The sequence below is a fragment of the Dechloromonas hankyongensis genome (assembly GCF_022012295.1).
Classification (GTDB): Bacteria; Pseudomonadota; Gammaproteobacteria; order Burkholderiales; family Rhodocyclaceae; genus Azonexus; species Azonexus hankyongensis.
Genome location: NZ_JAKLTN010000006.1, coordinates 1 through 92,196, shown reverse-complemented (window position 1 = coordinate 92,196; position 92,196 = coordinate 1). Strand labels below are relative to the sequence as shown.

Annotated in this window: 86 protein-coding genes, 1 tRNA gene and 1 riboswitch; of the genes, 36 read left to right on the top strand and 51 right to left on the bottom strand. The window is 64.0% G+C overall.

Annotation, left to right across the window (positions count from 1 at the left end; all coding sequences use genetic code 11):
• The 12 genes from LZ012_RS18390 to LZ012_RS18335 form a co-directional block, all read right to left on the bottom strand.
• Positions 1-527: retention module-containing protein (locus LZ012_RS18390; RefSeq protein ID WP_275712388.1), on the bottom strand; the 527-nt coding region annotated here is incomplete at its 3' end.
• A 119-nt stretch (positions 528-646) separates the two neighbouring features.
• Positions 647-1,267, bottom strand: coding sequence for a helix-turn-helix transcriptional regulator (locus LZ012_RS18385; protein ID WP_275712385.1), 621 nt, complete (start codon positions 1,265-1,267; stop codon positions 647-649).
• Positions 1,267-2,682, bottom strand: coding sequence for an HlyD family type I secretion periplasmic adaptor subunit (locus tag LZ012_RS18380; RefSeq protein ID WP_275712384.1), 1,416 nt, complete (start codon positions 2,680-2,682; stop codon positions 1,267-1,269). The genes LZ012_RS18385 and LZ012_RS18380 overlap by 1 nt, the downstream gene beginning before the upstream one ends.
• Entirely contained in the window at positions 2,679-4,820 is a 2,142-nt protein-coding gene (locus tag LZ012_RS18375) for a type I secretion system permease/ATPase (RefSeq protein ID WP_275712383.1), read from the bottom strand. The genes LZ012_RS18380 and LZ012_RS18375 overlap by 4 nt, the downstream gene beginning before the upstream one ends.
• Before the next feature lie 145 nt (positions 4,821-4,965).
• Positions 4,966-7,020: a sodium-translocating pyrophosphatase gene (locus LZ012_RS18370; protein WP_275712382.1), complete on the bottom strand. Its 2,055-nt coding sequence runs from the start codon at positions 7,018-7,020 to the stop codon at positions 4,966-4,968.
• Positions 7,021-7,047: 27 nt separating this feature from the next.
• A complete protein-coding gene (locus LZ012_RS18365) occupies positions 7,048-8,307 on the bottom strand; it encodes a 6-phosphofructokinase (RefSeq protein WP_275712381.1) in 1,260 nt (419 codons plus the stop codon).
• Between the two features lie 10 nt (positions 8,308-8,317).
• The gene (gene adk, locus LZ012_RS18360; protein WP_275712380.1) at positions 8,318-8,971 is read right to left on the bottom strand and encodes an adenylate kinase; all 654 of its coding nucleotides are present in this window, start codon (positions 8,969-8,971) and stop codon (positions 8,318-8,320) included.
• 73 nt (positions 8,972-9,044) lie between these two features.
• Entirely contained in the window at positions 9,045-9,830 is a 786-nt protein-coding gene (gene kdsB, locus LZ012_RS18355) for a 3-deoxy-manno-octulosonate cytidylyltransferase (protein ID WP_275712379.1), read from the bottom strand.
• The gene (locus LZ012_RS18350) at positions 9,830-10,006 is read right to left on the bottom strand and encodes a Trm112 family protein (RefSeq protein ID WP_275712378.1); all 177 of its coding nucleotides are present in this window, start codon (positions 10,004-10,006) and stop codon (positions 9,830-9,832) included. The genes kdsB and LZ012_RS18350 overlap by 1 nt, the downstream gene beginning before the upstream one ends.
• Complete coding sequence (gene lpxK / locus LZ012_RS18345; protein WP_275712376.1) at positions 9,987-10,988, bottom strand: tetraacyldisaccharide 4'-kinase; 1,002 nt, start codon at positions 10,986-10,988, stop codon at positions 9,987-9,989. Before lpxK ends, LZ012_RS18350 begins: the two co-directional genes overlap by 20 nt.
• The gene (locus tag LZ012_RS18340) at positions 10,988-11,401 is read right to left on the bottom strand and encodes an ExbD/TolR family protein (protein ID WP_275712375.1); all 414 of its coding nucleotides are present in this window, start codon (positions 11,399-11,401) and stop codon (positions 10,988-10,990) included. Before LZ012_RS18340 ends, lpxK begins: the two co-directional genes overlap by 1 nt.
• A 3-nt stretch (positions 11,402-11,404) precedes the next feature.
• On the bottom strand, positions 11,405-12,010 hold the full coding sequence (locus LZ012_RS18335) for a MotA/TolQ/ExbB proton channel family protein (RefSeq protein WP_275712374.1): 606 nt from the start codon (positions 12,008-12,010) through the stop codon (positions 11,405-11,407).
• 283 nt (positions 12,011-12,293) lie between these two features.
• On the opposite strand from LZ012_RS18335, the gene xseA reads away from it, so the two are divergent.
• The 3 genes from xseA (at position 12,294) to LZ012_RS18320 (ending at position 17,820) form a co-directional block, all read left to right on the top strand.
• Complete coding sequence (gene xseA / locus LZ012_RS18330; RefSeq protein ID WP_275712373.1) at positions 12,294-13,646, top strand: exodeoxyribonuclease VII large subunit; 1,353 nt, start codon at positions 12,294-12,296, stop codon at positions 13,644-13,646.
• A gap of 39 nt (positions 13,647-13,685) precedes the next feature.
• Positions 13,686-14,270, top strand: coding sequence for a superoxide dismutase (locus LZ012_RS18325; protein WP_275712372.1), 585 nt, complete (start codon positions 13,686-13,688; stop codon positions 14,268-14,270).
• Positions 14,271-14,700: 430 nt separating this feature from the next.
• Positions 14,701-17,820 carry a PAS domain S-box protein gene (locus tag LZ012_RS18320; RefSeq protein WP_275712371.1) on the top strand — a complete coding sequence of 1,040 codons (3,120 nt, stop codon included), beginning with the start codon at positions 14,701-14,703 and terminating at the stop codon, positions 17,818-17,820.
• Positions 17,821-18,021: 201 nt separating this feature from the next.
• Here the strand turns inward: LZ012_RS18320 and LZ012_RS18315 are convergent, their stop codons facing one another.
• From LZ012_RS18315 to LZ012_RS18300, 4 genes are all read right to left on the bottom strand, one after another.
• The gene (locus tag LZ012_RS18315) at positions 18,022-18,585 is read right to left on the bottom strand and encodes a hypothetical protein (RefSeq protein WP_275712370.1); all 564 of its coding nucleotides are present in this window, start codon (positions 18,583-18,585) and stop codon (positions 18,022-18,024) included.
• A gap of 8 nt (positions 18,586-18,593) precedes the next feature.
• Positions 18,594-18,691, bottom strand: a riboswitch (cyclic di-GMP riboswitch).
• 156 nt (positions 18,692-18,847) lie between these two features.
• Positions 18,848-19,378, bottom strand: coding sequence for a chorismate--pyruvate lyase family protein (locus tag LZ012_RS18310; RefSeq protein ID WP_275712369.1), 531 nt, complete (start codon positions 19,376-19,378; stop codon positions 18,848-18,850).
• Complete coding sequence (locus LZ012_RS18305; RefSeq protein ID WP_275712368.1) at positions 19,378-19,821, bottom strand: DUF192 domain-containing protein; 444 nt, start codon at positions 19,819-19,821, stop codon at positions 19,378-19,380. Before LZ012_RS18305 ends, LZ012_RS18310 begins: the two co-directional genes overlap by 1 nt.
• Complete coding sequence (locus tag LZ012_RS18300; protein WP_275712367.1) at positions 19,818-20,390, bottom strand: pseudouridine synthase; 573 nt, start codon at positions 20,388-20,390, stop codon at positions 19,818-19,820. Before LZ012_RS18300 ends, LZ012_RS18305 begins: the two co-directional genes overlap by 4 nt.
• Positions 20,391-20,555: 165 nt before the next feature.
• Between LZ012_RS18300 and LZ012_RS18295 the strand changes: the two genes are divergently transcribed.
• Positions 20,556-22,262: a diguanylate cyclase domain-containing protein gene (locus tag LZ012_RS18295; protein WP_275712366.1), complete on the top strand. Its 1,707-nt coding sequence runs from the start codon at positions 20,556-20,558 to the stop codon at positions 22,260-22,262.
• A gap of 54 nt (positions 22,263-22,316) precedes the next feature.
• Here the strand turns inward: LZ012_RS18295 and LZ012_RS18290 are convergent, their stop codons facing one another.
• The 3 genes from LZ012_RS18290 to nirJ all read right to left on the bottom strand — a co-directional run bounded on the left by LZ012_RS18290 (position 22,317) and on the right by nirJ (position 25,597).
• Positions 22,317-22,775, bottom strand: coding sequence for a MaoC family dehydratase (locus LZ012_RS18290; protein WP_275712365.1), 459 nt, complete (start codon positions 22,773-22,775; stop codon positions 22,317-22,319).
• A 114-nt stretch (positions 22,776-22,889) separates the two neighbouring features.
• Positions 22,890-24,461, bottom strand: coding sequence for a cytochrome D1 domain-containing protein (locus LZ012_RS18285; protein WP_420839553.1), 1,572 nt, complete (start codon positions 24,459-24,461; stop codon positions 22,890-22,892).
• The gene (gene nirJ, locus LZ012_RS18280; RefSeq protein WP_275712364.1) at positions 24,458-25,597 is read right to left on the bottom strand and encodes a heme d1 biosynthesis radical SAM protein NirJ; all 1,140 of its coding nucleotides are present in this window, start codon (positions 25,595-25,597) and stop codon (positions 24,458-24,460) included. The genes LZ012_RS18285 and nirJ overlap by 4 nt, the downstream gene beginning before the upstream one ends.
• 199 nt (positions 25,598-25,796) lie before the next feature.
• Between nirJ and LZ012_RS18275 the strand changes: the two genes are divergently transcribed.
• From LZ012_RS18275 to LZ012_RS18250, 6 genes are all read left to right on the top strand, one after another.
• Positions 25,797-28,079, top strand: a complete 2,283-nt coding sequence (locus LZ012_RS18275) for a cyanophycin metabolism-associated ABC transporter (RefSeq protein WP_275712363.1) — start codon at positions 25,797-25,799, stop codon at positions 28,077-28,079.
• Between the two features lie 3 nt (positions 28,080-28,082).
• Positions 28,083-28,565 (top strand): cyanophycin metabolism-associated DUF1854 family protein, encoded by a 483-nt coding sequence (locus tag LZ012_RS18270; protein ID WP_275712362.1) that lies wholly within the window; start codon positions 28,083-28,085, stop codon positions 28,563-28,565.
• A gap of 141 nt (positions 28,566-28,706) precedes the next feature.
• Positions 28,707-30,950 carry a cyanophycin synthetase gene (locus tag LZ012_RS18265; protein WP_275712361.1) on the top strand — a complete coding sequence of 748 codons (2,244 nt, stop codon included), beginning with the start codon at positions 28,707-28,709 and terminating at the stop codon, positions 30,948-30,950.
• Between the two features lie 16 nt (positions 30,951-30,966).
• Positions 30,967-33,555, top strand: coding sequence for a cyanophycin synthetase (gene cphA, locus LZ012_RS18260; protein ID WP_275712360.1), 2,589 nt, complete (start codon positions 30,967-30,969; stop codon positions 33,553-33,555).
• A 158-nt stretch (positions 33,556-33,713) separates the two neighbouring features.
• On the top strand, positions 33,714-34,733 hold the full coding sequence (locus LZ012_RS18255; protein WP_275712392.1) for a cytochrome-c peroxidase: 1,020 nt from the start codon (positions 33,714-33,716) through the stop codon (positions 34,731-34,733).
• Positions 34,730-37,750 carry an EAL domain-containing protein gene (locus LZ012_RS18250; protein WP_275712359.1) on the top strand — a complete coding sequence of 1,007 codons (3,021 nt, stop codon included), beginning with the start codon at positions 34,730-34,732 and terminating at the stop codon, positions 37,748-37,750. The genes LZ012_RS18255 and LZ012_RS18250 overlap by 4 nt, the downstream gene beginning before the upstream one ends.
• A 407-nt stretch (positions 37,751-38,157) precedes the next feature.
• Here LZ012_RS18250 and infA read toward each other — a convergent pair whose 3' ends face one another.
• The 10 genes from infA to LZ012_RS18200 form a co-directional block, all read right to left on the bottom strand.
• On the bottom strand, positions 38,158-38,415 hold the full coding sequence (gene infA, locus LZ012_RS18245; protein WP_275712358.1) for a translation initiation factor IF-1: 258 nt from the start codon (positions 38,413-38,415) through the stop codon (positions 38,158-38,160).
• An 85-nt stretch (positions 38,416-38,500) separates the two neighbouring features.
• On the bottom strand, positions 38,501-38,704 hold the full coding sequence (locus tag LZ012_RS18240) for a cold-shock protein (protein WP_150429357.1): 204 nt from the start codon (positions 38,702-38,704) through the stop codon (positions 38,501-38,503).
• A 269-nt stretch (positions 38,705-38,973) separates the two neighbouring features.
• Entirely contained in the window at positions 38,974-39,450 is a 477-nt protein-coding gene (gene ahbB, locus LZ012_RS18235) for a siroheme decarboxylase subunit beta (RefSeq protein ID WP_275712357.1), read from the bottom strand.
• Entirely contained in the window at positions 39,447-39,905 is a 459-nt protein-coding gene (locus LZ012_RS18230) for an AsnC family transcriptional regulator (protein WP_275712356.1), read from the bottom strand. Before LZ012_RS18230 ends, ahbB (LZ012_RS18235) begins: the two co-directional genes overlap by 4 nt.
• The gene (gene ahbB, locus LZ012_RS18225; protein WP_275712355.1) at positions 39,898-40,866 is read right to left on the bottom strand and encodes a siroheme decarboxylase subunit beta; all 969 of its coding nucleotides are present in this window, start codon (positions 40,864-40,866) and stop codon (positions 39,898-39,900) included. The genes LZ012_RS18230 and ahbB (LZ012_RS18225) overlap by 8 nt, the downstream gene beginning before the upstream one ends.
• On the bottom strand, positions 40,866-42,029 hold the full coding sequence (locus tag LZ012_RS18220) for a cytochrome D1 domain-containing protein (protein WP_275712354.1): 1,164 nt from the start codon (positions 42,027-42,029) through the stop codon (positions 40,866-40,868). Before LZ012_RS18220 ends, ahbB (LZ012_RS18225) begins: the two co-directional genes overlap by 1 nt.
• 7 nt (positions 42,030-42,036) lie before the next feature.
• The gene (locus tag LZ012_RS18215; protein WP_275712353.1) at positions 42,037-42,354 is read right to left on the bottom strand and encodes a c-type cytochrome; all 318 of its coding nucleotides are present in this window, start codon (positions 42,352-42,354) and stop codon (positions 42,037-42,039) included.
• Positions 42,341-42,691, bottom strand: coding sequence for a plastocyanin/azurin family copper-binding protein (locus tag LZ012_RS18210; RefSeq protein WP_275712352.1), 351 nt, complete (start codon positions 42,689-42,691; stop codon positions 42,341-42,343). Before LZ012_RS18210 ends, LZ012_RS18215 begins: the two co-directional genes overlap by 14 nt.
• A gap of 7 nt (positions 42,692-42,698) precedes the next feature.
• A complete protein-coding gene (locus LZ012_RS18205; RefSeq protein ID WP_275712351.1) occupies positions 42,699-43,532 on the bottom strand; it encodes an ethylbenzene dehydrogenase-related protein in 834 nt (277 codons plus the stop codon).
• Positions 43,533-43,648: 116 nt separating this feature from the next.
• The gene (locus tag LZ012_RS18200) at positions 43,649-45,334 is read right to left on the bottom strand and encodes a cytochrome D1 domain-containing protein (protein ID WP_275712350.1); all 1,686 of its coding nucleotides are present in this window, start codon (positions 45,332-45,334) and stop codon (positions 43,649-43,651) included.
• Between the two features lie 258 nt (positions 45,335-45,592).
• On the opposite strand from LZ012_RS18200, the gene cobA reads away from it, so the two are divergent.
• The 9 genes from cobA (at position 45,593) to LZ012_RS18155 (ending at position 52,848) form a co-directional block, all read left to right on the top strand.
• On the top strand, positions 45,593-46,357 hold the full coding sequence (gene cobA / locus LZ012_RS18195) for a uroporphyrinogen-III C-methyltransferase (protein ID WP_275712349.1): 765 nt from the start codon (positions 45,593-45,595) through the stop codon (positions 46,355-46,357).
• Positions 46,354-46,752, top strand: a complete 399-nt coding sequence (locus LZ012_RS18190; protein WP_275712348.1) for a Rap1a/Tai family immunity protein — start codon at positions 46,354-46,356, stop codon at positions 46,750-46,752. Before cobA ends, LZ012_RS18190 begins: the two co-directional genes overlap by 4 nt.
• Before the next feature lie 25 nt (positions 46,753-46,777).
• Positions 46,778-46,862, top strand: a tRNA-Leu gene (locus tag LZ012_RS18185).
• A 64-nt stretch (positions 46,863-46,926) separates the two neighbouring features.
• Positions 46,927-47,973, top strand: coding sequence for a tRNA preQ1(34) S-adenosylmethionine ribosyltransferase-isomerase QueA (queA, locus tag LZ012_RS18180; protein WP_275712346.1), 1,047 nt, complete (start codon positions 46,927-46,929; stop codon positions 47,971-47,973).
• Entirely contained in the window at positions 47,963-49,072 is a 1,110-nt protein-coding gene (gene tgt / locus LZ012_RS18175) for a tRNA guanosine(34) transglycosylase Tgt (RefSeq protein ID WP_275712345.1), read from the top strand. Before queA ends, tgt begins: the two co-directional genes overlap by 11 nt.
• Positions 49,073-49,117: 45 nt before the next feature.
• Positions 49,118-49,444: a preprotein translocase subunit YajC gene (yajC, locus tag LZ012_RS18170; protein WP_275712344.1), complete on the top strand. Its 327-nt coding sequence runs from the start codon at positions 49,118-49,120 to the stop codon at positions 49,442-49,444.
• A 48-nt stretch (positions 49,445-49,492) separates the two neighbouring features.
• On the top strand, positions 49,493-51,367 hold the full coding sequence (gene secD, locus LZ012_RS18165) for a protein translocase subunit SecD (RefSeq protein ID WP_275712343.1): 1,875 nt from the start codon (positions 49,493-49,495) through the stop codon (positions 51,365-51,367).
• 12 nt (positions 51,368-51,379) lie between these two features.
• A complete protein-coding gene (secF, locus tag LZ012_RS18160; protein WP_275712342.1) occupies positions 51,380-52,324 on the top strand; it encodes a protein translocase subunit SecF in 945 nt (314 codons plus the stop codon).
• A gap of 158 nt (positions 52,325-52,482) precedes the next feature.
• Positions 52,483-52,848 (top strand): hypothetical protein, encoded by a 366-nt coding sequence (locus LZ012_RS18155; protein ID WP_275712341.1) that lies wholly within the window; start codon positions 52,483-52,485, stop codon positions 52,846-52,848.
• Here the strand turns inward: LZ012_RS18155 and LZ012_RS18150 are convergent.
• From LZ012_RS18150 to purB, 7 genes are all read right to left on the bottom strand, one after another.
• On the bottom strand, positions 52,832-55,849 hold the full coding sequence (locus LZ012_RS18150) for a PAS domain-containing sensor histidine kinase (RefSeq protein ID WP_275712340.1): 3,018 nt from the start codon (positions 55,847-55,849) through the stop codon (positions 52,832-52,834). The genes LZ012_RS18155 and LZ012_RS18150 overlap by 17 nt on opposite strands.
• Before the next feature lie 116 nt (positions 55,850-55,965).
• A complete protein-coding gene (locus LZ012_RS18145; protein WP_275712339.1) occupies positions 55,966-58,833 on the bottom strand; it encodes a chemotaxis protein CheB in 2,868 nt (955 codons plus the stop codon).
• A gap of 159 nt (positions 58,834-58,992) precedes the next feature.
• A complete protein-coding gene (locus tag LZ012_RS18140; protein WP_275712338.1) occupies positions 58,993-59,688 on the bottom strand; it encodes a cytochrome b/b6 domain-containing protein in 696 nt (231 codons plus the stop codon).
• Positions 59,689-59,762: 74 nt separating this feature from the next.
• A complete protein-coding gene (locus LZ012_RS18135; RefSeq protein ID WP_275712337.1) occupies positions 59,763-60,218 on the bottom strand; it encodes a c-type cytochrome in 456 nt (151 codons plus the stop codon).
• A 144-nt stretch (positions 60,219-60,362) separates the two neighbouring features.
• Positions 60,363-60,680 carry a DUF2322 family protein gene (locus LZ012_RS18130; RefSeq protein ID WP_275712336.1) on the bottom strand — a complete coding sequence of 106 codons (318 nt, stop codon included), beginning with the start codon at positions 60,678-60,680 and terminating at the stop codon, positions 60,363-60,365.
• 123 nt (positions 60,681-60,803) lie between these two features.
• Positions 60,804-61,079, bottom strand: a complete 276-nt coding sequence (locus LZ012_RS18125) for a zinc ribbon domain-containing protein (RefSeq protein ID WP_275712335.1) — start codon at positions 61,077-61,079, stop codon at positions 60,804-60,806.
• 3 nt (positions 61,080-61,082) lie between these two features.
• Entirely contained in the window at positions 61,083-62,450 is a 1,368-nt protein-coding gene (gene purB, locus LZ012_RS18120) for an adenylosuccinate lyase (RefSeq protein ID WP_275712334.1), read from the bottom strand.
• A gap of 94 nt (positions 62,451-62,544) precedes the next feature.
• Here purB and LZ012_RS18115 point away from each other — a divergent pair, with 94 nt between their 5' ends.
• Together LZ012_RS18115 and LZ012_RS18110 are read left to right on the top strand one after the other, a co-directional pair.
• On the top strand, positions 62,545-63,153 hold the full coding sequence (locus LZ012_RS18115; protein ID WP_275712332.1) for a glutathione S-transferase: 609 nt from the start codon (positions 62,545-62,547) through the stop codon (positions 63,151-63,153).
• A gap of 118 nt (positions 63,154-63,271) precedes the next feature.
• On the top strand, positions 63,272-63,898 hold the full coding sequence (locus LZ012_RS18110) for an HD-GYP domain-containing protein (protein ID WP_275712331.1): 627 nt from the start codon (positions 63,272-63,274) through the stop codon (positions 63,896-63,898).
• Here LZ012_RS18110 and mnmA read toward each other — a convergent pair.
• Genes mnmA through LZ012_RS18095 form a run of 3 tightly spaced genes read right to left on the bottom strand, consistent with a single transcriptional unit; the run spans position 63,888 to position 65,981 of the window.
• Entirely contained in the window at positions 63,888-64,985 is a 1,098-nt protein-coding gene (gene mnmA, locus LZ012_RS18105) for a tRNA 2-thiouridine(34) synthase MnmA (protein WP_275712330.1), read from the bottom strand. The two genes, LZ012_RS18110 and mnmA, sit on opposite strands and share 11 nt — an antisense overlap.
• Positions 64,978-65,532 (bottom strand): hypothetical protein, encoded by a 555-nt coding sequence (locus LZ012_RS18100; RefSeq protein WP_275712329.1) that lies wholly within the window; start codon positions 65,530-65,532, stop codon positions 64,978-64,980. The genes mnmA and LZ012_RS18100 overlap by 8 nt, the downstream gene beginning before the upstream one ends.
• A complete protein-coding gene (locus LZ012_RS18095) occupies positions 65,532-65,981 on the bottom strand; it encodes an NUDIX hydrolase (protein WP_275712328.1) in 450 nt (149 codons plus the stop codon). Before LZ012_RS18095 ends, LZ012_RS18100 begins: the two co-directional genes overlap by 1 nt.
• 89 nt (positions 65,982-66,070) lie before the next feature.
• Here LZ012_RS18095 and LZ012_RS18090 point away from each other — a divergent pair, with 89 nt between their 5' ends.
• The 8 genes from LZ012_RS18090 to LZ012_RS18055 all read left to right on the top strand — a co-directional run bounded on the left by LZ012_RS18090 (position 66,071) and on the right by LZ012_RS18055 (position 72,804).
• Complete coding sequence (locus tag LZ012_RS18090; protein ID WP_275712327.1) at positions 66,071-66,991, top strand: branched-chain amino acid transaminase; 921 nt, start codon at positions 66,071-66,073, stop codon at positions 66,989-66,991.
• A gap of 15 nt (positions 66,992-67,006) precedes the next feature.
• A complete protein-coding gene (locus tag LZ012_RS18085) occupies positions 67,007-67,195 on the top strand; it encodes a zinc-finger domain-containing protein (RefSeq protein WP_275712326.1) in 189 nt (62 codons plus the stop codon).
• 93 nt (positions 67,196-67,288) lie between these two features.
• Positions 67,289-68,299: a lipopolysaccharide heptosyltransferase II gene (waaF, locus tag LZ012_RS18080; protein WP_275712325.1), complete on the top strand. Its 1,011-nt coding sequence runs from the start codon at positions 67,289-67,291 to the stop codon at positions 68,297-68,299.
• Entirely contained in the window at positions 68,296-68,727 is a 432-nt protein-coding gene (locus LZ012_RS18075; RefSeq protein ID WP_275712324.1) for a YybH family protein, read from the top strand. Before waaF ends, LZ012_RS18075 begins: the two co-directional genes overlap by 4 nt.
• Positions 68,724-69,680 (top strand): YheT family hydrolase, encoded by a 957-nt coding sequence (locus LZ012_RS18070; protein WP_275712323.1) that lies wholly within the window; start codon positions 68,724-68,726, stop codon positions 69,678-69,680. Before LZ012_RS18075 ends, LZ012_RS18070 begins: the two co-directional genes overlap by 4 nt.
• A gap of 9 nt (positions 69,681-69,689) precedes the next feature.
• A complete protein-coding gene (locus LZ012_RS18065) occupies positions 69,690-71,066 on the top strand; it encodes a phosphomannomutase/phosphoglucomutase (RefSeq protein ID WP_275712322.1) in 1,377 nt (458 codons plus the stop codon).
• A gap of 9 nt (positions 71,067-71,075) precedes the next feature.
• Positions 71,076-72,326: an EAL and HDOD domain-containing protein gene (locus tag LZ012_RS18060; protein ID WP_275712321.1), complete on the top strand. Its 1,251-nt coding sequence runs from the start codon at positions 71,076-71,078 to the stop codon at positions 72,324-72,326.
• A gap of 103 nt (positions 72,327-72,429) precedes the next feature.
• Positions 72,430-72,804, top strand: a complete 375-nt coding sequence (locus LZ012_RS18055) for a hypothetical protein (RefSeq protein ID WP_275712320.1) — start codon at positions 72,430-72,432, stop codon at positions 72,802-72,804.
• A 23-nt stretch (positions 72,805-72,827) separates the two neighbouring features.
• Here LZ012_RS18055 and LZ012_RS18050 read toward each other — a convergent pair whose 3' ends face one another.
• From LZ012_RS18050 to LZ012_RS18030, 5 genes are all read right to left on the bottom strand, one after another.
• Positions 72,828-73,130 (bottom strand): hypothetical protein, encoded by a 303-nt coding sequence (locus LZ012_RS18050; protein WP_275712319.1) that lies wholly within the window; start codon positions 73,128-73,130, stop codon positions 72,828-72,830.
• Complete coding sequence (alaS, locus tag LZ012_RS18045) at positions 73,127-75,748, bottom strand: alanine--tRNA ligase (RefSeq protein ID WP_275712318.1); 2,622 nt, start codon at positions 75,746-75,748, stop codon at positions 73,127-73,129. Before alaS ends, LZ012_RS18050 begins: the two co-directional genes overlap by 4 nt.
• Before the next feature lie 158 nt (positions 75,749-75,906).
• The gene (locus LZ012_RS18040) at positions 75,907-76,260 is read right to left on the bottom strand and encodes a hypothetical protein (RefSeq protein WP_275712317.1); all 354 of its coding nucleotides are present in this window, start codon (positions 76,258-76,260) and stop codon (positions 75,907-75,909) included.
• Positions 76,261-76,326: 66 nt separating this feature from the next.
• On the bottom strand, positions 76,327-77,070 hold the full coding sequence (gene ugpQ / locus LZ012_RS18035) for a glycerophosphodiester phosphodiesterase (RefSeq protein ID WP_275712316.1): 744 nt from the start codon (positions 77,068-77,070) through the stop codon (positions 76,327-76,329).
• Complete coding sequence (locus LZ012_RS18030) at positions 77,070-78,371, bottom strand: extracellular solute-binding protein (protein WP_275712315.1); 1,302 nt, start codon at positions 78,369-78,371, stop codon at positions 77,070-77,072. Before LZ012_RS18030 ends, ugpQ begins: the two co-directional genes overlap by 1 nt.
• A 107-nt stretch (positions 78,372-78,478) precedes the next feature.
• On the opposite strand from LZ012_RS18030, the gene LZ012_RS18025 reads away from it, so the two are divergent.
• The 4 genes from LZ012_RS18025 (at position 78,479) to LZ012_RS18010 (ending at position 83,456) form a co-directional block, all read left to right on the top strand.
• Positions 78,479-78,910 (top strand): hypothetical protein, encoded by a 432-nt coding sequence (locus tag LZ012_RS18025; protein ID WP_275712314.1) that lies wholly within the window; start codon positions 78,479-78,481, stop codon positions 78,908-78,910.
• A 45-nt stretch (positions 78,911-78,955) separates the two neighbouring features.
• Entirely contained in the window at positions 78,956-81,484 is a 2,529-nt protein-coding gene (locus LZ012_RS18020) for a sensor histidine kinase (RefSeq protein ID WP_275712313.1), read from the top strand.
• 1 nt (position 81,485) lies between these two features.
• A complete protein-coding gene (locus tag LZ012_RS18015) occupies positions 81,486-81,851 on the top strand; it encodes a response regulator (RefSeq protein WP_275712312.1) in 366 nt (121 codons plus the stop codon).
• Between the two features lie 159 nt (positions 81,852-82,010).
• Positions 82,011-83,456, top strand: a complete 1,446-nt coding sequence (locus tag LZ012_RS18010) for a DEAD/DEAH box helicase (protein WP_275712391.1) — start codon at positions 82,011-82,013, stop codon at positions 83,454-83,456.
• Positions 83,457-83,514: 58 nt separating this feature from the next.
• On the opposite strand, the gene LZ012_RS18005 is transcribed toward LZ012_RS18010, so the two are convergent.
• The 6 genes from LZ012_RS18005 to hyi form a co-directional block, all read right to left on the bottom strand.
• Positions 83,515-84,315 (bottom strand): PP2C family protein-serine/threonine phosphatase, encoded by an 801-nt coding sequence (locus LZ012_RS18005; RefSeq protein ID WP_275712311.1) that lies wholly within the window; start codon positions 84,313-84,315, stop codon positions 83,515-83,517.
• Between the two features lie 80 nt (positions 84,316-84,395).
• Positions 84,396-85,631: a glycolate oxidase subunit GlcF gene (gene glcF / locus LZ012_RS18000; RefSeq protein WP_275712310.1), complete on the bottom strand. Its 1,236-nt coding sequence runs from the start codon at positions 85,629-85,631 to the stop codon at positions 84,396-84,398.
• Positions 85,631-86,680: a glycolate oxidase subunit GlcE gene (gene glcE / locus LZ012_RS17995; RefSeq protein ID WP_275712309.1), complete on the bottom strand. Its 1,050-nt coding sequence runs from the start codon at positions 86,678-86,680 to the stop codon at positions 85,631-85,633. Before glcE ends, glcF begins: the two co-directional genes overlap by 1 nt.
• Positions 86,680-88,164 (bottom strand): FAD-linked oxidase C-terminal domain-containing protein, encoded by a 1,485-nt coding sequence (locus tag LZ012_RS17990; protein ID WP_275712308.1) that lies wholly within the window; start codon positions 88,162-88,164, stop codon positions 86,680-86,682. The genes glcE and LZ012_RS17990 overlap by 1 nt, the downstream gene beginning before the upstream one ends.
• 10 nt (positions 88,165-88,174) lie before the next feature.
• A complete protein-coding gene (locus tag LZ012_RS17985; RefSeq protein ID WP_275712307.1) occupies positions 88,175-89,443 on the bottom strand; it encodes a glycerate kinase type-2 family protein in 1,269 nt (422 codons plus the stop codon).
• Positions 89,428-90,201 carry a hydroxypyruvate isomerase gene (hyi, locus tag LZ012_RS17980; protein ID WP_275712390.1) on the bottom strand — a complete coding sequence of 258 codons (774 nt, stop codon included), beginning with the start codon at positions 90,199-90,201 and terminating at the stop codon, positions 89,428-89,430. Before hyi ends, LZ012_RS17985 begins: the two co-directional genes overlap by 16 nt.
• Before the next feature lie 60 nt (positions 90,202-90,261).
• On the opposite strand from hyi, the gene LZ012_RS17975 reads away from it, so the two are divergent.
• From LZ012_RS17975 to LZ012_RS17965, 3 genes are all read left to right on the top strand, one after another.
• Positions 90,262-90,846 carry a cob(I)yrinic acid a,c-diamide adenosyltransferase gene (locus tag LZ012_RS17975; RefSeq protein ID WP_275712305.1) on the top strand — a complete coding sequence of 195 codons (585 nt, stop codon included), beginning with the start codon at positions 90,262-90,264 and terminating at the stop codon, positions 90,844-90,846.
• A gap of 34 nt (positions 90,847-90,880) precedes the next feature.
• Complete coding sequence (locus tag LZ012_RS17970; protein ID WP_275712304.1) at positions 90,881-91,090, top strand: hypothetical protein; 210 nt, start codon at positions 90,881-90,883, stop codon at positions 91,088-91,090.
• Positions 91,091-91,161: 71 nt separating this feature from the next.
• Positions 91,162-91,983, top strand: a complete 822-nt coding sequence (locus LZ012_RS17965) for a crotonase/enoyl-CoA hydratase family protein (protein ID WP_275712302.1) — start codon at positions 91,162-91,164, stop codon at positions 91,981-91,983.
• Between the two features lie 21 nt (positions 91,984-92,004).
• On the opposite strand, the gene LZ012_RS17960 is transcribed toward LZ012_RS17965, so the two are convergent.
• The coding region (locus LZ012_RS17960; protein WP_275712301.1) for a hypothetical protein at positions 92,005-92,196 on the bottom strand (192 nt) is incomplete at its 5' end.

Here is a 92,196-nt window from a genome sequence, read left to right as displayed (position 1 = left end):
CCGGCAGCAACCGCCGCTTCGGTAGTGCCCGCGGTGCCGGCGATCAACGGGGCGGCTTCGGCGAGGTCGATCGGGCGGGCGCGGTCGCCGGCGAACTGGTAGGCCTGCGCATCGACGGACTCGACGATGCGCAGGAATTCGATGAAGGTATGCCCTTCGTTGCCGCCCTGCGGACCGGCACCGGCTGCGGTGTCTTCGAGCAGGTCGTCGAGGCTGGCCCCGGACTGGAGGGCCTGGGTGATTTTCTGGAAGTCTTGCGGATTGTTGACCACCGCGCTGTCCGACCCATCCGGCATGACAGCGGCGACTACCTCGGCGTCGATCTTCGCCGTTTCGCCCGGACGCACGGTCATTTCGCGACCATCAACCAGGGCCAGAACGACATTGGCGCCCTGCCCGGCGACCACGCTCTCACCCTCGCGGATCGCATCGCCCAACTTCAGGCGGCGCGTGTTGCCGGCACTGTCGCGGGCATAGGCCTGACCGGACAGAACGGAAACCTTGGCGATGATTGGGGCTTGAGCCATGACGAACCACTCCACACACTAATTAGCAATTAGCAGAGTGTAGGGAGCGGCGCGGCGGCGGGCTATTGAACCAAAGTACAGTTATGGCAAAAAAGCGTGAACAAATCGACGTTTCTACGTCAAACCTGCACGCCGTTGATGCGCAACGAGAGTTGCAGGCGGTCACGCAGGCCGAGCTTTTCGAAAATGGCCGACAGATGTGCCTTGACCGTCCGCTCGGTGATAGCCAATTGCTCGGCCACCTCGCGGTTGCTGGCGCCGCCGGCGACCAGGCGGGCGACCTGGACTTCGCGCTCGGACAATACGGTCGCCCAATCGACGCGCGGCGGCCGTTGTTCGCTGCGTGCAGCCAACGCTCTTGACGTTCCGCCGACCAGCCGACGCAACAGGGACTGCCCGACCCACAGGCCGCCGTTCTCGACGACCAGCGCCACCTGTTGCAGAACCTCGGCCGCCGCATGGGTATTGCAGCAGCCGGAAGCGCCCAGCGCCAGGGCATCGGTGATGACGTCGTCGTCTGGTTCGTCGGCAAGCAGGACCAGGAGTTGCCACGGCTCCAGCGCCGCCGACGGCAACACCGACTCGAGCTTCTCACCGGACCGAAAGCGCACCCACAGGATCACCGGCTCGCCGTTGGGCAGCAGGCTCAGGCTTTCCCGGCGCATGAGCCGGGCCTTGGGAAAAGCATCCAGCCAGCTCGGCATCGGGATCAGATCCCGATCAACGAAGCAATGATTCATCAACGCTCCGTCATCGCCACGCTCTTGGCGCGCAGCACCGGCTTCATCAGGTAGGTCAGCACGCTTTTCTTGCCGGTCAGGATATCGACCTCGGCCACCATGCCGGGAATGATCGGCAGGTTGGCGTCGCCGAAGCCCGCCTTGTTGGTCCGCACCCGCACCGTATAGAAGGCATTGCCCTTCTCGTCCATCACCGAGTCGGCGCCGATGTGCTCGAGCGTCCCCTCGAGGCCGCCGTAGATCGAGAAATCATAGGCGGTGAATTTGACCATGGCCGGCTGCCCCGGGCGCAGAAAGGCGATGTCGCGCGGCAAGACCCGCGCTTCGAGCAGCAGCGTGTCTTCCAGCGGCACGATTTCGATCATGTCCTTGCCTGGCTGCACAACGCCGCCGACGGTATTGACCAGCAGGCGCTTGACCGTGCCCTTGACCGGCGAACGGATCGACGACTGCTTGACGCGGTCGGACAGCGCGACGCTGCCTTCGGCCAGGCTGTTGAGCTTGGCGGTCGTTTCGGACAATTCCTTGCTGGCGTCGTTGCGGAAGGTCAGCTCGACCTCCTCGATCTTGCGCTGCGCCTCGTTGATCGCCGCCTGGACCCGCGAAATCTGCGCCGACGCCATGTCGCGCTCGCCGCGATAGCGCGACACATCGCGCTCCAGGCGCAGGATCTCGACCTCCGAAACGGCGCCCGAATTGATCAGCGGCTTGGTCACCGCCAGTTCCCGCGAGGTCAGGTCATAGCCTTGCGAGGCCTGCGCCCGCTTGGCTTGCGCCTCGTTGAGCTCCTGGTGGCGCTGGGCGAGCTGCTGGCGGGCGATGGATACCGCGGCGTTCATTTCGTCGGTCTTCGCCTCGTAATACTGGCGCTCCTGGGCGACGATCTCGGGCGCCACCTTGACCACCTCGGCCGGCGGCACGAAGGGCTTGCCGTCGGAAATGGCCTTCAGGCGGGCGGATTTGGCGACCAGGCCGAGATATTGCGCCTGGTTTTCCTTGACCGAGGAAACGAAGCGCGTCTCGTCGATCTTGATCAGCAACTGATTGGCCTGGACGACCTCGCCTTCCCTGACCAGGATTTCCGAGACCAGGCCGCCGTCTATGCTCTGCAGCACCTGTATCTGGCGCGACGGAATGACCTTGCCGTCACCGCGCGTCACCTCGTCCAGCTGGGCAAAGGCCGCCCACAGCACGAAGACCGCAAAGACGATACCGATCGAGCGCAACAGCACGCGCGCGCGCAGCGGCTCCTGGCGCAGGATGGCGAGATCGGCGTCGGTGGCGAAATCGACGACTTCGATTTCCTCCCGATTGGGCAACCGGCCAAGGACTTTTTCGACATGCGGCGCACTGCGCTGAGCGGTTTTTTCCAGCCAGGCGTGGAGGGTACCGGCGATGGTTTTCAGGCGGCTCATGCAGCCCTCCCCACCCGGCCGCTCTGCAGGGCCTGGATGACCTGGTCGCGCGGCCCGTCGGCGACGATCTTGCCGTCATCGACGACGATGACCCGGGTCGCCAGGTCGAGCAGGCTGTTGCGATGGGTCACGATCAGCACGGTCTTGTGGGCCGCCGTCTTGCGCAGCCGCTCCTTGAACTGCTGCTCGGAGGAAAAGTCCATCGCGCTGGTCGGTTCGTCGAGCAGCAGGATGGGCGGGTCCATCAGGAAGGCACGCGCAATGGCCACGCCCTGGCGCTGACCGCCGGACAGCGAATCGCCGCGCTCGCCGATCATCATGTCGAAGCCGTCCGGGTGCCGATTGACGAACTCGGTCAGTCCGCCCGCCTCGGCCGCCGCGACGATGGCGGCGTCGTCGGCGTACGGCGCGCCAATGGCGATGTTCTCGCGCAGCGTCCCGTAGAACAGCGTCAGGTCCTGCGCGACATAACCGATATTGCGCCGCAAGTCGGCCGGGTCAAGCTGGCGCAGATCGACGCCGTCGATGCTGACCGCCCCCTCGGTGGGCAGATAGAGACCAAGCAGCAGCTTCTGCAAGGTGGTCTTGCCGGAACCGACGCGACCGATGACCACCACCTTCTCGCCTTCGTGAATCTTGCAGTTCAGCCCCTTCAAGGCGGCAACCTGGGAATTGGGGTAGCTGAACTGGACATCGCGGAACTCGATATCGCCGCGCAGTTCCGGCCGATGGACAAAGTTGGCTTCGCCCGGCCGCTCGATCGGGTTGTTCATGATCTGTTCGAGTGAGGCCAGTGCCACCTTGGCATTGTGATACTGCATCAGCAGGCCGACCATCTGGCCGAGCGGCGCCACCGCGCGCGAAGTCAGCATGGTGCAGGCAATCAGGCCGCCCATGCTGAGCTTGCCGTCGGCGATCAGGTACACGCCGGCAATGATCACCACGACATTGACGATCTGCTGGATTTCCGCGGCGCCGTTGGTCGCCGCCGCGGACAGGAAGCGCATCTGGTTATTGACGCGGGCGACGAAGGAAACCGTCTTTTCCCACTTCGACTGCATGACGCCCTCGGCGCCCTGCGTCTTGATCGTTTCCAGCGCCGTCAGGCTTTCGATCAGCGTCGCATTGCGCTGGGCCGACGCCCGGTAGGTCGTTTCCGACAGGGCGTGCATCTTGTGCTGCAACACGTAGGCGTAAATGACCACGACGACCAGCGCCAGCAGGACCGGCACGATCAGTTGCCAGGCGATCAAGCTGATGACCAGCACGAAAATGAAGGCAAAAGGCAGGTCGATAAAGGCGGTCACCGATGCCGAGGTGATGAAGTCGCGCACCGACTCGAAGGAGCGCAGGTTGGACGAAAACGCTCCTACTGCGGCCGGCCGTGCTTCCATACGCACCCCGAGCACCCGTTCCATGATCCGTGCCGACAACTGCATGTCGATCCGCGCGCTGGCCAGATCGAGGAAATAACCGCGCAGCAGGCGCAGCGCCATGTCCACGCCAATCACCAGGATCACCCCCAATGCCAGCACCCACAGGGTTTCCATGGCCCGGTTCGGCACCACCCGGTCATACACGTTCATCGAGAACAGCGGCATGGCCAAGGCCAACAGGTTGATGAGCAGCGCCGCCCCCAGCACGTCGCGATAGACCGGCCACTGATCGGCCAGGGTGCCCCAGAACCAGTGGCGCAGCTTGATATCGCCGATCTGCGGCGTGCGGCTGTCGAAGCGGAAATGCGGCCGGGCGAAGATGGCGATGCCGGTGTACCGTGCGCCCAGCGCCTCCCGCGTCATCTGGACCGTGCCCTGCCCGGTTTCCGGGAAAAGCAGGCGGGCGTTCTGTCCCGAGTCGTCCCAGCCGAGCAGGACGCAGGCCTCTTCGCCGGCCAGCAAGAGCACGGCCGGCAGCAGTGCGGCATCGATACGATCCAGGGCGCGACGGCTGACCTTGGCCGACAGGCCGGCTCTGCTCGCCGCCCGGGCGAACAGCGAGGGGGACAGGACGCCCTTGTCGAGCGGCAGTCCGGAGACCAGCGCCGCCCGCGTACTGGGGCGCCCATGCACGCGGGTCAACTCGACCAGGCAGTCCAGCAACGGGTCATGATGCAGGATGTCTTCCCGCAAACCTGCCACGCCTATCCCTGTGGACCCGCTTGTATCCTCGCTCATGCCGCTCCCTTGTGATTTTTGGGATTTTAGCGCGGCTTCATAAAAAGAGAAGTCAAAACAATGCAAAAAGGCGGCCGCGGCCGCCTTTTCTCGCTTCAGCCGGAAAGAATCAGGCCATCAGCGGCACGATCAGCAAGGCCACCAGGTTGATGATCTTGATCAGTGGATTGACCGCCGGGCCGGCCGTATCTTTATACGGATCGCCGACGGTATCGCCGGTCACCGCCGCCTTGTGCGCCTCGGACCCCTTGCCGCCGAAGTTGCCATCCTCGATGTACTTCTTGGCGTTGTCCCAGGCGCCGCCACCCGTGGTCATCGAAATGGCGACGAACAGGCCGGTGACTATGGTGCCGACCAGCAGGCCGCCGAGCGCCTGCGGGCCGAGTACCAGGCCGACGACAATGGGAACGGCGACCGGCAGGATGGACGGAATCATCATTTCCTTGATCGCCGCCGCGGTCAGCATGTCGACAGCGCGGGAATAGTCCGGCTTGGCCGTCCCTTCCATGATGCCGGGAATTTCCTTGAACTGGCGGCGCACTTCCATAACCACGGCGCCGGCCGAACGACCGACCGCTTCCATGGCCATGGCACCGAACAGGTAGGGAATCAGGCCGCCGATGAAGAGGCCGATGATCACCATGTGATTCGACAGGTCGAAGGAAATGTTGGTCAGGCCGGCCGCTTCAAGGCCGTGCGTGTAATCGGCGAAGAGCACCAGCGCAGCCAGGCCGGCCGAGCCGATGGCATAGCCCTTGGTCACCGCCTTGGTGGTGTTGCCGACGGCATCGAGCGGATCGGTGACGTTGCGCACTTCCTTCGGCAATTCAGCCATTTCGGCAATGCCGCCGGCGTTGTCGGTGATCGGACCGTAGGCGTCGAGCGCGACGACGATACCGGCCATCGACAACATCGAGGTTGCCGCGATGGCAATGCCGAACAGGCCGCCCATGGCGTAGGCGGCGTAGATCGCCACACAAACCGACAGTACCGGCCAGGCACAGGCCTTCATGGAAATACCGATGCCGGCGATGATGTTGGTTGCATGTCCTGTCTGGCACGACGACGCAACGTGCTTGACCGGGGCGTAGTCGGTACCGGTGTAATACTCGGTGATCCAGACCAGCGCGGCGGTCAGCACCAGGCCGACGATCGAACAGCCGAACATCGACATCGTGGTGATCTTGGCCGCTGCATCACCGGCCCCGATCAGCCAGGAGGTGATCGGGTAGTAGGCGACCAGCGCCAACACACCGGCTACGATCAAGCCGCGATAGAGGGCGGCCATGATCTTGCCGCCTTCGGTCGCCTTGACGAACATGCAACCGACAATCGAGGCGATGATCGAGACGCCGCCCAGAGCCAGCGGGTAGAGCACCAGGTTTTCACCCAAGCCGGTAAACTGCTTGATGGTCAGCGCCGCCAGCACCATGGTCGCCACCACGGTTACCGCATAGGTCTCGAACAGGTCGGCCGCCATGCCGGCGCAGTCGCCGACGTTGTCGCCGACGTTGTCGGCAATGACCGCCGGATTGCGCGGATCGTCTTCCGGAATGCCGGCTTCGACCTTGCCCACCAGGTCGGCACCGACGTCGGCCCCCTTGGTGAAGATGCCGCCGCCGAGACGGGCGAAGATGGAAATCAGCGAGGAACCGAAGGCCAGACCGACCAGCGGTTCGATGACGTGGTGCAGGTCGCCACCGCCGATTGTGGACTTGAGGAAGGCGAAGTAGCCGGCCACGCCGAGCAGGCCGAGACCGACGACCAGCATGCCGGTGATGGCGCCGCCCTTGAAGGCCACGGCCAGGGCCGGGGCGATGCCGCCGCGGGCCGCTTCGGCCGTGCGCACATTGGCGCGGACCGAAACGTTCATGCCGATGAAGCCGGCCGCGCCGGATAGCACGGCGCCGATCAGGAAGCCGAAGGCGGTCAGCCAGCCCAGCTTGGGGACCAGGCCGATGACGAGGAAGAGAATGATGCCGACGATGGCGATGGTCTTGTACTGTCGGCTCAGGTAGGCGCCCGCGCCTTCCTGGACAGCTTTCGCGATCTGCTGCATGCGTTCGTTGCCGGCCGGCAACGCGAGGATCTGTTGGCTGGAGATCCAGCCATACAGGACTGCCAACACGGCACATCCGAGTGCCAGTAACAACGCTGTACTCATTACTCTCCCCTCAGTGACGAACAAAAATCAGATGGCGAATGCCTCCAGCTTCTTGGGCACCGCGATGTTCTTCAGCCGGATGTAATCCGGCAGTCCATTGCGGTACGGCGGCGGCTCTTCGCCTTCGATCAACGGCTGCAGGTAAGTCCTGCAAGCCTCGGTAATGTGGAAACCGTCCGCCGAAATGAATTCCGGCAGCATCTTGCGTTCGACGTTCGCGATCTCGGCCAGCGGCGCGTCGCCGATCTGCCAGCGATACGGCCGGTCGGCCAGCCGCTCGACGGTCGCCATCACGGCGTTCTTGCCCTGCAAGGCCAGATTGACGGCGGCGACACCCAAGGCGTGCGCCTGCTCGATATCGGTCTTCGAGGCCAGGTGGCGGGCCGCACGCTGCAGGTAATCGGCGAGCGCCCAGTGATACTTGTAGCCCAACTTGTCCTTGATCAACTGCGCGACGACCTGCCCGACACCGCCCAGCTGCGAGTGCCCGAAGGCGTCCTTGGTGCCGGACTCGGCGATCAGCTTTCCGGCAGCGTCCGACAGCCCTTCCGAAACGGCGACCGTGCAGTAGCCATACTGCTTGACGCATTCGTCGACACGGGCGAGGAAGCGCTCTGGGTCAAATGGCACTTCCGGGAACAGCAGGATGTGCGGCGGTTCGCCGGCATTGCCGGAAGCCAGACCGCAGGCGGCGGTGATCCAGCCGGCGTGGCGGCCCATCACTTCGAGCACAAAAATCTTGGTCGAGGTGCGCGCCATCGAGGCGACGTCATACCCCGCTTCGCGGATCGAGGTCGCGACGTACTTGGCGACCGAACCGAAACCCGGGCAGCAATCGGTATGCGGCAGGTCGTTGTCGACCGTCTTCGGCACGCCGACGCACACCACTGGATAGCCCATCTTCTCGGCGATCTGCGACACCTTCCAGGCCGTATCCATGGAATCGTTGCCGCCGTTGTAGAAGAAATAGCCGATGTCGTGCGCCTTGAAGACCTCGATCAGGCGTTCGTACTGGGCCTTGTGTTGTTCAAGGCTCTTCAGCTTGTAGCGGCAGGAACCGAAGGCGCCGCCCGGCGTATGGCGCAGGCGGGCAATGTCCTCGTCGGTTTCGAGGCTGGTATCGATCAGGTCTTCGGTCAGGGCGCCGATGATGCCGTCGCGCCCGGCGTAGACTTTCCCGATCTGGTCGGGATGGCGGCGTGCTTCCTGGATCAGTCCGCACGCCGTCGAATTGATAACGGCGGTAACGCCCCCTGACTGTGCGTAGAAGGCATTCTTCGCCGCCATCTGTTGCTCCTTATTTCAAGGCGTCGAAAACGCTCTTGGTGATCGCATCGACGTTGCCGACGCCGGCAACCTTGCGTACCTTCGGCGCCTTGGCATCGCCTTCGGCCGCCCATTTGCTGTAGAAGTCGACCAGCGGCTTGGTTTGCGAATGGTAGATTTCCAGGCGTTTCTTGACCGTTTCTTCCTTGTCGTCGTCACGCTGGACCAGCGGCTCGCCGGTCACGTCGTCCTTGCCTTCGACCTTCGGCGGGTTGAACACGACGTGGTAGGTGCGGCCGGAAGCCAGGTGGGCACGGCGACCGGCCATGCGGGTGACGATGTCGCTGTCCGGCACGTCGATTTCGAGCACGTATTCGATCGGCACGCCGGCGTCCTTCATGGCCTGAGCCTGCGGAATGGTGCGCGGGAAACCGTCGAACAGGTAACCGTTCTTGCAGTCGTCCTGGGTCAGGCGATCCTTGACCATGCCGATGATGACGGCGTCCGGCACCAGGCCGCCCGCGTCCATGTGCTTCTTGGCTTCGAGGCCGAGTGCCGTGCCGGCCTTGACCTGGGCGCGCAGCATGTCGCCGGTGGAAATTTGCGGAATGCCGAACTCTTTGCTGATGAAAGTAGCCTGCGTTCCCTTACCGGCGCCCGGAGCGCCCAACAAAATCAACTTCATGAATAGTCCCTCTGGTTTTTGACTCGGAATTTCTTGTAGTCGGCCGTCGTGGCGGCCGTTGGAGATTTGGAAATTACTCGCTATTTCCGGCACGGTCAAACAGTTTGCGCATCCGTTCGGCATCCTCCGGCGTATCGACGCCGGGGGCCGGCGCAGCGTCGATCAGCGTCACGCTGATACGATAGCCATGCCATAAAGCGCGCAGCTGTTCGAGCGATTCGAACAGCTCGGTCGGCGCCACCGAAAGGCCGGCATAGGCCTTCAGAAAGCTGGCCCGATAGGCGTACAAACCGACGTGGCGATAGGCCGGAAAATTAGCCGGCAAGGTTTTGCCGCCGCCCTCGCTGGCGAAGTGATCGCGGGCGTACGGAATCGGCGCCCGGGAAAAATAGGCGGCATCGCCGTCGGCCCGGCAAACGACCTTGACCACGTTCGGATTGAAAAAATCGGCCGCATCGGTGATCGGATGCGCCACCGTCGCGATGTCGGCGCCGCTGGCCGCCAACTGGCGCGCCGTCTGCAGGATGACCTCCGGCTCGATCAACGGCTCGTCGCCCTGCACATTGACGATGATCGTGTCGCTACCCCAGCCGCGCTGCTCGACCACCTCGGCCAGGCGATCGGTGCCGGTGGCATGGTCGCTGCGCGTCATCACGGCGGCCACTTCGTGCGCCTCGGCAGCGGCGCGGACTTCCGGATGATCGGTGGCCACCCAGATTTCCTCGGCGCCGGACAGTCGGGCCCGCTCGGCGACCCGCACCACCATCGGCTTGCCGCCGAGGTCGAGCAGCGGCTTGGCCGGCAGGCGGGTGGAAGCGTAGCGCGCCGGAATGACGACCTTGAAGGCCAGCCCGGACATTACTGCTCGTCCGCCGTCAGCTGACGCGCCTCGTCTTCGAGCATGATGGGGATATCGTCGCGGATCGGGAAAGCCAGCTTGCACGGCTTGCAGACCAACTCCTTTTCGGTCTTGCGGTGTTCGAGATTACCCTTGCAAATCGGGCAGACGAGAATATCAAGCAACCTGGCGTCCACGGAGTTTCTCCACAATGTGATCAATAAGGGCCGGCGACAGCTCGGCCTCGACAGGCAAGACCCAAGCCTCGCCCGCCTGCAGATCCCGGCATTTTACTGCATCCTTCTCGGTCATCAGCAGGACGCCGCCGTCGGCAAAGACAAGGTCGGACTGCACGTAGCGGTGATGATCCGGAAACGGGTGCGTTTCGCAGGCCAGCCCCAAGCCGGCCAGCGTGGTGAAAAAGCGCTCCGGATGGCCGATGCCGGCCAAGGCATGCAAGCGACCGCGCGTCCGCAAGGCGTCGGCGGCGCACGTCTGAGCGGGATCGCCCAGACGATAAAAACCACCGGGCCGCAGGCGCATCTCGAATACCGGAACCGGCGCCGACAAGGCCTCGGCCGGTACGCCATTGGCCACCACGGCATCGACCGAGCGCAGGCGGGACAAAGACTCGCGCAGCGGTCCGACCGGCAGGCGCCAGCCATTGCCGGTACCGCGCGCGTCGAACACCGCCAGTTCGACGTCGCGGGCCAGCGCATAGTGCTGCAGGCCGTCGTCGCAGAGCACGACATCGACCTCCGGATGCGCGGCCAGCAAGGCCTCGCCGGCGGCCGCCCGGCTGCGCCCGACCCACACCGGAATGTCACCCCGCCGGGCGATCAGCAGCGGTTCGTCGCCCACCTCCTCCGGCTTCGAATCGGGCAGCACCGCGCGCACTTCATCGCCGGAGCGGCCGTAGCCACGGCTGACCACCCCCGGATGCCAGCCGCGCGCCCGTAGCTGCCCGGCCAGCCACAGGGTCAGCGGCGTCTTGCCGGCGCCACCAACCGTAATGTTGCCGACCACGACGACCGGCACCGGCAGGCGTACCGGCTGGGCCAGGGCACGATTGAGCCGGGCCAGGCCGGCGTACAGCCAAGCCAGGGGAGCAAAAAGCCACAACGCCGGCGTCAGCCGGCGTTGTTCGAACCATTGTCGCTGTAGCCAGCGCGCCAGCATCAGCGGTTCTGGGTGGCGAAGGAAATGTGTGGATAGCCTGCCGTCTGCGCCGCCTGCATGACGTCCACCACGCTCTGGTGGGTCGCCTTGGCATCGGCGTTGATGACGATCAGCGGATCGTCCTTGCCGCCGGCCGCCCGGCGCAGCCCTTCGGCGATGCTCTTGACGTCGGTGGCCGCCAGCGGCGACTTGTTGAGCAGGACCTGGCCGCTGGCCGTCACCGCCACCTCGACCTCGTTGGGCTGCTCGGCCTGCTTGCTGGCATCGGCCGTGGGCAGGTTGATCTCCAGCCCGGAGAACTTGGCGTAGGTGGTGGTCAGCATCAGGAAAATGATGATAACCAGCAAGACGTCGATCATCGGAATCAGGTTGATTTCCGGTTCTTCCCGGCTGCGGCCGCGCTGGAAATTCATCGCTTACTTCCGGTCGCCGTGCATGTACTCGACGAGGCGGACGGCCTGCTGTTCCATCTCGACCACGAAGCCATCGACCAGGGCGCGGAAGTGGCGCCAGAAGATCAGGCTCGGGATGGCGATGACCAGGCCGAAACCGGTGTTGTACAAGGCGATGGAAATACCGTGCGCCAGTTGCATCGGGTTGGCGCCGGTCGGCGATTGCGAGCCGAAGATTTCGATCATGCCGACCACGGTGCCGAACAGGCCCATCAGCGGGCTGATCGAGGCGATGGTGCCGAGCGTGGTCAGATAGCGATTCAGGTCGTGGGACACGGCATTGCCGGATTCCTCGATCGATTCCTTCATGATCTCGCGCGAGGCATTGACGTTGCGCAGGCCGGACGACAGCACGCGGCCGAGCGGCGAATGGCGCTCCAGCTCTTCGAGGAGCTTGTCGTTGTTGGCGCCGCGCTTGAACTCGCCGACGGCACGCTGCAACAGGCCAGCGGGCACAACCTTGCTACGGCGCAGGGCGACCAAGCGCTCGATGATCAGGGCAACGGAGATAACTGAAGCCAGCAACAGGGGCCAGATGGGCCAACCGGCCGCCTTGACGATTTCAATCACTTGTCGGAATCCTCGGTGGAAATTTAGCCCGCAATTCTGCACTGCCCCCCGCATCAGGGCAAGCGGCGAAATGTCGCGCTTGCGCGGCTTATCCCCAAAAGCTGTGGATAAGTCTGTGAATCAGTTGTCATCAAGCGCGCTAACCCCCCTACGGCAAAGGATTTTGCCTGCTCTGCCAAAAAACGAGGCACACTGTTTTGCCGACATATAAATCAACGACTTAGATTATTTTTGAGCTGTCAAGCCGGGACCGTTCGCGAGGAGCGCGGGGTACAATCGAAATATGCCCAATCCGACCCCGCCCCCCGGCAATTCCGTTCTCAGCGTTTCCAGCCTCAATCGCCTGGTGCGCGACTGCCTGGAATCCACTTTTCCGCTCACCTGGGTGGGCGGCGAAATATCCAACCTGACCTATGCCGCATCGGGCCATGTCTATTTCTCGCTGAAGGACAGCTCGGCCCAGGTGCGCTGCGTGATGTGGCGCAATCGGGCCCAGTTGCTCGGCTGGCGCCTGGAGAACGGTCAGAAGATCGAAGCCCGGGCACTGGTCTCCTTTTACGAGCCGCGCGGCGAATTCCAGCTCAACATCGAGGCCATCCGGCGCGCCGGCCAAGGCGACCTGTTCGAGCGTTTTCTCAAGCTGAAGGCACAACTCGAAGCCGAAGGCCTGTTCGCTGCCGAAGCCAAACGGCCACTGCCCGCCTTTCCCCGCCGCGTGGCCATCGTCAGCAGCCTGCAGGCCGCCGCACTGCGCGACGTGCTGACCACGCTGCACCGGCGGGCGCCGCACTTGCGGATCAGCATCTACCCGGCGCCGGTGCAGGGCGAAGGCGCCGGCCTGAAGATCGCCGAGGCGCTCGCCCGGGCCGGGACCGGCGATTGCGATGCCATCATCCTGTGCCGGGGCGGTGGCAGCATCGAGGACCTGTGGTCGTTCAACGAGGAATGCGTCGCCCGCGCCATTCGCGCCACGAAAATCCCGGTCGTTTCCGGCGTCGGCCATGAAACCGACTTCACCATAGCCGACTTCGCGGCCGACCTGCGCGCCCCGACGCCGACCGCCGCCGCCGAACTGGTCAGCCGCGACCGCGATGGCCTGCTCGCCCATCTCGAGCGCCTGGACAGCCAGTTGCAGCGGCGCACCGCGCGTACCCTGGCCGATCACCAGCAACGGCTGGACTGGCTGAGCGCCCGCCTAGTCCATCCCGCCGAGCGCCTCCGCCAGCGCCAGCAGGACGTCGCGGCGCTCGGCCTGCAATTGCAGCGCGCCGTGCACGCCAAGATCGACCGTTCGCGGCTGCTGGCCGAGGCCCTGAATCAACGGCAGAGCGGCGCCCGCCCCCGTCCTGATCGCCTGGGCAGCCTCTTGGAGCATGCCCGCTACCGGCTGGACAAGCAGGTGGAATGGCGCATTTCCGAATATTCCGGGAAACTAAATGGGCTCGCCAGCAGTCTGAAGCAACTGGACCCGCATGCCGTATTGCAACGTGGCTATACACTCGTCATCGGTCCGGATGGCCGCGCGGTCCGCAACGCCAACGAATTGACTCCCGGCGACACCCTCAACCTGAGCTTTGCCCGCGGCGCGGCGACGGCCAGGGTCGAGCAGGTTGTCGCCACGCTGGAAGCTGACTAGAATTTTCGTTTCACCCCTCAAATACAACGGAGAATACCAATGGAACATCAACTGCCCCCGCTGCCGTACGCCAAGGATGCCCTCGCCCCGCACATGTCGGCCGAGACCTTCGACTACCACTACAGCAAGCACCACAATGCCTACGTGGTTAACCTGAACAACCTGATCAAGGGCACCGAGTACGAAAACCTCGACCTCGAAGCCATCGTCAAGAAGGCCCCGGCCGGCGGCGTTTACAACAACGCAGCCCAGGTCTGGAACCACACCTTCTTCTGGAACTGCATGAAGCCGAACGGCGGCGGTGCCCCGACCGGCGCCCTGGCTGCCGCCATCGATGCCAAGTGGGGTTCCCTGGACGCCTTCAAGGCCGCCTTCCAGGCTTCCGCCGTCGGCAACTTCGGTTCCGGCTGGACCTGGCTGGTCAAGAAGGCCGACGGTTCGGTCGACATCGTCAACATGGGCGCCGCCGGCACCCCGCTGACCACCGGCGACAAGGCCCTGCTCTGCGTCGACGTCTGGGAACACGCCTACTACATCGACTACCGCAACCTGCGTCCGAAGTTCGTCGAAACCTTCCTCGCCTCGCTGGTCAACTGGTCCTTCGTCGAAGCCAACTTCGCCTAAGACCGGCAGTTTTACCCGGGAACCAGATTCCCGAAAAACGAATGGGGAGCCGTGTGCTCCCCGTTTTTTGCCCGGTCGCCGCCAGGCGGTACTGACGGCATAGAAGCGACGCTCCCTGCATCGTCTGCCGGCCCTCTGACCCAGCGCCCCACGCCGATAACGGCCTGCTGCCTGCCTCTGTCGCCAGCGTGAACGCGGCAAGCCGGAATGACTGTCGCATCCGGCCATGGCAATGGACTCATGGCACCAGCATTCACCTGATTTCTGGCCCCGATTGCCGACGGCAAAAGGCTGGCTCCCGGGCCGGCCATGTCGTATCCTGCGCCCCACGCGTCGCCTGAGGGTGGGCGATAAAACGGAATCGCTGGGGGGCACATTCCATGATTCATCTTCGTTCGAAACGCACGACCGGAGTCTGCCGGCTGGCCTGTTGCCGCTCGGCAGCGTAGTCGGCATGGGCCGCCTGAAGACCCATATCGCCAGCCAGCGGCTCGCCGCCTTGCTGGCCGCCCTTTATGCCGTGGCTGGTGCCCTGTGGATCTACTACAGCGACCAACTGCTGGCCGCGGTCAGCCGCGACCCATCCGAACTGACTACCTATCAGACCTACAAAGGCTGGGGCTACGTCCTGCTTTCGGCGTGCCTGGTCTATGGCCTGATCCGTCTGGCGCAGACCCAGCTCCAGCGCCGCATGGCCCACATGCAGGGGGTCAATCGCATGCTGCGCCTGCAAGACGAGATCAGCCGGGCCGTACTGCGCCGCCAGGAACTGCCCGAGCTGATTTCCGCCGTCTGCCGCAACGCGACTGCCGAATGCGGCTTCCGCCTTATTTGGGTCGGCCAACTGGAGGCGGGAAGCCGGCAGTTCACCCGCCTCGGCCACGCCGGACCGGACGAACTGGCCACCCTCTTTGATTCCAGCGAAGAATGGCCGGCGCCGATGGCTGGCCCTCTGCTGCACGGCCAGCCCCATGCCTGTGCCGACCTGCGCCGGGCGGCGCCCTCCCGCTGGCAGCAAGCCGCCCTAAGCGCCGGCTGCCGCAGTCTGCTGATCTTGCCGATCCACGGCGTGGATGGCGTCGGCGGCGCGATTGCCTTCTTTGCCGGCGAAGCGGGCCGTTTCGGCGACGACGAAACCCGCTGGCTGGAGGAGCTGGCCACCAGCCTCAGCCTGGTCTTCTCTTCAGCCGAGCAGGACCAGCGCCGGCTGGCGACCGAACGCGCCCTGCGCGAGAGCGAACGGCGCACCCACCTGATTTTCGAGAACGCGCCGGACGCCATGATGCTGATCGATAGCACCGGCATCATTCGTCAGGCCAATCACAGCGCCGACAAAATGCTCGGCTACGGTGCCGGCGGTCTGCTCGGCGTGCCCCTCGAAGCACTGTTGCCCGAGCACCTGCGGACCATGCACCGGAGCCACTTCCAAGCCTTTCTGGATGACCCGAAACCCCGCCCGATGGGCAGCGGCCGGGAACTGACCGGCCTGCGCCGCGACGGCAGCGCATTCCCGGCCGAAATCAGCCTGGGGCCGGATTATTGCGCCGGCGAACTGCAGATCATCGTCAGCATGGTCGACCTCAGCCTGCGGCACGAAGCGCAACTGCAGCTCGAACGCTACGCCCAGGTGGTGCGCACCTCGGGCGACATGCTCGCCTTCATCGATTGCGAACAGCGCTACCGGCTGGTCAATCCGGCCTATGCGGCGTGGCTCGGCATGGCGCCGGCAGCCATGCAGGGATGCACGGTGGCGACGACGATGGATGCGGAAAACCATGCCCGGATTGCCCCCTATCTGGCACGGGCCATGGCCGGCGAGGACTTGCGCTATGTCTCCGAGCGGCGCATGACGGACGGCCGGCTACAGATGCTGGACACCGAATACCGCTGCTTCCGGCACGGCGACAAGGTGGAGGGCGTGGTGGTCAGCAGCCGCGACATCAGCGAACTGCACGCCGCCCGCCAGGCCCTGGAAGTGCACCGCGCCCAGTTGGAAGACCTGGTGGCCGCCCGCACCGCCGAGTTGCGGCAGCAGACCCGCTATCTGCGCGCCCTGATCGACAACTTCCCCTTCCTGGTCTGGCTCAAGGATACCGGCGGCCATTACCTGGCGGCTAACAAGATCAGTGTCGAAGCCTGCGGCCGGACCCCGGAGGAGATCGTCGGCCTGACCAACCACGACATCTTCCCCGCCGACCTCGCCGACAAGTACCACAACGACGACCTCGAAATCATGCGCCTCGGCACGCCCCGCGTCCTCGAGGAGCAGCACGGCAACAACGAGCAGCGCACCTGGATAGAAACCTACAAGACGCCGGTATTCGACGAGGACGGCACGGTGCTCGGCACCGTCGGCTTTGCCCGCGACATCAGCGAACGCAAGGCCAACGACGCGGCGCGCGAGGAAGCACTGGCTGCGGCCCACCGGCTCGCCCAGGCGCGCAGCGATTTTCTCTCCAACATGAGCCACGAACTGCGCACCCCGCTGCACGGCATCATCGGCCTCGGCTTCATCCTCGCCAAGCGACTGAGCGATCCGGCGCATACGGCCTACCTGAACAAGATGCTGATCGCCGCCCAGCACATGCACGAAGTGGTCTCCGACGTGCTGGAGGTGTCGCGGATCGAAGCCGGCAAGGTCGTCATCGAACCGGCGCTGTTCGAAACCGTCGCCCTCTGGGCCAAACTCGAGGCGACCTGCGCCGACGCCGCCCGCCAGAAGGGACTGAGCTATACCGTAGACAGCCGGCTCCCTCCCTGCCTGTTCGGCGACGGCCTGCGCATCGAACAGATCCTGATCAACCTGGTCGGCAATGCGGTGAAATTCACCCATCATGGCGGCATCGAGGTCAGCGCCGAAATCCTTTCGATACGCGACGAAAAACTCCGCCTGCGCTTCGCCGTGAACGACACCGGCATCGGCATTCCGGCCGACCGCCAGGCCAACATCTTCGAAGCCTTCGAGCAGCTCGACGGCTCGCGCACCCGCCGCTATGGCGGCACCGGGCTCGGCCTGACCATCTGCCGCCGGCTGGCACGGATGATGGGCGGCGACGTCGGCGTCGTCAGCCAGCCGGGCCAGGGCAGCACCTTCTGGGTCGAACTCGAGGTCGACGTAGCCGGCGCCACGCCCGCCCCGGCCGGTGACGCCGGAGAAGTCGAATCTCCCGCCTCCCTGCTCGGCAGCCGGGTGCTGGTCGTCGATGACGAACCGATCAACCGACTGGTCATCCAGGAAATCCTCACCGAAGTCGATGTCGCGGTGGACGAAGCCGGCGACGGCAACACGGCCATCATGATGGCCACCACGACCAATTACGACCTGATTTTCATGGACATCCAGATGCCCGGGCTGAACGGCCTGGAGACGACCCGGAAGATCCGCCTGATTCCGGGCATGAACAAGGTGCCGATCATCGCACTGACCGCCGATGTCGAGCCCCAAACCCGGCAACTGGCTGAAGCCTCGGGGATGACCGGCTTTCTCGCCAAGCCGAGCAGCCCGGATGAGCTGATCGAAACGCTGCGCAGCGCCCTGCTCAGGCCTTGATTTCAGGCGTACGGCGTCGATCCTTCACGGCGCGCCGCGGCCATGGGGCAGTCAACCGATGGCACAGCAGGAGTGCCGCCACGAAACTACGCCGACGGCAGAATCGGTAAAGCCCAAAAACATGGGGAGCCGTGCGCTCCCCATGTTTTTGCTCCCGGCCTGGCGCCGCAGCGGGCGGAGAACTCTCTATCGGTCAGCTCGTTAGCCGGCGAACATGCCGCGCCGCACCTTCTTGACCGGTGCCGGTTCGACATAGCGCGGTTCGGCTTCCGCCTGCGCCAGTTTGAGTCCCTGAGCATTCATTTCGGCCATCACCTCGGCTTCGCTGCTGCCCGACTCCAGCGCCGCCGCCCGGACCGGCGCCATGCCGTCAGCATTGCCGTCGAAATGCACCGAGCAGTCGAGCCGCGAGCCACACATGACCGACTTGGCCAGCACGCTAACGAAAGTCATTTTAAAAGGAACGTTCATCAGCGGAATGCTGATGTGGGTACCGGCCAGTTTCTCGGGACTGCCCCAGATCATCTTGACCAGGGCCGGCAAGCGGCGGTCGATACGGCTGGCAACTTCGGCGGCACGCTGCAGATGATCGTTCTCGGGGGCACGCGTCAGCAGGCACTGCACGGTCAGATGGGCGGGAGAATACCAGCAGGCCCAGCGTGTTCCTTCGGCAACGGGATTGGCGAACTCGGCTGAACAGGCGCCGGAAACGGCAAGCAGGACCACCATCAGAAAGTGGTGCACAACATGGCGAAATGCGTCCATGGACAATCTCCGGCAATCCCGCTGTCGTGGGGGGAAGCCGTGGCTTCTCCCGGTAGACCGGTGACTTTGCGACCCCGCCTTTCGGTCGGGTGTGCCATTTACGGATCAGAACAGACACGCCTTGCGACTACGCCTATCCCCCTCTGGTGATTTTGACAAATAAACCACACTCGACTTAATTTTTATCAAATATTTGATTTGTGTCAACTCAAAAATCTGGCGTTGCGCTAGGCCTTTTGGCCTATTTGTGCTTAACCGAGGCCTAACCAAGTAGGCGTATGCTTGGAAGAAAAACCTCGGTCACCAGGACCTGTTGCTTGCCCAGCCGGTGAAGCGATCGGCGCGCCCACAGCACCGGCGGCGGTGCGCACAAGGCCGCTGCCCGCTGATAGAGCTGATGGCGCCGGTCGAGCCGCAAAAACTCGATCCGCCCGCGGCGGAATCCCGGATAGGCAAACAGCAGCGAACCGAGCGAGCGGGAGCCGAGGCGTGCCATCCAGCGCGTCAGTCGGCCATGTCCCGTGGTCGCCAGGGTGGTATGGGCGAAGATGACCGGTGTGCCGTCGCATTCGAGGGCGACTTCGCGCACCCAGGCCAGGTTGCGCCCCACCGCACCGCCCGCCGACTCGTCGGCCAGAGCCCGGCCCTTGCCGTAGCGCAACAGGCGCACGCGGAAGGTCGAACAGGAGCGCTGGCAGCGCGCCGTCAGCGAATCGGGTTCAAGCAGCCAGGAACGCAGTATCGGGTCGCAGGAATCGCCGGACAGGCGTGACTGCCACTTGCTACGCTTCATCAGCGCGGACGCGGCGCCTTGTCCATGCCGCCCAGTTTCATACCCGGCTTAATGCCGCGCTGGGCGAACCAGCCGAGGTTCATCTCCAGCGCGAAACGGGCCGGCCGGCGGGCGCAGTGGTTGTCTTCGGTCTGCGGCTGCATGTCTTCGATATTGATGATGGTGCCGCCAGCGTCCATGAAGGCCACCGACAGCGGCAGCAGCGTATTGCGCATCCACATGCAATGGGTGTTTTCATGGTCGAACACGAAGAGCATGCCATGCTGCGGCGGCATGGCCTTGCGGTTCATCAGGCCGACCTGGCGGTTCTGGTCGGTCGCCGCCACTTCGGCTTCGATGCGGTGGAAACCGGCCATCAGTTCCATCATCGGCATCGCGTTCTGCGCCCAGGCGGCGCCGCTCGCGGCCAGCCCGGCCAACAGGGCGATCACTGTCTTGTTCATTCGATTTTTCCTTGCAAATCCTGGTAGTCGCCGTCGATCCGGCGCCATTGCCCGAGCCCTAGGCCATCCAGCGACAGGGCGCCGATGGCGGCCCGGATCAGGCGCAGCGTAGGATACCCGATGGCGGCCGTCACGCGCCTGACCTGGCGGTTCTTGCCTTCTGAAATGCGGATTTCCAGCCACGCCGTCGGAATCGCCGCCCGGTAACGGATCGGCGGATCGCGCTGCCAGAGGCCGGGCGGTTCGTCGATGCGCCGTACCTTGGCCGGCCGGGCGGTGAAATCGGACAGTTCGATCCCGGCCCGCAGCCGGTCCAGCGCCGCTTCGTCCGGCACGCCCTCAACCTGCGCCCAATAGGTTTTTTCCAGCTTGTGCTTCGGATCGGAGATCCTGGCCTGCAACTTGCCGTCGTCGGTCAGGATGAGCAGGCCTTCGCTGTCGGCGTCGAGCCGGCCGGCGACGTAAACGCCCTTGACCGGGATGAACTCGTCCAGGGCCCGCCACTTGCCTTCCGGCGTGAACTGGCTGAGGACGCCGTAAGGCTTGTTGAGGCAAACGATGGTGGACACGGCGGCAGACGGAAACGATAAAGCGCGATTTTCGCCGATATTTGCTATCGGCCGTAGACCGCCGGCCATTGATAAAACATCAAAATCAACAAAATTATTGCACTGACTACGCCTTTCTGCTTAGATAGTCACCAGCCGATCTTCCGGCCGTATCTCCGGTGCAGCATGAACAGGTTTCTCCTTGACCGCCGTTACTGGCTCGTTCCACTGGCCTTGTGGAGCGCCATCGTGGCCTCGTCGCTGGCCTGGAACCTGTTCGCGATCCAGCGCCAGGTGCTCGAACTGAGCACCAGCCAGGGCCGCGAGGTGTTCCACATGATGGACGCCATGCGCCTGTGGAATGCCCGGCACGGTGGCGTTTATGCCAAGATAACCGAGGACACCCCGCCCAATCCCTACCTCGACGTGCCGGACCGCGACGTCGAAACGCTCAACGGCATGCGCCTGACTTTGCTCAACCCGGCCTACATGACGCGCCAGGTTACCGCCACGGTGCGCGAACTGACCGGCGTTCAGGTCCATATGACCAGCCTCAAGCCGATCAATCCGGGAAATCTGGCTGATGCCTGGGAAACCGCCGCGCTGCAGGACTTCGAACGCGGTGGCAAAGACCGGGCCGAATTGGTGCAGATCGGCGGGCGGACCGTCGCCCGTTTCATGGCACCGCTGGTCACCCGGCAAGCCTGTCTCGACTGCCATGCCAAGCAGGGCTACAGGGTGGGCGATATCCGGGGCGGCATCAGCGTCACCCTCGATACCGCGCCGTTTGTCGAACCGCTGCGTGTGCAGAAGCGTAATTCGGTCCTCGTGCATCTGGTCGGCTGGCTGCTGGTGGCTGCCTTGACGCTGTTTGCCCTGGCACGCTGGCGGGAGCAGGTGCTGGCCCTGGGACGGGCCAAGGACGAACAGGAAGCGCTGGTGGAACTGCGCACCAGCGAATTGCGCCGCGAAGTGGTGGAGCGCCGGCAGGCGGAAATCCGCTTGCGCCTGCTGATGGACGCCTCCGGCAACGGCATTTTCGGGCTGGCCGCCAACGGCGAATGCACCTTCATCAATCCGGTCGCCCAGCGCCTGCTGGGGCTGAAGCAGGCCGACACCATGCTCGGCCGGCCCATCCTCGACCTGATCACCCCGGACGCCGCGCCCAATCAGCAGTTGCATGAAGCGCTGCGCCTGGGTCAGAGCCTGCACAGCGACGACTGCGTTTTCGCCCGGGCCGACGGCACGCCCTTCCATGTCGAAGTCCGCCTCGATCCGATCGACGGCGACGGCACGGCGGGCGCCGTGGTGAACTTTGCCGACATCACCCAGCGCAAGGCGACGGAAGCCAGCATCTGGCACCAGGCCAACTATGACGCGCTGACCGGCTTGGCCAACCGCCGCCTGCTCAGCCACCGGCTCGACCAGATGATCACCGACGCCCGGCGCAGCCGGGAAATCATCGCGCTGCTCTTCGTCGATCTCGACGGCTTCAAGGCGGTCAACGATGCCTACGGCCACGACGCCGGCGACAACGTGTTGCGCGAAACGGCGCTGCGCCTGCAGGCCGGAACGCGTGAAAGTGATCTGGTCGCCCGTCTGGCCGGCGACGAATTCCTGGTCGTCCTGCGCTATCTGGCCAACCGCGAACATGCCGGCATGGTGGCCGGCAAACTGGTCGACCTGCTGGGCAAGCCGGTCCCGTTCGCCGGACACGATCTGCAGGTATCGGCCAGCGTCGGCATCAGCATTTACCCGGACGATGCTGAAAATGCCGGCGAACTGGTCAAGGCGGCCGACCTGGCGATGTACCGGGCCAAGGAGGCCGGCAAGCACACCTACCGCTATTACGCCGGCGGCCGCTACACGGAATGCTGGTTGCCGGCAACCTGAGACAGGCCGTTATCGGTGCCCGCCAGCCAGCAGCGCCACGGATTTCAACGCTTTTTAGGACGATCCGGGCGATCGGCGCCGCACCACCAGATTGCCGACAAAAACCTGCACCGCCTCGCCGTTCTGATTGAGCGTGGTGGTGCGCACCCGGATCATGCCCTGCTCCGGGCGCGACTTCGACGGGCGCACGTCGAGCACTTCGCTTTCGACGCGCAATTCGTCGCCCGGACGCACCGGGAGCGGCCAGCGCAACTCTTCGATACCGGCACCGACGATGCCGCCAGCCGGCCTGAACGGACTGTCGACGAGCAGGCGCATGGTCAGCGCTGCCGTATGCCAGCCACTGGCCGCCAGGCCGCCGAAGATCGTCTGGCGTGCCGTCTCGGCATCGAGATGGAAGGGCTGCGGATCGAACTCGCCGGCAAAGCGCCTGATCTGCTCGTCATCGACCCGTAAGCGGCCGGAGGCGAAGGTTTGGCCTACGGCGAAATCCTCAAGATAGTGCTCGCTCATCGGCATTTCTCCAGTCTGGTCAGCTGTGGCAGGAAATCGGCAGCATACCGTGCCGCGCCGAACGCAGCGCGCTGCCGGCAGCTGGTTAGACCGGCCGCCCTGTCCTCGCTTCGCTCAGTGGCTGGTGCCTTCCGACTTGGTGATCTTGTTCCACACGTTGTACTTGCCGACCGGTTTCTTCATCGGCAGACGCTTCACCTCCCGCAGCGTCGCGGCGTCGTAGACGATGATTGCGCCATCCATTTCCCACAGGCTGGCCAGCACGTACTTGCCGTCGCGGGTGAACTCGACGTGCGCGAAGGTCTTGCCCGGCTCGGGCTTCAGTTCGGCGACGATTTCCAGCTTGTCCTTGTCGATGATCTGCATGGTGTCCTTGAACTCCTTGCTCATCATCGAATCGGTCCATGCGTAGCGGCTGTTTTCGTGGCTGCGCATGAAGAAGCCGGGGCCGCGCGTCTTGATCTGCTTGACGGTCTGCCAGGTCTTCATGTCGATGATGCTGATCAGCCCTTCGTTCAGGTTGGGCGTGGCCATCACTGTCTTGCCCTGCCACTGCCAGGAAATGCCGGAACCGAGGTGCGGCATGCCGGGTAGTTCGAGGTCGGCGATTTTCTTGCGCGCATCGAGATTGACCACTTGGCCGCTCACCGCGCTCTTTGCGTCGTTGCGCGAGGCGCCCATAACCTCGTCATAGCCCTGGGTGAAGTAGAAGTCGTCGAGGTAGTCGTCAAGCTGGGTGCGCTTGGGGTTCAGGAAACCCGGCACGAAAGCCCCTTCCTTGTACTTGTAGTCATGGATCATGCCGGCCGGGATGTCGTCGGCCTGCGGGTTGTACGAGACCTCCCAGACCTCTTTCACATCCTTCAGCGCAGCGACGAAGCTCTGGCGCGGGCTGGCGTCATAGACCGCGGAGACACGCGACGAAACCTTGCCGTCCTTGTCGGCCACCGGCAGGATTTTCTTGAGATTGAGGTCGGCATCGAGGATGACCAGGCTGTGAGGCAGGTAGTTGGCCACCGCCACCCATTTGCCGTCGCCGGACACCGCCGCGTTGCGGGTATTGATGCCGGCGCGCACTTCAGCCACTACTTTCAGGTTCCACAGGTCGTACTTGGTGATCCAGCCGTCGCGCGACGCGAAGAAGACGTAGCGGCCGTCCGGCGTGAATTTCGGTCCGCCGTGCAGGGCGAAGCGCGACTGGAAGCGATGGATGGGTTCGAGCTTGTCGCCGTCGAGCACCGAGACATGGTGATCGCCGCTTTCGACGACAACAAACAGGTTGAGCGGATCAGCCTTGAATACCGGCTTGTCGGGCAGCGGCTGTGTTTCGTAGACGATGCGCGACGCGCCGATTTCCTTCTCGCCCCAGGCTGGTGCCGGCAGGATGGGCGTGTAGACGTAATCGACCAGGGCCTTGATTTCCTCGGCCGACAGCTTGTCGCCGAAGCCCTGCATCTGCGTTGCCGGCCGCCCCTCGCGAATGACCTTCTCGGCTTCCGGCTTGCGTAGCCGCGCAAGGTTGTCCGGCAGCAGTGCCGGCCCCAGCCCGCCGAGGCGATCGGCCCCGTGGCAGGCGGCGCAGTGCTGCTTGAAATTGGCCTGCACGTCGGCCGCCTCGGCCAGCTTGGCCATGCCGAACAGGAAGTAGACGGCAAAGCTGGCCGGGATCAGGATTTTCCAGCTCATAGACCAATCTCTTCGTCGGACAGATAGCAACCGGGATCTTCCGCCCACGGGTCGCTGCTCATCTGCTGGGCGCGGACGCGGGTGTTGCCGTTGCAGATCTGCAGGTAGGCGCATTCGCCGCAGCGTCCCTTGACCGCCCGCGGGTGCTGCTTGAGGCCGGCCATCAGCGCATCCGAAGTATCCGGCCAGATCTGCGAAAACGGCCGCTCCTTGACGTTGCCCAGGGTGTGATGCCACCACATGGTATCCGGGTGCACATTGCCCAGGTTGTCGATATTGGCGACATTGACGCCCGACGAGTTGCCGCCCCACTGGCGCAGCTTGGCCTCGACATGCGCCGCCTGCTCCGGGAAGTTCCGGCGCACCCAGTGCAGAAAATAGACGCCGTCGGCGTCGTTGTTGCCGGTCGTGAATTCCTTCTCCAGGCCGCGCTGCTGGTAATCCCGGCAGGTGTCAAACAGGAGGTCCATGGCCCAGCGCGTCAGCTGGTGCTGGGCGTCGTCCTTGCGGTTCTTGTTGCCGCGGCCGGCGTAGTTGAGGTGCGAGAAATAGAAGCGGTCGATGCCTTCGTCCTCGACCAGCTTCAGCAGGCCGGGCAGGTCGTGGGCATTGTCCTGGGTCATCGTGAAGCGCACGCCGATCTTCAGGCCGAGGTCGCGGCACAGGCGGATGCCGTGCAGGGATTTCTCGAAGGCGCCATCCAGGCGACGGAACTTGTCGTGCGTCGCACCCAGCCCGTCGAGCGAGACGCCGACGTAGTTGAAGTCGCACTCGGCGATCTTGTCGATGTTGCTCTCGTCTATCAGCGTGCCGTTCGACGACAGGCCGACGTAGAAGCCCTTGGCCTTGGCGCGCTTGGCGATGTCATAGATATCCGGCCGCAGCAGCGGTTCGCCGCCGGACAGGATGAGCACCGGCACATTGAAGCCGCGCAGGTCGTCCATGACGGTATAGACCTGTTCGGTGGTCAGTTCACCCGGGAAATTGGTGTCGGCCGAAATGGAATAGCAGTGTTTGCAGGTCAGGTTGCAGCGCCGGATCAGGTTCCAGATCACCACCGGCCCCGGCGGATTGCGCTTGGGACCGAGCGGCGTCGGCGATGCGATTTCCTGCATGTATTGGGAGATACGGAACATGAAAAGCCCTTGTCTTTAGTGGTGGCTATTGCAACGCAAGCACCGTCCGCCAGCCTTGACGTGCATCAACGGTATGCCAGCCACCCGCTTCCGGCAAGGCGAATTTCCGGGTTGACGGCACGCCGCGTCATCGCGATGCCGGCTCAGCCGTTAACGGGGGTAGAACCATAAGCGGTATACTTTTTCGATGACATCGAATGTGCAAAGCATTGTCGGCAACGAGCCGGCCATTTCCGGTCGCTGGGCGACCGACGTGGAATCCCGGTTGGCTGCGGGGGAACGGCTGCAGGCCAGCCTGGAAACCGATCTCGACCACAACCTGAAATTCGCCGACGGCCTGATCGTCGTCACCGACCGCCGCCTGCTGACCCGCGGCGCCGGCCATGCCGATTGGCAGGAGTGGTCGCTGCGCGGCGGCCTGCAACTCAATCATCACGACCATGCCGGCGTCGGCACCCTCGAACTGCTCGACGAACAAGGGCGCCTGGCCACCTGGCGCTATACGCTGGCCCGCAACCTGGCCGCCCTGCGCATCATCGCCGAATTCGACCTGCATCGCGACAGCCTGGCGAGCGGCCAGCCGGTCGTCCGCCCGAGCGAGGATGTCTGCCCCAAATGCAAGACCCCGCTACCGCCGGGCGAGGACGAATGCCCGATTTGCAACCGCGAATCGACCGCCGCGCCGTCGACGTGGACGCTGTTCCGCCTGTGGCGCTTCGCCCGCCCCTACCGCTGGCAACTGTTCCTCGGCTTTGCCCTGACCCTGGCCTCGACCGCCGCGACGCTGGTCCCGCCCTACCTGACCATGCCGCTGATGGACAATGTGCTGATTCCGTTCCAGAACGGCCAGCCGATCGACTGGGGCCTGGTGTCGATGTACCTCGGCGGCCTGCTTGGCGCCGCGCTGCTCGCCTGGGCGCTGGGCTGGATCCGCACCTACATCCTGTCGCTGGTTTCCGAGCGCATCGGCCGCGACCTGCGCACCACCACCTATGAACACCTGCTCGGCCTGTCGCTCGAATATTTCGGTGGCAAGCGCACCGGTGACCTGATGGCACGGATCGGCAACGAGACCGACCGCATCAACATCTTCCTGTCGCTCGATCTGCTCAACTTCGCCACCGACCTGCTGATGATCGTGATGACGGCCGTCATCCTGTTCTCGATCAATCCGTGGCTGGCGCTGGTCACCCTGCTGCCGCTGCCCATCATCGGCTGGATGATCCACTTCGTCCGCGAAAAGCTGCGCACCGGCTTCGAGAAGATCGACCGCGTGTGGGCCGAAGTGACCAACGTGCTGGCCGACACCATTCCCGGCATCCGCGTCGTCAAGGCCTTCGCCCAGGAAAAGCGCGAGGGCGACCGCTTCCGTGCCGCCAACGAGCACAACCTGCAGATGAACGACAAGCTGAACAAGACTTGGTCGCTGTTCACGCCGACGGTCACGCTGCTCACAGAAGTCGGCCTGCTCGTCGTGTGGATTTTCGGCATCTGGCAGATTTCCAAGGGTTCGAGCACGGTCGGCGTGCTCACCGCCTTCCTCGCCTACATCGGCCGCTTCTACACCCGCCTCGACTCGATGAGCCGCATCGTGTCGGCCACCCAGCGCGCCGCGTCAAGCACCAAGCGCATCTTCGACATCCTCGACCACGTCTCCAGCGTTCCCGAACCGAGCAACCCGGTGCACCTGTCCGGCGTCACCGGCCAGATCGAGCTGAAGAAGGCCGGCTTCCGCTACGGCACGCGCGCCGTCACCCGCGACGTCGACCTGGTCATCCGCCCGGGCGAGATGATCGGGCTGGTCGGCCATTCCGGCTCCGGCAAGTCGACGCTGGTCAACCTGATCTGCCGCTTCTACGACGTGTCCGAAGGCCAGGTGCTGATCGACGGCGTGGACGTGCGCTCGGTGCCGGTCGCCGAATTCCGCAGCCACATCGGCCTCGTGCTGCAGGAACCTTTCCTGTTCTTCGGCACCATCGCCGACAACATCGCCTACGGCAAGCCGGACGCGACGCGCCAGGAAATCATTGCCGCCGCCCGCGCCGCCCATGCCCACGAATTCATCCTGCGCCTGCCGCACGGCTACGACTCGCTGGTCGGCGAACGCGGCCAGGGCCTGTCCGGCGGCGAGCGCCAGCGCATTTCCATCGCCCGCGCCCTGTTGATCGACCCGCGCATCCTGATCCTCGACGAAGCGACCTCGGCGGTCGATACCGAGACCGAGAAGGAAATCCAGAAAGCGCTCGACAATCTGGTCAAGGGCCGCACCACCATCGCCATCGCCCACCGCCTGAGCACCCTGCGCAAGGCCGACCGGCTGGTCGTCATGGATCGCGGCCGCATTGTCGAAATCGGCAACCACGACCAGCTGATGGACGCCGAAGGCCACTACTACAAGCTCTACATGGCCCAGGCCCGTAACGTCGATACCGAGGACACGCTGCAGCGCGCCCCCGAACTACCGAAAGCCCACGCGGAGTAAGCCATGGACCGAGCCATGACCAACGTCAATTTCCAACTCCATTGCGACAATTTCGGCCGCCTGGTTCTCACCGATGCCGAGGGCCAGCGCCACGAAGGGGTGACCCCGGTGCGCGCCTTTCCCATCGCCGCCCCCGACGAAGGCCTGTCGCTGATCAATTTCGAAGGCCATGAAGTGGGCTGGGTCGAGCGCATCGCCGACCTGCCGCCGGCCATCCGCGACGTGATCGAAAGCGACCTGCGCAGCCGCGATTTCGTGCCGGAAATCGCCCGCATCAGCGAAGTATCGAGCTTCGCCTGCCCGAGTACCTGGCAGGTGGAAACCGACCGCGGCGCAGCCGAACTGCGCCTCAAGGGCGAAGAAGACATCCGCCGCCTGTCACAGACCCGCCTGCTGATCGCCGACGCCAACGGCATTCAGTTCCTGGTCCGCGACCTGAGCAAGCTGGACAAGCAAAGTCGCAAGCTGCTCGACCGCTTCCTGTAGCGGTCCGCTTCCCGCCGTGTAACGGCCTGTACGGGAGTGTGACAATTTTGCACAGCCGTCAGCCGCAAACGGCGTGAAAACGTTAATAATGCTGAAATTAGACATTCATCACTGCCGGCCAACGGAGCATAAGCCAAGAGCATGAAGAAAAAGGACATCATCTTTCGGGACATGATTTCACTGCGTGGCCCGAGCATCTGGACCTATCCGCCGTCCATCGAAAGCTGGATCGACATCGGGGAACTCGAAGACTACCCCTCCAACAAGATTCCCGGCCTCTACGAGCGCCTGACGGCCTGGCTGCCGTCGCTGGTCGAGCACCGCTGCAACTACGACGAGCGCGGCGGTTTCCTGCGCCGCCTGCAGGAAGGCACCTGGGCCGGCCACATCCTTGAGCACGTGACGCTCGAACTGATGACCCTGGCCGGGCTGCCCGACGGCTTCGGCCGCACCCGCGAAACGACGACGCGCGGCGTCTACAAGCTGGTAGTCAGCAACTTCCACGAGGAATGCACCCGCCTGGCGCTGCAAATCGGCCGCGAACTGCTGCTTGCCGCCATCCACGACGAGTCCTTCGACGTCGCCGAAGCGATCAAGCCGCTGCGCCGCAAGGTCGACCGCAAGTACCTCGGCCCGTCCACCGCCGCCATCGTCAATGCCGCCGAAGCGCGCAAGATTCCGCACATCCGCCTGCTCGATGACGGCAACCTGGTCCAACTCGGTTACGGCGCCGCCATGCGCCGCATCTGGACGGCCGAAACCGACAGCACCAGCGCCATCGCCGAAACCATTTCGCGCGACAAGGACCTGACCAAGGAACTGATTTCCTCGGTCGGCGTGCCGGTGCCGGAAGGCCGCGAGGTCGACAATGCCGACGACGCCTGCGAAGCCGCCGACGACATCGGCTTCCCGGTGGTCGTCAAGCCGACCGACGGCAACCATGGCCGTGGCGTGTTCATCGACCTGAAGAGCGCCGACGACGTACGCAAGGCCTACGCCATCGCCGTCGAGGAAGGCTCCGGCGTGCTGGTCGAACGCTCGATCCAGGGCATCGAGCACCGCCTGCTGGTTATCGGCGGCAAGCTGGTCGCCGCCAACCGCAGCGACCTGATTACCGTGACCGGCGACGGCAAATCGACCGTACAGGAATTGATCGACAGCCAGATCAACATCGACCCGCGCCGCGGCACGACCGAACTGCATCCGCTGTCCATCATCCGCATCGACACCGCGGCCCAGATGGAACTCGACCGCCAGAAGCTGACCGCCGACAGCGTGCCGGAAACCGACCGCGAAGTGCTGATCCAGCGCAACGCCAACCACGCCTTCGACTGCACCGACGAAGTCCATCCCGATACCGCCGCCATCGCTTCGCTGGCCGCCCGCGTCGTCGGTCTCGACATCGCCGGCATCGACCTGGTCTGCCAGGACATCTCGAAGCCGCTGGCCGCCCAGGGCGGCGCCATCGTCGAAGTCAATGCCGGCCCCAGCCTGCTCATGCACATCAAGCCCGGCGTCGGCAAGCCGCGCCCGGTCGGCCAGGCCATCGTGGACAACCTGTTCTCCGCCAACCAGACCGGCCGTATCCCGCTGGTCGGCGTCACCGGCACGCACGGCAAGACTGCCGTCGCCAAGCTGGTCGCCCACCTGCTCTACCTGTCCGGCAGCAAGACCGGCCTGGCCTGCAGCGACGGCCTGTTCCTCGACCGCCGCCAGGTGCAGAAGACCGACGCCGAGAACTGGGCGGCCGGCCATCGCCTGCTCCTCAACCGCGCCGTCGAGGCTGCGGTGATCGAAAACGGCGCCAAGGTCATCCTCGGCGAAGGCCTGGCCTACGACCGCTGCTCGGTCGGCATCATCACCAACATCGTACCCGCCGATGAAGAACTGTCGCGCTGGGACGTCCAGCCGACCGGCGGCGAGTACTACACCACCCACCGCTCGACCTATCGCACCCAGGTCGACGTCGTACTGCCGTCCGGCTACGCCGTGCTCAACGCCTCCGACCCGATGGTCGCCGACATGGCCGAGCTGTGCGACGGCGAGGTCATCTTCTTCACCGGCGATCCGTCCTGCCTGAAGCTGGCCGAGCATTTCGCCGCCGGCAAGCGCGGCGTTACCGTCGCCGACGGTCGCATCATCCTGCGTACAGGGAACGACGAAACGCGCATTTGCCGCCTCGGTGACGTACCACTGATCGGCAAGGGCAAGAATCCGGACGACATCGCGAACGTGCTGGCCGCCGTCGCCGCCGGCTGGGCGCTGGGCCTGACCCTGGAAGTCATCGCCACCGGCGTCAAGACGATCGGCCTCGACCTGCCGGACCCCGAGATCCTGTTGCCGATCCAGGCCAAGAAGCCGCTGCGCGCGGTACTGCAAAAATAACAAGGAACATCGCGTCATGGACGTTTCCCGCATTCGTGCCCTGCGCGGCCCCAACCTGTGGAGCCGCCACACCGCCATCCAGGCCATCGTCAGCTGCAATGGCGACGAAGTGGCCATCGCCAACCTGCCCGGCTTCGAAACCCGCCTGCGCGAGCGCTTTCCGGAGTTGGGCGACCTGATCCCGTCCGATCACCTCGATACCGTGTCGATGGCTCACGCCCTCGAATTCTGCGCCCTCGGCCTGCAGGCCCAAGCCGGCTGCCCGGTGACCTTCAGCCGGACGACGCAGACGGTCGAGGCCGGCATCTACCAGGTCGTCGTCGAATACTCGGAAGAGGATGTCGGCCGCCTGGCTTTCGAATACGCCGAAAAGCTCTGCCTGGCCGCCCTCAACGACACACCGTTCGACCTCGACGGCACGCTGAAGGAATTGCGCGACCTCGACGAAGACATCCGCCTCGGCCCGTCCACCGGCGCCATCGTGGCGGCTGCCCAGGCCCGCGGCATTCCCTTCCGTCGCCTGACCCAGGGCAGCCTGGTCCAGTTCGGCTGGGGCAGCAAGCAGAAGCGCATCCAGGCCGCCGAAACCAGCTTCACCAGCGCCATCGCCGAATCGATCGCGCAGGACAAGGAACTGACCAAGAAGCTGCTGCATGCCTCCGGCGTCGCCGTGCCCTACGGCCGCCCGGTCGATGACGAGGACGACGCCTGGGTCGCCGCCCAGGAAGTCGGCCTGCCGGTCGTCGTCAAGCCGCAGGACGGCAACCAGGGCAAGGGCATTTCGGTCAATCTGACCACCGAGGAACAGGTGCGCAAGGCCTACCGCGTCGCCATCGAGTTCCGCGACGACATCATGGTCGAGAAATACCTGCCCGGCCACGACTGGCGCCTGCTGGTCATCGGCGACAAGCTGATCGCCGCCGCCCGCCGCGATCCGCCGCTGGTCATCGGCGACGGCACGCACACCGTCCGCCAGCTGGTCGATATCGTCAATAGCGATCCGCGCCGCTCCGACGGCCACGCCACCTCGCTGACCAAGATCCGCTTCGACGATATCGCCGTCGCCCGCCTGGCCCAGCAAGGCTTCACCGCCGACACCGTGCCCGGCCGCGGCGTGCGCGTCATCCTGCGCAACAACGCCAACCTGTCCACCGGCGGCACCGCCACCGACGTCACCGACGACGTCCATCCCGACCTCGCCGCCGCCGCAGTCGCTGCCGCCCAGACGGTCGGCCTCGACATCGCCGGCATCGACGTGGTGTGCGACACCATCCTGAAGCCGCTGGAAGACCAGGGCGGCGGCATCGTCGAAGTCAATGCCGCCCCCGGCCTGCGCATGCACCTCGACCCGTCCTTCGGCAAGGGCCGCGCCGTCGGCGAAGCCATCGTCGGCATGATGTTCCCCAATGGCCCCAACGGAAAACCCGAAAACGCCCGCATCCCGGTCGTCGCCATCGCCGGCACCAACGGCAAGACGACCACCAGCCGCCTGATCGGCCGCATTTTCGAGGCCAACGGCCAACGCGTCGGCATGACCAGCACCGACGGCGTCTATATCGAAGGCCGGCAGATCGACAACGGCGACTGCTCCGGCCCGCGCAGCGCGCGCAACGTGCTGATGCATCCGGACGTCGATGCCGCGGTGTTCGAGACCGCCCGCGGCGGCGTGCTGCGCGAAGGCCTCGGCTTCGACATGTGCGATGTCGCCGTGGTGACCAATATCGGCATCGGCGACCACCTCGGCCTCAACTACATCACGACGGTGGACGAGCTGGCCGTGGTCAAGCGCGTCATCGTCGAGAACGTTTCGCCCAAGGGCATGGCCGTGCTCAATGCGGCCGACCCGCAGGTCACCCGCATGGCGGCGCACTGCCCCGGCAACGTCACCTTCTTCGCCCGCGACAAGGCCAACCCGGTGCTCGCCACCCACCGCGCCCAGAACAAGCGCGTCGTCTATGCCAACGACGAAGGCATCGTCTGCCAGGAAGGCCGCAAGAGCTACCGCATTCCGTTCTCCGCCATTCCGCTGACCCGCAACGGCAGCATCGGCTTCCAGGTCGAGAACGCCATGGCCGCCACGGCCACCGGCTGGGCCCTGGGCCTCGACTGGGCGGTGATCGAAAAGGCGCTGGCCGGCTTCGTCAGCGACGCCGCCACCGCCCCCGGCCGCTTCAACGTCTTCGACTACAAGGGTGCGACGCTGATCGCCGACTACGGCCACAACCCGGATGCCATGCAGGCCCTGGTCCAGGCCGTCGAAGGCATGAAGTCGGTGCGCCGCTCGGTGGTCATCAGCGGTGCCGGCGACCGGCGCGACGACGACATCCGCCAGCAGACCGAAATCCTCGGCCAAGCCTTCGACGATGCCATCCTCTACCAGGACGCCTGCCAGCGCGGCCGGGAAGACGGCGAAGTCGTCGCCCTGCTCCGCGACGGACTGAAGCACGCCAAGCGCACCAAGCGCATCGACCAGATCACCGGCGAATTCAAGGCCATCGATCTGGCGCTGGAACGCCTGCAACCGGGGGACCTGTGCCTGATCCTGATCGACCAGGTCGAGGAGGCGCTGGCCCATATCACGCGGCGCATCGCGGAAGCAGCCTGATCCGGCACCCCGACAAAAAGCCCGGCACACGCCGGGCTTTTTGCTTTGACGACCCGGAAACGGAAAAACCCTACAAATTGTCTGGAAATTCACGCTTTGACGCCGGGAATACCGCTCGTCATATGCTGAAAGTCATAGCCGGCCGATATAATGTGGATATGAAAGCGGTCCGCATTCTCGCTTCCCTGTTGCTTGCCGTGCTTCTTCTGCTCGTTTTCGGATGGGCCCTATCGCCCCACGACGTCGCCGAAGCACCCGAGGCTGCCCTGCCGGCCATCCCGGTAAAATGGGAACATCAGGCCTTGCGCCCGCTGCTCGCCGCTGCCGCCCCGCTGTCGGCCAAGGCAGAACTCGGCCAGCGCCTCTTTTTCGAACCTCGCCTGTCGCGGGACGACACCCTTTCCTGCTCTACTTGCCATGACCTGAGCCACGGCGGCATCGACCGCAAGCCGGTCTCCATCGGCGTCGGCGGCCAGCTCGGGCCGATCAATGCGCCGACCGTATTCAACGCCAGCCTCAATTTCGTCCAGTTCTGGGATGGCCGTGCCGCCACGCTGGAAGAGCAGGCCGCCGGCCCGGTGCACAACCCACTCGAAATGGACTCCAGCTGGCCGCAAGTCATCGCCAAGCTGCTGCAGGACGATAGCTATCGCAGCGCCTTCGCCAGACTCTACCCGGCTGGCATCAGCAGCGAAGCGATCACCGATGCCATCGCCGCTTTCGAACGGACGCTGACCACGCCGAACAGCCGTTTCGACCGCTTCCTGCTCGGCGACGGCAATGCGCTGAATGACCAGGAACAGCACGGCTACCGGCGCTTCCTCGAACTCGGCTGCGCCAGCTGCCACCAGGGGGTCGGCATCGGCGGCAATATGTACCAGCGCTTCGGCGTGATGGCCGACTATTTTCGCGGACGCCCCGAGAACACAGCCGACCTCGGCCGCTTCAACGTCACCGGCAAGGCGGAGGACCGCCATGTCTTCAAGGTGCCGGGGCTGCGCAACGTCGCGCTGACCGCCCCTTACTTCCACGATGCCTCGGCCAAAACCCTGGAAGAAGCGGTCATGGTCATGGGCCGTTACCAGCTTGGGCGCCAGTTGTCGAACGACGACGTGCATGCCATCGTCGCCTTCCTCGGTACGCTGACCGGCGAATGGCAAGGCAAGGTTCTCGAATGAACGCGCCCGACCTGAACCAGCCGGAAGACCGCAATCCATGGCATATCGGGATCAGCGGACCGTGGACCGTGCTCGGCGCGCTGCTCTGCATCGCCTTGCTGACCTGGACCTTCGTCAACTCCGCCGCCGTCTCCCCGGAGAGCCATGCCGATTACACCCGCCGGCTACGCGATTTGCGCGAGATCGACACTCTGGTCGATGGCGAACTGCTGGCCAACCGCCTGGAGCTGGTGCGCAACTACGACGCCCTGACCGAGCGGATCGGCCAAGCCGAAAGTATCGTGCGCACCATCCAGCACCCGCCGGCCTTTCTCGATCCGGCGGCGCGCGAGTCGATCGGCCGCGAGGCTGCCGATCTCGCCCGCACCGTCGGCCGCAAAGCCGAACTGATCGACCGCTTCAAGCGCGAGAACGCCGTATTGCGCAATTCGCAGGCCTATTTCCCGGTGGCCGCCGAAGAGCTGCTCGAACGCCCGGCCTTGACCCTGCGGCCTGCTCTGCGCCAGCAGACGGAGCACTACGTCCGCGCCATGCTCGCCTTCACACGCACGCCCAGCATCGAAGGCAGCCTGCGCGTCGCCCGGCATGTCCAGCAGTTGCGCGCCCAACCGCAGGCCGCGGCGGCCGGCGAGGCGATCGCCAACCTGCTGGTACACGGCGAGCAGATCACCCAGCACCTGCTCGACCTTGATCGCCTGACGCAGGAAATCGTCGCCTTGGGCAGCCGCCAGCAAATGGAAAAGCTGTTCCTCGACTACGCCCGCGCCCATGACCAGGCATCGGCCCGGGCCGGCCGCTACCGTAGCCTGCTCTACGCCGAGGCCATCCTGCTCGCTGCCTTTCTCGCCTGGTTCATCTTCCGCCTCGAGCGCACCCGCCAGTCGCTGAGCCGCGCCCACCGCGAACTCAGTGCCCGCTATGCCGCGCAACTGGCCGTCGAAAAGCAGCTGTCGCTGCACGCCACCGCCTTCCGCAGCGCGCACGACGGCATCACGCTGACCGACGCCGACGGCATGATTCTCGACGTCAACCCGGCCTTCACCCGCATCACCGGCTGGGAGCGCGACGAAGTCATCGGCCGCAGCCCGCGCATGTTCAAATCCGGCCGCCACGACGAGGCCTTCTACCAGGCGATGTGGCAGAGCATCCGCGAAACCGGCAGTTGGCGCGGCGAAATCTGGAACCGCAACAAGTTCGGCGACATCTATCCCGAACTGCTGTCGATTTCCGCCGTCCGTAACGCGGAAGGCAAATTGAGCAACTACGTCGCCGTCTTCGCCGACATCCGCCGCATCAAGGCGCAGGAACAGCAGCTCACCCAACTCGCCTATTACGACGCCCTGACCGAACTGCCCAACCGCGTCCTGCTCGCCGACCGCCTCGGCCAGGGCATCGCCCAGGCGCGGCGCACCGGCACGTCGATTGCCATCTGCTATCTCGATCTCGACGGTTTCAAGCCGATCAACGATACCTGGGGCCACCTGACCGGCGACAAGGTGCTGATCGAGATCGCCCGCCGCCTGCAGGGTGCCCTGCGTGGCGGCGACACCGTGGCCCGCCTGGGCGGCGACGAATTCGTCCTGCTCCTGCACGATATCGACGGCCATGCCGAAGCCCGCGAGGCGGCGCTGCGCATCCTGCAGCTGATCTCCACGCCACTGACCCAGGTGCCGGGCAATATCTCCATCTCGGCCAGCATGGGCATCACCCTGTTCCCCAACGACGACGCCGACCCCGACACCTTGTTGCGCCACGCCGACCAGGCGATGTACCACGCCAAGGAGGCGGGCAAGAATTCCTGCCACCTGTTCGATACCGAACAGGACAAGTTCAAGCGCAGCCGCCAGGATCGTTACCTGCGTATCGAACAGGCGCTGGACAACCAGGAATTCCGTCTCTACTACCAGCCCAAGGTCGATCTCCGGCAGGGCACGGTGATCGGTGCCGAAGCGCTGATCCGCTGGCAGCACCCGGAACGCGGCCTGCTGCCGCCGGTCGATTTCCTGCCGCTGATCGAGGACGACGACCTGATCAAGCTGATCGGCGACTGGGTCATCGAATCCGCCCTTCAGCAGATGGAAACGTGGCAGGCGGCCGGCTTCGCCATCCCGGTCAGCGTCAATATCGCGGCCCGGCAGTTGCAGGCGCCGGAATTTATAGAGAAGCTGAAAGCCATCCTCTACCTGCACCCCGAAGTCGCCCATCGCCTCGAGCTGGAAATTCTCGAAACGGCCGCCCTCGAAGACGTGGTCAAGAGTTCGCGCGTTATCGATGAGTGCCGCCAGCTGGGCATCCGCTTCGCGCTCGACGACTTCGGCACCGGCTATTCGTCGCTGACTTACTTGAAGCGTCTGCCCGCCGAGACCATCAAGATCGACCAGAGCTTTGTCCGGGAAATCCTCAACGACAGCCACAACCTGGTGATCGTGCGCAGCGTGATCGGCCTGGCCCGCTCTTTCCAGCGCGAAGTCATCGCCGAAGGCGTGGAAACCGTCGAACACGGCCGCTTCCTGATCCAGCTCGGGTGCGACCGTGCCCAGGGGTTCGGCATCGCCAAACCGATGCCGGGCGACGCCTTCGCCGACTGGGCCAGGCAGTGGCAAGCGCCGGCGGAATGGCGGACGATCAGCGACATCAAGTGGGACGAAACGGTCTATCCCTTGCTGATCGCCGAAGTCGCGCATCGCAGCTGGGTCGAGCAGCTAGCCTTCGCGCTCGAGCACGATCAGGCGCCGCCGCACCGGCGCGTGCATGATTATCGCCAGTGCCAGTTCGGCCAATGGCTGGCCAGCGAAGGCGCCGGCTTCTGCAAACGCCTGCCGGCCTTTCAGGCGATCGAGGCGCCGCACCGCCGCCTGCACCGGATTGCCGACGCCATCGACATCTGCTGGCGCGACGGCAAGACCGGCGAGGCGCGCGCCCTGCTTCCCGGGCTGCTTGCCACCCGCGACGAGGTATTGGCCATCCTGCACCAGTTGCAGATCGAGAGCAGCGCCCAGCCGCTGGTCCATACCTGAATCTTGCTCAACGCATCGCAGTAACCTAACCACCCGATGGTTACTGCTCAGTACTATCCCCCAACGAAAAAGCCCGGCTTGTGCCGGGCTTTTAATTCGTTTCATCGGTATGAAGGTATCTGGCAAGCGATGCCTCTACACCGACCTCGCAGACCGCTCGCTAACAACTCCACATCGGCGGAATTTCCGGCTTGTGCCAGTTCACGCTTAACGTTGGGTTACGAGAAATCGACCCAGACGGTCTGGCGATAATCCTGCCAGCTCTCCAACTACCTGATTGATGCCATTGCCAAGCAACCACCAGGCATTTCCATACGGCAATACGGTAATGCTCAAATCCTTGCACAGTTTGCGAGCCTGCGCTCTTTCTTGTTCTATATTCATTCAGTATTCAATTTTCACCTTGGTCAAAAACGCTTGACCCGAGGTGCTACGGGAGTACGTCCCTCAATGTGCCGGAAGGTGATACGCCCCTTGCTCAGGTCATACGGTGACAGTTCGAGCGTCACCTTGTCACCGGCCAGAATGCGGATGTGGTGCTTGCGCATCTTGCCGGCAGTGTAGGCAACGAGCGAATGACCATTTTCCAGGGTGACGAGAAAGCGTGAGTCGGGCATTACGTCCGAAACGACGCCTTGCATCTCGAGCAATTCTTCTTTGGCCATGGCGGCCTCCATTCAGGGGATGAGGTGGTCTGACAGGCGTCAGACCACGAGGAAAACGGGCGCCGAACGGGCCCGCTTCAAAAACTTAAGCAGCCTGGATGTTGCTGGCTTGCTTGCCCTTCGGGCCGGTGGTCACTTCAAAGCTGACGCGCTGACCTTCGGCCAGGGTCTTGAAACCTTGCGACTGAATGGCCGAAAAATGCGCGAACAGGTCTTCGCCACCACCATCGGGGGTGATGAAGCCAAAACCTTTGGAATCGTTAAACCACTTGACGGTACCTTGTGCCATATCTTGAATCTCCGAAACAGTTACGGGGCATAGCCCCTGGGTGGGGCGAGATCAAGACGGCGAGGTAAGAATGGGGGGAATGGCGCCGCAGAACTACGGGAACTAAACCAACAAGACGACTACACTACTTGAAATTCGCTGCAGTGCACAATACGCACTATTGCCCCAGATAGCAAACGAATTCCGCGTCCCGCCGGAAAATTTCCCGAACCGAACCGGCCAGTGCCCGGAAACCGCGTTCACGCACCTTCCGGCCATAGCCGCGACCACTAGCTGCCGATGCGTAGCCCGGACTTCTTCAGAATACGGGTCGAATACAAGATATCGCTGCCCCCACAGGCAGCACCGAGCAGTGCGCGGATTTCGGCTGCCTTGGCGGCGCATTCGTCACGCGAAGCCCCATGCACCATGGCGAACAGGTTGTACGGCCAAGCCGGCATGGCGCGCGGCCGGCGGTAGCAATGAGTGACGAAATCGAGCCCGCCGACCACGGCGCCGAGTGCGTCCACCTGTTCGTCGGCGACGTCCCATACCGTCATGCCATTGGCCGTCCAGCCGATGGCGTAGTGGTTGGGCACTGCGCCGATACGGCGTATCACTCCGGATTCGACCATGTTGCGCAAACGCTGCATGACTTCGTCGGCACCGATCCCCAGCTGCTCGGCAATGGCCGCATAAGGCCGCGGTACCAGCGGCAGGCCGCCCTGGGTGGCGACAATCAGGGCGCGGTCGGTTTGATCGATCACAGCCTGGCCTCCAGCTTCATTTCGACGAAATATTCCCGTTCCTTCGGGAAGGCATAGACCGGCAAGCCGGTGTCGTGTTCGATACGGGCGATGGCTTCGGCTATCCCCGCTTTGCTTTCCGTGGCCAGCACGAACCACATGTTCAAGGCGTGTTCGCGCCGATAGTTGTGGGCCACCTGCGGCAGGGCATTAACCTGGCTCGCCACCTCTTCGTAGCGCTCCTCCGGTGCGGCCAGCGCCGCCAGCACGAAGGCGCCGCCCATTTCCTCGATCTGGAACATCGGCCCGAAACGGGTCAGCACCTTGTCGGCCAACAACTGCTGCAGGCGCTCGAGCAACTCGCTTTCGCCGATGCCGAGCTGGGCGGCCGCCGCGGCGTAGGGCTGCTCGCAAATCGGGAAATCGCCCTGCAAGGTGGCCAGTATCCGGCGATCCAACGCTGACAATTCAGGCATAACGCGCCCCGTTCTGCTTGAAGCGCGTCAGCGAAAAGAGGGTTTCATGGGCGCAGCTTTCCAGGCCGTGGCGGCGGCGCAGGTCGGCGATGGTCGCCTCGACCTCGCCGCGCTCGCGGCCATGGATCATGCAGAACAGGTTGTACGGCCACTCCGGCAGGCAGCGCGGCCGGCGGTAGCACAGGGTCACGGCCGGCTCTTCGGCCAGGGCGCGGCCCATGTCGCTGACCCGGTCGTCGGGAATGTCGTGCACCAGCATGGCATTGGCCCGGTAGCCCAGTTCGTGATGGCGGACGACGACGCCGAAACGCTTGATCGCCCCCTCTTCCAGCCACCGGCGGATACGGCCGAGCACTTCGCTCTCCGAACTGCCGACGCGGCTGGCAATCAGCTGGAAAGGCCGGATGAACATGGGCAGGCCTTCCTGCAGCACGGAAATCAGCCGTCGTTCGATCTCGCCGATGGGCTGGGCCGGCGCCACCGGCCGGGCGGCGGCGACATTCTTCTTCGCTTCGCCGGCCAGCGAGAAACCGAGATCGATATGGAATTCCTCGAGCAGCGGCAAGGGCATCAGCGGATAACCGGCGGCCTGCGCGATGGCGCCCAGCGTTGCCTGCAGACGGCCTTCGCTGGCGGCGGTGACGACGAACCACAGGTTGTAGCGGTGCTCCCGCTCGTAGTTGTGATTGACCTCGGGAAAGCGATTGACCGCTGCGGCCACCGCTTCCAGTTTTTCCGGCGGCACCGCCATGGCGGCCAGGGTCGAGGCGCCGATGCGCTTGGGGGCGAAGACGGCGCCGACCCGCGAGATCTTGCCTTCGCGGCGCAGGTTGTCGAGGCGGCCGAGCACCAGCTTTTCGGCCACCCCCAGGCGCGAGGCCAATTCGGCAAACGGCGCCGGGCAGAGCGGAAAATCGCGCTGAAAGTCGTTCAGCAGGTGAAAGTCTAAGGTGTCGTCCATCAGAAGCCGATGCGCGCGGCGCGCGAAGTGAAGAAGATGCCGGACGGGCTGTCGGCCGGGATTTCGCCCAGCTTGGCGAAGTTTTCGGTGTTGTAGATCACCACCTTGTTGTCGTCGCGCGCGGAGAGCCAGACGTTCTCGCCGCGCGGCGCGAATTCCATGTGCAGGATGCCCTTTCCCGGCTCCATGCGATGCACCACCTGGCCGGCCAGGGTATCAATGACATCAACCTTGCCATTGTCGGGGAAGGCGAAATTGACCCAGATCTGGCGCCCGTCGGGGCGAGCCATGACGAATACCGGCTGGCCGCGCACCGGAATGCGGCCGACTTCCTTCCAGGTCGCGACATCAACGACCAGCACCTCGTGGCGGCCGATCGCCGGCAGGTAGGCCTTGCCCTGCGCCACCGACCAGCCGCGCAGGTGCGGCATCTTGAACACCGGCAGCTTTTCCTCGCCGCGGCCGTATTTTTCGAGAATCTTGCGGGCGCCCTTTTCCGGCTGCCACAGGTCGAGCAGGGCGATGCCGTCCTCGCCGAACAGGCCGGCCATGAAATAGCGCCCATCCGGCGTCACCAGGCCATCGTAGGGCTGGCTGCCGGCCGGGAAGCGCTGGGTCTTCGGCTGTTTCGGATCGCTGAAATCGGTGATGCGGATTTCGCCGCCCTCGAACAGCGCATAGGCGAACTTGTTGCCGGCCGTATCGGCCAGGCCGACCACCTTGGAGAATTGCCCCGGCGCATGTTCGGCCGGTACTTCGGAGAGCAGTTCCAGGGTTTCGGCATCGAAGGCCTTGATGCCGCCCGGTGTGTAGTTCTGGGCGACGACGATGCGGCCATCCTGCGAAATCGAGCCGCCGATAGCGTTGCCGGACTGGATGACGCGCTTGACGATTTTCGCTTCGAGCAGATCGATCTTGGTCAGCCCGCCGTCGCGGCCGAAGATGAAGGCATAGCGGCCATCACGCGAATAGACGGCGGAGGCGTGCGACAGATCGCCCAGGCCGCCGATGCGGGCATACGGCTGGCGCGATGTGGTATTGACCAGCGTGACGTAGCCCGACGAGCGTTCGATGATCAGGCCAAGATCGCCCGTACCCCGCACTTGTGGGCCGGCACAGGCATTGAGCAACAGGGCGAGGAACAGACTCAGCAGCAGGCGCATCGGATTCTCACTCGGGGAATTTCGTCATCAGTTTATCGACTATCCAGGCCGCCTCGGCTTCGGACATGAATTGCTTCCAGGGCGGCATCGGCGTTCCCGGGCGGCCATAATAAATGGTCGCCACCAGTCCTTCGACCGGCTTGTCGCGCAAGGTTTCCGGCAACAGTGCCGGCCCCAGCCCGCCTTTCAGCGTCATGCCGTGACAGGAGCCGCAATCCTGGCGCACCAGATGGACCAGTTCCTTCTGTCGCTGCGCATCGGGCTCCGCGGCCCACGCGGCCGTCGCCAGCAACAACAAACCCCATACGACCTTACTCGCCGACAACGACAACACCTTTCATTTCCGGATGCGGACCGCAATGATAGTCGTAACGTCCGGCCTGCTCGAAGCGGCGCTCCCAGCTTTCGTCGGGAAACATCCGTTCGGACTCCAGCCCGCCTTCGGCCGGGAAGAGCACCGAATGGCTGGTCCGCTTTTCGCGATTGGTCCACCGCACGCTATCGCCGACCTTGATGCTGACCTCGGCCGGCTGAAACTGGTAGCCGGCGATGGTCACCTCGGCAACCGTCTGCGCCGCGGCAGAAAAAGAAAGGAGCGCCAGCAACAGCGGCGCTCCTTTCAGCACTGGCCAACCGGACTGCATCGTGATTCCGGAGGGCATGCGGGATTTACTGCTTGGCAGCCTTCACGTCGCCGTCAGTACCCAGGCCGATGGTCTGGCCGAAGGAGACGTGATGGAAACGGCCGGCGGCGTTGTCGGCGTGGATGGCGATGCCGAACGGCACGGCCTTGCCCGGGGCCAGCACGGCGTTACCGGCCAGCTTGCGCGTGAAGGTGACGGTGTAGGTATCGCCCGCCTTGGCGCCTTCGGCCGAGGCGCCGGCCTTGCCGCCTTCCATGTTGCGCTTGTCGGCGACGAAGCCGTCGACCGACTTGCCGCTGCTCTTCCACTGGATCAGGTCCAGCGCACCGGCCGAGACATACTTGGTCTTTTCCTTGCCCTTCGGCATGCCCTTGGCATCTTCGTGACAGGCCGACCAGCAACCGGCCTGGTCACCCAGCGGCACCTTGTCGTTCGGGAACATGATGGTGGCCTTGACTTCGTTGTCCTTGTCGGAATGGTCGAAACCACCCGTCGGTGCCTTGAAGGTCAGACGCACGTAGAGATTGGTGGCGTCGTAGGCAGCCTGCACCGTGACCGGGTAGGTCAGGGTCTTCGGGGCGCCCTTGGGCTCCATTTCCTTGCTGGCTAGGCGCTTGGTATCGAGGCTCAGCTTGCCGTCCTCGATGTGGCAACCGGCACAGGCTTCGCCCTTCTTCAGGCCGCTCGCCCCGCTGTGCTCGCCCTTGCCCTGCAGCCACTCGATCGGCGATGCGCCCGGATGGAATACGTGAATATTGCTCTTGCCGACCTTGGCCCAGTCCGGAGCCGCCATGGCGGACTGCGCGCCCAAAGCCAGGAAGGCGCCTGCCACAGCCAGTGAAACGAAATTCTTGCTCATCGTGGTTGTCTCCACAAAATTGATACGTAACTTAACTGGAAGATTATTGCCGTTACATATGCTACGGGGGCTTGCGCCCCCGTAGCTTTAAGTCACATCAAACAATCAACAGTCGATCAGTAGATATCGTGCTGGGTGTTGTAGACGTTGAACTTGCCGGTCGGCGTGATCATCTTCGGATCGGTGATCACCTTCTTCAGCTTGAGCGTGGCGTCGTCATAAACCACGATGGCGGACTGGTCGGTCTTGCCACCCCACAGCGAGATCCAGACTTCCTTGCCGTCAGCCGAGTATTCCGGATGCACGGCGCGCTTGGTCGCCTTGGTTGCCGGGAGGCCGGAATCCTTGGCCACGTTCAGGATGGCCTTCGGCTTGGACAGGTCGGACATATCCCAGACGGAGACCGATTCGGCCAGATCCTTGTCCGGGTTCTGCGGCGAGTCGGCCCACAGGTTCTTGGACTTCGGATGGGTCTTGACGAACAGGTTGCCCGGCACGTGCTTCACTTCCTGGACGACCTTCCAGTTGTATTCCTTGAACTTGGCGTTCTTCTTGTCGTCGGACGGCGTCGAGATCAGGGTCACCACGTCGGCACCGAGGTGGCCGGTGGCCCAGACGGGACCGAACTTCGGATGGACGAAGTTGGCGCCACGGCCCGGGTGCGGGATCTTGGCGACATCGACCAGGGCAGCCAGCTTGCCGGTCTTGGTATCGACCGCGGCGATCTTGTTGGAGGCGTTGGCCGCCACCAGGAAGTAACGCTTGGAAGCATCCCAGCCGCCGTCATGCAGGAACTTGGCGGAACCGATAGTGGTGGTCTTCAGGTTCTTGATGTCGGAATAATCGACCAACAGGATCTGGCCGGTTTCCTTGATGTTGATGACCCATTCCGGCTTGGTGAAGGAAGCGACGATGGAGGCGACGCGCGGTTCCGGATGGTATTCGCCATCGACGGTCATGCCGCGGGTGGAAACGACCTTCAGCGGCTTCAAGGTGTCGCCGTCCATGATCACGTACTGGGGCGGCCAGTAGGAGCCGGCCACGGCGTACTTGTCTTCGAAGCCCTTGAACTTGGAGGTATCGACGGAACGTGCATCGAAGCCGATCTTGACTTCAGCCACGACTGCCGGCTTTTCCATCCACAGGTCGATCAGCGACAGGCGGCCGTCACGGCCGATCACGTACACATAGCGGCCGGAAGCGGACAGGCGCGAGATATGCACGGCATAGCCGGTCTTGACGATGCTGACGATTTCCTTGGTGTCGCCGTCGATCAGAGCGACTTCGCCGGTGTCACGCAGGGTGACCGAGAAGACGTTCTTCAGGTTGATCTTGTTCATCTGCTGCTTCGGACGCTGATCGACCGGAACGATGATCTTCCAGGAATCCATTGTGTCCTTGAAGCTGTATTCCGGCGGCACATCCGGGGTGTTCTGGATGTACTTGGCCATCAGCGTCAACTCTTCCTTGGTCAGGATGTCGTCGAAGTTCACCATGCCGCCGTCGGTGCCGTAGCCGATGATCTTTTCCAGACGCTGCTGGCCGAGCTTGAGGGTACCGCCTTCGGTGACGTTGCCGTCCTTGTCCTTCTTGGTCCAGTGCGGCTCGAGGTTCTTGCCGGTGGCGCCCTTGCGCAGCACGCCGTGACAGCCGGCGCAACGCTCGAAATAAATCTTCTTGGCCTGTTCCTTCTCGGCTGCCGTCATCGAGGGAGCGGCCTTGGCAGCTTCCTGGGCAAAGGCGGAACCCATGGCGGCAGCCATGGCGGTCAAGGCGATCATTCCCACTACAGATCTTTTCATCTTTCCTCTCCTAGAACGAAATAGTTCGCGCCATAACCCCCTGACGCGATGTCCGCTAGGTTGCGCCGGAGCGCCTTTACCATCCTTGATACTCATCAATCTTTTCTCCATGCGAATTTCTTTGCATTCAACGAGATATAGACACATATAACTATGCTACTAATACTTTTTAACTACCAACCATCAAATCGTTGATGTCCGCTATTGGCAGGGGCGGCTTACCGCATTAGGATGGCCGCCCAAAGGCAGAGAGAATCCATGAACAATCCATCGAAACTGCAAGGCGGAAAGGTCTGGCTGGTCGGCGCCGGCCCTGGTGACCCCGAGCTTCTGACCATCAAGGCGGCCCGCCTGATTTCGCAAGCCGACGCCCTCGTGTACGACCATCTTGTCGGTAGCGGCATCATGGATCTGGCCCGTGCCGACGCACACGTCATCTACGCTGGCAAGGAATCGTCCAAGCACACCATGCCGCAGGGCGACATCAACCAGTTGCTGGTCGAACTGGCCCGTGAAGGCTTGTCCGTCGTTCGCCTCAAGGGGGGCGACCCCTTCATTTTCGGGCGCGGCGGCGAAGAACTCGAAACCCTGGCCGCCTCCGGCGTACCCTTCGAAGTCGTCCCCGGCGTGACCGCAGCGGCGGGCTGCGCCGCCTATTCCGGCTTTCCGCTGACCCATCGCGAACACGCCCAGGCAGTCACCTTCGTTACCGGTCACCTCAAGGACGGCACGGTCAATCTGGACTGGCCCGGCCTCGCCCGCCCCAACCAGACGGTCGTGTTCTACATGGGCATCGGTGCCGCCGCCGAAATCTGCCGGCAGATGATCAATCACGGACTGCCGTCGCTCACGCCGGCCGCCGTGGTCCGCAACGGCACCCAGGCTGACCAGCAGACCGTGCTCGGCACGCTGGGCACCTTACCGCATCGTATCGCCGAATCAGGCATCAAGCCGCCGGCTTTGATCGTGGTCGGCAGCGTCGTCGGCTTGCACGAAAAGCTCAGTTGGTTCGAAAAGCAATGAAATACCTGTGGCTCATCGCCGCCCTCTTTGCCGCGCACGCCCACGCCTATTCCCCGGACGAACTGCGCGGCGACTGCCAGGCGGCTGAAGAAATGTACGCCAAGCAAAAGAGCAGCGATCCTATCCACTCGATCCGCAGTGCCCGCTGCATCGCCTACGTCGCCGGCTTCGCCGATGGTTACGCGGTCAGCGACTATCTGGCCGAAAAGGTCGCGGTCAAGCTCAACGCCTTCTGCCTGCCCAACGATCCGGATCTGTCGATGCGCCTGGTGCGCGCCGTGACCATCCACGTCGAGCGGGTACCGCCGAACACCACCATGAGTACCGCTACCCTTGTCGCCGGCGCGCTGGCCAAAGCCTTTCCATGTAGCGAAGCGCTTGAACCGAAGAAGTGATTCAGGGATAATCCGGCCTCCGATTGCCCCGGTGGCGGAATCGGTAGACGCAGCGGATTCAAAATCCGCCGCCGAAAGGTGTGCCGGTTCGAGTCCGGCCCGGGGCACCAGTTATAAAAATAAAACGGCTTTCCGTAGGGAAGGCCGTTTTTGTTGGTACGCACAAAAACGGCCATGTCACTGACCGTCGACGACTTCGACTTCCCCCTCCCGTCCGAACTGATCGCCCAGCACCCCGCCGCCGAACGGCGCGGCAGTCGGCTGCTGCACGTTGCCGGCGCGCAGCTGGCTGACCGCCGTTTCGCCGACCTGCCGGATTTTCTGCGTGCCGGCAACCTGCTCGTTTTCAACGATACTCGGGTCATCAAGGCGCGCTTTTTCGGCCACAAGGAAACTGGCGGCCAAGTCGAGATCATGCTCGAGCGCATCGTTGATGCGACGCACGCCATCTGCCAGATCCGCGCCAGCAAGGCGCCGAAGGCGGATTCCCTGCTCACGCTGGCCGATGCCTTCACCGTCCGCATGACCGGCCGGGCCGGCACCGACGGCGATTTCTTCGCGCTGGAACTGGTCGACCACGACGATTTCTGGGAAGTTGCCGAGCAGTACGGCAAGCTGCCGCTGCCGCCCTATATCGAACATCCGGCCGAAGGCGCCGACGAGACGCGCTACCAGACCGTGTATGCCCGCGAGCCGGGCGCCGTCGCCGCGCCGACCGCCGGCCTCCATTTCGACGAAGCCATGCTCGATGCACTGCGCGCCCAGGGCATCAATACCGCCTTCCTGACCCTACACGTCGGCGCAGGCACTTACCGGCCGATGCGCGTCGAGAAAATCGCCGACCACCGCATGCACAGCGAGCGCTTCGACATTCCGCAATCTACGGCCGACGCCATCGCTGCCACACGGGCGGCCGGTGGCCGCGTCATCGCCGTCGGCACGACCAGCCTGCGCGCCCTCGAATCGGCAGCCCATGAAGACGGCACGGTGCGGGTCGGCGAGGCGGAAACCAGCATCTTCATCACCCCCGGCTACCGCTTCAAGGTGGTCGACCGCCTGATCACCAATTTCCACCTGCCGAAATCGACGCTGCTCATGCTGGTTTCGGCCTTCGCCGGCTACGACAACATCCGTGCCGCCTACGCCCACGCGGTGGCCGAGCGCTACCGCTTCTTCAGCTATGGCGACGCCATGCTCCTGGAAAAGACCAATGCAGTTTGAACTCCTGAAAACCGACGGCGCCGCCCGCCGCGGCACGCTGACCCTGAACCACGGCGTGGTGCAGACCCCCGTTTTCATGCCGGTCGGCACCTACGGCACGGTCAAGGCGATGACGCCACAGTCGCTGAACGACATCGGCGCCCAGATCTGCCTGGGCAACACCTTCCACCTGTGGCTGCGCCCGGGCATGGACGTCATCCACGCCCACAAGGGCCTGCACGACTTCATGAACTGGCAGAAGCCCATCCTGACCGATTCCGGCGGCTTCCAGGTCTTCTCGCTCGGCGCCCTGCGCAAGATCACCGAGGAAGGCGTCAAGTTCTCGTCGCCGCACGACGGCGCCAAGCTCTTCCTGTCGCCGGAAATCTCGATGCAGATTCAGCACGTGCTGAATTCCGACATCGTCATGATTTTCGACGAATGCACGCCCTACCCGGCCACCCGCGACGAGGCGGCCAAGTCGATGCGCCTGTCGATGCGCTGGGCGCAGCGTTCGCGCGACGAGCACAACAAGCTGGAAAACAGCAATGCGCTGTTCGGCATCGTCCAGGGCGGGATGTACGAAGACCTGCGCGACGAATCGCTGGCCGGGCTGGACAACATCGGCTTCGACGGCATGGCCATCGGCGGCCTGTCGGTCGGCGAGCCGAAGGAAGACATGGCGCGCATCCTCGACCACGTCGCGCCGAAAATGCCGGCCCACAAGCCGCGCTACCTGATGGGCGTCGGCACGCCGGAAGACCTAGTTTTCGCCGTCAAGCGCGGCATCGACATGTTCGACTGCGTGATGCCGACGCGCAACGCCCGCAACGGCCACCTGTTCACCCGCTTCGGCGACATCAAGATCAAGAATGCCCGCTTCAAGACCGACACCGGCCCGCTCGACCCGTCCTGCACCTGCTACACCTGTACCCAGTTCAGCCGCGCCTATCTGCATCACCTGTTCCGCTGCGGCGAAATTCTCGGCGGCATGCTCAACACCATCCACAACCTGCACTTCTATCAGACCATCATGGCCGAGATGCGCGCCGCCATCGAGGCCGGTAGCCTGACCGAATGGTCCGCCGCCTTTGCCCGCGACCGTTCCACAGGCGGGTGATAGAATCCGTCGTTTCGACTTACAAGCAAATCCGGAGTTACAACAATGATCAGTCTTGCCCACGCCCAAACCGCTGGCGCCGCTGCCGACCCGACCAGCGGCTTCATGCAGCTGCTGCCGATGATCCTGATGTTCGTCGTGCTGTGGTTCCTGATGATCCGCCCGCAGATGAAGAAGGCCAAGGAACACAAGGCCCTGCTCTCCGGCCTGGCCAAGGGCGATGAAGTCGTCACCCAGGGTGGCATCGTCGGCAAGGTGACCAAGGTTGGCGAAAACTACGTCAACGTGGAAATTTCCGAAGGCACCGAAGTCGTCGTGCAAAAGCCGTCGATCGGCCTGGTTCTGCCCAAGGGCACGCTGAAGTCGCTGTAATCACCCCAGAAGGCGGCCGCTGGCCGCCTTTTTCGCATTAAAGCCACCATGAATCGCTACCCCCTCTGGAAGTACATCACCGTCGCCATCGCGCTGGTGCTCGGCTTCGTCTACACCCTGCCCAACTTCTTCGGCGAATCGCCGGCGGTGCAGGTTTCGAGCGCCAAAGCCACGCTCAAGGTCGATCAGAAGACGCAAAGCCGCGTCGAAGAAGCCCTCAAGTCGGCGAGCATCGCCCATGACGGCATCCAGCTCGACTTCAACGGCGTCAAAACCCGCTTCAAGGACACCGACACCCAGTTGAAGGCCAAGGATATCCTGGAAAAGACCTTCAACCCGGATGCCGCCGACCCGCAATACGTCGTCGCCCTCAACCTGCTGGCCGCCTCGCCGCAATGGCTGACCTCGCTGCACGCGCTGCCGATGTACCTCGGCCTCGACCTGCGCGGCGGCGTGCACTTCCTGCTCCAGGTCGACATGAAGGGCGCGCTGACCAAGCGCCTCGATTCGACCTCGGCCGACCTGCGCACCATCCTGCGCGACAAGAACCTGCGCCATGGCGGCGTCAATCGCGAAGGCGACCGCATCGTCATCAAGTTCCGCGACGCCGACACGCAAGGCAAGGCGCGCATCGCCATTTCCGACAGCCAGCCCGATCTGCTGGTGGTCGAATCCGGCGACGCCAGCGAACCACGCTTGGTCGCCACGCTGAAGCCCCAAGCCCAGCAGAAGATCGGCGAATTCGCGCTGAAGCAGAACATCACCACCCTGCACAACCGGATCAACGAACTCGGCGTCGCCGAGCCGGTGATCCAGCAGCAGGGCCAGGACCGTATCGTCGTCCAGCTGCCGGGCGTTCAGGACACCGCCAAGGCAAAGGACATCCTCGGCCGCACCGCGACCCTGGAAATCCGCATGGTCGACGACACGCCGGGCGCGCTGGACGCCGCACTGGCCGGCAACCCGCCGTTCGGCACCGAAGTCTATAGCGAACGCGGCGGCCAGCCGCTGCTCGTCAAGAAGCAGGTCGTGCTGACCGGCGACCGCCTCAACGACGCCCAGCCCGGCTTCGACAACCAGACGCAGGAACCGGCCGTCCACCTCAACCTCGACTCGGCCGGCGCCCGCATCTTCAAGGACATCACCCGCGAAAACGTCGGCAAGCGCATGGCCATCCTGCTCATCGAGAAGGGCAAGGGCGAAGTCATCACCGCGCCGGTCATCCGGACCGAAATCGGCGGCGGCCGCGTGCAGATTTCCGGCCGCATGACGACCTCCGAAGCCAACGACACCGCCCTGCTGCTGCGCGCCGGTTCGCTGGCCGCACCGATGGACATCATCGAGGAACGCACCATCGGCCCGTCGCTCGGCGCCGAGAACATCCAGAAGGGTTTCCACTCGACGATGTGGGGCTTCGCCGCCATCGCCGTGTTCATGATCCTCTACTACCAGATGTTCGGCGTCGTCTCGGTGCTCGCCCTGGCCTCCAACCTGCTGTTCCTGGTCGCCATCCTGTCGCTGCTGCAGGCCACGCTGACTCTGCCCGGCATCGCCGCCATCGCACTGACGCTCGGTATGGCCATCGACGCCAACGTGCTGATCAACGAGCGGGTCCGTGAGGAACTGCGTGCCGGCATGCCGCCGCAGGCGGCCATTTCGGAAGGTTACGAGCGCGCTTTCGGCACCATCCTGGACTCCAACATCACCACGCTGATCGCCGGCCTCGCCCTGCTCATCTTCGGCTCCGGCCCGGTGCGCGGCTTCGCCGTGGTGCACTGCCTGGGCATCCTGACCTCGATCTTCTCGTCGGTCGTCGTCTCGCGCGCCCTGGTCAACCTGATCTACGGCCGCCAGAAGAAGCTGACCAAGGTCGCCATCGGCCAAGTATGGAAGCCCGGCGTCACCGCCGGCGCCCAGAAATAAGGAAACACCGACATGGAATTTTTCCGTATCAAAAAAGACATTCCGTTCATGCGCCATGCGCTGACGTTCAATGTCATCTCGCTCGTCACCTTCGTCCTCGCCGTCGTCTTCCTGTTCACCAAGGGCCTGCACCTGTCGGTCGAATTCACCGGCGGCACGCTGGTCGAGGTCAAGTACCAGCAGGCGGCCGACCTCGAGAAGATCCGCGGCGCACTGGGCAAATCGGGCTTTTCCGACTACTCGGTGCAGAACTTCGGCTCGTCGCAGGACGTCATGATCCGCCTGCCGCTCAAGGGCGACCAGAACACCTCGCAACTCGGCGAAACGGTCATGAAGGCGCTGGAAGCCGACGCCCCGGGCGCCGCCCTGTCGCGCGTCGAGTTCGTCGGCCCGCAGGTCGGCAAGGAACTGGCCGAGAACGGCGCCATGGCGCTGCTGCTGGTCGTCATCGGCATCGTCATCTACCTCGCCTTCCGCTTCGAATGGCGTTTTTCGGTGTCGGCCATCATCGCCAACCTGCACGACGTGGTGATCATCCTCGGCTTCTTCGCCTTCTTCCAGTGGGAATTCTCGCTATCGGTGCTGGCTGCGGTACTCGCCGTGCTCGGCTACTCGGTCAACGAGTCGGTCGTCGTCTTCGACCGCGTCCGCGAAACCTTCAAGAAGGTGCGCGGCCTGAGCACGCCGGAAGTCCTCGACCACGCCATCACCAGCACCATCAGCCGGACGATCATCACCCACGGCTGTACGCAGCTGATGGTGCTGTCGATGCTGATCTTCGGCGGCGAAACCCTGCACTACTTCGCCATGGCGCTGACCATCGGCATCTGCTTCGGCATCTATTCGTCGGTACTGGTCGCCAGCCCGCTGGTCATGTGGCTGGGCGTCTCGCGCGAGCAGTTCATCAAGCAGAAGAAGGTCGTCGAAGGCGCCAACGAGGAAGGCGCTGTCGTTTAAGCGAGCGCCGCCCGTCACCCAAAAAAGGAGCCGATACGGCTCCTTTTTTATGCTTGTGAGCGGCAAGGGCGACCGGGCAAGCTAGGGCGGAAGCACGATTGACGCGCCAGCAGGCGGGGCGGATACTCAATACCTTTCACCCACTGGAGCTTCACCCGATGAACAAAATCATCGCCCTCGCCTTTGCCGGTTTCCTGATGGCCGGCAGCGCCTTTGCCGCCGATCCCGCCGTCAAGTCGGTCGAATCGATCAACAAGGAAAAGGCCGCATTGGCGGGCAAGGAAATCGCCGCCCAGGGCAAGGTCGTCAAGGTCAACAACGGCATCATGCAGCGCAATTTCGTGCATGTGCAGGACGGCACCGGCGACGCCACCACCAACAACCTGATCGTCACCAGCAAGCAGACCGCTGCCGTCGGGCAGACCGTCAAGATCGTCGGCAAGGTGACGCTGAACCGCGACTTCGGCATGGGCTACAGCTACCCGCTGCTGATCGAGGAAGCGGTCATTACGCCGGTCCAGTAAGCGGCCTCAACGCCGAGCAAAGCCGGCCCATGTGCCGGCTTTTTTGCGCCTGCCGGCCCCGCTGCCCAGCGCGCCTAGGGTGCCGGCCGGGGGGGGGAGCCGGCAGGGTCAGGACAGCTTCGGCCAGCCTGGCGAATTCGCTTTCGCAGGTATCAACCAGGCCGGCCAGGGTGTCGGCATCGACTTCGGTACGCAAGCCGATGACGATTTCGGTAGCCAGCGATTCGATGCGCTTGGCGCCGAGCAGCCCGGCGATCCCTTTCATCTGATGGGCCACGCCATGCGCGGCCTCGTGGTCGCCGTCGGCCAGATGCTGGCGCAAGGGCGCGAAATCCTGCCGGTGGAGGGTGATGAAGCGCTTGAGCAAGGCGCAGTAGTCGAGTTGCGACGCCGCGTCGGCCAAGGCCGCGGGCGCCTCCAGCCCGGCAATGCCGGCCAGGGCACGGCTCAATTCGTTGTCGCCGGCGGATGGCTCCTCGCCGGGCAGGCGCTGAAAAGGCAGCCATTGGCTCAGCGCCGTGGCCAGGGCGGCCGGCGTCACCGGTTTGCTGAGGTGGCCGTTCATGCCGGCCTCCAGGCAGCGTTTCTTGTCTTCGGCAAAGGCGTTGGCGGTCAGCGCGATGATCGGCGTCGCCTGGTGCGCCGGCAGCGCCCGGATGGCCCGGGTGGCGGCCAGGCCGTTCAGGCGCGGCATCTGCATGTCGAGCAGGATCAGGTCATAGGGGCGCGCCTGCGCGGAATCGACCGCTTCGACCCCGTCCGAAGCGACATCGACCTCGCAACCAAGCTCTTCGAGCATGTCGAACAGGATTTCCTGGCTCAAGGGATGGTCCTCGGCGAACAGGATGCGCCGTCCCTGGAAATCCAGACGCTCGACACTGCCCGCCGGCCGGTCGGCTTCGGCCATCTCGGCGGCCGCACGCGGCAAGGTCAGCGCGAAGGAAAAACAGCTGCCGGCACCGAGTTCGCTATCGACCTTGATCGCTCCGCCCATCATGCCGACCAAATGCTGGCTGATCGCCAGGCCGAGGCCGGTGCCGCCGCGTTCGCGGGTGAACGAGCTGTCGACCTGAGTGAACGGCTGAAACAACTGCTGCAGGTCAGCCGGCGCAATCCCGATACCGGTGTCCTCGACGGCGAAACGCAGCGTGACTGCGGCTTCGTCCTCGGCCTGACTGGCAATGCTCAGGCGAACCTGGCCCTGGTCGGTAAATTTGGCGGCGTTGCCGCACAGATTGACCAGCACCTGGGTCAGGCGCAGCACATCGCCGCGCAGCGCGACGGTCCGCAGCGGCGGCTCGACGTCGATGACGAAGGCCAGCCCCTTTTCCTGCGCCTGCTCGGCGACGATGCGCTCGACCTTGCCGAGCACATCGGCAAGCCGGAAATCGGCTAGATCGATCAACTGCGTATGCGCCTCGATTTTCGACAAATCGAAGATGTCGTTGATGATGGCCAGCAGATGGTCGGAACTGGCGCACAACTGCTCGAGCCGCTGGCGCTGGGCCGGATCGGCGATATGGCGGCGGAGCAGGTGGCCGAGGCCGATGATGGCGTTGAGCGGCGTGCGTATTTCGTGGCTCATGTTGGCCAGGAAAATCGACTTCGCCTGGTTGGCCTGCTCGGCGGCTTCCTTGGCCACGGCGAGATCCTGCTCGGCCAGTTTGCGCGTCGTATTGTCGATGCAGCAGCCGATATAGCCGACGAACTCGCCGCCCGGCCCGTAATGGGGCACCCCGCGGTCGATCAGCCAACGGTATTCGCCCTGCCCGTTGCGCAGGCGGTATTCCATTTCGAACACCTCGCGCCGGTTGAAGGCGTCGTCGAAACCGGACAGGTAGCGCGCCACATCGTCGGGATGCACGCCATCGAGCCAACCCGGACCCAATTCCTGCCCCATCTGGCGGCCGGTGAATTCCAGCCAGCGCTGGTTGACCCAGGTGCATGACTGGTCGGTACCCGTCACCCAGATCAACACCGGCGCCGCATCGGCAGTGGCCCGGAAGCGCGCCTCGCTCTCGCGCAGGTCTTCCTCGGCCTGTTTGCGCTGGCTGATGTCCTCGGCCGAAATGATGATGCCGCCGATCGCGCCATTGTGCTGGCGCCACGGCAGCACGGCCCAGCGCGACCAGCGCTTGCGGCCGTCCGGCTGATACCAGAGGTCTTCGTCGTTCTTGATGGTTTCGCCGGCCAGCCCCCGCTCGCAGGTGCTGCGCCAGGACGGCGGCAAATCGGGGAACAGGGCGTAGTGGTTGTTGCCGACCAGTTCGGCATGGCCGCCGCCGTAGTCGGCCAGCCAGCGATCGCTGGTCGCCAGGTAGTTCATGTCGGTATCGAACATGGCGATACCCGTCGGCGCCTGCTTGATGAACTGGCGCATGTTCTCGGCCACCTGCACCAGTTCCGCCGTGCGCTCGGTCACCTGCTGCTCCAGCCGTTCCTTGCTGTACCGCAACTCGCGTTCGGCTGCCTTGCGCCGGCTGATATCGCTGATGGCCAGGCGCAGACCGGACTCGCCAATGCCGGCCCGGCCGCTTTCCCACCGATACTCGACCAGGGCATCGAAGGCGCTGCCATCGCCGCGCCGGATGAGCACTTCGACGCTGCCGTGGTCCATGGTTCTCATCGCCTGGACGAAATGCTGCTGCCAGGAATCGCGATCGGCCGTATCGACCAATGCCTGGAAACGCTTGTGCAACAGCTTTTGACGCTCGACCCCAAGCAAGGCGGCGCCCGTCAGGTTGATCCGGGCGATCATCCCGCCAGCGCCGAGCGTGACGTAGCCGACCGGGGCGAACTCGTACAGATCGACATAGCGGTCGCGCGACTCTTCGAGGGTGATTTGCGTCTGGCGCAGCGCCTCGTTCTGCATCTCCAGTTCGATCTGGTACACCTGCAGTTCGTGCACCAGACGGGCATCACCGTCCGGCGACGCGGGGTCCGCCGGCAAGCCGCCCAACCGGGCTTCCGCTTCGGATCGCAATGACGGTTCGTCAGCCATGGGTTCGCTCGCTATTTACAAGGAAACCGGGGCCATGTTGTCCAGAATTGCCTTGACATGACAGGAGATGGCAAACAGGCACCCCGTTCCCCATGAAAACATTCCAAAAAAAATTCTCAGTCGATGCTTTCCATGGCCAATAGGATCATCGACGGCTGTCCCGCTTCCCCGGCAAGGCGGCGGGCATTGAGCAGCATTTTTTGATGCCCGATGCCGGGGAAATCGTGGTCGACGACATAGCCCTCGACACTGCGGTCGCGCGGCAGCACCGTTTCCAGCAACTCGGCGAGTGCCGGAATGGCCCATTTGCCGTTGCCCAGAGCGTAGACCGAACGCCCGACGGTTTCCTGCGGAACAACCTTGAAATGGCGGTAGAACGAGCGGCTGGCACTGATCACCTCCAATTTGCCATTGAGCACCAGCAGCGGCTCGCGCGCGGTGTCGACGATGGCCTCGGCGAGGTCGCGGGCGGCGCGCCCCGCCTCTTCCGCCTCGATGCGCCGGCTGATGTCGGTGAAGGTCAGGACGACGCCCTCGATGACATTGTCCAGCGTCCGGTAAGGCTGGATACGCACCAGATAGGTGGCATCGCCCAGCGTGCGCACCTCGCGTTCGCAGGGAACCAGCGAATCGAGCACGGTTTGCGCCTCGGCCAGCAGGTCGTCGACCACCAGGTCGGACTTGATGTCGCCCAGCGGCCGGCCGACGTCGGACGCGACCAGGCGATAGACGCGCTGCGCCTCGCGGGTAAAGCGCCGGATCACCAGGTGCTGGTCGAGGAAAACGGTGCCAACGCTGATGTTGTCGAGCAGATTCTTCATGTCGTTCTGCATGTCGGCCAACTGCTCGATCTTGCTCTGCAATTCGTTGTTGACCGTGATCAGCTCTTCATTGAGCGAATGCAGCTCTTCCTTGGAGGTTTCCAGTTCCTCGTTGGTCGATTGCAGCTCCTCGTTGGTGGACTGCAGTTCCTCGTTGGACGATTTCAGCTCTTCGTTGGACGCCTGCTGTTCCTCGATGGTGGCCTGCAGCCCCTCCCGGGTGTAGGCCAGCTGGCGCTCCAGCTCGCCGATCCGTTGCAACTCGGCGGGCAAGGCCGCTCCTTTGCCCCGGCCGGTCTTTTTCGGCGCGTCATCCGCCACTTCCTGAAAGCTGACCAGCAGGAAGTCCTCGCCGGCCACCGGATCGACCAGTGGCCGGACGCTGAACCTGACATTCTGCAAGCTGTCCTTGTTCTTGATCGAAGCCATCCGGTCGAGCGTGGCGCCGCCCGAGGCCGCCGTCTGCAATGCCCCGCGCAGTTCCAGCTGCAATCCGTCGCGCGCCATGTCGATGACGCTCAGCGAGGCCTGGCCGGGGGCCGGACGCAGATAGGGGCCGGTATCGCCGTGCACATAGAGGATATTGCCCTTGCGGTCGGTGACTACGGAAGCGGGCGCATAGGATTGCAGCAAGGTTCGCCGGGCCATTTCAGCGAAATTGGTTTCCTTGGCTCGTTTCATTGTGTCCTCTGTGGCATGCCGGCTGTAGTCGACGGACCAGGCCCGGCCTTGCGTCATGACCGCCTGGCTGGCGGGGGGGAAATGGGTGGCGCGGTAGAACTTCCATTTGCGGTTTTGCGCCTCGAACAGTTCCGGATGGTTGCCTATGCTTTCCGACGGGGAAAGGAACAGCACGCCGCCCGGCCGCAGTGCGTAGTGGAAGGCCGGAATCAGCCGGTTCTGCAATTCCGTTTCCAGATAAATCATCAGGTTGCGGCAGCAAAGCAGATCGAGGCGGGTAAACGGCGGGTCCTTGATCACGTTCTGGACTGCGAACACCACCATCTCGCGGATTTCCTTGCGGATCCGGTAGCGCCCGTCTTCCTTGACGAAGAAGCGGCGCAGCCGCTCCGCCGTCACGTCCTGCGCGACATTGAGCGGATAGACGCCGGCCCGGGCATGGTTGATCGCTTCGTCGTCGAGATCGGTGGCGTAGAGCTGGACCTTGAAGCTGCGCTGCGACTCGTCCATATATTCGTGCAGCAGGATGGCCAGCGAATAGGCTTCCTCGCCGGTCGCGCAGCCCGCCACCCATGCCCGGAACACATAATCCTCCGGCTTGTCGGCGAACAGCTGGGGCAGGATTTCCTGCTTCAGCACGTCGAAGGCCTCGGCATCGCGGAAGAAGCTGGTGACGTTGATCAGCAATTCCTTGAACAGCGCTTGCAGTTCGCCCGGCTGTTCCTTCAGGTAGCGGGCATACGCCTCGATGTCGTGAATGTCGTGCTGCGCCATGCGGCGCTCGATACGGCGGCCGATGGTGCTTTTCTTGTACAGCGAAAAGTCATGGCCGCTGGCCGCGCTCAATAACTGCAGAATGCGGTTGATATTGCCCGCCCTGTCCGGCCGCGGCGGCATTTCCGGAACGGGGCCCGCGGCGCCCCGGCTGGCCAGCAACAGCGCCGGCATCTGTTCGACCGGCAGCACATGGCTGGCCGAGCCGGCCTGAATGGCCCGGCTCGGCATGCCGCCGAATTTGGCCGTGTCCGGCTCCTGCACCAGTGACATGCCGCCGGCATCACGGATCTTCTGCAAGCCATGGGTGCCGTCGGTACCGGTACCGGACAGCACGATGCCGATGGCCTGGTTACCGCACTCCTCGGCCAACGAGCACAGGAAGGTGTCGACTGGCATGCGCTGTCCGTGCGGCAGGTCTGGAATGCTCAGCTGCAGCACCCCGTTGGCGATGATCATGTCGCGGTTGGGCGGTATGACGTAGACCCGGTTGGGCACCACCGGCAACTGGTCCACCGCTTCCAGCACCAGCATCGGCGTGCTCCGTTGCAGGATTTCGACCAACAGGCTGGCGTGGGCGGGATCAAGATGCTGAACCACCACAAAAGCCATGCCGCTGTCGGCGCACAGGTGCTGGAAGAATTGTTCGAAGGCATCCAGGCCACCGGCCGAAGCCCCCATGCCGACGACGGGAAATGACGGCGTCACACCTTCTTTCGTCGGTGTGGTTTTCCGACCGGACGGAGCGGTGCTTCCTGCCGATGCCTTGGGTTTGTGAGGGGACATGCGCGAATTACCGATCTGCGGAGGGCGAACGAGTCCGCGCATGATACTGCATCGTTTCTGGCGAAGGAGGTTTCCTTTCCCTTACCAGTTTGGCGTTTCGGCCGCCGGTGCGGGCGGCGGTTCGGGCAGCCACAGGCCGCTGGCGCCATAGACGGCGCCGAGCGCCACGGCCAGCGCCAGCAGCAGTGCCGGCAGGCCGCCGCCAGTGGCCGATACGCCGTGGTCGGCGTCCTTCCAGCCGGTCAGCATCGGCTTGACCAGATTGTCTTTCTTGATCCGGAAATAGAAGGCAATGGCCCCGACGTGCAGTCCGATGAGCAGCAGCAAGACCTTGCCGGACAGGTGATGCAGGCCGGTCAGCCGGTTGCTGACAGCCAGTTCGACCAGGCTGGACAGCGGACCGGAGAAGGCGATGTCATCGTTGGCGAACAGGCCGGTGCCGACCTGGATGACGAGCACCCCGAGCAGCGCGAAGACCGAAAAGGCGCCGAGCGGATTGTGGCCATGGCCGCGCCAGTCGCCCTGCAGGTAGGCCCGAATTTTAGCCGGCGTCGGGAAGAAATGGCCGAACCGGGCATAGGTCGAGCCGACCACGCCCCAAGCCAGGCGGAAGGCCAGCAGGCCGACGATGAACAGGCCGATGCGGCCGTGGCATTCGATCAGCGAACCGCCCACTTCGCCGCTGACGATGGCGGCGACGACGCTGACCGCCAACAGCCAGTGAAAAAGCCGGGTCGGCCAGTCCCAGACCAGGACCCGGACCTGTTTGCCGTTCATGGATATCCTTCGTATCGTTGAAACAAAACAGGCACCTTGCGGCGCCTGTCGATTTGCTGCCGGGAGATGGTAGCTTATTTCTTGATCTTGAAATCGTCGTGACAGCCCTTGCAGGTGCCGCTCAGCTTGCCGAACTGCTCCTTGCTGGCAGCCGCATCGCCGGCAGCGGCGACCTTGGCCATTTCGTTGGCTTCCTTGACGAAGGCGCCCGCCACCTTGCCGACGCCTTCCTTGTTGGTGAACAGCTCCGGCTTGACGCGGGTTTCTTCCCAGCCCTTGCCGTGGTCGGTGCCTGGCAGGTAGAGGGCGCCCATGCCGGAGTTGGCGATAGCCTGGATGGCAGTGGCCGCCTTGATCACTTCGTCCTTGTTGTACTGGCCTTCGACGTTGGCCTTGATGCGCTGCATGTTCCAGGACATGAAGGCGTAGCCGGACTGGCGGAACTTGATGGCGTCTTCCGGCTTGACCTGGGCGGCCGCGGTGCCGGCCAGGGTCAGGGCGAGCAGGGACAGCAAGAGCTTGGATTTCATCGATTTTTCTCCGTTATTGGGTTGGACACGAGGGGTATACGCGGGTCGACCGGGAATTATTCCAAAATACTTTTGCCCGCGGCCGAGGATGGCACTCTATCAGCCCCTCGCGGCACGTCGGTGACCGCGGTCACCGAGCGGGTGTCACACCGCGAAAACGTGCTTGACGCGCAGCGCCGGGGCGCCGGATTCGATGGCCAGCAGGCGGGCGATGTTCGGATGTTTGCCCGGATTGGCGCGCTCGTCCTCGGTATGTTCGGCGAAGATTTCCAGGCCCTTTTTGGCCGCTTCGGCGTTGATCGACCCGTAGGTCTGCGCCAGGTGGTTGTAGACGGCCAGGGAACCCTGGCTACCGGCCTTGTTCTCGATGGTGGCCGCGACGTTGCCGTCGGCGTCGAGAAGGTTGATGGCGGCCAGATGCGAGATGCCCGGCAGTTTCTTCAGATTTTCAGCGAAAGACATGTTGATAGTTGCTAATAGTTGGTCGTTGGTTATTAGTGTGCCTGGTATGGAAATGAGTCGGCTGGGCGTCGTTGGCGTTTGGTTTTGCTAGTAGCTAGCAACTAACCACTAGCAACCAGCCCCTCATTTCCAATCGCGCTTGGCCTTGACCAGGCCGATGATCAGCCCGGTGGTGAAGGTGGCGATCGGCACGGCAAAGGCGATGGCCTTGATGCCGCGCTCGGCGCCGAACTGGAAGAGCAGCCAGACCGTCGGCAACATGCCGAGGAACAGGCCGATCGCGCCACCCCGGATACCGCCACGGATCACTTCGCGATCCGTGGTTTTCCGGTCGCCGGTGCAATGCGGACAGTAGATGGCGTCGGCCGGCACTTCCTGGCCGCATTTGGCGCACTGCATGGCTTAGATGCGCTTGGCCAGTTCGGCTGCCTTGCCGGTGTAATCCCACGGCGTCAGCTTGAGCAGCTCGGCCTTGGCAGCTTCCGGAATGTCGAGCGTGGATACGAAGGCCTGCATGCCGTCGCGTGAGACGCGGGTGCCGCGGGTCAGTTCCTTGAGTTTCTCGTAGGCATTCGGCACGGCGTAGCGGCGCATCACGGTCTGGATCGGCTCGGCGAGCAGTTCCCAGTTGGCGTCGAGATCGGCCTTCATGAGGTCGGCGTTGATTTCCAGCTTGCCCAGGCCCTTCAACAGCGAGTCATAGCCGAGCAGCGCATAGCCGAGGCCGACGCCCATGTTGCGGAGCACGGTGGAATCGGTCAGGTCGCGCTGCCAGCGGGAGATCGGCAGTTTTTCGGCGAGGTGCTTGAGCATGGCATTGGCTAGGCCGAAGTTGCCTTCGGAGTTTTCGAAGTCGATCGGGTTGACCTTGTGCGGCATGGTCGACGAGCCGATTTCGCCGGCCTTGACCTTCTGCTTGAAGAAACCGAGCGAGATGTAGCCCCAGACGTCGCGGTCGAGATCCACCAAAATGCTGTTCGCACGGGCGAAGGCGTCGAACAGTTCGGCCAGCGCGTCGTGCGGCTCGATCTGGATGGTGTAGGGATTGAAGGTCAGGCCGAGCGATTCGACGAAGCGCTTGGCGAAGCCTTCCCAGTCGTAGCCGGGGTAGGCGGCGAGGTGGGCGTTGTAGTTGCCGACCGCACCGTTGATCTTGCCGAGCAGTTCGACGGCGGCGATGTGGGCGCGGGCGCGCTGCAGGCGGTAGGCGGTGTTGGCCATTTCCTTGCCCATGGTCGACGGCGTCGCCGGCTGGCCATGCGTGCGGCTCATCATCGGGATGTCGGCGTAGGCGTGGGCCAGTTCGACCAGCTTGGCAATGACCTTGTCCAGTGTCGGCAGCATGGCCTGCTGGCGGGCGCCCTGGCACATCAGGGCGTGCGACAGGTTGTTGATGTCCTCGGAGGTGCAGGCGAAGTGAATGAATTCGCTGACCTTGACCACCTCGGCATTGGCCTTGGTCTTGTCCTTGATCCAGTATTCCAGCGCCTTGACGTCATGGTTGGTGGTGGCTTCGATGGCCTTCACCTCGGCCGCCTGTTCCGGCCCGAAGTTGGCGACCAGGGCGTCCAGTTCGGCCACGGTGGCCGGCGAGAAGGCGGCGATTTCGGCGAAATGCGGCTCGGCGGACAGCGCCTTCAGCCATTCGATCTCCACCTTGAGGCGGGCGCGGATCAGGCCGAACTCGGAAAAATGCTCGCGCAGGGCGTCAACCTTGCCGGCATAGCGGCCGTCGAGCGGGGAAAGGGCAGTCAAGGGATCGAAGGTCATATGCACATCCTTTTCAATAAGCCGGTAATTTTACCTTCCCCGTCCGGTACTGCCCATACGCTATAATCGAAGTCCCCAAACCAGAGAGCTTGCGATGAAGCTGATCGGCTCCCACACCAGCCCCTACACGCGCAAAGTGCGTGTCGTGCTGGCCGAAAAGAAGATTGAATACGAGTTCGTGATCGACTCGCCCTGGGCCGAGGGCAGCAAGGTGCCGGACATCAATCCGCTGGGCAAGGTCCCCGTCCTGATGCTCGACGACGAAACGCCGCTGTTCGATTCGCGTGTCATCGTCGAATACATCGACAACGTCACCCCGAACAACAAGCTGTTCCCAGCCCCCAACCGCGAGCGGATCGAAGTGAAGCGCTGGGAAGCCCTGGCCGACGGCCTGTGCGACGCCGCCGTCGCCGCCCTGCTCGAGGGCAAGCGCCCGGCCAAGGAACGCAGCGCCAGCTGGATCGAACGCCAGCACGCCAAGATCGCCCGCAGCCTCGAATTCATGGCGAAAGAACTGGGCGACACCGCCTTCTGCATGGGCACCCATATCTCGATGGCCGACATCGCGGTCGGCACGGCGCTCGGTTACCTGTGCTTCCGCTTCCCGGCCATCGAATGGCAGGCCGCCCACCCCAACCTGGCCAAGCTGTACGACAAGCTGATGCAGCGCCCTGCCTTTGCCGACACCGTTCCACACGAATAAACCGGGCTTGCTGCTGCAAACAAGGCGCCGCTGGCGCCTTTTTTATTACCGGGACATGAACCTTAGTCCCGTTCTGTGGTCTGTCTAACGTATCCTTCACGAGAAAAGGACCTCCGGCATGCTGAACCCGCCCGCCGACGACAGCTCCCCGGTCGACAAGATTGCCCATGCACTGAGTGTGGCGCTCGGCGCCCGCGACCATTACACCCGCATCCACTGCGACCGCGTCGTCCAGCTAGCCGCTGAACTGGGTATGCACATCGGGCTGACTACCGCGGAACTCGAAGAGCTGGCCTTGAGCGCCCGCTTCCATGACCTGGGGAAAATCGGCATACCCGACACCATACTGCGCAAACCGGCCGCCTTCGAAGCGGCCGAATGGGAGTGCATGAAGCAGCACGTGCTGATCGGCGAACAGATCGTCCTCGCCATCAACGGCGGCCGTGCCAGCGGCATTGCCCGCACCGTGCGTCACCACCATGAACACTACGACGGCTCAGGCTACCCGGATCGCCTGAAGGGCAGCGCCATCCCGCTCGATTCGCGCATCATCTCGATCGCCGACAGCTACGACGCGATGATCGCCCGCCGCCCGTACCACAACGCCCGCGACCATCAGGAAGTGATGGACATCCTGGCCAGCGAATCGGGGACCAAGCACGACCCCGACCTGATCCACGCCTTCGGCGCCGTCATCGAAAAATCGGCCATGCGGGCCGGCCAGGACAAACCCTTCAGCGAATGATGCCGCCGCCCAGGCAGACGCGGCTCTCGTAGAGCACGACCGACTGCCCCGGGGTGAGCGCCCACTGCGGCTCGGCGAAATTGATTTGGCAGGTTTCGGCATCGACGCGCTCGACTTCGCACGGCTGGTCGGCCGTCCGGTAGCGCGGCTTGGCGGTATACACCCAGTGCGTATGCGGCGCCTTGTGCGACACCCAGCTCAGTTGCTCGGCCACCAGGTCGCCGCGAAGTAGCGCCGGATGATCGTGGCCCTGCACGACGTAGAGCACGTTCTTGTCCATGTCCTTGCCGGCGACGAACCAGGCGTCGTGATCGCCGCCGCCGGGCAGCCCCTTTTCCTTGACGCCGCCGATCTGCAAGCCCTTGCGCTGGCCCAGCGTGTGGTACATCAGGCCGTCGTGCTCGCCGAGCACCTTGCCGTCGTCGAGACGGCGGATTTCGCCCTTCTTCGGCGGCAGGTAGCGCGACAGAAAATCCTTGAACGGCCGCTCGCCGATGAAGCAGATGCCGGTCGAATCCTTCTTGGCGGCGACGTGCAGGCCCTCGGCCTCGGCCATCTTGCGCACGTCGCGCTTGTAGAGATCGGCCAGCGGGAACAAGGTCTTCGACAGCTGCGCCTGGTTCAGGCGATAGAGGAAATAGCTCTGGTCCTTGGTGCCGTCCTCGGCCTTGAGCAACTGGAATTCGCCGTTGAATTCGCGCACCCCGGCATAGTGGCCGGTGGCGATCTTGTCGGCGCCGAGCTTCAGCGCATGATCGAGGAAGGCCTTGAACTTGATTTCGGAATTGCACAGGATGTCCGGATTCGGCGTCCGCCCGGCCTGGTATTCGCGCAGGAATTCGGCAAACACGCGCTCCCGGTATTCGGCAGCGAAATTGACCACCTCGACGTCGATGCCGATACGGTCGGCGACGCTCATCACGTCGATCAAATCCTGGCGCGACGAGCAATACTCTTCGGTATCGTCGTCCTCCCAGTTCTTCATGAAAAGGCCGATCACGTTCCAGCCCTGCTGCTTCAGCAACAGCGCGGCAACCGAGGAATCCACGCCGCCGGACAAGCCGACGACCACCGTTTTCTTAGACATCGGGCCCAGCCCCTTTCTTCCATTCGTCCAGCGGCAGAATCACCGCCGGCTGACCATTATCGACGAACCAGCTATCGATCACGAAGCGTCGGTGTTCATCATCACGTTTTTCTTCAATCACCGCCGACCAATGCACCGGCACGATGCCGGCAAAATTGCGGCTATCCGTCTCGAGGACCCGGTGCCAGCGCAGATAACCGCGCCGCGCCAGCAAATGCAGCAGACGGGTGGTCGACGTCGAGTGGTCGATGCAATCCATTTTGCCCGAGACGTTGTCGTCCGCGTAATTGCCGCCACGGTCGTTATGAATGTCCGACTGTTCGCCCGCCCAGCCATACAGACGGCCGATCGCCACCGCCAGCACGCTGCGTTCCGTCGCCGCATCGGTCGCTGCCAGCAGCATCCGGCGGATCTGGCCGAGTTGCCCCTCGGTGTAGCGGACCGCCACCTGAAAGTTGCAGCCGTAGCCGTGGCAGACGCGCACCGACTCGTCGGCCCACAGGCCGCCGGACAGGCCGGCGAGGAGCAGCCACCCCCAGCGCAGCATCAGCCGTAGTGCACCAGCAGATCGAGCGGGTAACGCTTGCCGGCCAGCAAATCCTCGCAACAACGCAGGATCAGCGGGCTGCGATGGCGTTCCTGCGTCGCCTTGACCTCGTCCAGCGTCAGCCAGCGAGCGGCGACGATACCGTCGTCCAGCTTGCGGTCGGCCTCGAAGCCGCGCAGTTCGCCGGCAAAGGCGAAGCGCAGGTAGGTCGTGTCTTCCTTGGTCGGATGCTTCCAGTGATAAATACCGACCAGATGCGTCGGCTTGAAATGGTAAGCGGTCTCTTCCAGCGCTTCGCGGACCACGGCATCGACCAGCGGCTCGTCTTCCTCGAGGTGGCCGGCCGGCTGGTTGAAGGCCAGGCCGGCCTCGGTTTCTTCCTCGACCAACAGGAACTTGCCGTCGCGATAGACGACGGCGGCGACGGTAACGTGGGGCTTCCAAACCATGGCAGTGCTCAAACGGCAAAACCGTTATTTTACCGTCTGAATTGGGCTAGAATTATGGGCTTTTACATACGGCAACACGGAGAATCACCATGTCCATGTCGGATCGCGACGGTTTTATTTGGCAGGATGGCAAGCTCGTGCCCTGGCGCGAAGCGACCACCCACGTCCTCACCCACTCCCTGCACTACGGTATGGGTGTATTCGAGGGCGTCCGTGCCTACAAGACCGAACGCGGCACCGCGATTTTCCGTTTGAAGGAGCACACCGAGCGCCTGTTCCGCTCGGCCCACATCTTCCAGATGCAGATGCCCTACACCGCCGAGGAACTGAACGAGGCGCAGAAGGAAGTCATCCGCGCCAACAAGCTCGAGTCCGGCTATCTCCGCCCGCTCGCCTTCTACGGCTCGGAAAAGATGGGCGTTTCGCCCAAGGGCGCCAAGGTGCACGTCATCATCGCCGCCTGGCCGTGGGGCGCCTACCTCGGCGAGGAAGGCATGCAGCGCGGCATCCGCATCAAGACCTCGTCCTACACCCGCCACCATGTGAACATCACCATGGTGCGCGCCAAGGCGTCGGGCAATTACATGAACTCCATCCTCGCCAACAACGAGGCGACCACTGACGGCTACGACGAAGCCCTGCTGCTGGATCCGGAAGGCTACGCTTGCGAAGGCGCCGGCGAGAACCTGTTCATCGTCAAGAACGGCAAGCTGTACACGCCGGACCTGACCGCCTGCCTCGAAGGCATCACCCGCGCCACGGTCATGCAACTGGCCGGCGAACTGGGCATCGAAGTCATCGAAAAGCGCATCACCCGCGACGAAGTCTATTGCGCCGACGAAGCCTTCTTCACCGGCACCGCCGCCGAAGTGACGCCGATCCGCGAACTCGACAACCGCCAGATCGGTGTCGGCCACCGCGGCCCGATCACCAAGGCGCTGCAGGAAAAGTATTTCGACGTGGTCTATGGCCGCTCCGCTGCCCATGCCGACTGGCTGGCCACCGTCTAATCCAGGGAGAACACCATGTCCGACCAAAAGACCATTGAAGTCACCGCCCACGACCTGCCGCTGCACTGTCCGACGCCGAATGCGCCGCTGTGGAGCCAGCACCCGCGCGTTTTCCTCGACGTGGTGAAGACCGGCGAAGTGACCTGCCCGTACTGCAGCGCCAAGTACGTCCTGACGGGCGAAGCTCCGAAGGGACACCACTGAGCAACTTGGTTGCCTAGCTGTTAGGATCGGGTAAAGGCAAAAGCGCCCCGCGCTTGCTTACTCGATCCTCGGCAACTCGATCCTAATAGCTAAATGAAAGCTCTCATCGTCGCCCCCTCGTGGATCGGCGACACCATCATGGCGCAACCGCTGTTCGCGCGGTTGGCCGCCCGCCATCCCGGTCTGCAGCTCGATGCCCTGGCGCCGCGCTGGGTGGTTCCGGTTCTGCAGCGCATGCCGGAAATCCGCGACGTGATCGACAGCCCGTTCGGGCACGGCCAGTTGTCGCTGAAGGCGCGCTGGCGCCTGGCCCGCCAGCTGGCCGCGCGCGGCTATGACGCGGTCTACGTCCTGCCCAATTCGCTCAAATCGGCTCTCGTGCCGTGGCTGGCCGGCATTCCGCAACGCGTCGGCTTTACCGGCGAATCGCGTTACGGCCTGATCAACATCCGCCACACCCTCGACAAGCAGGCCCTGCCGATGATGGTCGAGCGCTTCATGCAACTGGCCGAAATGCCGGGCACGCCGCCGGCCCAGCCGATCGCCCACCCGCGCATCCGCTCCAGCCAGGCCGACCAGCAGCGTACCCTGGCCGAACTCGGCCTCGAAAAACCCGCGCGCATCGTCGCCTTCTGCCCCGGTGCCGAATACGGCCCGGCCAAGCGCTGGCCGGCTGCCCATTTCGCCACGCTGGCCAAGGCTTTGGCCGAACAGGGCTGCGCCATCTGGCTGTTCGGTTCGCCCAAGGATCATGCCGTTGCCGAAGAAATATCGCAGCTCGCCCCCGGCCTGTGCCGCAACCTGTGCGGCGCCACCACGCTCGGCCAGGCGGTCGACCTGCTGGCACTGGCCGATCTGGTGGTATGCAATGACTCCGGCCTGATGCACGTCGCCGCCGCCCTCGACCGCCCCATCGTCGCGCTGTACGGCTCGTCGTCGCCCGGCTTCACGCCGCCGCTGTCCGAGCGGGCCGACATCGTCAGCCTGAATCTCGAGTGCAGCCCCTGCTTCAAGCGCGAATGCCCGCTCGGCCACCTCGACTGCCTGAACAAAATGACTCCCGGGCTGGTTTTTGAACACTGCCGGAAATGGATCTCGCCATGAGCAAACCGGGCCACTTCGCGTCGCCGGACGATGTCGAGCACGCCTTCTACGACGCCATCGCCCACGGCGATGCCGACCTGCTGATGCTGGTGTGGGCCGAGGACGAGGAAACCGTCTGCGTCCATCCGACCGGCGTCCGCCTACTCGGCGAAGCGCCGATCCGCGAAAGCTGGCGCAGCATCTTCGCCAGCGCCAAGATCAAGGTCCAGCCGGAATCGGTCGCCCACTGGCACGGCACGGTGATGGCCATCCACCACCTGACCGAAGTCCTGTTCGTCGGCGACGACCCCAGCCCGCACGGGCCGCTCCACGTCACCCATGTCTATGTCCGCGGCGCCCATGGCTGGCGCCTGGTCAGCCGGCACGCCTCGGCCGCCGACGACGGCCATCAGGCCATGGCCGACGCCGTGCCGCACACCCTGCATTGAGACCCTATAGCGCCCCCGGCTGGCTCCCCGGCGGCCAGGCCCAGACCCTGTGGCCGCTCCTCATCAAGCCCCGGCACATCCCCTTGCGGCGCGAGCGGTGGACCACCCCGGACGGCGACTTCATCGATGTCGATCACCTCGACGGCTCGGCCGAAGCACCGCTACTGGTGCTTTTCCATGGCCTCGAGGGCAGCGCCCGCAGCCACTACGCGCTGTCCACCGCCCATGCCTGCCGGCAGATCGGCTGGCGCCTGGCCGTGCCGCACTTCCGCGGCTGCTCCGGCGAGCTGAATCACCGGCCGCGCGCCTATCATTCGGGCGATACGGCGGAAATCGACTGGATCCTGCGCCGCCTGCACGGCGGCAATGGCGGCCGGCACCTGCACGTGGCGGGCATTTCGCTGGGCGGCAACGCACTGCTCAAATGGGCCGGCGAACAAGGCCAGAAAGCCGGCGAGCTGGTCAGCGGCGTCGCCGGCATCTGCGCCCCGCTCGACCTCGCCGCCTGCGGCCACCATCTGGCCCGCGGCTTCAACCGCCTCTACACCCGGCATTTCCTCGACACCCTGAAGGCCCGCTCGGCCGCCCGCCTGCAGCGCTTTCCCGGCCTCTTCGATCCCGAACGCATGCACCGGGCCAGCAACCTGTGGGAATTCGACGATGCCGTCACCGGGCCGGTGCATGGCTTTGCCGGCGCCGACGACTACTGGGCGCGCTCGTCGGCCAAGCCGTGGCTGAAGGCCATCGCCGTTCCCGCCCTGGTGGTCAATCCGAAAAACGATCCCTTTCTGCCCGCCGCCGCGCTCCCCGGCGCGGCCGACATCAGCCGCACAGTCCGCCTCGAGCAGCCCGCCACCGGTGGCCACGTCGGCTTCGTCAGCGGCGCCTTCCCGGGAAATCTGGACTGGCTGCCGCAAAGGCTCTTACACTTCTTCATTTCCGAAACGTCATAATCACACATCATGAGCCAACTCCCTGCCGAAATATTCAAGGCCTACGACATCCGGGGCATCGTCAATAAATCGCTGACCGCCGATGTGGTGCGCCAGGTGGGCCACGCGCTCGGTTCGCTGGCCGTCGAACAAGGCCAGAAAGCCATCGCCGTCGGCCGTGACGGCCGCCTGTCCGGCCCCGAGTTGGCCGGCGCGCTGATGGACGGCATCTGTGCCGCCGGCGTTGACGCCATCGATGTCGGCTGCGTGCCGACCCCGCTCACCTACTTCGCCGCCTATGAACTGGGCTGCCACTCCTGCGTCTCGGTCACCGGTAGCCACAATCCGCCGGACTACAACGGCCTGAAGATGGTCATCGGCGGCACGACGCTGGCGCTGGATGCCATCCAGGACCTCAAGAAGCGCATCGAGGCCGGCAACCTGAAGCACGGCCAGGGCCAACGGCGCAGCGCCGACATCACCGCCGCCTATGTCGAGAAGATCGTCGGCGACGTCAAGCTGGCCCGCCCGATGAAGATCGTCATGGACTGCGGCAACGGCGTCGCCGGCGCCATCGCCCCCGAACTGTTCAAGCGCCTCGGCTGCGACATCGTGCCGCTCTACTGTGAAGTCGACGGCAATTTCCCGAACCACCACCCGGACCCGTCCAAGCCGGAAAACCTGGCCGATGTGATCAAGGCGCTGAAGGAAACCGACGCCGAAATCGGCATCGCCTTCGACGGCGACGGCGACCGCCTCGGCGTGGTGACCAAGGACGGCGAAATCATCTTCCCGGATCGCCAGCTGATGCTGTTCGCCGCCGACGTGCTGTCGCGCGTGCCGGGCGGCCAGGTCATCTACGACGTCAAATGCACGCGGCTCCTCGCCCCGTGGATCAAGCAGCACGGCGGCGTGCCGCTGATGTGGAATACCGGCCACGCGCTGGTCAAGGCCAAGCTCAAGGAAACCGGCGCCCCGCTGGCCGGCGAAATGTCCGGCCACACCTTCTTCAAGGAACGCTGGTACGGCTTCGACGACGGCCTGTACACCGGCGCCCGCCTGCTGGAAATCCTGAGCAAGGCGGCCGACGCCAACCCGGTGCTGAAGAACCTGCCCAACGCACCGTCCACCCCGGAACTGAACATCAAGATGGCCGAAGGCGAACCCTTCACGCTGATCGACAAGCTGAAGGCCGACGGGAAATTCGCCGGCGCCGAGGAAATCATCACAATCGACGGCGTCCGGGTCGAGTACGCTGACGGCTTCGGGCTGGCCCGCCCGTCGAACACCACGCCGGTCGTCGTGCTGCGTTTTGAAGCCGACAATGCGGCTGCCCTGGAACGTATCCAGAGCGGCTTCCGGCAGGCGCTCAATGCCGTGTGGCCAGGAATTCAGCTACCGTTTTAAGGAATTTTCGTGAGTGAAGCAGCCGCCGACCAGCTTTTTCTCGGACGCCAACCGATCCTGGATCGTGAACAGCGGCTGTTCGCTTACGAACTGCTATTCCGCAACGGCCACCGCAACTTCGCCGAAGTAACCGATGACGTGCAGGCGACGGCGACCGTCATCGCCAACGCCTTTACCGAACTGGGGGTCGAAGCGGCGCTCGGCCAGCACCGCGGCTTCATCAATGTCGACGAGCAGTTCCTGTTCAGCGACATGGTCGAACTGCTGCCGCACCATGCCGTCGTGCTGGAAATTCTCGAAACCGTTCGCCCGACCCCGGCCGTGATCGAGCGCTGCCATGCGCTGAAGGCCGCCGGATTCACGCTGGCCCTCGACGACGTCATCCAGCTCGAACCCGAATTCGCCGAATTGCTCGCCCTGGTCGAAATCGTCAAGGTCGATATCCAGCGACTGTCGCGTGACCAGCTGATGCAGCTGACCATGAAGCTCCAGCCGATGGGCAAGCAGTTGCTGGCCGAGAAGGTCGATTCCCGCGAGCAGATGGAGCACTGCCTGGAACTCGGCTTCTCGCTGTTCCAGGGCTATTACTTCGCCAGACCGACCGTCATCGCCGGCAAAAAGCTGGACCACTCGCAGTTGTCCATGATGAAACTGATGAGCCTGCTGGTCAGCGATGCCGACACCGGCGAACTGGAAGCTGTCCTGAAGCCGGAGCCCGGCCTGACCATCAACCTGCTGCGCATGACCAACTCGGTCGGCGCCGGCTGTGCCGAGTACATCACCTCGGTGGGTCACGCCATCACGGTCCTCGGCCGGCGCCAACTGCAGCGCTGGCTGCAGTTGCTGATCTTCGCCGCCGGCAACCAGAATGCCAGCAGCAATCCGCTGCTGCACATGGCCGCCACCCGCGGCCGCCTGATGGAACTGCTGGCCGGTGAATTGAGCCCAGGCGACGGCGCGCTGGCCGACCGCGCCTTCATGGCCGGCATCATGTCGCTGATGCCGGCCCTGGTCGGCCAGACCATCGCCGACATCGTGACGCCCCTCGGCCTGGCCGAAGATGTCCGCGCCGCCCTGTGCGAAGGCAGCGGCCCGCTGGGCGCCTTGCTGCGCATCAGCGAAAGCAGCGAGAACGGCGACCTGACCCAATTGGCCGCGGCCCTCGCCGAGCTGCCGGGACTCGGCCCGAAGGCGGTCAATCGCGCACAAACCCAGGCACTGCGCTGGACCAACGAAATCGACCAGGAACGGCAGGCGTAAAGCGTTGCAAAAGCAAGTCGTTACAAAACCGCCACAGCCGGACCACAAATCGCGCCGCGGCCGCCGCCTATAATCGCCTCGTCACCTAACTTCGCCACGACGCATGAACAGCCCATATCAGCAATTCGGACCCAACGCCCTGGCCCAGCCGCCGCGAGGCCCACTGGCCAAACTGCTCGCCTTCGTGCTGAGCGCGGCCTTCCTGATCCTCGCCTTCATGTTTTCGCTGGTCGCCCTGGTTATCGTCGCGGTGGCCGGGCTGATCCTGGGCGGCTGGCTGTGGTGGCGCACCCGGCAGTTGCGCCGGGAAATCAATCGTTCATGGTCGAGCCAGCACCCGACCGATGCCGGCACATCGGCAAATGGTCCGGCTTACGAGCCGCCGTCCTCGCCGCGCCGGTCGGCAACCATCATCGAAGGCGAAGCGGTCCGCATGACCGACGAACCGGCCGCTGCTCCGCTGCACCGGGTCGAGTAACGCCCCTGGCGGGCGCCGCCCGCTCAGCGTAGCTTGGGATTAAGCGAACCCCGGTTGTAGTCCTTGTCGCCGGGCATCAGGGTGCGCCCGACGCCGAACAGCCCGCCCTGCGCTTCGACCGGGCGGGTCTTGTTTTCCGGGTATTCAGCGGCGACCTTCTGTGCCGCGGCGGCTTTCGCCGTATCGGCGAACTCCCAGCGTCCATTGGGGAACAGGCGAACCTTCTGGCCATCCGCCGTCGTCGCGTCGAGCGGCGTGCGATCAAGCTCGGCGGCCAGGCCGGAGCCCGCCGCCAATAGCAGCATCAGCGCGCAAGCGGCTTTCACAGCTTGCCGTCGACCCAGGCGCCGACCGAAGCCAGAGCCGCCGGCAGGTTTTCCGGCTGAGTGCCGCCGGCCTGTGCCATGTCCGGCCGGCCGCCGCCCTTGCCGCCCACCTGCTGGGCCACCTGATTGACCAGTTCGCCGGCCTTGACCTTGCCGGTCAGGTCGGCGGTGACGCCGGCGATCAGCGTCACCTTGCCGTCGGCTACCGAAGCCAGCACGATGGCGGCCGACTTCAGCTTGTCCTTCAGCTTGTCCATAGTTTCGCGCAGCCCGTTCACATCGGCGCCGTCCAGCGTCGCGGCGAGCACCTTGGCGCCCTTGACGTCGACCGCCTGATTGACCAGATCGTCGCCCTGGCTGGATGCCAGCTTGGACTTCAGGCGGGCCAGCTCCTTCTCCAGTGCGCGGACGTTGTCCATGATGCCGACGACACGCTCGGCGATCTCGTCGGGCGTCGTCTTCAACAAGGCGGAAATGCCGTTGATCCGGGTCGCCTGCTCCTGAACGTAGGACAGCGCATTGTTACCGGTGATCGCCTCGACGCGGCGCACGCCAGCGGCGACGCCGGCTTCGGAGACGATCTTGAACAGGCCGATGTCGCCGGTTCGGCTGACGTGGGTGCCGCCGCACAGTTCCTTCGACGAGCCGATGCCGACGACGCGAACCTCGTCGCCGTACTTCTCGCCGAACAGCATCATGGCGCCAGATTTCTGGGCATCGTCGATAGCCATTACCCGGCTGTCAGTAGCGGCATTGGCGAGGATTTCGTCATTGACAATTTCCTCGACCTCGCGGATTTCCTCGGCAGTCATCGGCGCATTGTGCGCGAAGTCGAAGCGGGTCTTGTCGGCATCGACCAGCGAGCCCTTCTGCTGAACGTGCGAGCCGAGCACCTGGCGCAGCGCCTTGTGCATCAGGTGGGTCACCGAGTGGTTGCGGGCGGTCGCGGCACGGGCGATCGCATCGACCTTGGCACCGACTTCCTGGCCGACCGCCAGCTTGCCGGTCTTCAGCACGCCGTGATGGCCGAAGACGGCAGCCTGGATCTTCAGGGTATCCTCGACCGCAAAGATTCCGCCGGCGCCCTTCAGTTCGCCGCGATCGCCAGACTGGCCGCCGGACTCGGCGTAGAAAGGGGTGTGATCGAGAACGACGACGCCCAGATCGCCTTCATCAAGCGTATCGACCGCGACACCATCCTTGTACAGCGCCAGCACCTTGGCCCGCGCCTCGAGCCGCTCGTAGCCGTGGAAGGTGGTTTCCTGGCCGGCATACTCAAGGTTGGCGGCCATCTTGAACTTGCCGGCGGCGCGCGCCTGCTCCTTCTGGCGGGCCATCGCCGCATCAAAGGCGGCGGCATCGACGGTGACGTTGCGTTCGCGGCAGATGTCAGCCGTCAGGTCGAGCGGGAAGCCATAGGTGTCGTGCAGCTTGAAAGCCGTTTCGCCGTTGAACACCGTGACGCCCTTGGCCGCCATCGCGGCGAGTTCGCCTTCGAGGATTTCCATGCCGTTCTCGATGGTGGCGAAGAAGCGGTCTTCCTCCTGCTTCAGCGTCGCCATGATCTTGGCCTGGTGTTCCTTCAGTTCGGGGTAGGCGTCGCCCATTTCGGCGACCAGATCGGGAACGATCTTGTGGAAGAAGGCGGCGCGGGCACCCAGCTTGTAGCCATGGCGGATAGCGCGGCGGACGATGCGGCGCAGCACATAGCCGCGGCCTTCATTGCCCGGGATGACGCCGTCGGCGAGCAGGAAGGAACAGGCGCGGATGTGGTCGGCCAGCACCTTGAGCGACGGGCTGTCCATGTCGGCATCGCTGGTCTCGCGGGCGGCGGCCTTAAGCAGCGCCTGGAACAGATCGATTTCGTAGTTGGCGTGCACGCCCTGCAGGACAGCCGAGATGCGCTCGAGGCCCATGCCGGTGTCGACCGAAGGCTTGGGCAGCGGATGCATGACGCCGGCCTCGTCGCGGTTGAACTGCATGAAGACGTTGTTCCAGATTTCGATGAAACGGTCGCCGTCTTCCTCAGGCGATCCCGGGGGGCCGCCCCAGTGCTGCGGGCCGTGGTCGTAGAAGATCTCGGTGCACGGGCCACAGGGGCCGGTATCGCCCATCATCCAGAAATTGTCGGAAGCGTAGCGGGCGCCCTTGTTGTCGCCGATGCGGATGACCTTGTCGGCCGGCACGCCGACTTCCTTGGTCCAGATGTCGTAGGCCTCGTCGTCCTCGGCGTACACCGTGACCGTCAACTTGTCCTTGGGCAGCTTGTAGACGTCGGTCAGCAGTTCCCAGGCGTACTTGATGGCATCGCGCTTGAAATAGTCGCCGAAGCTGAAATTGCCCAGCATCTCGAAGAAGGTGTGGTGGCGGGCGGTATAGCCGACGTTCTCGAGGTCGTTGTGCTTGCCGCCGGCGCGCACGCACTTCTGCGAGGTGGTGGCGCGGGTATAGGGACGCTTGTCGAAACCGAGGAAAACGTCCTTGAACTGGTTCATGCCGGCGTTGGTGAACAGCAGGGTCGGGTCGTCGTGCGGCACCAGCGAACTGGAGGACACGATCTGGTGCCCCTTGGAGGCGAAGAAGTCGAGGAACTGCTGACGGATTTCGGAGCTTTTCATAAGCTGGCGGCCTTTGCGGCGTTGGAATTCGAAACCGTCGATTTTAAATGAAAGTGCCCGCCTTCAGTGCAGGCCGATGACGGGAAAAGCACGGCAAGGCCCTGCCCAAAAAGAAAAACCCGCCCAACGGCGGGTTTTCGGCAAACAGCAATCGGCGTTCAGCGGCGGTGCGGACGATCGACACGGCCGTTGTGGTTGTAATCGTGCTGGCGATCGTGTTTCTGCTCATAGATGCGCTCGCTCTGGGCGTTCTGGGCATGGTTAATGCGCGCCCGTTCCTGGCGGGTCACCACGCCATCCGCCTTGGCGCGGCTTTCCATGTTGGCGACGTGCTGCTGGCCGCGCTCCAGGCGATTGGCTTCGCGCGGGGTAAGGCTGCCCGAAGCGACGCCCTGCTCGATGCGGCGTTCCTGATTGGCCTGGCGCTGATCGATGCCCGGCGTGTTGGCCTGCGCGAATGCGAGGGTCGGCAGAACGATGGCGATGGCGGCAAGTGCTTTGACGGTTTTCATGATTTTTCCTCCTGTGGTGTAGGGCGAACTCCCTGAGCCGCATTAGAAGTTAAACCGGGTTAAAAATCAGCCGCCCAATTGCAAGCCTTTGTAAGCACTTGTTTCCGCTGCGAATAGGTCCAATCTATCGGTAAATACCGCGCTGACACCCCGCCCGAACAGGTCCTGGGCCTGCTCCGGCGTATTGACGGTGTAGCAGAGAACCGGAATTCCTTTGGCATGCGCTTCGGCCAGCGCTCCATCCTCCAGATGCCTGGCGTTGCAATGCAGCGTCAACGCCTGCACCCGCTGCATTTCCTGCTGCCAGTCCGCAGGCACCCGTTCGAACAACAGGCCGCGCGGGATTTCCGGCGCCAGGTTGCGGGCGATGGCGACTGCCTCGAGTGAAAAGGACGAAATCAGCGGCATTACTGCCGCCCCATGCCACAGGGCGGAAGTCTGGCGGGCAACCACCTCGGCTGTCTGGCGTTCGTAGCCTGCCGCCGGCTTGATCTCGACATTGGCCAGCAGGCCATATTCCCGGCACAGCGCGGCCGCCTCGGCAAAGCGCGGAATACGCTCGCCGCCGCCGGCATCGAGGGCAAAAAGCACGATATCCGGCGTGTCGCAGACGCGGCCGACACCGTTGGTCGTCCGCTCCAGCGTTTCATCGTGAATGACCACCGGCGTGCCCTCAGCCGACAGCATGACGTCGAATTCGACGGCCCGATAGCCAAGCCGGGCCGCCAGCCGGATGCCGGCCAGCGTGTTTTCCGGGGCGAGCGAACCGCCGCCGCGATGGGCAAACCAGCGCGGCAGCGGCAGTTGCATCAGAAGGGCTGCGCCTTCTTCAGCACCGCCTTGGCGGCGAGCACCGCATTGCCGCGCGTCACCGCCGTATCGAGCGCCGCCTTGGCCGGCTTCTTGTCGGCCCACACCGCCTCCAGCTCCTCGTTGGCGATGATGCGCACCGGGTCGGCGTCGGCGACGTGCGGCACGTGCGAGGTGCCGCGCCCCTTCATCGAGGCATAGGCCACTTCCAGGGTCTTGTCGCCATCCTGCAGCAACTTGCTGCGCGCCGCCGAGCGGGCCGCAGTGGTCAGCGGCAGGCCGCCATAGACGCGGACCAGCTCGACCTGCATTTCCGGCGACAGCAGGAAGGAAACGAACTTCGCCGCCTGCTTGTACTCGGCGGCCGACTTGCCGGCGCCAGCCCACAGCGACGCGCCGTCGGCCAGCGAACTCTGCCGCCCGCCATAAACGTCATCGTGGTACGGCATGGGCGCCACGCCCAGCTCTACCCCCTTGGCGTCGCGGAAATCGATATGTTCGCGCGAATCGGTGGTGATCATCGCGCATTCGCCGTCATGGAACTTGGCGCTGGCTTCATTGCGGCGGCCGAACAGCTTGAAGTAGTTGGCCTTGGTCCACGTCGCCATCATCGCGATGTGCTTGACCTGCGGCAGACCATTGAAGGTCAGCACGCCTTTTTCATTGACCGCCGGCACGCCGGATACGGCGCTGACGTTGTCGATATGCACCCAAACCGGCCACGACGAGGTGTACGGGCAGGCATAGCCGGCATCCTGAAGCTTGTCGAGCACGCCTTGCATTTCGAACCAGGTCTTCGGCGGCTGCTCGGGATCCAGCTTGGCCTTGCGGAAAGCGTTCTTGTTGTAGAACAGCACCGGGGTCGAATAGACCAGCGGTAGGGCGACCAGGCGCCCCTTGCCATCAACCACGCCGGACTTCAGGTCGGCCGACAGGTCGGTCAGCTTCAGCGGCTGCCCGGCCTTGGCCATCATTTCGTGGAGCGGCACGAAATTCTTCGGCTGCGTCAGCACCTCGGTCATGTCGTAACGGCGCACCAGATTCAGGCCAGCCGGCTTCTCGCCCTTTTCCAGGCGAGTCAGTTTCAGATTGCCACCGGTCTCCTTGTTGAAGCGATCGACCACCGCCTGCAACTGCTCCTCGCCCACCGGCCCCAGGTTGTGCGCGAGTTCGAAATCGGCCGCGGCCTGGGCTACCGGTGCCGGCTTGGCGACTGCTTTGGCGGGCTTGGCGGCCATTGCCGACGAACCTGCGCAAGCCAGGGCAACGGCGATGACGGAAGGGAGAATGCGATGCTGCATGGGTACTCCAAAGGGGGGCGAAAAGTGGGCCATTATACCCGCCGAACAAGGGACCACGAGGGGCTACGCGGCCCCACATTTTTCGCAAATATGCGAGAATCGCGGCCATGTACAAGCTCATTCCTGCCCTCATTGCCGCCCTTGCCCTGACGGCCTGCGACCAGATCGAACAGAAGCTGGGCCTGGAAGATCCGGCCAAGAAAGAAGCCCGCATGGAACCCGAGGCCAAGGCCGTCGGCAGCGCATGCCGGCAATCGGGACGCGCCATCGAGGACTGCTACGCCATCTACGGCTGGCTGCCCAAGGCCGGCATCTACGCCGGCTGGCGCGAGATGGACGAATACATGCGGGAAAACAAGCTGGAAACCGTTGCCCCGCAACTGCCGCCCCCCGAACCGCCGGGCACCAAGAAGAAAGCCAGGAAAACCACCGAGGACGCACCAGTAGGCGAAGCGAAGGCCGAAACCAAGGCGGAAGTGAAGTCCGAGGCCAAGGCGGAAGCCAGGGCCGACAGCGAGAAAAAAGCGGACAAACACTAAATGGCGATTGCCGGGGCGGATTAGCGCCGCCGAGGGAGGATACTGATGCGCCCGCCAGCCTACATGACGGGGATTCGCGGCAAGCTGATCGCCATCTTCGTGGCGATCAAGGTGGTTCCGCTGCTGCTGCTCGCTGGATTTGCCTGGCTGGCGACGAATCAGCTGGGCGACGACGTATCGGGCAAGGCCGCCGGCATGGCCGACAGCATGCTGGCGACCATGAAGTCTATCGGCCAGACGGTCACTGACGATTCGATTCGAGCCCTCGACCTGCGCTCCCGGGAGGCCATCGAGGCGATGACCACCCATACCGCCCGGGAAATCGCCAGCTTCCTGTACGACCGGGACGCCGACATCCGGCAGGCGGCGGCGCTCGAACCATCCGCCGCGGCGTTTGCCCGCTTCCTGGCCGAACGCCAGCGCGAGCTTTACCGGCACGGCCCGTGGCAACTGGCCGCCGACGGCAAGTCGTGGGTTCCGGAAACCCCGGTCGTCCGCGACGCCAAGGTTACCCGCCCCATCCTGGCCGACAACGCCAAAGATTTCCATGCCCGGCCGGCGGAATATCTCGGGGAAGCCGAACGGCGCCCGCTATTCGTCGAAATGACCTACATCGACCTGGCCGGCAACGAAAAGATCAAGGTGACCCGCGGCGACCTGACCGACAAAACACTGCGCAACATCACCAACCCGGCGAACACCTTCGTCAAGGCGGAAAGCTATTTCGCCGAACTGAAGAAGCTGAATCCAGGAGAAATCTACGTCTCCGACGTCATCGGCGCCTATGTGCCAACCCAGGTCATCGGCCCCTACCTGCCGGCGACGCTGGACAAGGCCGGCAAGCCGTTCACGCCGCAGGAATCGGCCTATGCCGGGACAGAAAACCCTCTCGGCAGGCGCTTCCGCGGCATCGTCCGCTGGGCCATGCCGGTGCTCAAGGGAGGCCGGATCGAGGGTTACGTGACGCTGGCCCTGGACCACGACCATATCCGCCAATATTCCGACCGCCTGATGCCGACTGCGGAGCGCTACACGCCGATCGCCGACGCCATCAAGGGCAACTACGCCTTCCTGTGGGACCACAACAGCCGCGCCATTTCCCATCCGCGCGACTACATGATCGTCGGCTACGACCCGCAAACCGGACACCCGGCGACACCCTGGATGGATGAAGACCTGTATGCCGAGTGGCAGGCCAGCGGCAAACCGTCCGACGAATTCCTGGCCGGCATTCCGCCCTTCCGCGACCAGAACCTCAAGCGCAAGCCGGCCAAGGCGCTGGCCAAGGCCGGCACGGTCGGCCTCGACTGCCGCTACCTGAATTTCTCGCCGCAGTGCGACGGCTGGAACGCAGTGACCGAACACGGCGGCTCGGGTTCCTTCGTCATCTTCTTCTCCGGCCTGTGGAAACTGACCACCGCCGCCGCCATTCCCTATTACACCGGCCAGTACGGCAAGACGCCGCAGGGTTTCGGCTTCGTAACCATCGGCGCCAACGTCGATGAATTTCACAAGGCAGCGACCGACACTGCATCCCGGATCAACACCCTGGTCGAAGAAAAGGATCGCGATTTCAAGGCGCAGCGTGGTGCGCTGCTCGAGCACATCGCCAGCAGCCTGGCCTCGACGGCGCTTGGTCTGTGGGGCTCGACCCTACTCATGGTCGTCGTCGTCATCGGCATTGCCGTGTGGATGGCCGGTGTCTTGACCGGGCGCATCACCGGCATGATCGACGGCATCCACGCTTTCCAGAACGGCGACCTGAGCCGCCGCCTGGATGCCCGGTCGACAGACGAAATGGGCGAACTGGCCAGTTCCTTCAACCACATGGCCGACTCGGTCGAAGAGTCCTTCCGCCGGCTCGACGAGGCACGGGAAGAGGCCGAAGAGGCCAGCCGCCAGAAATCGGCCTTCCTGGCCACCATGTCACATGAACTGCGCACCCCGCTCAACGGTATCCTCGGTTTCGCCGATCTGCTGCAGTACGACGTGGAAAAGCCGGAGCACCGGGAATACGCCTCCATCATCCGGCGCAGCGGCGAACACCTGCTCAATCTGGTCAACGAAATTCTCGATCTGGCCAAGATCGAATCCGGCGAAATGATCTTCAAGTATGCCCCGGTCTCCATCGCCGGCATCGTGGACGAATGCGTCGCCGGGCATCGGGTCGCGGCCGAGAAGAAAGCCCTGCAGTTCACGCTGGACATGGCGGAAAATCTGCCCGCGGAGTTCCTGACCGACCCGACCCGGCTGCGCCAGATTCTGAACAATTTGTTGAGCAATGCCGTCAAATTTACAGCGTACGGCGAAGTCAGCCTCAAGGTAAGCTTGGTGGACGGCCACATCGCCTTTGCCGTGCGCGACACCGGTGTCGGCATCCCGGCCGAAAGCCTGGACACCATCTTCGAGAAATTCAAGCAGCTCGAACATTTCCTGACCCGGGAACACGGAGGGACCGGTCTGGGTCTGGCCCTGGTCAAACAACTGGTCGACCACCTGCACGGTCGCATCGCGGTTGATTCCGCGCCGGGCATCGGTTCGACCTTTACCGTCTATCTGCCCGTGGAGGGCTGACATGAATGAACAACGCCTGGCCCTCGTCGTCGACGACCATTACACCAACCGCCTGCTCGCCGCGACCCTGCTCAAACGCCTGAGATGGAGCGTGCTGGAAGCGTCGGACGGCCTGTCCGCCCTGGCCCTGAGCCGGGAAAACGACTTGCGCCTGATCCTGCTCGATATCAGCATGCCCGGCCTGTCCGGCGAGGAAACCTGCCGCCAGCTGCGTGCCGCCCATGACGGCAGCCCGCTCAAAATCATCGCCTATACCGCGCATGCCTTTGCCGAGGACCGGCAACGCCTGCTGGCTGGCGGCTTCGACGAAGTACTGGTCAAGCCGATCACCCGACAACAGTTGGAAAACCTGGTCGGCGACCTGTAGCCGGACCTGGCCGGAAGCACATTTCTCTCGTCATCCGACAGACTGCTTAGGTAATCTGACCGACAGTTGCCGGTAGGCGTATAATCCGGCCCCATGTCTGAAATCAATACCTTAGCCGGCGTCTCCGCCGACGCCCCGGCTGCCGAAGCAGCCCCCGAAATCACCTTTGCCGACCTCGGCCTCGCGCCCGAACTGCTGCGTGCCGTCACCGACGAGGGCTACACCAAGCCGACGCCGATCCAGGCCAAGGCCATTCCGCTCGTCATCAGCGGCAAGGACATCATGGGCGGCGCGCAGACCGGCACCGGCAAGACGGCCGCCTTCACGCTGCCCATCCTGCAGCGCATCCTGCCCTTCGCCAGCAGCAGCCCGTCGCCGGCCAAGCACCCGGTGCGCGCCCTGATCCTCGCGCCGACCCGCGAACTGGCGCTGCAAGTCTTCGAGTCGGTCAAGGCCTACAGCAAGCACACACCGATCCGCGCCATGTGCGCCTTCGGCGGCGTCGACATCAAGCCGCAGATCGCCGAACTGAAAAAGGGCGTCGAAATCCTCGTCGCCACGCCGGGCCGCCTGCTCGACCACGTCGAGAACAAGAGCGTCAGCTTCAACTCGGTGCAGGCCCTGGTCCTCGACGAAGCCGACCGCATGCTCGACATGGGCTTCATCCCCGACGTCACGCGCATCCTCAAGATGCTGCCGGCCCAACGCCAGAGCTTGCTCTTCTCGGCCACCTTCTCGGAAGAGATCAAGAAGCTGGCCGACACCATGCTGCAGTCGCCGGTGCTGGTCGAAGTCGCGCGCCGCAACCAGGTGTCGGACACCATCACCCACCGCGTCCATCCGGTTTCCGAATACGGCAAGCGCGGCCTGCTGACCAAGCTGCTCAAGTCCGGCGAAATCCGTCAGTGCATCGTCTTCATGCGCACCAAGCAGGGTTGCTCGCGCCTGACCCGCGAACTGCAGCGCTCCGGCATCCAGGCCGACGCCATCCACGGCGACAAGAGCCAGCTCGACCGCATCAAGGCACTCGACGCCTTCAAGGCCGGTGAAACGCACGCGCTGATCGCCACCGACGTCGCCGCCCGCGGCCTCGACGTCGATGACCTGCCCTATGTCATCAACTACGAACTGCCGCACACGCCGGAAGACTACGTGCACCGCATTGGCCGCACCGGTCGCGCCGGCAAGATGGGTAATGCCATTTCGCTGGTCAGCGCGCACGAAGTCGGCTATCTGGTCGATATCGAAAAGCTGATCAAGCGGCCGATCGAGCAGATCGAAGTAGCCGGCTTCGAACCGGAACCGGAATACGAATACCCCCCGGGCAACAAACGCAAGCGCCATGCCCCGCCAGTCGTCGCCCCGGTCGCCCAGCGCCCCGAGCGTGGCGACCGCACCGGCCGTCCGGAACGCAGCGACCGCCAGGAGCGCCGCCCGCGCCGCAACCCGATGATCGCCGCTGACGGCTTCGACTTCAGCAAGCCGTACGAAGAAACCACTCCGCGCGGCGATGTCCCGGATTCGCCCACGGCGCCGCCCAAAGCCGACCCGCACAAGCCGAAACGGGTCGTCGCCGCCCTTCTCGGCGGACTCGGCCGCAAATAACAGGGCTGACAAAGAAAAAACGGCGCCGCGAAGGCGCCGTTTTTGCGTCTGGCCCGTCTCAGCCCCGGGGGCGCGGCACAAAACCCGGCGGCGGGGCCGGCTTCTTCGGTGGCAAGGCATCGATCAGCTTGATGATCGCCAGCGACAGGTTGTCGCCGCCGCCCTTGCCCCGTTGCCGCGCCTTGTCGATCAGGATTTCGCAAGCCTGGCGAGCGGAATTGTCGGCGATCAGCGTGCCCAGCTCGAGATCGTCGAAATAGGCCCACAAGCCGTCGGAGCAGAGAACGAAAGAATCGCCCGCCACCAGTTCGCTCACCTCGTCGAGGGTGATCTTGGGATCTTCCTGACCGCCCAGCGACGCGAGCAGCACGTTACGGTTGGGGTGGTTCAGCGCCTCGGCCGGGGTAATTTTCCCCGTGGCGATGAGATGTTCGACGTAGGAGTGGTCGATGGTCCGGCGCACCAGTTGCTTGCCGCGGAAATGATACAGACGGCTGTCGCCGCAGTGCCCCCAGGTCACGCGCCCGGGTTGCAGAAGCAGCATGACCGCCGTACTGTGCGGGTCCATTTCGTTCATGAAGCGCGACGCCTTGATCATGGTGTGCGCCTCCTGCATGCTGTTTTGGAGCATGTGCTGCGGTGATTCGTCAGTGCCGATGAAATGGTCGAGGTTGGTTTTGGCGGTATGCACCACCTGTTCGGCCGCCAGCGCGCCGCCGGTGTGCCCGCCCATGCCGTCGGCGACCACCGCCAGCGCTACCCCCTTGCGGCGGGCATGCGGCAGGATCGCGACGCGATCCTGCTGTTCTTTCCGATCTCCCTGATGCTGTGCTGCGCAGGCATCGATTGCTATCGACATCCATCCTCCTTTTTTGGGAGGGAAGGTTATCACGAAACGGAAAGCGGTCGCTTAACCGCGTTGCGCGGCAAAATATCGAATCAGGACAAGGCTTCGTCGATGACCTCTACCCAGTGGCGCACCGGCAATCCGCCGCCCGCTTGCAGATGGGTCAGGCAACCGATGTTGGCGGTGGCCACCAGGGCCGGCCCGCCGGCATTGAGCGCCGCCAGCTTGTTGCTGCGCAGGCGATCGGCCAGTTCCGGCTGCAGTACCGAATAGGTACCGGCCGAACCGCAGCACAGATGGCTGTCGGCCACTGGGGTCAGCGCATAGCCGGCCGCCTGGAGCAGCTCTTCGATCACCCCTCGTATCTTCAAACCATGCTGCAGCGTGCAGGGTGAATGGAAGGCCAGCTTGACCTGCGCCCCGGGCGCATGTTGCACCAGGGGAAGCAGCCGGTCCTTCTCGGCCACTAGAATCTCGGAAGGGTCGCGGCAGAGCGCGCTGATCCGTGCCGCCTTCTGGGCATAGGCCGCATCGTCGGCTAGGACGTGGCCGTAATCCTTGACTTGGACGCCACAGCCGGAAGCGGTCACGACTATGGCTTCGATCCCGGCTTCGATATGCGGCCACCAGGCGTCGATATTGCGGCGCATATCATCCTTGCCGGCCGCCTGGTCGTTCAGATGAAAGCGCAAGGCACCGCAACAGCCCGCCTTGGCTTCCTCGAACAAGGCGATGCCGAGACGATCGAGGATACGGGCCGTCGCCCCATTGATATTGGGGGCCAGCGACGGCTGGACGCAACCGGCTAGCACCAGCATGCGCCGGGCATGCGCTGCTGCCGGCGGCCACGGCCGGCCAGCGCCAGGCGCCGGTGGCAGCTTGTCGGCCAGCGACGAGGGCAGCAAGGGTTTGGCCACCCGCGCCGCCGCTACCAGAGGGCCAAACAGGGCAGGATTGGGCAGCACCGTCCTGAGCAAGGCGCGCGTCACGGCATCGCCCAGGCGCCGCGGCAGTTTCTCTTCGACCACGGCCCGCCCGACATCGAGGAGATGGCTGTATTTGACGCCCGACGGGCAGGTCGTTTCGCAGGAACGGCAGGTCAGGCAGCGATCGAGATGGGTGCGCGTCTTCTCAGTGACCGGCTTGCCCTCGAGCACCTGCTTGATCAGGTAGATGCGGCCGCGCGGCCCGTCGAGTTCGTCGCCGAGCAGTTGGTAAGTCGGACAGGTTGCCGTGCAGAAACCGCAATGCACGCATTTGCGCAGGATTTCCTCGGCCACCTGGCCGTCATGCGTGGCCCGCAACTCGTCAGTGATTCTGGTTTCCATCAGAACTCCGCGTACAAACGACCGGGATTCAGGATGCCCTTCGGATCGAAGGACTCTTTCAGGCGGCGGTGCAAGGCGAGCAGCGCCGGCGACAGCGACGCGAAAGCGCCCTCCCGGCAACGTAGGGACTCCGGCGCGCGGTACAGCACAGCGTGGCCGCCAAGCCGGCTGGCCGCCCCGCGCACCGCCTCCTGCTCGCCGGCATACCAGCGCAGCGCCCCGCCCCATTCGATGGCGCGCAAGCCAGCCAACCCCGGTTCGCCGGCCGTCGACGGCAGGGCCAGACGCCACAGGATGTCGCCGGAAAAAGCCGGATGCGTCTGTTCGCGCACTGATTCCCAGTGCTGCCCCATGTCGCCTTGCACATCGCCGCCCAGCTTGCGGCGGGCGGCATCGACTGCGGCCGGTGCCCCGGAGAGGCGCAGCCACAGCTTTCCGTCATGCCAGAACGACGCTGAAATCGGCAGCGGGTGGCCGCTCCATTGATTGAGCCGGGCGATGGCTTCCCGTTCATCCACTGTGAAGACCAGCGTCTGCTCAGCCGTTGCCCGGGGCAACACTTTCAGCGTCACCTCGGCCAGCACGCCCAAGGTGCCCAGGCTGCCGACCAGCAGACGTGACACGTCGTAGCCAGCGACATTCTTCATGACCTGGCCGCCGAAATTCAAGACCTGCCCGGTACCATCCACCAGCTTGGTTCCCAGCATGAAATCACGCACCGCTCCAGCCTGCTGCCGGCGCGGACCGGACAGGCCGGCCGCGACGCAGCCACCGACCGTGGCCCCGGCAAAGTGCGGCGGCTCGAAAGCCAGCATCTGCCCTTTCTCATCCAACGCCGCCTCGATTTCGCTCAGCGGCGTGCCGCATTTGGCCGTGACGTACAGTTCGGTCGGCTCATAGGCCACGATGCCGCGATAGCCCGAGACATCCAGCACGTCACCGGACAGCATGCCGCCGTAAAAATCCTTGCTGCCAGCACCGCGGATGCGCAGCGCGCTATGTACGTCATGCGCCGCCTTGACGGCCTGAACGATCTGGTCGAGGGTCATCAGAAGCGCTCCAGTTCCGGAAATTTCAGGTCGCCATGGTGGACATGCATGCGCCCGTATTCGGCGCAGCGATGCAGGCTGGGCACCGCCTTGCCGGGATTGAGCAGGCCGGTCTCGTCGAAGGCCGACTTGATGCGGCGGAAGGCGTCCAACTCGGGGGTCGTGTACTGCACGCACATCTGGTTGATTTTCTCGACGCCGACGCCGTGCTCGCCGGTGATCGAGCCGCCGAGCGCCACCGACAATTCGAGGATTTCCGCGCCAAAGGCCTCGGCTCGCTCCCAACTGCCCGGCTGCGCGGTGTCGTACATGATCAACGGATGCAGGTTGCCGTCGCCGGCATGGAAGACGTTGGCGCAGCGCAGGCCGTATTTCTTCTCCATGGCGACGATGGCCGACAGCATCTCGGCCAGCCGCTTGCGCGGAATGGTGCCGTCCATGCAGTAGTAATCCGGCGTGATGCGGCCGACCGCCGGGAAGGCCGCCTTACGCCCGGCCCAGAAGCGCAGGCGTTCGGCTTCCGAGCCGGACACCTTGATGTTGCCGGCTCCGGCTTGCGTTAGAACGGCGGTCACCCGGGCGATTTCGTCGGCCACCTCCTCCGGCGTACCGTCCGCTTCGCAGAGTAGGATGGCCTCGGCCTCCAGGTCGTAGCCGGCCTTGACGAAGGGTTCGACAGCGGCCGTCGCCGGCTTGTCCATCATTTCCAGACCGGCCGGGATGATGCCGGCGGCGATAATGGCGGCCACCGCATCGCCGGCTTTTGCCACGTCGTTGAAGGAGGCCATGACAACCTGCGCCAGTTCGGGCTTGGGCACCAGCTTGACGGTCACTTCGGTGACTACGCCGAGCATGCCCTCGGAGCCGATGAGCAGCGCGAGCAAATCGTAGCCCGGCGCGTCCGGCCCCTCGCTGCCGATTTCGAACACCTCGCCCTCGATGCTGACGACGCGGATGCGCAACACGTTATGAACAGTCAGGCCGTACTTCAGGCAATGCACACCACCCGAGTTCTCGGCGACGTTGCCGCCCAGGGTGCAGGCGATCTGCGACGAGGGATCGGGCGCGTAATAGAGGCCGTGCGGCGCCGCCGCCTCGGATACCGCCAGGTTACGCACCCCGGGTTGGACCACCGCCAGCCGAGCGAGCGGATCGACGCGCAGGATCTTGTTGAAGCGGGCCAGCGACAGCACAACGCCTTGGGCATGCGGCATCGCGCCGCCGGAAAGGCCGGTACCGGCGCCACGAGCGACGACCGGCACGGCCAGCTGATGGCAAGTGCGCAGGATGTCGATGACCTGCGCCTCGGTCTCCGGCAGGCAGACCACCAGCGGCAGTTCGCGATAGGCCGTCAGCCCGTCGCATTCATAGGGACGCAGATCCTCTTCCTCGGCCAACAGACAGCGCTCCGGCAAAAAAAGCCGGAGACGCCGAACCAGGCCCGATTTATCTACCGCAAAAGCAGCGTCGTCTGTTGTCGTCATGATGGCTGTATCACCTGATCAGGATGGCGCGAAAATCGTTGACGTTGGTGCGTGTCGGCCCGGTCACCAGCAAATCGCCGAGCCGGGAAAAACAATACCATGCATCGTTGTCGGCCAGATGCTGCCGCAGGTCGAGACCGAGCGCCTTGGCGCGTTGCAGGCTATCCGGCCCGACGAAGGCGCCGGCGTTGTCCTCGCTGCCGTCGATCCCGTCGGTGTCGGCCGCCAGGGCATCGATACCGGGCGCACCGCCGAGGGCCAGCGCCAGGCCGAGCAGGAATTCCGTATTGCGCCCACCGCGCCCTTCGCCGCGGACCGTGACGGTGGTTTCCCCCCCGGAGAGCAAAACGCACGGCCCGCTGGCGGGAAAACCGTTGCGCGTGCAGGACAGCGCGATGCCGGCCAGTACCTTGCCCACTTCGCGCGCCTCGCCTTCGATCGCATCGCCGAGAATGAGCGGGGTGATACCCAACCGGCGCGCCTCGCCGGCCGCCGCCTCGAGCATCTGGCGCGGGCTGGCGATCATCCGATATTCGCTGTTGGCCAGCCGCCGGTCTCCCGGCTTCGGCGTTTCCAGTTCCGCCGAGGCCAGACGCTGGCGCAGGTCGCCCGACAGGTCGATGGCGTAGAAATCGAGAATCGCCAACGCCTCGGCCGCCGTCGTCGGATCGGCCACGGTCGGCCCGGAAGCGATCACCGCCGGATCGTCGCCCGGCACGTCCGAAATGGCCAGGGTCAGTACGCTGGCAGGCCATGCAGCAGCAGCCAGGCGGCCGCCCTTGATCGCTGACAGATGCTTGCGCACGCAATTGATTTCGCCTATCGAAGCCCCGGATTTCAACAGGGCGGACGTGATCGCCCGTTTATCGGGCAGCGACAAGCCGTCCGCCGGCGCCGCCAGCAAGGCCGAGCCGCCGCCCGAAATCAGCGCCAGCACACGGTCGCCCGGATTCAGCCCCGACACCTTATGCAGGATGCGCGCGGCGGCCGCTTCACCGGCAGCGTCCGGTACCGGATGCGCGGCCTCGACAATTTCGATCCGGTCGCACGGCACACCATGGCCGTAGCGCGTCACGACCAGTCCTTCCAGCGGCCCGGACCAATGCTGCTCAACAGCGCGCGCCATGGCCGCCGACGCTTTGCCGGCGCCGATGACGATCAGGCGTCCGCCGTCATCCGCCGGCAAATGCGGCGGCACGCACAGCGCCGGATCGGAAGCGGCGAGCGCGACGTCAAACAGGCGGCGCAGGATGTCGTACCCCTTCATTTCGGCATCCATCCCAGCCCCTCCTCGGTTGTCGCCAGTGGTTTGTATTCACAGCCGATCCAGCCGGCATAGCCTAGGCGGTCGAGAACTGAAAACAGGAAGGGATAATTGATTTCCCCGGTTCCCGGTTCATGGCGCCCCGGATTGTCGGCAATCTGGACATGGCCGATCTGCGCGATGTTTTCCTCTATCGTCCGCGCCAGATCGCCCTGGATGATTTGCGCATGGTAGAGATCGAGTTGCAGCTTGACGTTGCTGCGGTCGATGCTTTCGATCAGGCGCAGCGCCTTGTCGATACCGTCCAGCCAGTAACCCGGCATGTCGATGCGGCTGTTTATCGGTTCAACCATGACCGTCGCCCCTATGGTTGCGAAGCGATCGGCTGCATGGCGCAGGTTGGCGACATAGACGGCCTCCAGTTCGGCCTCCGCAACGGCCCATGGCCGCAAGCCGGCCATGCAATGCACACGCTGGCAATCGAGCACCATCGCGTAATTCAACGCCTGTTCGACACCTTCGGCGAACTCGCCCTGGCGGTCCGGCAAGCAGGCCAGACCGCGCTCGCCATTGGCCCAGTCGCCCGGCGGCAGATTGAACAGCACCTGCTCGACATCCGCCGCCTTCAGCCATTCGGCCACCTCGGACGCCGGCCAGTCATAGGGAAAAAGGTACTCGACGCCCTGGAAACCAGCGGCGGCGGCCAGTCGAAATCGCTCCCGGAAAATGTGGTCGGTGAACAGGAAACTCAGGTTGGCAGCGAACTTTGGCATGGTCACGACAGTCTCTAGCACGGCCTGTCAGTATAATCTCGCCATACAAGGAGAAACATCGTGACCGAGAAGCGCAACGACACCGAACGCAAGGGTAACCGCCTGTCCAAGATCGTCACTCGGACCGGCGATGCCGGCACCACCGGGCTCGGCGATGGCAGCCGGACGACCAAGGACAGCCTGCGCATCGACGCCATCGGCGAGGTTGACGAACTGAACTCCAGCATTGGCCTGCTGCTGTGTGAGGAACTGCCTGAACCCGTCCGCGCCGCGCTGCTCGACATCCAACACGACCTATTCGACCTCGGCGGCGAACTGTGCCTGCCCGGCATGGCCGTCATGAAGGATGCCCAGGTCGCCCGCCTCGAGGAACTGGCCGAGGAGTTCAACCACGACCTGCCGATGCTCAAGGAATTCATCCTGCCCGGCGGCGCCCGCCCGGCTGCCGTCGCCCATCTCTGCCGCACCGTATGTCGCCGTGCCGAGCGTGCCATGGTACGTCTGCATGGCGCCGAACCGCTCTCCGACGCAGCGCGTCGTTACATCAACCGCCTGTCGGATCTGCTCTTCATTCTTGGCCGCCTGCTCAACCGTGCCGGCGGCCGGGGTGACGTGCTGTGGCAAAAAGGCAAGAACGCCGTCTGAAACGATACCACCGGCCTGAGCAGTACATTGAATCGTGTTCCGCGTCATCACCACCTATCGCAACGGAATTGCCCGCCCCATCGTCGAAAAGGGGCCTTGGCATCCGTCGCGCCAACACACCGAATACTGGGCGGAACAGCTGCAACAGGCCGGTTATATCGTCGAAATAGAAAGTCAGGGCAGCGGTGGCGTGGCCAACAGCGATCACTCCGACCTTGCCGCAGCCCTCGCCAGCATGGCTTGAGCATGAAAGATCGGTAGTCTGAACCGAAACGCGTAACATCGGGGAAAAGCATTCCACCAGGAGACAGCCCGATGAACATTCCGCAGCTTGCCACGATCAGCATCACCGTCGCCGACCACATTGCCGATATCCGGCTCAACCGCCCGAACCGATCCAATGCCATAAACGACGCCATGTGGCAGGAAATCCGCCAGGTTTTCGAGTGGGTGGATGGCACAATCGAAATCCGCGTCGCCATCCTGAGCGGCGAAGGCAACAATTTTTGCGCTGGCATCGATCTCGGTATGCTAGCCAGCATCCAGCAACGGATCGCCCACACCGACGGCGCCCGCAGCCGCGAAACCCTGCGCCGCCTGATCCTCAACCTCCAGGATTGCCTGAGCAGCATCGAACGCTGCCGCAAGCCCGTACTTGCCGCCATCCACGGGGCCTGTGTCGGCGGCGCACTCGATCTGGTCACCTGCTGCGACATGCGCTACGTCGCAGCTGACTCCTTTTTCTCGATCAAGGAAATTGACGTCGGCATGGTGGCCGATGTCGGTACCCTGCAACGCCTACCCCGCCTGATCGGCGACGGAATCACCCGTGAACTGGCCTATACCGGGCGCGAAGTCGATGCCGAAGAAGCCCTGCGACTCGGCCTCGCCAACCGTATTTTCGGCTCGATCTCGGAACTGAATGCAGGAGTTCGCAAAATTGCTGTCACTATCGCAGCCAAATCTCCGCTTGCCATCCGGGGTAGCAAAGAAATACTCAACTACAGCCGCGACCACTCGATCGCCGACGGGCTGACTTACGTTGCCACTTGGAACTCCATGGCGCTGCTCTCAGTCGATCTTGCCGAAAGCATGCAAGCACATAAGAAAAATTGCCCACCGCGCTTTGAAGACTGAGGATCGTAGTCTGTCCCGACTTCAGCCGTTTCCACCCGTATCTTTGCCGGCCTGCTGTTCAGCAGCATTCCCGATTGATTTGCTTGCCAGCAGTCGAAACGGACGCTCTAAAGCCTCAAGCCCCAGTTGGTAGAGCGGATAGATTTTACAGATCCAAAGCAAAAACCCCCTACCGATTTCTCGGAGGGGGTTTTTAGTATGGGAGTCTGGCGT

Bases quoted from the DNA above. Each gene is read 5' to 3' on its own strand.
- cobA (WP_275712349.1), top strand. From the start codon at position 45,593: ATGAACAATCCATCGAAACTGCAAGGCGGAAAGGTCTGGCTGGTCGGC.
- ahbB (WP_275712355.1), bottom strand. From the start codon at position 40,866: ATGGACGACACCTTAGACTTTCACCTGCTGAACGACTTTCAGCGCGAT.
- LZ012_RS18135 (WP_275712337.1), bottom strand. From the start codon at position 60,218: ATGAAATCCAAGCTCTTGCTGTCCCTGCTCGCCCTGACCCTGGCCGGC.
- secF (WP_275712342.1), top strand. From the start codon at position 51,380: ATGGAATTTTTCCGTATCAAAAAAGACATTCCGTTCATGCGCCATGCG.
- LZ012_RS18190 (WP_275712348.1), top strand. From the start codon at position 46,354: ATGAAATACCTGTGGCTCATCGCCGCCCTCTTTGCCGCGCACGCCCAC.
- LZ012_RS18115 (WP_275712332.1), top strand. From the start codon at position 62,545: ATGAAGCTGATCGGCTCCCACACCAGCCCCTACACGCGCAAAGTGCGT.
- LZ012_RS18205 (WP_275712351.1), bottom strand. From the start codon at position 43,532: ATGAGCAAGAATTTCGTTTCACTGGCTGTGGCAGGCGCCTTCCTGGCT.
- LZ012_RS18090 (WP_275712327.1), top strand. From the start codon at position 66,071: ATGTCCATGTCGGATCGCGACGGTTTTATTTGGCAGGATGGCAAGCTC.
- LZ012_RS18230 (WP_275712356.1), bottom strand. From the start codon at position 39,905: ATGCCTGAATTGTCAGCGTTGGATCGCCGGATACTGGCCACCTTGCAG.
- glcF (WP_275712310.1), bottom strand. From the start codon at position 85,631: ATGGAAACCAGAATCACTGACGAGTTGCGGGCCACGCATGACGGCCAG.
- purB (WP_275712334.1), bottom strand. From the start codon at position 62,450: ATGACCTTCGATCCCTTGACTGCCCTTTCCCCGCTCGACGGCCGCTAT.
- LZ012_RS18340 (WP_275712375.1), bottom strand. From the start codon at position 11,401: ATGAATTTCCAGCGCGGCCGCAGCCGGGAAGAACCGGAAATCAACCTG.
- LZ012_RS18265 (WP_275712361.1), top strand. From the start codon at position 28,707: ATGAAGAAAAAGGACATCATCTTTCGGGACATGATTTCACTGCGTGGC.
- nirJ (WP_275712364.1), bottom strand. From the start codon at position 25,597: ATGTTCCGTATCTCCCAATACATGCAGGAAATCGCATCGCCGACGCCG.
- LZ012_RS18100 (WP_275712329.1), bottom strand. From the start codon at position 65,532: ATGCTGCGCTGGGGGTGGCTGCTCCTCGCCGGCCTGTCCGGCGGCCTG.
- LZ012_RS18125 (WP_275712335.1), bottom strand. From the start codon at position 61,079: ATGCAGTGCGCCAAATGCGGCCAGGAAGTGCCGGCCGACGCCATCTAC.
- LZ012_RS18005 (WP_275712311.1), bottom strand. From the start codon at position 84,315: ATGTCGATAGCAATCGATGCCTGCGCAGCACAGCATCAGGGAGATCGG.
- LZ012_RS18200 (WP_275712350.1), bottom strand. From the start codon at position 45,334: ATGAAAAGATCTGTAGTGGGAATGATCGCCTTGACCGCCATGGCTGCC.
- LZ012_RS18155 (WP_275712341.1), top strand. From the start codon at position 52,483: ATGAACAAAATCATCGCCCTCGCCTTTGCCGGTTTCCTGATGGCCGGC.
- LZ012_RS18365 (WP_275712381.1), bottom strand. From the start codon at position 8,307: ATGGCGGCGAAGAATGCCTTCTACGCACAGTCAGGGGGCGTTACCGCC.
- LZ012_RS18270 (WP_275712362.1), top strand. From the start codon at position 28,083: ATGGACCGAGCCATGACCAACGTCAATTTCCAACTCCATTGCGACAAT.
- hyi (WP_275712390.1), bottom strand. From the start codon at position 90,201: ATGCCAAAGTTCGCTGCCAACCTGAGTTTCCTGTTCACCGACCACATT.
- LZ012_RS18085 (WP_275712326.1), top strand. From the start codon at position 67,007: ATGTCCGACCAAAAGACCATTGAAGTCACCGCCCACGACCTGCCGCTG.
- LZ012_RS18290 (WP_275712365.1), bottom strand. From the start codon at position 22,775: ATGAGCGAGCACTATCTTGAGGATTTCGCCGTAGGCCAAACCTTCGCC.
- LZ012_RS18065 (WP_275712322.1), top strand. From the start codon at position 69,690: ATGAGCCAACTCCCTGCCGAAATATTCAAGGCCTACGACATCCGGGGC.
- LZ012_RS18140 (WP_275712338.1), bottom strand. From the start codon at position 59,688: ATGAACGGCAAACAGGTCCGGGTCCTGGTCTGGGACTGGCCGACCCGG.
- kdsB (WP_275712379.1), bottom strand. From the start codon at position 9,830: ATGTCCGGGCTGGCCTTCAAGGTCGTCATTCCGGCGCGCTACGCTTCC.
- waaF (WP_275712325.1), top strand. From the start codon at position 67,289: ATGAAAGCTCTCATCGTCGCCCCCTCGTGGATCGGCGACACCATCATG.
- LZ012_RS18310 (WP_275712369.1), bottom strand. From the start codon at position 19,378: ATGAAGCGTAGCAAGTGGCAGTCACGCCTGTCCGGCGATTCCTGCGAC.
- lpxK (WP_275712376.1), bottom strand. From the start codon at position 10,988: ATGCTGGCGCGCTGGCTACAGCGACAATGGTTCGAACAACGCCGGCTG.
- secD (WP_275712343.1), top strand. From the start codon at position 49,493: ATGAATCGCTACCCCCTCTGGAAGTACATCACCGTCGCCATCGCGCTG.
- LZ012_RS17990 (WP_275712308.1), bottom strand. From the start codon at position 88,164: ATGACGACAACAGACGACGCTGCTTTTGCGGTAGATAAATCGGGCCTG.
- LZ012_RS18020 (WP_275712313.1), top strand. From the start codon at position 78,956: ATGCGCCCGCCAGCCTACATGACGGGGATTCGCGGCAAGCTGATCGCC.
- LZ012_RS18380 (WP_275712384.1), bottom strand. From the start codon at position 2,682: ATGAGCCGCCTGAAAACCATCGCCGGTACCCTCCACGCCTGGCTGGAA.
- LZ012_RS18150 (WP_275712340.1), bottom strand. From the start codon at position 55,849: ATGGCTGACGAACCGTCATTGCGATCCGAAGCGGAAGCCCGGTTGGGC.
- LZ012_RS18130 (WP_275712336.1), bottom strand. From the start codon at position 60,680: ATGTCTTTCGCTGAAAATCTGAAGAAACTGCCGGGCATCTCGCATCTG.
- LZ012_RS18025 (WP_275712314.1), top strand. From the start codon at position 78,479: ATGTACAAGCTCATTCCTGCCCTCATTGCCGCCCTTGCCCTGACGGCC.
- LZ012_RS18370 (WP_275712382.1), bottom strand. From the start codon at position 7,020: ATGAGTACAGCGTTGTTACTGGCACTCGGATGTGCCGTGTTGGCAGTC.
- LZ012_RS18095 (WP_275712328.1), bottom strand. From the start codon at position 65,981: ATGGTTTGGAAGCCCCACGTTACCGTCGCCGCCGTCGTCTATCGCGAC.
- LZ012_RS18240 (WP_150429357.1), bottom strand. From the start codon at position 38,704: ATGGCACAAGGTACCGTCAAGTGGTTTAACGATTCCAAAGGTTTTGGC.
- alaS (WP_275712318.1), bottom strand. From the start codon at position 75,748: ATGAAAAGCTCCGAAATCCGTCAGCAGTTCCTCGACTTCTTCGCCTCC.
- LZ012_RS18040 (WP_275712317.1), bottom strand. From the start codon at position 76,260: ATGAAAACCGTCAAAGCACTTGCCGCCATCGCCATCGTTCTGCCGACC.
- LZ012_RS18255 (WP_275712392.1), top strand. From the start codon at position 33,714: ATGAAAGCGGTCCGCATTCTCGCTTCCCTGTTGCTTGCCGTGCTTCTT.
- LZ012_RS18305 (WP_275712368.1), bottom strand. From the start codon at position 19,821: ATGAACAAGACAGTGATCGCCCTGTTGGCCGGGCTGGCCGCGAGCGGC.
- LZ012_RS18210 (WP_275712352.1), bottom strand. From the start codon at position 42,691: ATGCCCTCCGGAATCACGATGCAGTCCGGTTGGCCAGTGCTGAAAGGA.
- ugpQ (WP_275712316.1), bottom strand. From the start codon at position 77,070: ATGCAACTGCCGCTGCCGCGCTGGTTTGCCCATCGCGGCGGCGGTTCG.
- LZ012_RS18110 (WP_275712331.1), top strand. From the start codon at position 63,272: ATGCTGAACCCGCCCGCCGACGACAGCTCCCCGGTCGACAAGATTGCC.
- yajC (WP_275712344.1), top strand. From the start codon at position 49,118: ATGATCAGTCTTGCCCACGCCCAAACCGCTGGCGCCGCTGCCGACCCG.
- LZ012_RS18315 (WP_275712370.1), bottom strand. From the start codon at position 18,585: ATGGACGCATTTCGCCATGTTGTGCACCACTTTCTGATGGTGGTCCTG.
- LZ012_RS18015 (WP_275712312.1), top strand. From the start codon at position 81,486: ATGAATGAACAACGCCTGGCCCTCGTCGTCGACGACCATTACACCAAC.
- tgt (WP_275712345.1), top strand. From the start codon at position 47,963: ATGCAGTTTGAACTCCTGAAAACCGACGGCGCCGCCCGCCGCGGCACG.
- LZ012_RS18250 (WP_275712359.1), top strand. From the start codon at position 34,730: ATGAACGCGCCCGACCTGAACCAGCCGGAAGACCGCAATCCATGGCAT.
- LZ012_RS17985 (WP_275712307.1), bottom strand. From the start codon at position 89,443: ATGGATGCCGAAATGAAGGGGTACGACATCCTGCGCCGCCTGTTTGAC.
- LZ012_RS18220 (WP_275712354.1), bottom strand. From the start codon at position 42,029: ATGCGCCTGCTGCTGAGTCTGTTCCTCGCCCTGTTGCTCAATGCCTGT.
- glcE (WP_275712309.1), bottom strand. From the start codon at position 86,680: ATGACCCTCGACCAGATCGTTCAGGCCGTCAAGGCGGCGCATGACGTA.
- infA (WP_275712358.1), bottom strand. From the start codon at position 38,415: ATGGCCAAAGAAGAATTGCTCGAGATGCAAGGCGTCGTTTCGGACGTA.
- xseA (WP_275712373.1), top strand. From the start codon at position 12,294: ATGCCCAATCCGACCCCGCCCCCCGGCAATTCCGTTCTCAGCGTTTCC.
- LZ012_RS18295 (WP_275712366.1), top strand. From the start codon at position 20,556: ATGAACAGGTTTCTCCTTGACCGCCGTTACTGGCTCGTTCCACTGGCC.
- queA (WP_275712346.1), top strand. From the start codon at position 46,927: ATGTCACTGACCGTCGACGACTTCGACTTCCCCCTCCCGTCCGAACTG.
- LZ012_RS18385 (WP_275712385.1), bottom strand. From the start codon at position 1,267: ATGAATCATTGCTTCGTTGATCGGGATCTGATCCCGATGCCGAGCTGG.
- LZ012_RS17965 (WP_275712302.1), top strand. From the start codon at position 91,162: ATGAACATTCCGCAGCTTGCCACGATCAGCATCACCGTCGCCGACCAC.
- LZ012_RS18285 (WP_420839553.1), bottom strand. From the start codon at position 24,461: ATGAGCTGGAAAATCCTGATCCCGGCCAGCTTTGCCGTCTACTTCCTG.
- cphA (WP_275712360.1), top strand. From the start codon at position 30,967: ATGGACGTTTCCCGCATTCGTGCCCTGCGCGGCCCCAACCTGTGGAGC.
- mnmA (WP_275712330.1), bottom strand. From the start codon at position 64,985: ATGTCTAAGAAAACGGTGGTCGTCGGCTTGTCCGGCGGCGTGGATTCC.
- adk (WP_275712380.1), bottom strand. From the start codon at position 8,971: ATGAAGTTGATTTTGTTGGGCGCTCCGGGCGCCGGTAAGGGAACGCAG.
- LZ012_RS18055 (WP_275712320.1), top strand. From the start codon at position 72,430: ATGAACAGCCCATATCAGCAATTCGGACCCAACGCCCTGGCCCAGCCG.
- LZ012_RS18325 (WP_275712372.1), top strand. From the start codon at position 13,686: ATGGAACATCAACTGCCCCCGCTGCCGTACGCCAAGGATGCCCTCGCC.
- LZ012_RS18030 (WP_275712315.1), bottom strand. From the start codon at position 78,371: ATGCAGCATCGCATTCTCCCTTCCGTCATCGCCGTTGCCCTGGCTTGC.
- LZ012_RS18075 (WP_275712324.1), top strand. From the start codon at position 68,296: ATGAGCAAACCGGGCCACTTCGCGTCGCCGGACGATGTCGAGCACGCC.